Origin of the sequence: Pararhizobium sp. (genome assembly GCF_965279435.1) — a bacterium.
Lineage (GTDB): Bacteria > Pseudomonadota > Alphaproteobacteria > Rhizobiales > Rhizobiaceae > Pararhizobium.
This window is the reverse complement of the sequence record NZ_CBDIHY010000002.1, coordinates 423,684-537,409: the sequence shown is the minus strand read 5'-3', so window position 1 is coordinate 537,409 and position 113,726 is coordinate 423,684. Positions and strand designations below refer to the sequence as shown.

At 59.7% G+C, this 113,726-nt stretch carries 104 protein-coding genes and 1 pseudogene (2 of these 105 cut by a window edge); 50 read left to right on the top strand and 55 right to left on the bottom strand.

Annotated features, from left to right (window positions below):
• Together ACQY8Q_RS04030 and ACQY8Q_RS04025 are read right to left on the bottom strand one after the other, a co-directional pair.
• A protein-coding gene (locus tag ACQY8Q_RS04030; RefSeq protein ID WP_428424887.1) for an ABC transporter ATP-binding protein crosses the window boundary here: on the bottom strand, positions 1-878 show its 5' portion. Its footprint begins 256 nt before the window's first position; only the first 878 of its 1,134 coding nucleotides appear in the window; its start codon is at positions 876-878; its stop codon lies off the left edge, out of view.
• On the bottom strand, positions 878-2,731 hold the full coding sequence (locus ACQY8Q_RS04025) for an ABC transporter permease (protein ID WP_428424885.1): 1,854 nt from the start codon (positions 2,729-2,731) through the stop codon (positions 878-880). Before ACQY8Q_RS04025 ends, ACQY8Q_RS04030 begins: the two co-directional genes overlap by 1 nt.
• Before the next feature lie 531 nt (positions 2,732-3,262).
• On the opposite strand from ACQY8Q_RS04025, the gene ACQY8Q_RS04020 reads away from it, so the two are divergent.
• On the top strand, positions 3,263-4,249 hold the full coding sequence (locus ACQY8Q_RS04020) for a LacI family DNA-binding transcriptional regulator (protein ID WP_428424882.1): 987 nt from the start codon (positions 3,263-3,265) through the stop codon (positions 4,247-4,249).
• On the opposite strand, the gene ACQY8Q_RS04015 is transcribed toward ACQY8Q_RS04020, so the two are convergent.
• The 7 genes from ACQY8Q_RS04015 to ACQY8Q_RS03985 form a co-directional block, all read right to left on the bottom strand.
• Entirely contained in the window at positions 4,246-5,889 is a 1,644-nt protein-coding gene (locus tag ACQY8Q_RS04015; protein ID WP_428424880.1) for a Na/Pi cotransporter family protein, read from the bottom strand. The two genes, ACQY8Q_RS04020 and ACQY8Q_RS04015, sit on opposite strands and share 4 nt — an antisense overlap.
• Before the next feature lie 79 nt (positions 5,890-5,968).
• Entirely contained in the window at positions 5,969-7,651 is a 1,683-nt protein-coding gene (locus tag ACQY8Q_RS04010) for a metallophosphoesterase family protein (RefSeq protein ID WP_428424878.1), read from the bottom strand.
• A complete protein-coding gene (locus ACQY8Q_RS04005) occupies positions 7,645-8,253 on the bottom strand; it encodes a dual specificity protein phosphatase family protein (protein WP_428424876.1) in 609 nt (202 codons plus the stop codon). Before ACQY8Q_RS04005 ends, ACQY8Q_RS04010 begins: the two co-directional genes overlap by 7 nt.
• Before the next feature lie 52 nt (positions 8,254-8,305).
• Positions 8,306-9,145, bottom strand: a complete 840-nt coding sequence (locus ACQY8Q_RS04000; RefSeq protein WP_428424874.1) for an inositol monophosphatase family protein — start codon at positions 9,143-9,145, stop codon at positions 8,306-8,308.
• Between the two features lie 142 nt (positions 9,146-9,287).
• Positions 9,288-10,628 carry a sensor histidine kinase gene (locus tag ACQY8Q_RS03995; RefSeq protein WP_428424872.1) on the bottom strand — a complete coding sequence of 447 codons (1,341 nt, stop codon included), beginning with the start codon at positions 10,626-10,628 and terminating at the stop codon, positions 9,288-9,290.
• Complete coding sequence (locus ACQY8Q_RS03990; RefSeq protein WP_428424870.1) at positions 10,625-11,290, bottom strand: response regulator transcription factor; 666 nt, start codon at positions 11,288-11,290, stop codon at positions 10,625-10,627. The genes ACQY8Q_RS03995 and ACQY8Q_RS03990 overlap by 4 nt, the downstream gene beginning before the upstream one ends.
• Positions 11,290-11,640 (bottom strand): PepSY domain-containing protein, encoded by a 351-nt coding sequence (locus tag ACQY8Q_RS03985; protein ID WP_428424868.1) that lies wholly within the window; start codon positions 11,638-11,640, stop codon positions 11,290-11,292. Before ACQY8Q_RS03985 ends, ACQY8Q_RS03990 begins: the two co-directional genes overlap by 1 nt.
• A gap of 139 nt (positions 11,641-11,779) precedes the next feature.
• On the opposite strand from ACQY8Q_RS03985, the gene ACQY8Q_RS03980 reads away from it, so the two are divergent.
• Positions 11,780-12,736: a calcium-binding protein gene (locus ACQY8Q_RS03980; protein WP_428424866.1), complete on the top strand. Its 957-nt coding sequence runs from the start codon at positions 11,780-11,782 to the stop codon at positions 12,734-12,736.
• Positions 12,737-12,992: 256 nt separating this feature from the next.
• On the opposite strand, the gene ACQY8Q_RS03975 is transcribed toward ACQY8Q_RS03980, so the two are convergent.
• The 9 genes and pseudogenes from ACQY8Q_RS03975 to ACQY8Q_RS03935 form a co-directional block, all read right to left on the bottom strand.
• Positions 12,993-14,429, bottom strand: a complete 1,437-nt coding sequence (locus ACQY8Q_RS03975; protein WP_428424864.1) for an MFS transporter — start codon at positions 14,427-14,429, stop codon at positions 12,993-12,995.
• A complete protein-coding gene (locus tag ACQY8Q_RS03970; protein WP_428424862.1) occupies positions 14,426-15,691 on the bottom strand; it encodes an MFS transporter in 1,266 nt (421 codons plus the stop codon). The genes ACQY8Q_RS03975 and ACQY8Q_RS03970 overlap by 4 nt, the downstream gene beginning before the upstream one ends.
• A gap of 88 nt (positions 15,692-15,779) precedes the next feature.
• Entirely contained in the window at positions 15,780-16,805 is a 1,026-nt protein-coding gene (locus ACQY8Q_RS03965; protein ID WP_428424860.1) for an aliphatic sulfonate ABC transporter substrate-binding protein, read from the bottom strand.
• A gap of 35 nt (positions 16,806-16,840) precedes the next feature.
• Positions 16,841-17,710: an ABC transporter permease gene (locus tag ACQY8Q_RS03960; RefSeq protein WP_428424858.1), complete on the bottom strand. Its 870-nt coding sequence runs from the start codon at positions 17,708-17,710 to the stop codon at positions 16,841-16,843.
• A 35-nt stretch (positions 17,711-17,745) separates the two neighbouring features.
• The gene (locus ACQY8Q_RS03955; protein WP_428424856.1) at positions 17,746-18,582 is read right to left on the bottom strand and encodes an ABC transporter ATP-binding protein; all 837 of its coding nucleotides are present in this window, start codon (positions 18,580-18,582) and stop codon (positions 17,746-17,748) included.
• 20 nt (positions 18,583-18,602) lie between these two features.
• Positions 18,603-18,929, bottom strand: coding sequence for a 4Fe-4S binding protein (locus ACQY8Q_RS03950; protein WP_428424854.1), 327 nt, complete (start codon positions 18,927-18,929; stop codon positions 18,603-18,605).
• On the bottom strand, positions 18,926-20,566 hold the full coding sequence (locus ACQY8Q_RS03945) for an FAD-dependent oxidoreductase (RefSeq protein ID WP_428424852.1): 1,641 nt from the start codon (positions 20,564-20,566) through the stop codon (positions 18,926-18,928). The genes ACQY8Q_RS03950 and ACQY8Q_RS03945 overlap by 4 nt, the downstream gene beginning before the upstream one ends.
• A gap of 66 nt (positions 20,567-20,632) precedes the next feature.
• Positions 20,633-21,217 carry a thioredoxin family protein gene (locus tag ACQY8Q_RS03940; protein ID WP_428424850.1) on the bottom strand — a complete coding sequence of 195 codons (585 nt, stop codon included), beginning with the start codon at positions 21,215-21,217 and terminating at the stop codon, positions 20,633-20,635.
• 260 nt (positions 21,218-21,477) lie between these two features.
• Positions 21,478-21,739 (bottom strand): annotated as a pseudogene (locus ACQY8Q_RS03935) (aldehyde dehydrogenase family protein); the annotation flags it as partial.
• Positions 21,740-21,865: 126 nt separating this feature from the next.
• On the opposite strand from ACQY8Q_RS03935, the gene ACQY8Q_RS03930 reads away from it, so the two are divergent.
• Positions 21,866-22,753, top strand: coding sequence for a LysR family transcriptional regulator (locus ACQY8Q_RS03930; RefSeq protein ID WP_428424848.1), 888 nt, complete (start codon positions 21,866-21,868; stop codon positions 22,751-22,753).
• Positions 22,754-22,892: 139 nt separating this feature from the next.
• Complete coding sequence (locus ACQY8Q_RS03925) at positions 22,893-24,059, top strand: TDT family transporter (RefSeq protein ID WP_428425550.1); 1,167 nt, start codon at positions 22,893-22,895, stop codon at positions 24,057-24,059.
• Here the strand turns inward: ACQY8Q_RS03925 and ACQY8Q_RS03920 are convergent.
• The 5 genes from ACQY8Q_RS03920 to ACQY8Q_RS03900 all read right to left on the bottom strand — a co-directional run bounded on the left by ACQY8Q_RS03920 (position 24,054) and on the right by ACQY8Q_RS03900 (position 28,693).
• On the bottom strand, positions 24,054-24,500 hold the full coding sequence (locus tag ACQY8Q_RS03920; protein WP_428424846.1) for a hypothetical protein: 447 nt from the start codon (positions 24,498-24,500) through the stop codon (positions 24,054-24,056). The genes ACQY8Q_RS03925 and ACQY8Q_RS03920 overlap by 6 nt on opposite strands.
• Before the next feature lie 191 nt (positions 24,501-24,691).
• Positions 24,692-25,558: an ABC transporter permease gene (locus ACQY8Q_RS03915; RefSeq protein ID WP_428424844.1), complete on the bottom strand. Its 867-nt coding sequence runs from the start codon at positions 25,556-25,558 to the stop codon at positions 24,692-24,694.
• Positions 25,555-26,436, bottom strand: coding sequence for an ABC transporter permease (locus tag ACQY8Q_RS03910; protein WP_428424842.1), 882 nt, complete (start codon positions 26,434-26,436; stop codon positions 25,555-25,557). Before ACQY8Q_RS03910 ends, ACQY8Q_RS03915 begins: the two co-directional genes overlap by 4 nt.
• Positions 26,429-27,499: an ABC transporter ATP-binding protein gene (locus ACQY8Q_RS03905; RefSeq protein WP_428424840.1), complete on the bottom strand. Its 1,071-nt coding sequence runs from the start codon at positions 27,497-27,499 to the stop codon at positions 26,429-26,431. The genes ACQY8Q_RS03910 and ACQY8Q_RS03905 overlap by 8 nt, the downstream gene beginning before the upstream one ends.
• A gap of 66 nt (positions 27,500-27,565) precedes the next feature.
• Positions 27,566-28,693 (bottom strand): extracellular solute-binding protein, encoded by a 1,128-nt coding sequence (locus ACQY8Q_RS03900; RefSeq protein WP_428424838.1) that lies wholly within the window; start codon positions 28,691-28,693, stop codon positions 27,566-27,568.
• A gap of 251 nt (positions 28,694-28,944) precedes the next feature.
• On the opposite strand from ACQY8Q_RS03900, the gene ACQY8Q_RS03895 reads away from it, so the two are divergent.
• The 10 genes from ACQY8Q_RS03895 to ACQY8Q_RS03850 all read left to right on the top strand — a co-directional run bounded on the left by ACQY8Q_RS03895 (position 28,945) and on the right by ACQY8Q_RS03850 (position 39,674).
• Positions 28,945-29,874, top strand: coding sequence for a sugar phosphate isomerase/epimerase family protein (locus ACQY8Q_RS03895; protein ID WP_428424836.1), 930 nt, complete (start codon positions 28,945-28,947; stop codon positions 29,872-29,874).
• Between the two features lie 324 nt (positions 29,875-30,198).
• Positions 30,199-31,317 (top strand): ABC transporter substrate-binding protein, encoded by a 1,119-nt coding sequence (locus tag ACQY8Q_RS03890; protein WP_428424834.1) that lies wholly within the window; start codon positions 30,199-30,201, stop codon positions 31,315-31,317.
• Positions 31,318-31,573: 256 nt separating this feature from the next.
• A complete protein-coding gene (locus ACQY8Q_RS03885; protein WP_428424832.1) occupies positions 31,574-32,536 on the top strand; it encodes a DUF1403 family protein in 963 nt (320 codons plus the stop codon).
• Positions 32,537-32,586: 50 nt separating this feature from the next.
• Entirely contained in the window at positions 32,587-33,237 is a 651-nt protein-coding gene (gene scpB / locus ACQY8Q_RS03880; protein ID WP_428424831.1) for an SMC-Scp complex subunit ScpB, read from the top strand.
• 134 nt (positions 33,238-33,371) lie between these two features.
• Entirely contained in the window at positions 33,372-33,947 is a 576-nt protein-coding gene (locus ACQY8Q_RS03875) for a DUF922 domain-containing Zn-dependent protease (RefSeq protein WP_428425548.1), read from the top strand.
• Positions 33,948-34,270: 323 nt separating this feature from the next.
• Positions 34,271-35,428 carry a Gfo/Idh/MocA family protein gene (locus tag ACQY8Q_RS03870; RefSeq protein WP_428424829.1) on the top strand — a complete coding sequence of 386 codons (1,158 nt, stop codon included), beginning with the start codon at positions 34,271-34,273 and terminating at the stop codon, positions 35,426-35,428.
• 12 nt (positions 35,429-35,440) lie between these two features.
• A complete protein-coding gene (locus ACQY8Q_RS03865; protein WP_428424827.1) occupies positions 35,441-36,328 on the top strand; it encodes a carbohydrate ABC transporter permease in 888 nt (295 codons plus the stop codon).
• Positions 36,325-37,185 (top strand): carbohydrate ABC transporter permease, encoded by an 861-nt coding sequence (locus tag ACQY8Q_RS03860; RefSeq protein WP_428424825.1) that lies wholly within the window; start codon positions 36,325-36,327, stop codon positions 37,183-37,185. Before ACQY8Q_RS03865 ends, ACQY8Q_RS03860 begins: the two co-directional genes overlap by 4 nt.
• A gap of 36 nt (positions 37,186-37,221) precedes the next feature.
• Positions 37,222-38,451 (top strand): ABC transporter substrate-binding protein, encoded by a 1,230-nt coding sequence (locus tag ACQY8Q_RS03855; protein ID WP_428424823.1) that lies wholly within the window; start codon positions 37,222-37,224, stop codon positions 38,449-38,451.
• Positions 38,452-38,540: 89 nt separating this feature from the next.
• On the top strand, positions 38,541-39,674 hold the full coding sequence (locus ACQY8Q_RS03850; protein ID WP_428424821.1) for an ABC transporter ATP-binding protein: 1,134 nt from the start codon (positions 38,541-38,543) through the stop codon (positions 39,672-39,674).
• A gap of 108 nt (positions 39,675-39,782) precedes the next feature.
• On the opposite strand, the gene ACQY8Q_RS03845 is transcribed toward ACQY8Q_RS03850, so the two are convergent.
• Positions 39,783-41,258: a M81 family metallopeptidase gene (locus ACQY8Q_RS03845; protein ID WP_428424819.1), complete on the bottom strand. Its 1,476-nt coding sequence runs from the start codon at positions 41,256-41,258 to the stop codon at positions 39,783-39,785.
• A gap of 23 nt (positions 41,259-41,281) precedes the next feature.
• Entirely contained in the window at positions 41,282-41,773 is a 492-nt protein-coding gene (locus ACQY8Q_RS03840) for a hypothetical protein (protein WP_428424817.1), read from the bottom strand.
• A 114-nt stretch (positions 41,774-41,887) separates the two neighbouring features.
• Between ACQY8Q_RS03840 and ACQY8Q_RS03835 the strand changes: the two genes are divergently transcribed.
• From ACQY8Q_RS03835 to ACQY8Q_RS03810, 6 genes are all read left to right on the top strand, one after another.
• On the top strand, positions 41,888-42,277 hold the full coding sequence (locus ACQY8Q_RS03835) for a RidA family protein (protein ID WP_428424815.1): 390 nt from the start codon (positions 41,888-41,890) through the stop codon (positions 42,275-42,277).
• A gap of 122 nt (positions 42,278-42,399) precedes the next feature.
• Positions 42,400-43,263, top strand: a complete 864-nt coding sequence (locus ACQY8Q_RS03830; RefSeq protein WP_428424813.1) for a MurR/RpiR family transcriptional regulator — start codon at positions 42,400-42,402, stop codon at positions 43,261-43,263.
• A gap of 27 nt (positions 43,264-43,290) precedes the next feature.
• Positions 43,291-44,067 (top strand): SDR family oxidoreductase, encoded by a 777-nt coding sequence (locus tag ACQY8Q_RS03825; RefSeq protein ID WP_428424811.1) that lies wholly within the window; start codon positions 43,291-43,293, stop codon positions 44,065-44,067.
• A 17-nt stretch (positions 44,068-44,084) separates the two neighbouring features.
• Entirely contained in the window at positions 44,085-46,004 is a 1,920-nt protein-coding gene (locus ACQY8Q_RS03820; protein ID WP_428424809.1) for a beta-N-acetylhexosaminidase, read from the top strand.
• Positions 46,005-46,027: 23 nt separating this feature from the next.
• Positions 46,028-47,464, top strand: a complete 1,437-nt coding sequence (locus tag ACQY8Q_RS03815; RefSeq protein WP_428424807.1) for a M81 family metallopeptidase — start codon at positions 46,028-46,030, stop codon at positions 47,462-47,464.
• 80 nt (positions 47,465-47,544) lie between these two features.
• Entirely contained in the window at positions 47,545-48,762 is a 1,218-nt protein-coding gene (locus tag ACQY8Q_RS03810) for an MFS transporter (RefSeq protein WP_428424805.1), read from the top strand.
• Positions 48,763-48,798: 36 nt separating this feature from the next.
• Here the strand turns inward: ACQY8Q_RS03810 and ACQY8Q_RS03805 are convergent, their stop codons facing one another.
• Complete coding sequence (locus tag ACQY8Q_RS03805; RefSeq protein WP_428424803.1) at positions 48,799-50,067, bottom strand: Vps62-related protein; 1,269 nt, start codon at positions 50,065-50,067, stop codon at positions 48,799-48,801.
• Between the two features lie 282 nt (positions 50,068-50,349).
• Here ACQY8Q_RS03805 and ACQY8Q_RS03800 point away from each other — a divergent pair, with 282 nt between their 5' ends.
• From ACQY8Q_RS03800 to ACQY8Q_RS03770, 7 genes are all read left to right on the top strand, one after another.
• Positions 50,350-51,255 carry a LysR family transcriptional regulator gene (locus tag ACQY8Q_RS03800; RefSeq protein WP_428425546.1) on the top strand — a complete coding sequence of 302 codons (906 nt, stop codon included), beginning with the start codon at positions 50,350-50,352 and terminating at the stop codon, positions 51,253-51,255.
• A 178-nt stretch (positions 51,256-51,433) separates the two neighbouring features.
• On the top strand, positions 51,434-52,378 hold the full coding sequence (locus ACQY8Q_RS03795) for an ABC transporter permease (RefSeq protein ID WP_428424801.1): 945 nt from the start codon (positions 51,434-51,436) through the stop codon (positions 52,376-52,378).
• On the top strand, positions 52,375-53,193 hold the full coding sequence (locus ACQY8Q_RS03790; protein ID WP_428424799.1) for an ABC transporter permease: 819 nt from the start codon (positions 52,375-52,377) through the stop codon (positions 53,191-53,193). Before ACQY8Q_RS03795 ends, ACQY8Q_RS03790 begins: the two co-directional genes overlap by 4 nt.
• Complete coding sequence (locus ACQY8Q_RS03785) at positions 53,190-54,818, top strand: ABC transporter ATP-binding protein (RefSeq protein ID WP_428424797.1); 1,629 nt, start codon at positions 53,190-53,192, stop codon at positions 54,816-54,818. The genes ACQY8Q_RS03790 and ACQY8Q_RS03785 overlap by 4 nt, the downstream gene beginning before the upstream one ends.
• Position 54,819: 1 nt before the next feature.
• Positions 54,820-55,683, top strand: coding sequence for a serine hydrolase (locus ACQY8Q_RS03780; protein WP_428424795.1), 864 nt, complete (start codon positions 54,820-54,822; stop codon positions 55,681-55,683).
• Between the two features lie 24 nt (positions 55,684-55,707).
• Positions 55,708-57,252, top strand: a complete 1,545-nt coding sequence (locus ACQY8Q_RS03775) for an ABC transporter substrate-binding protein (protein WP_428424793.1) — start codon at positions 55,708-55,710, stop codon at positions 57,250-57,252.
• A gap of 124 nt (positions 57,253-57,376) precedes the next feature.
• Positions 57,377-58,819, top strand: coding sequence for a M20 family metallopeptidase (locus ACQY8Q_RS03770; RefSeq protein WP_428424791.1), 1,443 nt, complete (start codon positions 57,377-57,379; stop codon positions 58,817-58,819).
• Between the two features lie 21 nt (positions 58,820-58,840).
• On the opposite strand, the gene ACQY8Q_RS03765 is transcribed toward ACQY8Q_RS03770, so the two are convergent.
• Complete coding sequence (locus ACQY8Q_RS03765; protein WP_428424789.1) at positions 58,841-59,389, bottom strand: cupin domain-containing protein; 549 nt, start codon at positions 59,387-59,389, stop codon at positions 58,841-58,843.
• Positions 59,390-59,533: 144 nt separating this feature from the next.
• Between ACQY8Q_RS03765 and ACQY8Q_RS03760 the strand changes: the two genes are divergently transcribed.
• Complete coding sequence (locus ACQY8Q_RS03760; protein ID WP_428424787.1) at positions 59,534-60,871, top strand: aspartate aminotransferase family protein; 1,338 nt, start codon at positions 59,534-59,536, stop codon at positions 60,869-60,871.
• 193 nt (positions 60,872-61,064) lie between these two features.
• On the opposite strand, the gene ACQY8Q_RS03755 is transcribed toward ACQY8Q_RS03760, so the two are convergent.
• The 5 genes from ACQY8Q_RS03755 to cyoA all read right to left on the bottom strand — a co-directional run bounded on the left by ACQY8Q_RS03755 (position 61,065) and on the right by cyoA (position 66,053).
• Positions 61,065-61,742 carry an SURF1 family protein gene (locus ACQY8Q_RS03755; RefSeq protein ID WP_428425544.1) on the bottom strand — a complete coding sequence of 226 codons (678 nt, stop codon included), beginning with the start codon at positions 61,740-61,742 and terminating at the stop codon, positions 61,065-61,067.
• Between the two features lie 78 nt (positions 61,743-61,820).
• Positions 61,821-62,228 (bottom strand): cytochrome o ubiquinol oxidase subunit IV, encoded by a 408-nt coding sequence (cyoD, locus tag ACQY8Q_RS03750; RefSeq protein WP_428424785.1) that lies wholly within the window; start codon positions 62,226-62,228, stop codon positions 61,821-61,823.
• Complete coding sequence (cyoC, locus tag ACQY8Q_RS03745) at positions 62,225-62,860, bottom strand: cytochrome o ubiquinol oxidase subunit III (protein ID WP_428424783.1); 636 nt, start codon at positions 62,858-62,860, stop codon at positions 62,225-62,227. Before cyoC ends, cyoD begins: the two co-directional genes overlap by 4 nt.
• A 1-nt stretch (position 62,861) precedes the next feature.
• Positions 62,862-64,865, bottom strand: a complete 2,004-nt coding sequence (gene cyoB / locus ACQY8Q_RS03740; RefSeq protein WP_428424781.1) for a cytochrome o ubiquinol oxidase subunit I — start codon at positions 64,863-64,865, stop codon at positions 62,862-62,864.
• Positions 64,866-64,895: 30 nt separating this feature from the next.
• Entirely contained in the window at positions 64,896-66,053 is a 1,158-nt protein-coding gene (cyoA, locus tag ACQY8Q_RS03735; protein WP_428424779.1) for a ubiquinol oxidase subunit II, read from the bottom strand.
• Between the two features lie 305 nt (positions 66,054-66,358).
• Between cyoA and ACQY8Q_RS03730 the strand changes: the two genes are divergently transcribed.
• Positions 66,359-67,723 (top strand): MFS transporter, encoded by a 1,365-nt coding sequence (locus ACQY8Q_RS03730; RefSeq protein WP_428424777.1) that lies wholly within the window; start codon positions 66,359-66,361, stop codon positions 67,721-67,723.
• Positions 67,724-67,901: 178 nt separating this feature from the next.
• On the opposite strand, the gene ACQY8Q_RS03725 is transcribed toward ACQY8Q_RS03730, so the two are convergent.
• The 4 genes from ACQY8Q_RS03725 to ACQY8Q_RS03710 are packed head-to-tail and all read right to left on the bottom strand — an operon-like array spanning position 67,902 to position 72,037.
• Positions 67,902-69,407 (bottom strand): tripartite tricarboxylate transporter permease, encoded by a 1,506-nt coding sequence (locus ACQY8Q_RS03725; RefSeq protein WP_428424775.1) that lies wholly within the window; start codon positions 69,405-69,407, stop codon positions 67,902-67,904.
• 1 nt (position 69,408) lies between these two features.
• A complete protein-coding gene (locus tag ACQY8Q_RS03720; protein ID WP_428424773.1) occupies positions 69,409-69,930 on the bottom strand; it encodes a tripartite tricarboxylate transporter TctB family protein in 522 nt (173 codons plus the stop codon).
• Position 69,931: 1 nt separating this feature from the next.
• Entirely contained in the window at positions 69,932-70,912 is a 981-nt protein-coding gene (locus tag ACQY8Q_RS03715; protein WP_428424771.1) for a Bug family tripartite tricarboxylate transporter substrate binding protein, read from the bottom strand.
• Positions 70,913-70,966: 54 nt separating this feature from the next.
• Positions 70,967-72,037 carry a 4-oxalomesaconate tautomerase gene (locus tag ACQY8Q_RS03710; RefSeq protein ID WP_428424769.1) on the bottom strand — a complete coding sequence of 357 codons (1,071 nt, stop codon included), beginning with the start codon at positions 72,035-72,037 and terminating at the stop codon, positions 70,967-70,969.
• Between the two features lie 101 nt (positions 72,038-72,138).
• Here ACQY8Q_RS03710 and ACQY8Q_RS03705 point away from each other — a divergent pair, with 101 nt between their 5' ends.
• A complete protein-coding gene (locus ACQY8Q_RS03705; RefSeq protein WP_428424767.1) occupies positions 72,139-73,038 on the top strand; it encodes a LysR substrate-binding domain-containing protein in 900 nt (299 codons plus the stop codon).
• A gap of 111 nt (positions 73,039-73,149) precedes the next feature.
• Here ACQY8Q_RS03705 and hemN read toward each other — a convergent pair whose 3' ends face one another.
• Positions 73,150-74,496: an oxygen-independent coproporphyrinogen III oxidase gene (gene hemN, locus ACQY8Q_RS03700; RefSeq protein WP_428424765.1), complete on the bottom strand. Its 1,347-nt coding sequence runs from the start codon at positions 74,494-74,496 to the stop codon at positions 73,150-73,152.
• Between the two features lie 187 nt (positions 74,497-74,683).
• Here hemN and ccoN point away from each other — a divergent pair, with 187 nt between their 5' ends.
• From ccoN to ACQY8Q_RS03655, 9 genes are all read left to right on the top strand, one after another.
• The gene (gene ccoN, locus ACQY8Q_RS03695; RefSeq protein ID WP_428424763.1) at positions 74,684-76,294 is read left to right on the top strand and encodes a cytochrome-c oxidase, cbb3-type subunit I; all 1,611 of its coding nucleotides are present in this window, start codon (positions 74,684-74,686) and stop codon (positions 76,292-76,294) included.
• Between the two features lie 12 nt (positions 76,295-76,306).
• The gene (gene ccoO, locus ACQY8Q_RS03690) at positions 76,307-77,038 is read left to right on the top strand and encodes a cytochrome-c oxidase, cbb3-type subunit II (protein WP_428424761.1); all 732 of its coding nucleotides are present in this window, start codon (positions 76,307-76,309) and stop codon (positions 77,036-77,038) included.
• Between the two features lie 14 nt (positions 77,039-77,052).
• Entirely contained in the window at positions 77,053-77,202 is a 150-nt protein-coding gene (locus ACQY8Q_RS03685) for a cbb3-type cytochrome c oxidase subunit 3 (protein WP_113552405.1), read from the top strand.
• A 1-nt stretch (position 77,203) separates the two neighbouring features.
• On the top strand, positions 77,204-78,079 hold the full coding sequence (ccoP, locus tag ACQY8Q_RS03680; RefSeq protein ID WP_428424759.1) for a cytochrome-c oxidase, cbb3-type subunit III: 876 nt from the start codon (positions 77,204-77,206) through the stop codon (positions 78,077-78,079).
• Positions 78,080-78,191: 112 nt separating this feature from the next.
• On the top strand, positions 78,192-79,751 hold the full coding sequence (gene ccoG / locus ACQY8Q_RS03675; RefSeq protein ID WP_428424757.1) for a cytochrome c oxidase accessory protein CcoG: 1,560 nt from the start codon (positions 78,192-78,194) through the stop codon (positions 79,749-79,751).
• Positions 79,748-80,236 (top strand): FixH family protein, encoded by a 489-nt coding sequence (locus ACQY8Q_RS03670; protein ID WP_428424755.1) that lies wholly within the window; start codon positions 79,748-79,750, stop codon positions 80,234-80,236. The genes ccoG and ACQY8Q_RS03670 overlap by 4 nt, the downstream gene beginning before the upstream one ends.
• The gene (locus ACQY8Q_RS03665; RefSeq protein ID WP_428424753.1) at positions 80,233-82,500 is read left to right on the top strand and encodes a heavy metal translocating P-type ATPase; all 2,268 of its coding nucleotides are present in this window, start codon (positions 80,233-80,235) and stop codon (positions 82,498-82,500) included. The genes ACQY8Q_RS03670 and ACQY8Q_RS03665 overlap by 4 nt, the downstream gene beginning before the upstream one ends.
• Complete coding sequence (gene ccoS / locus ACQY8Q_RS03660) at positions 82,497-82,670, top strand: cbb3-type cytochrome oxidase assembly protein CcoS (RefSeq protein ID WP_428424751.1); 174 nt, start codon at positions 82,497-82,499, stop codon at positions 82,668-82,670. The genes ACQY8Q_RS03665 and ccoS overlap by 4 nt, the downstream gene beginning before the upstream one ends.
• 103 nt (positions 82,671-82,773) lie before the next feature.
• A complete protein-coding gene (locus ACQY8Q_RS03655; RefSeq protein ID WP_428424749.1) occupies positions 82,774-83,262 on the top strand; it encodes a hemerythrin domain-containing protein in 489 nt (162 codons plus the stop codon).
• On the opposite strand, the gene ACQY8Q_RS03650 is transcribed toward ACQY8Q_RS03655, so the two are convergent.
• Positions 83,259-83,927 (bottom strand): Crp/Fnr family transcriptional regulator, encoded by a 669-nt coding sequence (locus ACQY8Q_RS03650; RefSeq protein WP_428424747.1) that lies wholly within the window; start codon positions 83,925-83,927, stop codon positions 83,259-83,261. The two genes, ACQY8Q_RS03655 and ACQY8Q_RS03650, sit on opposite strands and share 4 nt — an antisense overlap.
• 438 nt (positions 83,928-84,365) lie before the next feature.
• Between ACQY8Q_RS03650 and ACQY8Q_RS03645 the strand changes: the two genes are divergently transcribed.
• Both ACQY8Q_RS03645 and ACQY8Q_RS03640 read left to right on the top strand, forming a co-directional pair.
• Positions 84,366-85,607, top strand: coding sequence for an efflux RND transporter periplasmic adaptor subunit (locus ACQY8Q_RS03645; RefSeq protein ID WP_428424745.1), 1,242 nt, complete (start codon positions 84,366-84,368; stop codon positions 85,605-85,607).
• Positions 85,604-88,690, top strand: coding sequence for an efflux RND transporter permease subunit (locus ACQY8Q_RS03640; protein WP_428424743.1), 3,087 nt, complete (start codon positions 85,604-85,606; stop codon positions 88,688-88,690). Before ACQY8Q_RS03645 ends, ACQY8Q_RS03640 begins: the two co-directional genes overlap by 4 nt.
• Positions 88,691-88,736: 46 nt before the next feature.
• Here the strand turns inward: ACQY8Q_RS03640 and ACQY8Q_RS03635 are convergent, their stop codons facing one another.
• The 11 genes from ACQY8Q_RS03635 to ACQY8Q_RS03585 all read right to left on the bottom strand — a co-directional run bounded on the left by ACQY8Q_RS03635 (position 88,737) and on the right by ACQY8Q_RS03585 (position 100,472).
• Complete coding sequence (locus ACQY8Q_RS03635; RefSeq protein WP_428424741.1) at positions 88,737-89,354, bottom strand: ParB-like protein; 618 nt, start codon at positions 89,352-89,354, stop codon at positions 88,737-88,739.
• Complete coding sequence (locus ACQY8Q_RS03630) at positions 89,351-90,967, bottom strand: SulP family inorganic anion transporter (RefSeq protein ID WP_428424739.1); 1,617 nt, start codon at positions 90,965-90,967, stop codon at positions 89,351-89,353. The genes ACQY8Q_RS03635 and ACQY8Q_RS03630 overlap by 4 nt, the downstream gene beginning before the upstream one ends.
• A 362-nt stretch (positions 90,968-91,329) precedes the next feature.
• Complete coding sequence (locus tag ACQY8Q_RS03625; protein ID WP_428424737.1) at positions 91,330-91,791, bottom strand: hypothetical protein; 462 nt, start codon at positions 91,789-91,791, stop codon at positions 91,330-91,332.
• 397 nt (positions 91,792-92,188) lie between these two features.
• On the bottom strand, positions 92,189-93,502 hold the full coding sequence (locus tag ACQY8Q_RS03620) for an ROK family transcriptional regulator (RefSeq protein ID WP_428424735.1): 1,314 nt from the start codon (positions 93,500-93,502) through the stop codon (positions 92,189-92,191).
• Positions 93,503-93,513: 11 nt separating this feature from the next.
• On the bottom strand, positions 93,514-94,647 hold the full coding sequence (locus ACQY8Q_RS03615) for an ABC transporter ATP-binding protein (RefSeq protein ID WP_428424733.1): 1,134 nt from the start codon (positions 94,645-94,647) through the stop codon (positions 93,514-93,516).
• Positions 94,648-94,677: 30 nt separating this feature from the next.
• Positions 94,678-95,499 (bottom strand): carbohydrate ABC transporter permease, encoded by an 822-nt coding sequence (locus ACQY8Q_RS03610; protein WP_428424731.1) that lies wholly within the window; start codon positions 95,497-95,499, stop codon positions 94,678-94,680.
• A gap of 8 nt (positions 95,500-95,507) precedes the next feature.
• Positions 95,508-96,407: a carbohydrate ABC transporter permease gene (locus tag ACQY8Q_RS03605; protein ID WP_428424729.1), complete on the bottom strand. Its 900-nt coding sequence runs from the start codon at positions 96,405-96,407 to the stop codon at positions 95,508-95,510.
• A complete protein-coding gene (locus tag ACQY8Q_RS03600) occupies positions 96,404-97,354 on the bottom strand; it encodes an ROK family protein (protein ID WP_428424727.1) in 951 nt (316 codons plus the stop codon). Before ACQY8Q_RS03600 ends, ACQY8Q_RS03605 begins: the two co-directional genes overlap by 4 nt.
• 35 nt (positions 97,355-97,389) lie before the next feature.
• A complete protein-coding gene (locus ACQY8Q_RS03595) occupies positions 97,390-98,184 on the bottom strand; it encodes a 6-phosphogluconolactonase (protein ID WP_428424725.1) in 795 nt (264 codons plus the stop codon).
• 62 nt (positions 98,185-98,246) lie between these two features.
• Positions 98,247-99,119, bottom strand: a complete 873-nt coding sequence (locus ACQY8Q_RS03590; protein ID WP_428424723.1) for a sugar phosphate isomerase/epimerase family protein — start codon at positions 99,117-99,119, stop codon at positions 98,247-98,249.
• Positions 99,120-99,194: 75 nt separating this feature from the next.
• Complete coding sequence (locus ACQY8Q_RS03585; protein WP_428424721.1) at positions 99,195-100,472, bottom strand: ABC transporter substrate-binding protein; 1,278 nt, start codon at positions 100,470-100,472, stop codon at positions 99,195-99,197.
• A 199-nt stretch (positions 100,473-100,671) separates the two neighbouring features.
• On the opposite strand from ACQY8Q_RS03585, the gene ACQY8Q_RS03580 reads away from it, so the two are divergent.
• The gene (locus tag ACQY8Q_RS03580; RefSeq protein WP_428424719.1) at positions 100,672-101,760 is read left to right on the top strand and encodes a Gfo/Idh/MocA family protein; all 1,089 of its coding nucleotides are present in this window, start codon (positions 100,672-100,674) and stop codon (positions 101,758-101,760) included.
• Between the two features lie 159 nt (positions 101,761-101,919).
• Here ACQY8Q_RS03580 and ACQY8Q_RS03575 read toward each other — a convergent pair whose 3' ends face one another.
• The 6 genes from ACQY8Q_RS03575 to ACQY8Q_RS03550 all read right to left on the bottom strand — a co-directional run bounded on the left by ACQY8Q_RS03575 (position 101,920) and on the right by ACQY8Q_RS03550 (position 106,267).
• Positions 101,920-102,204 carry a copper-binding protein gene (locus ACQY8Q_RS03575; protein ID WP_428424717.1) on the bottom strand — a complete coding sequence of 95 codons (285 nt, stop codon included), beginning with the start codon at positions 102,202-102,204 and terminating at the stop codon, positions 101,920-101,922.
• A 23-nt stretch (positions 102,205-102,227) separates the two neighbouring features.
• Positions 102,228-102,707, bottom strand: coding sequence for a cupredoxin domain-containing protein (locus ACQY8Q_RS03570; RefSeq protein WP_428424715.1), 480 nt, complete (start codon positions 102,705-102,707; stop codon positions 102,228-102,230).
• Positions 102,708-102,739: 32 nt separating this feature from the next.
• Positions 102,740-104,089, bottom strand: a complete 1,350-nt coding sequence (locus tag ACQY8Q_RS03565) for a multicopper oxidase family protein (RefSeq protein ID WP_428424713.1) — start codon at positions 104,087-104,089, stop codon at positions 102,740-102,742.
• A 15-nt stretch (positions 104,090-104,104) separates the two neighbouring features.
• Complete coding sequence (locus tag ACQY8Q_RS03560; protein WP_428424711.1) at positions 104,105-105,559, bottom strand: TolC family protein; 1,455 nt, start codon at positions 105,557-105,559, stop codon at positions 104,105-104,107.
• The gene (locus ACQY8Q_RS03555; protein ID WP_428424709.1) at positions 105,556-105,783 is read right to left on the bottom strand and encodes a hypothetical protein; all 228 of its coding nucleotides are present in this window, start codon (positions 105,781-105,783) and stop codon (positions 105,556-105,558) included. The genes ACQY8Q_RS03560 and ACQY8Q_RS03555 overlap by 4 nt, the downstream gene beginning before the upstream one ends.
• A 91-nt stretch (positions 105,784-105,874) precedes the next feature.
• Complete coding sequence (locus ACQY8Q_RS03550; protein WP_428424707.1) at positions 105,875-106,267, bottom strand: hypothetical protein; 393 nt, start codon at positions 106,265-106,267, stop codon at positions 105,875-105,877.
• A gap of 528 nt (positions 106,268-106,795) precedes the next feature.
• On the opposite strand from ACQY8Q_RS03550, the gene ACQY8Q_RS03545 reads away from it, so the two are divergent.
• The 8 genes from ACQY8Q_RS03545 to ACQY8Q_RS03510 all read left to right on the top strand — a co-directional run.
• Positions 106,796-107,905, top strand: coding sequence for an extracellular solute-binding protein (locus ACQY8Q_RS03545; RefSeq protein WP_428424705.1), 1,110 nt, complete (start codon positions 106,796-106,798; stop codon positions 107,903-107,905).
• A 154-nt stretch (positions 107,906-108,059) separates the two neighbouring features.
• Complete coding sequence (locus ACQY8Q_RS03540; RefSeq protein WP_428424703.1) at positions 108,060-109,046, top strand: ABC transporter permease; 987 nt, start codon at positions 108,060-108,062, stop codon at positions 109,044-109,046.
• Positions 109,046-109,840, top strand: a complete 795-nt coding sequence (locus ACQY8Q_RS03535) for an ABC transporter permease (RefSeq protein WP_428424701.1) — start codon at positions 109,046-109,048, stop codon at positions 109,838-109,840. The genes ACQY8Q_RS03540 and ACQY8Q_RS03535 overlap by 1 nt, the downstream gene beginning before the upstream one ends.
• Entirely contained in the window at positions 109,840-110,925 is a 1,086-nt protein-coding gene (locus tag ACQY8Q_RS03530) for an ABC transporter ATP-binding protein (RefSeq protein WP_428424699.1), read from the top strand. Before ACQY8Q_RS03535 ends, ACQY8Q_RS03530 begins: the two co-directional genes overlap by 1 nt.
• Before the next feature lie 93 nt (positions 110,926-111,018).
• Positions 111,019-112,518 carry an NAD(P)-binding domain-containing protein gene (locus ACQY8Q_RS03525; protein ID WP_428424697.1) on the top strand — a complete coding sequence of 500 codons (1,500 nt, stop codon included), beginning with the start codon at positions 111,019-111,021 and terminating at the stop codon, positions 112,516-112,518.
• A 12-nt stretch (positions 112,519-112,530) separates the two neighbouring features.
• Positions 112,531-113,031 (top strand): CMD domain-containing protein, encoded by a 501-nt coding sequence (locus tag ACQY8Q_RS03520; RefSeq protein WP_428424695.1) that lies wholly within the window; start codon positions 112,531-112,533, stop codon positions 113,029-113,031.
• Complete coding sequence (locus tag ACQY8Q_RS03515; protein ID WP_428424693.1) at positions 113,028-113,603, top strand: peroxidase-related enzyme; 576 nt, start codon at positions 113,028-113,030, stop codon at positions 113,601-113,603. Before ACQY8Q_RS03520 ends, ACQY8Q_RS03515 begins: the two co-directional genes overlap by 4 nt.
• A gap of 42 nt (positions 113,604-113,645) precedes the next feature.
• Positions 113,646-113,726: the 5' end (the start) of a helix-turn-helix domain-containing protein gene (locus ACQY8Q_RS03510; protein ID WP_428424691.1), read on the top strand. Its footprint extends 534 nt past the window's final position; 81 of the gene's 615 nt are visible here — the first part of the coding sequence; the start codon lies at positions 113,646-113,648; its stop codon lies beyond the right edge, outside the window.

The following is a 113,726-nucleotide window of genomic DNA, read 5'->3' as shown; positions in this document are numbered from 1 at the left end:
TTGGTTGCATAACCCATGGCTTCTGGCCGCATGCCGATGGAGCCGATGCCGCGCAGCTGCGGATAGCGGGCCGCGAAATAGGCTTCCGCCTTGTCGGCGACATCGGAGACCCCGGGCTTGCCAAACGTCAGGATGTTGATCGGCGGACTGCCGACGAATTCAGCGACGAAACGGTTGGCCGGGCGGTCGTAGATATCGTTGGGCGTGCCCATCTGCTGCAGCGTGCCCTCGTTCATGACGGCAATCGTCGTTGCCAGCGTCATGGCTTCCCACTGATCGTGAGTGACGAAGACGATCGTCGTCTTGAATTCCTTGTGCAGGCGTTTCAACTCGGCACGCATTTCGAGACGCAGGCGGGCGTCGAGATTGGACAGCGGCTCGTCGAGCAAAAGCACACCGGGATTGACGGCTAGCATGCGGGCAAGCGCGACGCGCTGCTGCTGCCCGCCCGAAAGCTGTGACGGATAGCGGTCACGGTACTTGGCTATATCGAGCGTCTGCATGACGCGCTCGACGCGCGCCTCGCGTTCGGCCTTCGGCAGCTTGCGCAGTCGCAGACCGAAATCGGTGTTGCGCTCGATCGTCAGGTGCGGCCACAGGGCATAGCTCTGGAAGACAAGGCCCATCTCGCGTTTTTCCGGCGGGACGAAGATGCCATCCGCGACGGAGTCGATGATCCTGTCTCCGACCCGGATTTCGCCGCCCGAAAGGTTCTCGAGGCCGGCAATCATCCGCAGCGTCGTGGTCTTGCCGCAGCCGGATGGACCCAGCAGGCACATGAACTCGCCATCGCGAATTTCGAGGTCGAGATCGGAAACCGCGTTGGCGGAATTTACACCGTAGTTCTTCTGCGCTCCGCGCAGGTTGATGGTAGGCATCAGCTTCCAAGTCCTTCTGCAAGATTTGTGCGGGTCAGCTTCTGGGCCAACAGCGTGCCGAAATAGGCGATGGCGGCGATGATCAGCACCACGGCATTGGCGGCCTGCGTGTAGTGGTAATCGACCAGTCGCAGGGAATAGGTGGTCAGCACGTCGGTGCTCGGCACAGCCAGGATCACAAAGAGGCTGAGCCCCTTGATGCCCGAGATGAACGGCAGCAGCACGCCCGTCACCAGCGATCCCTTCTGGATCGGGATGACGATCAGGATCATGCGGCGGAACCAGCCGGCTCCAGCGATCTGGGCTGCCTCTTCCGGATCCTTGCCGAGCTGGGTCATGGCCGAGATGCCGGCGCGCGAGGCGTAGGGCATCTGGTCGGCAATAAGCGCCAGAATAAGGATGGTCACGGTGCCATAGAGAGCTGGCATCGGGCCGCGCGGAACCGCAAACAGCGAAAGATAGGCGGCTGCAAAGGCAATCCCGGGAACCAGATAGGGCAGGAAGGTTACCTGGCGCAGATAGACCGACAAGGCGCGGACCGGCGTGCGGATGACGACATAGCCGACGAGCAGACCGAGAATGCCTGAGACCAGCGAGGCAAGGCCGACGATCATCATCGTGTTCTTGGCCGCAGCCCAGAGCTCGGGGCTGAGCAGGATACCCGTCTGCAATGCCACCGTATGAAGGTCGGTGCCGATCCAGTAGTCGAGCGTGAAATTGTCAAGCGTGAACTTGGCCGGCATTTTCATGACGGTCGAGAGAGCAAGCGTCAGCAGAGGCATGGCGACGCTGAGGATGAAGATCGTCGCCGCAAAACCGGTCGCCGGAAGGCGCATCTTGCCGAGGCGGCTCTGCCGGTTCATTGATCCCTTCGAGCCAATGGTCACGAAGCGGCGCGCTTCCCGGACCAAGCGTGCGTCGATCATCAGCGTGATGATACCGATCAGCATGATCGAGGCGGCGACGACCCCGGCAACGCCGGTCTGTCGGGACGCAATGCTGCGGAACAGCGAAGTCGAGAGAACCTCGAACTTGACTGGGAGACCGAGCACGTAGGGAACGCCGAATTCGCCCAGGCACTTTGCGAAAATCAGCACCATCGAAGACATCAGCGCCGGGCGCATCAGTGGCAAGATGATCTGGATGGCAACCTGGTAGCGGTGAGCGCCGAGGATTCGGGCGGAATCTTCCAGCTGTGAATCGAAGCGGCGAAGCGCCGAGCCGAACAGCAGGATGACGAAGGGCGTGTAGTGAAGCGCCAGAATGATCGTGATCGGAAAGCGGCCATAGGCGACCCAATCCGGTGGCGTCAGGCCAATGGCTTCGAACCAGCCGGGTTGGCCGCCAATCGTGCGGTTTTTGAACAGCGTCGTCCAGGCCAGCGCAAACGTCCAGGCGGGCAGCATGTAGGGCACGATCAGAGCTGTCGCAAACCAGCGGCGGCCGAACATGTCCGTCCGGCTGATCAGCCAGGCAAGCACGGTGCCGATCACCAGCGACAATGAGATGGCGCCGAGTGCGACGGTGAGGGTGTTAAACAGCGGGCGCCAGAAGAGGTCGGTGGCGACTGGCGAGAAAAATGCCCGATCGATGTAGTAGAGCGTAAGATCGCCGACGTCCTTGCTCAGACGCCGCTCGTGCCCAAACTGCACGCGCACGGCGTCGAGAACGATCGAGATGATCGGAACAACGATCAGGTAGGTAAAGATCAGGGCCGTCAGGACGCCAATCAGCGTCGTAGGTTCCCGCAGCGCAACCTTGAAGCGGTATCGCCAGGCCTGCCATGCCGAAGGCGCGGCTACCGGCTTTCGAACCAGAGCCTCCACCTTCGTCGTTTCAGTCAGAAGTGCCATTATATTTCCCCGTAACCACAGCATTGCCCCTGCACTCCGGCAGATGTCTTCGAACGCGTCGCGCTATCCCTTGGCGGGTCGGCACGATGCGCACGGGCGCGGGCAATGGCTTCAATCCTCCAGCATCAGGCCTCCCGGCCTGCTTAACGGCGATGATGCAGCTCCTCCCAGAGGCATCGCTAGCTTCAAAAAAATGGAATGAACATTCCGTTTTATGGATCACCGTGGAATGCATGATCTATCGACGAGGACGTTTTGTCAACGAAAAAATGCACACGCGGTCATTAACTTATCTAATTGATTTCATTATATATTTTTTGCGCGCAGCGCACAATATTCGACGCACTCTGCGAACGCGTGCCTTGTCTTCCAGATCCTGGCAAAATCGCCGGAGGGAACACACCTGTTTGAAGTAAGCGGAGTGGGGATTTCTCGTTGCTTCCGCTGGATAGCGGTACAAATTTTTAGGTTGGAAAAACCGGTGCAATGTGGCCTGTAATATCAGACACTTGATTTGTATCGGGGACGTGAATGGGAAGAGGCTTCGTAACGGCCGAAGAGGTGGCCAAGAAGGCGGGGGTTTCGCGTTCGGCCGTTTCGCGCACATTCACCCCCGGTGGTAGCGTGTCGAAAGCGGTCCGGCGCAAGGTGATCAAAGCCGCCCAGGACCTTGGCTACCGCGTCAATCGCCTGGCGCAGGGGCTCAACAATGATCGTTCGAACCTGATCGGCGTTGTCGGTGCAAATCTCGCGTCTCCGTTCATCTCCAAGCAGCTTGACCTCCTGAGCATCGGCCTGCTGCGGCGCGGGCTGCAATGCCTTTTGCTGAATGCAGCCGACGCCCGCAAGGATATCGCGCCGCTCATCGAGCTTTTGTTCGAGTTCCGCGCGCAGGCAATCGTCGTCCTTTCCGGCGAGCCACCGGCATCGATTATCGATGAGTGCATGGCCAATGGCGTCAGGCTCATCCTGATCAATCAGAAGCTTGATCGCACGGACACAAACATGGTGCTGAGCGACGATTCCCATGGTGCCGATCTCGCCGCTATGCGGCTGATCGAGGCAAAGTGCCGAAAAGTTGCGGTGGTATCCAGCGGCAGCAAAACCCCGGCACAGATGCGGCGCGCCAGCGCCTTCAGCCAGCGCATGGCCATCGAAGGTGTCGACGTCGTTTCCTGGTCCGATGGCCCGACAGCCTATGAAAGTGGGTATCAGGCAGGGTGCGAGCTGTTGGGCGACAAGACAATTGATGGCGCATTCTGCGTCACTGATTTGCTGGCGCTGGGGTTTATGGACGCTGCCCGGCTGGAGATGGGTCGCCGCGTGCCGGAAGATCTGTCGATCGTCGGCTTTGACGACATCCCCCAGGCCGGCTGGAAAAGCTATCAGCTGACAACTGTCGGACAGTCTTTCGATGCGTTGACCGAGAAAGTCCTGACGGCGCTGGCAAGCGACGATCCGGAAACCCGGCTTCAAATCGTACCCGTTACCTTGGTCGAACGCATCACTGCCCGTTAGATCGCCTGCTTGATCCGGCTTTCGCTGAGAAGGCCGCTCTGGTCGAGGATCGGATGGGCGACGGAAGCGATATGGGCGTTGATCCGCTTCAGGTCGCGCAGCATGTCGAGATGCACGGAACTCGTCTGAATGCTGTCGGCCCTGCCGTCGCGAAGACGCTGCAGGTGCCGCTCGGCGGATTGCTTTTCCAGCCGGCGCACGTCTTCCTTCACTTCGACAAGCCGGCGGGCAAGGTCGGCATTCTGGGTCGCGAAAACCGTTTGCGCCATGCGGATATTGTCGAGCGTGATGGTGAAAAGGTGCTCAAGCTCCGTTTTTCCGTCGTCGGAAAATTGCAGGCCGAGATTGATCTTCTTGGCAATTTCCGGGCGAATGCCCTTCTCGATGATATCGCCGATATGCTCAAGATTGATGGCGTATTCGACGATATCCATGGCGCGGCGATGATCCTTGCCGCTCAACCCATCCTGGCCAACCTTCGAGACATAGACCTTGATCCCATGCTGGATGCGGTCGACCCGTCCTTCCAGCGCGCTGATATCGGCGAGCTTGGACACGTCGTTATACTGCATGGCCTCATGCGCCTGAAGCAGCATTCGTTCGATCAGGTCGCCAACCAGCATGGCCTCGCGGCTTGCTCCGGCGAGCGCTGCGACCGGCCGGTTAAGGTCGTGGCTGTCGAGATAGCTGCGGTCAGCTTCGCTTTGCTTCAGTTCCGGAAGAAGGGCTGTGGTTGCGCGCAAGAGGAGCGGCGATAGCGGCCAGGCTATGATGGCAACGGCGAGATTGAAAAGCAGATGCGCATCAACAGCGAAATTGGTGTGCGAGAAAGGCGACATCTCGAGCAACTCTGCCCCGTAACCGGCAAGCGGAAGGGCCGCAGTGCAGCCGATGGCCCGCACGATGAGGTTGCCGAGGGTGACGCGACGGGCAGCGGCCGGCGCTTTCAATGTTGCCAGCACAGGCGGGATGGCGCCTCCAAGGTTGGCGCCGAGAACCAGCACGATGACCAGACTGGTATCGATGCTGCCATTTGCCGCCAACGACAGGATGAGAACGACGATGGCAAGGCTCGAGGATGCGAGGACAGCCAGAGCAGCCGAGAAGATCAGCGCGACTGGCCAGGCATTGCCGAGCATGGTGATGAACAGGCTGAGTGCCGGGGATTGGCGTATCGGATCAGTCGCGGCAGAAAGCAGGTGCAGCGAAAGCAGCATCAGGCCGACACCGACAAGGGCCGCACCCGCCCCCTGCCGCGGTGCCGACTGGGTGCGCGAGAGAATGACGCCAGCAAGGATCAGCATCGGCGAAAGCCAGCCGAGGCCAAGGGCAACAATCCATGCCGTCGTTGCGGTGCCGACATTGGCACCAAGCAGCACAATCTGCGCCATCGCCGGCACGATCAGATCCTTCTCGACGAACGAAGCCACCATCAGGGCTGTTGCCGTGGAACTCTGCAAGGCGACCGTTGCGACGAAGCCGGCGATGAACGAGCGGAACCCGCCACGGGTACCGGCTGCAAGACCGATACGCAGCTTAGCGCCAAAGGCGCGTGTCATGCCGTCTTTGATCTGACCCAACCCAAACAGCAGCAGCGCGACGGCGCCGAACAGATTGATGCTGATAATGAGCGATTCCATCAGATCACCTCGCTTGTCATCAGGCCGCCGCTGACCTGCGGCTCATGGGCAATTGCGCCTGCCGGGAGAAGGTCCGCGATCATACCGCCAGCAACTCGTGCCGCGGAGAAAGCTCGATCGTTACACTTCGCGCTCCGTTTTCGGCGCGGTCGAGAAAAGTGCCGAGCGCACCGAGGAAAATGCGAAGGAAGCTAACAAGGGAGCCGTCGTGGTTGTCCGGTTCGCGTCCGAAACGCTTCGCCAGTGCCCGGTAGAGGAGGAGCCTTTCAGCCTCGATATGCGGCAGTGCCAATGCTGCCCCCTGACGCAGACAGTACCAGTCGGCGATCAGCTCCGACAGTGGTAGAGCGGCCGATAGTGTGTCGCCGGATGGCTGCCAGTTTTTGCTGTCGAGCAAGCCGATAACATCCGCTACCCGTTGATCCTGGATCGCCGCAACGATGCCGGGCGGCCATTCCTTCACGAAATAGCGATGCCGCACCAGCGCGCGCTTATGGCTACGCAGGAAGGCGCCGTAGTTGTCTGCCGTGAACGCCGGGTCCGGATCTTCCCGGAGAAGTGTGGTTTCCTGCGCATAGCCCGCGCCAATACGGCCGTTGACTGGCAAGGCCGACATTTCCACGGTTTCGATGGCGATCGCCTCAAGCGACGGATGAACGACCTTGAACGCGGGGGGAAAGGCGACGAGCGACGGCACGGCGATATTGGTGAGCGAGCGGTCTCCGACGGCTCGCCGCGTAACACCTTCGACATGCAGATGCCCGCTGAAATGAACGGAAAGCCCTGCCTGCACCAGCGCATCCTCGACCGCCTTGCGCGGTGTGCGGCGCACGACATTGGTTTGCCCGAACAGTGTGCTTTCAGCGCCGGTCGCGCCGTCAAAAGGGTCGAGCGCCGGATAGTGGGAGAAGGCAAGCAGTGTCTTGCCAAGAGCCTGCGCCCTGCGGCTGACATCGGCAATCCAGTCCATGATGAAAGGCTTGCTGCGCAAAAGTGCATTCCAGCCGCCCGACGTGCTGTCGGTGAAGGCCGCTTCTTCTCCGGTCTCGAAGAGACCATCGAGTGGTTCGAAGATGTTGGCGTCGATCATCAAAAGCCAGAGGCCGGGCTCCGGTTCGACGAGATAGGACGCATCCATCAGTTGGTAGACATTGCTGCCGCCCGGCGAGCGGACATCGTAGAGACGATCTTGCGGTGCATCGGAACCGCCAAACGGCGTTTCCCAGTGCAGATAGTCCGGACGGCGGAAATAGCCGAACGCAGCCATGGGGCTAAGCCCGGCCGGATAACCTTCGCAATACATGCCGTCGTTAAAGACGGCATGCTCGCCTGCCAGGCGCGCATCGCTGGAGACGGAAAGGCCCCTGCCGTTTTCCGTCAGAAACTCCTTGGTGTGGTGCCGGCCGCGTGGACCGAAGATGTCGTGATTGCCAGGCAGCGCGTAGAAGGCGGTGCCATAGGTATCGCTGTGGAGTTGCAGAATACCTTTGAGCGTTTCGGTGGTGGTGCGCTGTCCATCGTCGGTATAGTCACCGAGCAGCACTACATGGCGGATGCTGCGGCGCTGCACTTCGTCGAGCGCCGCATGCAGCGCATCGGCACTTTCGTTAAAGACGCGGGTGGATTGGCGCGTATCCGACCAGCTGCGCATGGTGATCTGCTGGCCATCGATCTCGATGCGGGGAAAACCGAAATCCGCCGCCGTATCATGGAAATGAGCGTCGGCGATGACAGCGACCGACGGAAGACTGCGTGTCAGCATGATGGCGGCTGCTTCCTGCCTTCGATAAGGTCAATCCATTCGGAGGCGCGGCGGGCGGCGGCATAGAGCATCGGTTTTGGTGTTTCGAACCATTCATCCGGCCGCAATTCCCGTTTCTCTCGGATCACGGCAACTGCATCGTCCAAAGTGGGATAGAGGTGCGGTTGCTGCTTGTGCAGGAACAGTGCGACCAGCGAGACCGAGCGGCTACGACCGCTGCGGCAATTGACGAGCACGTTGCCACCGTCCGGAAAAGGGTAGGTTTCCCGCTTCGGCATCGTCTGCCGCAGGGCGCCGTCGAGAATGTAGTAGGCGCCGAGCATCATCGTGTCCGGGCTGCCCTCTCCGTCGATCAGGCCGAGCTTGTAGTAGCGCACATCGCCATAGCCTGCAGGACGCAGGTCGCCTTCGCCTGCTGCCGCCGGTACAAAGTTGATGTCGAGATTGACGGCGCAGTTGACCACCGTGGTGATGCCGTGCCGGCGCAGGAGGTCGAGATCGCGGGCGCCATCGCTGCCACCGATATAGAGAGCTGCGCCATGCGGGCCGAGGCCTTCGCCAATCAGGCTGATTGCGGGCCGGGTATAGACAGGTCCATCCATTTTCATTCCTTCGCACGCACGCGGCGCGTTCTTTTCTGGCTCGCCTTTAGAATTAAGCCAATGTTGCCTGCCGCTGATCCTGCACGTGCGCTACGGCCAGCGGGATATTCGATGCCTTGCTGACACCCTGCGCGACGCCTTTGGCGGCTGCAAGCACCGGCCCGCCGTCTTTCAGGCTGCCGAGATCCAGGAATGGGCAGACGTCACCGCCGGCTTCGCTGACGAGCAGCAGGCCCGCGAGGCAATCCCAGGAATTCATGTGCAATTCGATATAACCATCCGACCGGCTATCGGCGACATAGGCGAGTGCCAAAGCCCCGGACCCCGCGCGGCGGACATTGGTGCCCATATCGAGCAGATTTCTGACAACATCGAGATAAGTGGAATTCGGCACGCGGGTCGACCATCCCATTTCGATCGAGGCCGCGTCGAAGCGCTGCGTTTCTGCGACTTTGATTGGCAATCCGTTGCGCGTCGCCCCTTCGCCACGGCGGGCGAAATGGAGTTCGTCAACAGCCGGATTGTAGATCGCGGCAATTTCGGTGCGCCCATTTTCGACATAGGCGATGGAAATGCAAAAATGCGGAATACCGCGGGCGAAATTGGCTGTTCCATCGACGGGATCAACCACCCAGACTCGCTCGTCAATGTCGCCACCGCCTTCTTCCCCGAAAAAGCTGTCACCGGGAAAATGTGTCGAAATCAAACCTCGAATATGCGCTTCCGAGGCGGCATCCGTCACCGTCAGGAAATCCTGGGGGCCCTTCATCGAATAGCTGCGCGTCGTCTCGCCGTGAAAGCCTTTCAGAACAAGCGCTCCGGCGGAGCGAATTACGTCGCGGCATAGGTCGGCACGCGCTGCCAAGGTGTCTGGATAGGGCATTGATTCCATGAATTCCGGCCATATGGTATATTTTGAACACGTGTTCATATTGCACACGTGTTCATTCTTTTCAAGCCTGATTGATGGACACTGTAAGTGCACGCGGCAATGACTATTTTTGACGTCGAGAATAAGATGCCGGATTTGGCGCTCAAGCTATGCGGGGCAACCGGATGGAGACCATGAGCCCCGGCCGGGCGTTCTCAAGCGCGATTGTGCCTCCGGCCGCTTGCACGATGTTTTCGCTCATCGAAAGTCCCAAGCCAGCACCCCCGCTTGTGGTATCCAGACGGCCGCCCCGCCGCAGTACATGAGGCAGGTGTGTCTCCGGAATTCCCGGACCATCGTCGCGGATTTCAATTTCTACCATCGCCCCGTTCGGTTTCGCCCGAACAGAGACTTCTTCGTTGCCGTAACGGGCGGCGTTTTCGGAGATATTGCCGATGAGTTCAGCCAGATCGTCCGGGTCGATCCGCACCTTCACGCCTGCGGGAACCTCTATAATCCACTCGATGCTCTGCCCGGTGGGCGTACGCTGGACAACCGCGATGACACTGTCGATCACCTTGGCCAGATTGGAACTGGCGTAATGACTGCTGTCGGCAATCCGCGCCCGCGCCATTTCATGGTCCACAAGCCGCCGCATGGACGTGATTACAGCGTCGATGTCGCGCGCCATATCCGTTTGTCCCAAGGCCTTCAGCCGCTCCACATCACCCGCAAGGACCTGGAGAGGGGTTTTGAAGCCATGGGCAAGTTCTGCTGCCCGTTCCCGGGCACGCAGCAATTGCTCCTCGCGATAGTGCAGCAGCCCATCGACTTCTGCGGTCAACGGCTGCACCTCATCGGGAAACCCATTTCCCAGCCTGTCAGCATCTCCGCTCCTGATCAGCGCAATGCGCCGGCGCAATTCGTCGAGGGGCTTTGTCCCGACGATAATCTGGGCGAGGCTGGCGGCGAAAAGCAAAAGGGCCAGAAGGGCCAGATAGGGAAGCAGGTCTTTCCGGAATGCCTGTGTTGCCTGGTCGATGATCGAACGATCGATGGCAACTGTTGCCAAAACGGCAACACTGCCGAGCCGCGCATTCGTGACGACATTGCGCGACAGAGCGATCAGTTCGGCGTCGCCGGGACCCTTCACGCCAATCTCGTGCACGGCCGCATTATTCTGTCCCGGAATTGTCAGCGGCGTATCCCAAAGCGACCGGGAAAATCGCTGCTCGCCTTGCGCCTCGATCTGCCAGTAAAGGCCGGAAAACGGTTTTTCGAACCGGGGGTCGGCAGGCTGGCGGACGACATCAATTCGGCCGCCAACACCCCGCCACAAACCTGCAATCACCTGATCGAGATGGATGGCAAGCTCGTTGGAGATGCGTCTTTCGACATGACGTTCAAACAGGAACGACAGGCCGAAGAAGGCAAGCAGGAGCGCCAGACCGACCGAGGCGGCTCCTGCTAGCGCCAGCCGTAAACGCAGCGAGCGCCGGGTCATGCGCGTTCTTCACCAATCAGATAGCCGAAGCCTCTGCGTGTTGCGATGGCGGAGGCGCCCAGTTTTTTCCGAAGACGGGTGATCAACGCTTCAAGCGCATTTGCCTCACGAGAAAAGTCGTCGCCATAGACATGGTCCAGCAGTTCGCTCGCCGGCACCACGCGGTCGCGATGATGGGCGAGATAGCTGACCAGGCGGTACTCGAAGGCTGTCAGCGATAACGGCATGCCTCCAACGCTTACGCGCATGCTGCGCGTATCGATGCTTATGGTGCCAACATCGATGGTCGCAGCGCCGTGACCGACGGAACGACGGATGAGCGCTCTGACCCGCGCCAGCAGTTCTTCGAATTGAAAGGGCTTGGGAAGATAGTCGTCCGCCCCGGCGTCGATGCCTTCGACACGCTCCGCCCAACTTCCACGCGCCGTCAGCACAAGCACCGGCATATGGCGGCTGTTGCTGCGCCATTGCTTGAGAACGGTGATGCCATCCATGCGCGGCAGGCCGAGGTCGAGCACGACGAGGCTGTAATCTTCGGTGTCGCCCTTGAACCAGGCGCTTTCGCCGTCATGGGCGAGCTCCACGGCATAGCCAGACGAACAGAGGACGGAGCGAATGTCCTCCGCAATCCTGGCGTCATCCTCAACGACCAGCAGACGCACTAGTCTTCCTCATTCCCGATGATTTCCTTGGTCAAGGCATCCACTTCGATTTCGACAATCTGTCCCGAAGGCTGGATGATCTCAATCTCATAGATATACCGGCCGTCTTCAACTTCAAATTCGATTTCGATGATATCACCGGCGATCTTTTCCCGAACGGCCGAAACAATCTCTTCGAGTGGACGGATCTTACCCTGCTTGAGCGCTTCGCGCGCCTCATACTGCTCGCGCGCGTCGTCGGCGGCGTCCAGGTTCAACGCCGGATCCCCTGAAGCGCTGACGGGCAGGAGGACAAAAGCCGCAGCCAGAAAACAGATAATCAGGCTGTGAGAGCGGTTTTGCGTAAACATGACGTCTCATACATCCGCCAAACTGACAATTGGCTGACGATCGTTGTCAGATTGCTGAAAGGCCGGCTCGATCATGGTGCCCGTCATCGGCGGATACATGCAGTGTGCCCGCCTTCGCAGCAAGGAAGGAGTGACGCACATGGCACGATTGAAGGGCACCAAGGCCGCCGATCTTTTGAAGGGTTCAGGCCATTCCGACGGCATGTACGGCAACGCCGGCAATGACAGGCTCAATGGCTATGGCGGCAATGACGATATTGAAGGTGGCGATGGCAACGATCACATCGATGGCGGCAGCGGTCACGATGATCTCGAAGGCGGAAAAGGCAACGACACGCTGATCGGCGGCTCCGGAAACGATGAGATGGAAGGCGGCAGTGGCAAGGATGTCTTCGTTTATAGTTCCGGCCGTGACGAGATCAGTGATTTCAACGGTCGCGACGACATCATCAGCCTCGACAAGTCTCTCGGCATAGGTTCGTTTTCGGAGTTGCTCAGCAAGGCAAAAGTCGTCGATGACGGCGATGACGTTCTCTTCACGTTCGCCAACGGCAATACGCTCACTCTCGAAGACGTCGATGTGAAATCCCTGAAAGCCGAGCACTTCGGCCTCAAGCCCGACACTGAAACCGTGCCGACGCCCAAGGACGACACGCTGATCGGCACGGCTGGCAACGACACGCTCAAGGGTGGTGGCGGCAATGACACGATCTATGGCCATGGGGGAAACGACGAGCTCGAAGGCAATAGCGGCAATGACGCGCTTTACGGCGGCAGCGGTCATGACGACTTGGAAGGCGGCTCTGGAAATGACCGGCTCGATGGCGGTTCTGGCCGTAACGAACTGGAAGGCGGCAGCGGCTCCGATACCTTCGTTTTTTCGGCGGGCAGGACCGAAATCGAAGACTTCCGCGCCGGTACCGACAGAGTTGAACTATCCAAGCTCCTCGGCGTTTCGAACTTTTCCGACATGATGAAGCTCGCAACGACGATCAACGGCGGTGAAGACGTCCGCATCGATTTCGGCGGTTCGGTCCTGGTCTTCGAAGACACCACCATCCGGGAACTGAAATCGTCCGATTTCTTCTTCGTCTAAAAATCATCACGTTTTTTGAAAAGGCAGGCGGCGTCGCTAACGACACCTCGTGTTTGCACTGATGTGATTGATGAATTCACAGGAGAATACATCGCCAAGTCGAAGTCTGAAGGGCATCGACTTGGCGAAGTGCATATTCATTTCGGCAACAATCTGGTTTCAATGCCAGCAGCGATGGCCAGAGCGGGCATGCGACGCGGTTCGCCTGTGAGATCAGACAAGCCCAGTCAAGGAATGGCAGGGCAACGGTTTGCCCTCATTTCTGCAAATGCCCCGACACTTCTGCACCGGCATTCTGTTGCAGCGCCAAAAATCTGAACGACGCCAGCATTCCAATTGTGCCGATCAGGATGAACGGCCATTGGAAATCAGCGAGCGTCAGGACTGTGGCGCTGCGCAGATATTGTGACGTACTGAGAACCGCAGCGGCGACGGCAACACCCAGGACCATGGCGAATTGTTGCAGCATGCTTGACAGTGTCGAGGCCGAGCTGCGTTGAGCCGGTGTAATGTCGGCGAAACCCAGCGTGTTCAATGCTGTAAACTGCATGGATCGGGATAGTCCTGCAATGAACAGGATCGCGTAGATTGCCAAATCCGGTGTGGCTGGAGACAGAAGCGCACAGGCTGCGATGGAAGCCGAGGCAATCATGCCATTGAAGACGAGGATCGTCCGGAAGCCGAACCGGCGTAGAAGCGGTGTCGTGACGGACTTCATCGCCAGGTTTCCGGCAAAATAAACGAGGATATAAGTCCCGGTCGCGATCGCATCGAGGCCAAAGCCGACCTGGAAAAGCAGCGGGATCAGGAACGGCATGGCGTTGATCGCAAGCCGCGACGCGGTGCCGGCAGACAGGGTGGAAAGGGCAAAGGTCGGGATGGCGAAAGGTGAAAGATCCAGTAGCGGATTGGCGGTTCTGCGAAAGTGGCGGATAGCCCAGGCGGAAAGCGCAAATCCCACGGCAAGCAGGCCCATGACCTGATAGGCCGACACCGTTCCATGAACGAAACTTTCCAACCCGGCCAGCAACAGGGTGAGACCGAGTGCGGACAGCACGAAGCCGGTGATATCCAGCCTGCCTGTATCTTCCTCCCTTTGCTGCGGCACGAAATGCCAGACAAGGGCAAGACCGACAATACCGATCGGGATGTTGATGAAAAAGTTCCAGTGCCAGCTGGCATAGGTGGTGATGACGCTGCCAAGCGCCGGCCCGATGACGGGCGCGATCAGGGCCGGCCAGGTGATCAAGGCGACGGCGTTGACGAGGTCGCGTTTCGGCGCATTCCGCAGCACGATCATGCGTCCGATCGGGTTCATCAGCGCGCTGCCGAACCCCTGGACCGCGCGAGCGGCAATGAACTCAGCGAGCGTAGTGGACAGGCCGCAGAACAGCGACGCGATCACGAAGATCGCAATTGCCGCCATGAAGACATTGCGGGCGCCGTACCGGTTTCCCAGCCAGCCGGAAAGCGGAATGAAAGCCGCCATCGTCAGCATGTAGACCGTCAATCCGATGCTCATAGCCACCGGCTGCACGCCAAAGGACTGCGCCATCTGCGGCAGTGAGGTGACGACGATCGTGGCATCCAGCATCTGCATGAAGAAAGAAACCGCAACGACAAAAGCCACAAGCCGCGAACGGCTGGACGAGGCCTCAACCTCTACACTTTCAACTGCATTGAGCATTGTCATGAGTTAGCCTCGTGCGCGGTGGTGGGCAAGCGTCCGGAAAAATAGATTCGCCGAACTGCAGGAAGTGTGCCGATAATGCCAACCAGGAACGTCCCTGCGGCAAGTCCGATCAGAACCTGCAGATCGAACCAATGTGCGGCAAAACCGATCAGAAACGCCCCCATCGCGGGGCCGGCGCGGAAAACCAGCGTATAGAGCGCCAGCACGCGGCCGTGCATGGCCGGTTCGCTCATCGTCTGCGCCATGGTTTGCATGCCGATGTTGCACACAACATGAAAGAGCCCTGCAAGAGCGATCAGGGGCAGCGCGAAAACGAACGTGCCGGTGGTTGAAAAGAGCATGAGCGAAACGGCGATACCGGCAGCAGCGGCAAATGTGACGCGGACCAGCGTCAGGGGCGCGCGCTTCTTCAACATCCAGGCGGCACCAAACAAAGCCCCGACACCTTGCGCCGCCATCAGCAAACCAAGCGTATCGGGACCACCTGCAAACGTTCCACCCGCCAGGGCTGGAAACAGTTCGGTGAATGGCCGTGCCAGTACGGAAAACGACAGTGTCAGCGCAAACAGCATGGCGATCTGCGGCGCGCGTAAAATGTATTTGAAGCCTGAGACGATATCGGCCGTGAAGTGCACGGAGCGCACCGCAAGCCCCGGCCGGTCGATCCACGGGCGAACCTGGACAAGCACCGCCATGATGGCGATGAAGGAGACGGCGTTAACGAGAAACACATCGCTCACACCATAATGCACCATAATGAGGCCGCCGATCATCGGACCGATGCTGCGGGCAATGTTGGCTGCGATCGAGTTGGCGGCGATCGCCTGGGATACGCGGCCGGGAGGTGCAAGTGCGCCTGTTACCATCATCCGCGCCGGTTGATTGAAACCCTGCAGCGTCGAATCGATCACCGCCCAGGCAAGCAGCAGCCAGGGCGAAACGACATTCAGGACAACCAGCAGCCAGATCAGGCAGGAATTTGCCATGGCAAGAACCTGGGTGAGCCAGATGAGCTTATAGGGATTGCTGCGATCGGTGACGGTGCCGGCAAGCGGCGCGACCCAGAAGGCGGCGATCAGATCGGACAGCGCGACGGCTCCCACCCAGGCCGGTGAATGCGTCACCTCCCAGACCAGCCACCCGACCGCAGCCTTCTGCATCCAGTCGCCGGAAAAGCTGACACATTGGGCAATGGAAAACAGGATGAAGTTGCGGCTCTTTGGTGCAGGCATCAGCCGCTGGTCGGATGGAATTGCTGTCATTTCAGTCTTGAAGTGTTGTGAGCAATCAAACGACCGCCGGGCAGCGGTGCAACGCAGGCCCGGCGGTCAATAAAGAAGCATAAACGGATTACTGGTTGGAATCGACTTCCTTATAGGCTGCATCGAGATAGCTTGTGTCGATCCAGGTGTCGTAATTCACCGAACCCTTGAGCAGCTTGGCTTGCGCCATGAATGCCTCTTCGTCCTTCAATGCCTTGACGGCTTCCGGGGTGATGCGGGGGTCCTGATAGAATTTGCCATCGGCATAGGTATTGCGGACTGATTTTTCCGATGTCTTGGTTTCATCGACGAAAATCTTGATGGTGTCTTCCGGATGGGCATCGGCCCAGCGCGCCAGCTGGATATCGACCTTCAACAGGCGCTTGACGAGATCGGGATATTTCTTGGCGAATTCACCATTCACCGAAATGACGAAGGGTGCCGACCATTCCGGATATTTGTTGCTGTCGAGGATGACCCGGGCTTCGCCCTTTTCGACCAGCTTCGACGTCGAGTTGTCGGATTCTACGACGGCATCGACATCGCCCCGGATCAGCGACGGACCGGATGCGGCAAAATCGAGGTTAAGCGGTTCGACATCGTCCGTGGTCAGTCCTACCGTCTTCAGCGCTTTCGAGAATACCGAATGGCGAACCGTGCCGGCCAGAAAGGCAACTTTCTTGCCCTTGAGGTCGGCAACCGTCTTGATCGGCGAACCCGCCTTGACGATGATCGTGGTCGACGAATTCTTGGTAAAGCTCGACAGGCCGATCGCCTTGACGTTGGCGCCAAGGGCTGCGGCACGCAAAGCCGGGTTGTTGCCGGTGTAGGTCACTTCGATAGCGCCGGTGGCAAGTGCCGTCAGGGCCTCGGAGCCACCATTGGTGAAGGCAACCAGCTCGACCTTGATACCGTCCTTGGCAAATTCCTTTTCAAACGCGCCGTTATGGCGGCCGAGAATGAACTTCAGGTGGCCCGGCGCGGTGGTGCCGATACGGATGATATCCGGCTTGTCTTCGGCAAAGGCTGCGCCTGAAAGCAGGGAAGCGCCAAGGAAAGAGAGGGCTATACCCTTCAAGATATTCCGGCGCAGTCGGGTAAATGTGTGGGTCATGATCGTCCTTTGAATGTTGTGTGTCGGATAGGGGATTAGTGCGGAGAGGATTCCGATGGGCTCTTCCAGCCGGTCGCCCAGCGTTCGAACCACACGAGCAGGTAGTTCACGATCAGGCCAATGAAGGTCATCGTCAGGATGCCGGCATACATGTCGGCCGTTTCCATCATCAGCTGCGAGTTCTGGATGAGGTAGCCAAGGCCCGATTTGGCCGCGAGCATTTCGGCGCCGATGACAGCGAAGATCGAGGATTTCACCGCAAGACGCGCGCCCGCAACGATATGCGGAATGCTGGCCGGCAGGATGACCTTGCGGAACAGGTCGAGATCGGAGGTACCCATGGACCGGGCGGCCTTCAACAGAAGTGGATCAACCGACTTCACGCCGCTGATGGTGTTGATCAAGAGGAAGAAGATCGACGAGTAGAAGGTGATGGCGATCTTCGAGGCTTCACCGATGCCGAGCAGGAGAATGAAGACCGGCAACAGCGCAAATTGTGAGGTGTTGCGCAGGGTCTGGACGAGAAGGTCCGAAACCTTCTCGAACGTCGAATATCGCCCCATCAGGAAACCGAGCGGGATCGCCACCACAAGCGCCAGCGCAAAGCCGATGAAGGCGCGTTGAAGGCTGATGCCGATATTGGCAGACAACGTGCCGTCCAGCAGCATGGCGTACCAGGCGGTCAGCACCTCGCTCAGCGGCGGAAAGAAAATGGCGTTCAGCCAGCCAAGGCGCGGTGCGATCTCCCAGAACACGAAGAAGGTGATCAGCAAGGGCAAACCGTACCCGAACGTCCCGAGGCTGAACCGGCGGCTTTTGCGGCGCGCGGGTGCTGCTTTGGGAATGTCGCGAGACCGCGCTGTCACTGCAGGCACGAAGCCGGATTTATCGGTTACAAAAGCCATCTTGGCCTCCCATTGTCTTTAAGCAGCGTCTGTCTTCAGGCAGCGTAGGCGGGCGAAAGTGCCCAGTCTTTCTGCGCCTTGTTCACTTCGTCGCGCAGGGCTTCCCAGACGCGGCCGCGATGGCCGTTAAACGCCGTGCTGGAGCGGATATCGCCGTCGCGCGGGCGCGGCAGATCGATATCGATGATCTCTTTTATGCGGCCCGGGCGCGCCGTCATCACGACGATCCGGTCGGCGAGATAGATGGCCTCGTCGATCGAGTGGGTGACGAACACCACGGTGGTGTTGATCTTTTCCCAGATGCGCAGCAATTCGCTCTGCAGTATTTCGCGGGTTTGGGCATCGAGGGCTGCAAACGGCTCGTCCATCAACAGAACCTCCGGATCGGCCGCCAGCGCCCGGGCAATGGCGACACGTTGCTGCATGCCGCCGGAAAGCTGATTGGGGAACCGGTCCTCGAAGCCTGAAAGGCCGAAAAGCGACAGGAAGTAACGTGCCTTATCTGTTCGCTCTCGCTTACCGACGCCGCGTACTTCCAGCGCATATTCAATATTGGCGAGCGCCGTGCGCCACGGAAAAAGGGCATATTGCTGGAAAACGTAGCCGGTCTTCGGATCGGGCTTGGTGATGATCTTGCCGTCGATCTCGACCTTGCCGCTGGTGGCCTGCGTCAAACCGCCGATGATGTCGAGCAGGACAGACTTGCCGCTGCCGCTCGGGCCGACCAGCGTTATGAATTCGCCCTTGCGGATGGTCAGATCCACCCCGTCGAGCACGGTGACGCTGTCGGTGGATTGGCCGTCGATAGTAACGAACTGGCCCGGCTTCAGCTGGAATGTCTTGTGGACATCGGTAACGGTGATGCGGTCCATGTCTTTGGTCTCCTTCGGTCTCAGACTTGAGCGACGCGGATGCGATGGGTCGGGTCGAATTGCGTGCCGCCGGGTTTGCCGCGCTTCCAGCCGAGCGCGCGGGAATAGCTGCCGAACAGTTCGCGCTCTTCAACCTCCGCCTCGGTGATGGCGACGGGCCCATCGGCATACTCGGCCACGTAAAGCGCATCCGTCGGGCAATAGATTTCACAGAGAAAACAGGTCTGGCAGTCATCCTGCCGGGCGATCACCGGCACGCCGCCGGTCTTGTCGAAGACATTGGCCGGGCAGACCTTGACGCAGATGTCGCATTCGATGCAGCGGCTTTCGGAGATCACCTCGATCATGACGCAAGCTCCTTGCCATGCTGCACCGGCGGTGCGGCTTGAACGCGGATATCATCGACGCCGCTGACAAGAATGGGATGCGTGAAAGCGGGATCACTGGTTTTGAAATCGGCGCGCCGGTGCATGCCGCGGCTTTCCTGGCGTGCAAGGGCGGCGTTCAGCGACCAGCGGCCGGTTGCGGCAATCGCGGCGGCTTCACGGGCGCGGTAACGATCGACGCCGGCTCCGGCCAGATGATGACGGACATCACTCCACAGCGAGTCGAGCGTCTGGCGGCTTGTCTCCAGGCGGTTGCCATCGCGGAAATAGTTTTTCTCGAGCGGCAGGACTTCCGCCTGTACGGCGGCAATGACATCCTTTGCCGTGAGACCGGGTTTCGTCGTGCCGGCAGGCCGCAGACCCGCTTCGCCAAGGGGCTTGGAGGTCGAGCGAAACGCCGACCGTTGCTCGTGGCGCTTGGCAAATTGCGATGCGCCCTGACCGGACCACCAGCCGCTGGCAATGGCCCAGGAGGAATTGACCGCCCCGCCGCCGGACATCGCGCCGGTCATGTTCTCACGGCTTGCGGCATCGCCCGCCACGTAGAGGCCGGGGACATCGGTGCCGCAGTCGGACGTGGCAAGGCGAATTCCGCCGGTGCCACGCACCGTACCTTCTGCCTTGAAGGTGACGCGGAACAGATTCTTGAACGGATCGATCCCCATACGGGAATAGGGCACGAAACAGTTGGGCTGCCCTTGCCGCAGCCAGTCCTGCAATGCGGGTTCCGCCTGATCGAGACGCGCGTAGACCGGCGCCTCGATCATCGCCCGGGCGATTTCCTTTTCGCGTTCGCCAATGCCGTTGCGCAACGGCTCGCCGTCACTGTTGATGATCTCCGTGCCATCCTCGCGATAGAAGGTCGCCCAACGGAAGGGCAGGCCCTTGTTCAGGGACGAACCATGCGGTGCGAGCGTGTATTTTCCGGTGAACTCCATGCCGGAGAGCGTCGCACCGGCCTCTGCGGCCATCAGATAACCGTCGCCGGTCAGGCCAGTTGCGCCAAGAATGCGCTCATGGAAGGCGCAACCGCCGGTCGCCAGCACCACGGCTTTCGCATCGACGCGCCAGTCGCGATTGCGCTGCCGGTCGACGCCGGCCGCGCCGGTCACGGTTTCGCCGTTGGACAGAAGTTCAAGCGCCGGATGCTGATCGAGAACGGTGATGCCGGCGAGAAGAACACGGCGGCGCATGAAAGCCATGTAGTCCGGCCCACGCAGATTGGCGATATAGAGCTTGCCGTCGTCTTCGCTTGGAAAGGGATAACCCCATTCAACAAGCTTCAGCAGGTTTTCGTAGGCCCGATCGACGCAGCGCAACATCCAGCGCGGATCCGCCAGACCGGCCGTACGCTGCCACCGCCGTTCGACGATCTGGGCGCGGTCCTCGCCGGGGGCCACGCACCACGTTCCGGTATTGGACGGGGCCGTTGCTCCGCTGGTGCCGAGATAACCTTTATCGGCCAGAACCACCTTGGCGCCATTCTCCGCTGCGGCGAGCGCTGCCCACGCGCCCGACGGGCCGCCGCCGAGCACGAGAACGTCGGCCTCCAAATGGAGACTACCGGATCCGTTCAGATCTGTTTGTTTTGACGACATGCCGTCTCTCGTAAACGCGTGGGAAATGGGCGGCGAACAATGCACCGCCCTGCAGAAACGGATGCCTCAGGCAGCCGCCGACCAGGACGGTTCGTTGCCCGGTTCCCATTTGATGTTGCAGCCGATCGAAGGAACCTGATGGGTTGCCGGGTGGGCGCCGGAGATCACGGCATCCACCGCAGCACGCAGATCCGCGCCCGTAACAACCTTGCCGTTGCCCGGCCGCGCATCGTCAAACTGACCGTGGTAGGCGAGTTTGCGATCGGCATCGAACAGGAAAAAGTCAGGCGTGCATGCCGCGCCATAGGCCTTGGCTACGTCCTGCGAGGCGTCCTTCAGATAGGGAAAGGTGTAGCCGTGTGTTTCGGCTTCTTCGCCGAGGCGAGCCAGTGCTTCCTCCGGGTGAGCGGCCGGATCGTTGCTGTTGATGGCAATAATCTGCAGCCCCTTGGCCGCATAATCCTGTCCAAATTTCGCGAACTCCTCGCGCAGCAGGACCACGAAGGGACAGCGATTGGAGATAAAGGCAACGAGCAGCGCCGGTTTACCGGCAAAATCGGTCAGCTGGTGAACGCGACCATGTGCATCGGGCAAGGCAAAATCAGCGGCTTTGACGCCGATTTCGATGGGATTGGATTGGGTTTTGGGCACGGCATTCTCCTGATGCGACCGATGCGGCAGATATTACCCATTAAATCTACTAGTTTTATAGATTTTGTAGTGGGCCTTTTGTCTCGAAAGCGGCGTCAGCGCGAACGTTTTTTCTGCGCGGACCACAAGGCGCATTCCGATTTTGCCATGGATGAGGAATGCGGATGGAATCCCGTTCCATGGGGGATCGCTAATGATCCGCTTCGTAAGCTTTGTTCCTGCAGGTTTTTGGAACGATGCGTTTAAGACGCACCGCGCCTTTATCGCTCCTCGGTGTTGATCCAGCGCAGGTCAGTGAATTCGGCGATCGCCGTGTTGCCAGCGAAACTGGTCGTAGCCGCTGTCTCTAATACCGCTGAAGGGTATTTGCGCCTCGTTGTTCAACGTCAGTCCATCGATGTGGCAGATGCCGGATTCGATGCGGGCGGCAACAACCATGGCGCGCTGGATATTACGGCTGAACACCGCCGATGACAGACCATATTCGGTATCGTTGGCAACGCGGATCGCTTCTTCATGTGAATGATAATGAGGATTTTTTGTCAAATTGCCGGACGAAACCAATCGTTTCTATCACACAGTCACTGTGCTAGCGTTCGAGAAAATCGATTAGCGGGTTGAAGTCCGATCCGGAAGAGCGGTGCATTGATGACGTTGGACCAGTTGCGCATTTTCGTTGAGGTTGCCGCGCGCGAACATATCACCAAGGCCGCAGCCGCATTGAACATGACGCAATCGGCAGTCAGCGCCGCCGTCACCGCACTTGAAAGCCGTCACGGCGTCACTCTGTTCGATCGGGTTGGCCGTTCGATCATTCTCAATCAGACAGGCAGGGTGTTTCTAAAGGAAGCCCAATCGGTGTTGTCGCGTGCAAAGGCAGCGGAGGCGGCACTCAACGACTTGGCAGGCCTGACGCGCGGTGAACTGTCGATCATGGCAAGCCAGACCATCGCTGGTCACTGGCTGCCGGCACGTCTGGTCGAGTACAGAAGGCGGTATCCCGGCGTGACGCTTGATGTCCGCATCGGCAATACGGGCGAGGTTGCCGATGCTGTCGAAGGCGGCCATGTCGAAGTTGGCCTCGTCGAAGGAAAAGTCTCGCGGCCACTTTTGTCTTCACGGGCCGTTGCGACCGACGAAATGATCCTGGTCGCTGCCCCCGGCCATCCCTTTGCCAACGGGCGAAAGATCAGCGTCAACGATTTCAAGGAGACGACCTGGGTTTTGCGTGAGCCGGGTTCCGGGACCAGACTTGCCTTTGACAGTCTCCTGAGCAGGTCAAAGATTGGCCCTACTGATCTGGACATTGCACTCGTTCTTCCGGGGAATGAGGCTGTGCTGGGAGCGGTTGAAGCGGGCCTCGGCATCACGCTGATCTCGCGTAGCGCGGCCTCGGCGGAACTGCGGGGCGGTTTGTTGCTTCAACTTCTGTTTGCGCCGATACCACGGCCATTTTTTCTCCTTCATCACAAACAACGGTATCGCAGCAAGGCGGCCGACGCTTTTGGCGCGCTGATCGAAGATCGGGCGCCATGATCGTGAACGTCGTCAGTTGATGATGTACTCGTGGGGATTAATCGATATCATCGAATGAATTGATCAGAATTATGCGTTGGAAGCGAATGATTGGCTTGGGTATTTCTCCTTCACACCGATAGGAGAAATACGGATGGCCATGTCCGATCCCGCCAGACAAGTCTGGTTTACACCCCTGAACACCCTTTCGCATCCGCGGGAAATGGTTCGTCAGTTTACCCCAAACTGGTTTGCCACGACCATGGGAACGGGTATTTTGGCCATCGCACTGGCGCAGTTTCCAGGCATCCCGGTTCTGACAGCCATTGGTCACGGCCTCTGGATCTTCAATATTGCGCTTTTTTCCCTGTGTACCCTGCTCTACGTGGCGCGCTGGCTGCTCTACTTTCACGAGGCCCGGCGCATCTTCAGTCATTCGATCATGTCGATGTTTTTCGGCTGCATTCCGATGGGCCTTGCAACGATCATCAACGGCATTCTGATCTTCGGGGCGCCGGAGCACGGCGATTTTTCTGTGACCATTGCAGTCGGTCTCTGGTGGTTCGACGTCGCTCTGGCGCTGTCTTGCGGAATTGCCATCCCCTTCACGATGTTCACCCGGCAGTCGCACTCGATCGATCAGATGACGGGTCTCTGGCTTCTGCCGATCGTCGCAAGCGAGGTGGCAGCGGTCAGCGGAGCGCTGCTCCTGCCTTATCTCGTTGATCCCACCCAGCAGTTGACTATCCTGATAATCAACCTCGTGCTCTGGTCCTGTTCGGTGCCGCTTGCCATGGGCGTTCTCACGATCCTGTTCCTGCGCATGGCGGTACACAAACTGCCGCATATCAACATGGCGGCATCAAGCTGGCTGGCACTCGGGCCGATCGGAACCGGTGCGCTTGGTCTGCTGATCATCAGCCAGAATGCCCCGGCGGTGCTCGCTGCAAATGGGCTCGGCATCTTCGCCGCCGCTTTTTCCGGTGCAAGCCTTCTCGGTGCGGTGCTGCTGTGGGGATACGGCCTCTGGTGGATGGCGATGGCGATCGCGATTACCATCAGCTATATCCGTGAAGGCCTTCCCTTCAACATCGGCTGGTGGGGCTACACCTTTCCGCTCGGTGTCTATGCCGTCGCGACATTACGGCTGGCAACCCTTGTTCCCCTGCCGGCAATCGGAACATTCGGCACGGCTCTGGTCGCAGCCCTCGCCATTCTCTGGCTGATCATCGGCGCTCGCACGGTCAAGGGAGGCTGGAGCGGTGCTCTGTTCCATGCCCCGTGCCTCAACAAGGATTCACAAGACATATCGCCCAGGCAGTTATGATGCAGGGACAAACTTGCCCTCATACCGAACGCGAAAATTGCGCCGCTCAGCTTCCTCCCGGAAGCACACGAAAATCAACTCAAGATCGTTATTGTTGTCGGCGCGTCCAAACAGGCAGAGCGTAACCACGACGGTCTCGAGATAACCGCTGCTCAGCCGGATGGCTGCATTTCTGATCTCGTTTATTCCAAGATCGTTGCGGCTGTCACTGCGCAGGTAAACCAGCCAGAAACGCGTGGTCTGCCAGACGGGTAGCAGGGCGTCTGTCACCTGTTGCTTGAATTCAAACGCGCTCATCGCCGGTGTCCAGGAAACGGTGATCTCGTCCTGAGCCCCATATAGGTTGAAGTATCCGTCGAAATCCATTTCGCTCGACAGCCGCTCTTCAAGCATTTCAAAGGCTGCAGCGTCGGTTATCGCGGTTCTGAAAAATACAGCCATGGAATACCTGAATTGAAGAATAGATCGGCTTCACGATTGGCCCACGGATTCGGACTGATCGCCCGTTATACGGCGGGCCAACTTAGCGTTTCATCCGGAATTTACCAGCGGTAGCGATCACCATTTTTGCAATTCCAGGAATGCAGCGATGAGATCAAGATATTCTGCATGGTTGCGTCAATAACCAAAATTCATCCGCTATTTGACCGCACACTTTTCTGGCGGTTGTTCCGGCGGGAGAGTTCATAGGTCACTGCCGCAACAATGGTCAGCGCAATAAGGATCAGACCGAGTGCATTGACTGCCGGGGTGAGGCCAGTGCGCACCTTGGTGGCGATGTAAACGGTCAGAGGTGTCTGCGTACCCCGCACGAACAGTGTCGTGTTGTAGTTTTCAAACGACTGCAGGAACGCGATAAAGGTTGCTGCCAGCAAGGATGGGGTCAGATAGGGCAGGAGGATGCGGCGAAAGACCATGAAGCGCGATGCACCGAGGCCGATAGCGGCGTCTTCCAGGGTCCGGTCGAACCGCTGTAACCGGGCGGCGACCATCAGCATGACATAGGCAGTAATAAAGCTCGATTGCGCCAGCACGATCAGCAAAGTGCCGCCGCCGACGCCCACTTGCCGCCAGAGCACCAGCGTGGCAATGCCGATGGCGACACCGGGCGTGAGCAGTGGCGATACCATCAGTGCGTAGAAGAAACTGCGGGAGCGATCCTGCAGGCTGTTCAGGAAAAGGGCCGCAGCCGTACCGAGCGGCAGGGATATGGCGATGACACCAAGGCTGATGACGAGCGACAGACGAAGAGCGTTCCACATCGCCTGATCCGCCCAAAGGGCCGCAAACCAGTCGAACGTCGTGCCGAGCCAGGGGGTGACCGTTGGGAATTTGCTGGTGTTGAAAGTGGCCGCAACCATCACTGCCAGGGGCAAAAACAGATAGAGGAAGAAAAGCACCATGTAAGCGGCAAAGATCACGCGCGGCAGAACCTCTGCAAGCTTTGCCAGGTAGGTGCCGGTCCGCGTCTTTGCCTTGTTTTCAAAGGTCATTGTCATTTGGCTACATCCGCAAGGTTGACCTTGAAAATCTTCAGCGCTGCCATCACCACCGCCATGCACAGTGCAAGCAGGACCAGCGCATAGGCAGCGCCACGGTTCCAGTTTCCGCCTTCGAAGAACCAGTTGTAGATGATTTCGGTGAACCAGCGGCTGCCCGGCGCACCAAGCAGGGCTGGAGCAACATAGCTGCCTGCGGCCAGCATGAATGTGAAGACGCAGCCGGTCGCGATGCCGGCTTTGGCATGCGGTATGACAATCCGGCGATGGATCTGGAATGTCGAGGCGCCGAGATTGCGGGCGGCCTCGATCTGCGTTGAATCCAGTGTCGAAATCGAATTATAGACCGGAAAGAGCATGAACAGGACATAGGCGTAGACCATACCGGCCAGCACGCCGAAATCCCCGAACCACCGCATCGGCGCATCGATGATGCCGAGCCAGACCAGCACGACATTCAGCGGCCCATTGAAGGCGAGCAGGATGTACCAGGCGAGCGTCCGCAGAACCTCGTTGATCCAAAATGGGATGATCAGCGCCACCGTGACAAATCCGACCGCGCGGCGCGTCGCCACCTTGGCGAGCCAGAAAGCCATCGGATAGGTGACGGCAAAGGTTATCAGCATGACGAGCGCACTTGCCCAGATCGTCTTGAAAAAGATGGCGCGGTGAACCGGATCGATGAACAAGGCGCTGAAATTGACGAGCGTATATTGATCACTGGGTCCACCGATCTGCGCCGGTGTCAGGTTTGGCCGCAGCGAGAAATCAAGCATCATCAGGTTTGGCGCGAGAATCAGACCGAGCAGCCAGACGGCAACACCGACGATGAGCAGGCTGCCGAGACCCGGTCCGAACCGCTGGATTATGTTACGCATGCGCCATGACCAGTGCTTGGGCTGGCGAGAATGACAGCTGTACCCGGGCCCCGGCTATCGGGGCATCGGCGAGCAGATGATGCGGCAGGGCCGCCGTCAGCCGGCGGCCACCATCCGTTCTGGCAAGTAGCATGGCTGTTGCGCCTTCAAATTCCAGCTGTTCGGCGAGCGCATGCAGCCCATTTTCCTGGGTACCGGCGTTGAGCGAGATAGCTTCCGGGCGAACATAGATCACGGCGTTGTCGCCAGTTTTCAACCCCTTTCCGCTGCGGCCGACAAAGAGACCGTGTTCGGTCTCAACCGCCGCAAGCCCATCGGCGATGCGCTCGACCTTGCCGGAAAATTGATTGGTCTCGCCCACGAACGTTGCCACGAAAGGAGTGCCGGGGTTTGCATAGAGTTCGCGCGGTGTTGCCACCTGCTGCAAAATGCCCGCACTCATGACCGCGACGCGGTCCGACATGGCCAATGCTTCCGACTGGTCATGAGTGATATAGATGAAGGTCACTCCAGTGCGCTTTTGCAGCGATCGCAACTCGGAGCGCATGTGCTGGCGAAGCTTGAGATCGAGCGCCGAAAGCGGCTCGTCGAGAAGCAGGACCTGTGGCTCGACAGCAAGCGCCCGCGCGATTGCAACGCGCTGCTTTTGGCCCCCCGAAAGCTCCTGGATCATACGGTCGCCATAACCTGGAAGGGCGATCAATTCGAGCAGTTCCTCGGCCCGCCGCCGCCGCGCAGTCTTGGCGACCCCGCGCACTTCCAGTCCGAATGCGATATTCTCCCATACCGGCATCAACGGAAACAGCGCCAGCGACTGGAAGATCATCGATGTCGGCCGCTGGTTGGCGCCGATGCCGGCCATATCGCGGCCGCCGATCAGAATTTGACCAGCCGTTGGCTGCAGGAACCCGGCAATCAGCCGCAGGATCGTCGTCTTGCCGCAGCCGGATGGTCCGAGAATGGAGAAGAATTCTCCGCCCTCGACAGCCACGGAGAGTTTTTCCACCGCACGGGTAGCGCCGAAGGCCATTTCGATGTCGATCAGTTCGACGGAGTGGGACATGCCGCTGTTCCTTGAATAACAACGGCGGGGTTGTCGCCCCGCCGCTTTTGATAAAGAGAGACGCGATCAGGCCGACAGGAACTTGTCCTGGTATTCGTTGCGCAATGCGACGAACCAGTTGTCCTGAACCGGCCACCACCACAGCTTTTCCAGAGCATCGCCCGGATAGGCGGACTTGAAGAATGTCTGCGAAGCTTCCGAAAGGAACTTTTCCGCGCCGACGGCCGTCGTATTGATCGATGTATGGTTGGCGTAGAGCGCGCCTGCTTCTGGCGTCAGCACCCAGTTGAGGAATGCATAGGCCTGTTCGGTATTGGCGGCGCCGACTGGAAGGGAAACGCCTTCCATCCAGGCGAGAGCACCTTCCTTCGGTGCGACAAAGCCGATGGGCAGGCCTTCTTTAACAAGCCCGGCAGCCGAGGAATCCCAAGTCTGGCCGATCGTTACGCCGTTGGCGCGAAATGCGCCCTGGGCCTCGTTTTCATTCGACCAGAACTGGGCGATGTTGGCCTTGCGCGCGGTGGCTTCAATCATGATGGCATCGTAATTGATGCGCATGGTGGCTTCGTCCTTGAAGCTGTCGCGCATCGGCTTCGGCAGCTTGCCCGCTGCTTCCATCCAGAGACCCAGGCCAACAAGACCGGAATGGCCGCGAACGGTCGCCTTGCCGGCCATTTCCGGCTTCCAGATATCGCCATAGGAGGCCGTGCCGTATTCCAATGGCGTGGTATTCTTGTTGAAGGAGATGGCTTCGGTTCCCCAATCGGTCGGCACCTGGTAGCGTTTGCCGCCGACGACGGCGCCGAGGGTTTCCGAACCCTTCACGGCGCTTGGCAATGCGCGGTCCCACAGGACCTTCTTTTCATCGATTGGCTGAATGAGACCGAATTCGACATAGTTCGGAACGCGGTCAACTGCCGGCCAGATGACGTCGTAGCCGCTGCCATTACTGGCGCGCATCTGGTTGAGCAACTCGTCATTGGTTCCATAGGGCGTGTAGACCGGCTTGATGCCCGTGTCTTTTTCAAAAGCTGCCAGCATCTCGTCGGAGATGTAGCCGGCCCAGGCAAAGATATTGACGGTGCCCGACGAACCGGCGGCAAATCCCGTGCGGGACACGAACGGTGCGGCGAGCGCCAGACCTGCAGTCGCGGCTGCGCTCTTCATCAAAATACGTCGGCTGATATGCGTCATCGAAAAGACCTCCTGGGTGGCGGCGGGAATCGTCCGCCTTCAATCGCCCCGCTCATAGGCGGGGTGTATGACAGCCGTGCGAACGGGTGCTGCCAATTTTGCCAACAGCTTATCCCGTGCCTTCACAAACGACATTTCATTGAAATGTCATGGGTTTGTCGGCTGCCTGTCATGCTCTCCCGCTAGGGCGGCGCCTTGCATCCATGGCCACGCCGGCCGTCGGATGCCTGGCGATGAAAAGGATTGAAAGCATGGTATCGAACGGCGTCAGGGGCATCGGCATTTCCGCTCACAAGAGAGCGCATGACCTTTCGGATTTCGGTGCGGAACTCGACATGATCGAAACGCTGGGTGTGGATTCGATCGAGATACCGACATTCGATCTGGATCTCGTCGTTGGCGGAAAAATCCGGCGGCCACAACTTGAGGCGCTGCTGCGGGCCTGCCGTGGCCGCGACGTGCTCTATTCCGTGCATGGACCGCTGGCGATCAATTTCATGGACGAGGCTTGGCGCCACCAACGGCATTTCGAGGTGCTCAAAGCCTCGCTGGAGGTGGCGGCCGAAGTCGGTGCTCAGCATTACGTCATGCATTCCGGTCTCGCACCGCGCCAGCAGGCGGGTGGCATCGAAGCGGCTTATGACCGCCAGCGCGAAGCACTGTCGCGCGCCGGTGACATGGCACGCCAGCACGGGTTGATCCTGTGCGTCGAAACGTTGTTTGCCGATTTCAAGGGCGACGGATACGCGTCATCGCCGAAGCGCCTGGCACAGGAACTGGCAATGATCGGTCACGACAACGTCATGGCGACGCTGGATTTCAGTCATTCCTATCTGAAGCTCGATTTCGACGGTACCCGAGAGGCTTTTGTCGCTGAGATCGCAGCCATAGCGCCGCATGCCGTCCATCTGCATATGCATGACAGCTTCGGCCGACAAGACGATATCTGGATGTACACCGAAGGCGAGCGGCTGGCCTATGGTCACGGCGATCTGCATCTGCCAGTCGGCTGGGGTGATATTCCTTGGCAGGCGTTGATGTCGGAATGTACCTTCCCGTCGGGCGTCGTGTTCAATATCGAGCTTAACCAGAGATACTGGTACGCCGCCGAGGAATGCGTTGCCGCCACTAAGGCTCTCGCTGGTACGGCACGCACTGTGAGCCGCGAGATTGCCGCATAGAGGCTGCGGTAGACGTTGTCTCTGAAGGCAAGTCTGAAGGCGGCGGTCTTGGTCTCCCCCAGGAGTTCCGCCTCCTGCCTCCCCGCGTGCCGGCAAGATCCAGACCCATGTCCGCAATGCCGTTTTTTGGCTGTGATGTGCAGCGTGTATTTTCACGCGGACATGCAGACTTTGCGGATCCGTATCGATCAGGGCTTGCGGCCTGTCTCCGGGCGTGGTTCCAATGCCAGCTGCTTGTTCGCAGGGAGGCGGGCGAGAGTAATTGTATGCGGTTTTTAAAGGGAGCAGCCGCACTGTTGCGGCTACAGGGAGGAAGTTGAAACAATGAAACGTATCTTGATTATCAGCACGGCCATCGGCCTGCTCATCGGGAGCGCTGCCCGCGCGGAAGACTTGACCTTTGCCGTGGCAGGACCTTTGACCGGCCCGCTCGCCACCATTGGCGATCAGTTCAAGCAGGGCGCGCAGGCAGCAGCGGACGCCATCAATGCCAAGGGCGGCGTGCTTGGACGTCAGATCAAGCTTCAATTAGAAGACGACCAGTGCGACCCGAAGCAGGCCGTATCGGTTGCCAACCGCATCGTCGCGGCGGGCATCCAGTTTGTCGACGGCCATGCCTGCTCGGGTTCGAGCATCCCGGCTTCGGCAGTGTATGCTGAAAGCGGCACGTTGATGATGAGCCCTGCTTCGTCCAACCCGATCATGACGGACGATGCCGCCGCCAAGGGTTGGACCAATATCATGCGCCTCTACACCCGCGACGACGCCCAGGGCGCCTTCATCGGTCCGTGGATCGCCAAGGAATATGCCGGCAAGAAAATCGCGGTTCTGCATGACAAAACGGCCTATGGGCAGGGCGTCGCCGATGCGGTGCGCACGACCATGAACGAGAATGGCCTCAAGGAGGTCCTCGCCGAAGGCATTAATGCCGGTGACAAGGACTATAACGCGCTGGTGACCAAGCTGAAGGATGCCAAGGTCGATGTCGTTTATTTTGGCGGCTATCACCCGGAGGCGGGGCTCATCCTGCGCCAGGCGGCCGAGCAGGGCTTCAAGTTCCAACTGATCATGCCGGATTCGATCGCTTCGCCGGAATTCTGGCAGGTCGCTGGTCCAGCAGGCGAGGGCACGCTGTTCGTCTTCCCGTCGGATCCACTGGCCAAGCCCGAGGCGAAGGAAGCCGTCGCAAAGATCCAGGCAGGCGGTTTCAAGCCGGAAGGCTTTACACTGTTCTCCTACGCGGTGATCCAGGCTTTTGCGCAGGGCATCGAGCGCGCCGGTTCGGATGATCCGACCAAGGTTGCCGAAGCGCTGAAGAACGGACAGCCGATCAACACTGTCGTCGGTGAAGTCACTTTCGACGCGAAAGGCGACCTGAAAAACGTCAGCTACGACATCAACCGTTGGAGCAAGGGCAGCTACGCGCCGATCGCAATCAAATAGCCCCAGAAAACATGAAGATGAGAAGGGGCCTGGTTAAGCGCTGGGCCTTTTCCTTTAGAGCCGTGTTTATGGACGGCTTGTTGTTGCGAAGAAAACTGCCCGCGCCTCATCCTTTCAGTTCCCGCTCGCCAAGGCGTCTCTACGGTCGATGAACGGTGGAGGGGGGAACCCCGCACCGCTTTACTCCTTACAATGCCCTGTGCGGTTTCGACATTTCATCTGGTTAGAACTGCCCTTCTCCCATATGCTTTTCCAGATGGATTCGAGACCAGCCTCAACACGTCCGCTAGCGATACCCCCAGCCGTCATACCCGGATGGGTAACGCCTCGTGGTCAGATGAGCGAGATCGATGTGGCATTCATGGCGGGCGCTGCTCTTAGCTCACTCGATCAATTGGTGCGATCGGAGCCTGTCTGGTCCGGTTGCTGGCGCCAGCGCCTCGGGCTGAAATGTGCGGTTGCCGCGGTCCGGCTGACGGGGCGGACGGAAGACGAAGCGGCGCTGCGTGATGCCGTCTTGCTGCGTGCGCCCGGTGGCGATGCAGGACCGGCTGGCAATATCTTTCTGGCCTATAAAACGCTGTCAGTACACAACACGCAGCATACCGAACCGCTCGGCGAAAAAGCGCTGCGCGACATCGCAGATCTCTTTGCGATGAAATGGGACGATGTGCTGGCCGGTTTTTCTGGTCTTGCCAGCGACTTGGTTCAGGATGGCCGGGCCGCACCGTTTGCCGCCGCAGAACTGGTGACGACGGTGTGCCGTCTTCGTCCGGACGCGGAAATTCTGGCCTGGTGGCTGGCAGACTGGGTTCTGGCCAAAAAGCTCAACTGGCACAGGCCTGTTCCGCTGCTGATGGCTATGCGTTACGATCCAGCCTTCCGGATTGCCGGGGGCAGGGGACGGGTAACACCCCATGACGAGGCGTTTGCCCGCTCCGTTTGCCTCGCTCTCGTTCAGGGTGCGCGTGAAGCATTGCGCCAGGCAGTCGAGATCAGCCGTCGCGCCGAGCAGTTTCTTGCTGTGGCACCCAAGGTGCGGACCAAGGGCGCGGAAACAGTGATGCGGCAATTGCTGGATGAAGACGCGCTGTCAGCATCCGCAGCCAACAGCAACCTTTCCCGCTGGGCCAGCCGCCGGTTGTTCGAGCGCCTCGAAACGCTGGGTGGTGTACGGGAGCTTTCGGGCCGCTCCACTTTCCGAATTTACGGCTTGTGACCATGCCTGGATCGGATATTGCGAAAACCGAGCGGAGCAAAAAGAAAGCGATGGGACCGGACACGGCGCTGTTCGATCGTGAACTTGCTTCCCTGACGCCGGCGTTACGCTGGCGGGAATGGATGAACCGCGTCGAGGCTGTGATTTTCGCCTCCGCCACCCCGGTCGATCGTGCGACGCTCGCTCGCGTCGTTGGTGAGGAATGCAATATCGATCTGGTCATTGACGACATTCGCGAGGAATTGCGCGGGCGGCCGTTTGACCTTGTGGCTGTCGCGGGCGGTTGGCACCACAGGACAAAATCCGCCTATGCGCCAGCGATCCGGGCGTCGGGGACGACAACCCAGCCGATGGCGGGTTTTAACCAGCAAGAGGCGATCGTTCTGATCGCGATCGGCTATTATCAGCCGGTAACGCGCGGCGAGCTGTCGACCATGTTCGGCAAGGAGGTCAGCCGCGACACAATTGCCGGCCTGCGCCAGGCAAAGCTGATCACCTCCGGTCCACGCAGCCCGACACCGGGCGCGCCCTACACCTACGTCACGACCCCGGTGTTCCTGTCGACCTTCGGCTTCGACACGCTGCGCGATCTGCCGGATATCGAAATGCTCGAAGACAGCGGCCTGCTCAACCGGAAAAGAGTGGCTGATGATGCCGATATGATGGAAACGAGGTCCAGCGAAGACGATGAGGATGACTGACACCCATGGCGCCCTTTCCATCGTGACCAAAACCGGTTCACAATCGGCAAACAGCCTCATCAAGCGGTACATGCCGCTGAACAATCAAACGCACTTTTGAGATAAGCCCCGTGAAACCTATTCGTTTCCTGAGTATGCTGGTGGGCTGTATGGCCCTGTTGCCGAATGCTGCACGGGCAGACTGGCAGGCCGTCGAAAACGTGCAGGCCTATGCTGTCGCCGGCAAGACAGGCGCCGAATTGTACGCCTCGATCGGCGAACGCGGGCCCAAGGTTGGAAATTCCGGCCGCGCCATGGCCTTTACCAATTTCAAGCTGACCTGGACCCGGAAATACGAACCACGGGGCACTGCCTGCGTTCTGGCTGTGGCACGGCCAAAACTGATCATAACCTATACACTGCCAAAACCGGCCGAGCGCCTGCCGGCGCCGGTCGCAAGAAACTGGGACATTTTCATTGCCGGCGTGCGTCAGCACGAGTTGGTGCATGGCGACCTCATCAAGGATATGGTGAAAAAGATCGAGGCTGTTTCGATCGGCCTGTCGGTTGCCGACGATCCCAAATGCCAGAAAATCCGCACTGAATTGACCGCGCGCCTCGGTGAGCTGTCACGCACCCAACGGCAACTGAGCCGGGATTTTGACCGGGCCGAACTCAGCAACGGCGGCAATATCCACCAGCTCGTCCTCGCCCTGATCAACGCCAAATAAAGGCGGCCACAAACAGCCGCCTGCAGACAGTGCAACGGTCATGCTCCTGCGTGCTTGGAAAAGCGCGTGGCATTTTTCAGCCATGACAGAAGAATTACCCCCGCCGCCGGAGCTCCGTGGCGTGCTCTTTCGCATGTTTGCAACTTGAGGATACGCCGGCTGTGGTTATGGATTATTTCTCTTGTTTAGAAGCGCCGTACATTGGGTTTTATGAAAATGAATTTCACAAAACTGACAATTTTGCGGATTCCGGTTGACGGGTTTGAAAATCTGCCTCAGTCTGAGAAAATAAATTACGATAATAAACGGGGAATACCAGCATAATGAGAGTGGGCATCATCGGGCTCGGATTCCGTCTGGGCTACTTGGGTTATGTTTTCAAGGCCATGGACGAGAGCTTCGAGATCGCCGGTTACGTGGATCCGAATCCGGCTGGCTTGCCGGGTCTTGTTGAGAAAGGCATCTCTGCCGGAACCGCCTATGCGACCCCCGAAGACCTGATCGCCAACGAGAAAATCGATCTTCTGATGATCGGCTCTCCCAACCATATGCACCTTGATCATATTCGCATCGGCCTGGAATCCGGCCTCAAGGTTTTCAGCGAAAAGCCGATCGTCTCGACGGTCGAGGATAGCATTGAACTCGCTCGTCTGATGGCGAAATACGGCCATGAGCGGCTGATGGTCGGTCTCGTGCTGCGTTATGCGCCGATGTACCGCGACCTGCGGGCAGCCCAGGCTGCCGGCACACTCGGTCAGATCGTCTCGATCGAGGCGTCGGAACATATCGAGCCCTATCACGGCGCCTTCTTCATGCGGGATTGGCGCCGCTACGAGCGCTATTCCGGCAGCTTCATGCTGGAAAAATGCTGCCACGATCTCGATCTCTACAATGGCATTATCGGCGCGCGGCCGGAGCGCGTTGCAAGCTTCGGCGGCCGCAAGAGCTTCGTTCCCGAAAATGACCCGGCTCGCGAAGGCATCAACGACCTCGAGCTCTTCCATCGCAAGCCGAGCGGCTGGATGGGCTCCGACAAGGTGTTCGACAGCGACGGCGACATCATCGATTACCAAGTGGCGATCGTCGAATATGCCAACGGCGTCGGCATGAACTTCCACACCAATCTCAACGTGCCCGATCAGTTCCGCCGTTTCTGCATCATGGGGTCGCGCGGCATGGCCGAGGGCGATTTCATCCGTGGGTATTTCGACGTGCATGAGATGCTGACCGGCAAGAAAGTGGTTGAGAACAAGTATGCAGCGACAGCTTTGTCGCAGCATTATGGTGCCGACGAGCAGATGGCGACCGACATCATCGGCCATGTCCGCGATGGCCGCGCGCTGCCGGTCTCGACGATCGATGCGCTGGAGGCGGGCATTCTGGCGTTGTCGATGGATGAAGCGCGCCGCAAGCGCACCGTCGTCGATCTGCGGCCAGTCTGGGATCGCTTTGACGAGGCGCTCCACTCGCGTGCGGCATAAGGAGGGCACAAGATGAACGTTCAGCGCAGCACTCTCATCTTCGCCTGGATGCTTCTGCTGCCAGCCGTTCTCTACGTCGTCGTGATCGTTGCCTATCCGCTTCTGGACACGTTTATCCTGTCGTTCACCGATGCCTCGTTGAAGAAGACCTCCAACTGGGTTGGCTGGATCAACTACGAGAAGATTTTCAACACGACCTTTGCCGAAGTCATCATCCGCACGTTCGTGTGGACCTTCTTCTCGGTCGCCATCAAGATGATCATCGGGGTTTTTGGCGCCTGCATGCTGAATGCGGCCGTTCCCGGCCGGGCGCTGTTTCGCGTCCTGACCATGCCGCCATGGATCGTGCCGATGGCTATCGGCATCTTCATGTGGGGCTGGATGTACAACGGCCAGTTCGGCATGATTTCCGGCGTCTTGCAGAACTGGGGCATCATCAACGGCCCCATCGCCTTCCTCGCCCGTGGTTCGACTGCGTTCTGGGCGACGATCATTACCGACGTATGGATCGGGGTGCCGATGGTGACACTCTATATGCTGGCGGCGATGCAGGCCGTGCCGCAGGACCTTTATGAGGCTGCGTGGACCGATGGGGCAGGGCGCTTCTACCGCTTCCGCCGCATTACCCTGCCGCTGCTCATTCCATCAATGATCACCATGTCGATGCTGTCGCTGATCTCGACGTTCAATTCGTTCGATATCATCTGGATTCTGACCCAAGGCGGGCCGAACGGTGAAACGACGACGATGATCATCGACACCTACCGTACGGCAATCGGTTCGAAGAAATACGGCGAAGGTGCCGCACGGGCGGTTCTGATCTGCATCTTCCTGTCGATTTTCTGCCTGGCCTATTTCCGGGTGACCAGCCGGCTTTCCGCGGGAGAAACCAACCGATGAGCACGCAACCCGCGATGATCAACCGTTACCGCTGGTATGAGCTGATCAGCATCTATGCCGGTATCTTCGTCTTCCTGACCTTCATCCTGGCGCCGTTCGTCGAAGGGTTTCTCGTGTCGCTGAAGCCGCTCGGGCTTCTGTTTTCCTCGCCCTACAAGTTCTGGCCGGAAAATGGATCGTTCACCGCCTACCGGACGATGTGGGTGAGCGTGCCGGGCTTTGCCCGCTATATCTTCAATTCGTTCTTCATCTCGATTATCGTCACCGCGCTCGTCCTGATCCTGGTTATCCCGGCGTCCTACGCCTTTGCCCGGTTCAAATTTCGCGGCAGCGGACTTCTGCTTGGCGCATTTCTCGCGGTCACAATGTTTTCGGGCGCCGTCCTGCTCATTCCATTGTTTCGCCTGATGCGCACATTCGGTGTGCTGAACACCTATTTCGCCATGATCGTACCGGGGGTCGCCTTTCTCATTCCATCGGCAATCTGGCTGCTGCGCACTTATATGATGCGTATTCCACGCGAACTGGACGAAGCGGCCTTCGTCGATGGCGCCAGCCATTTCTATACGCTTCGCCGGGTCATCCTCCCCATCGCCATGCCCGGCATCACCGTCGTAGCGATCACGACCTTCATCGGGTCCTACGCTCAGCAATTCATCTTCGCGCTGACCTTCAACTCGAAGACCGAATACATGCCGTTGCCGGTTGGGCTGTTTGCCTATTTCGGCCGGCAGGAAGTGATCTGGAACGAGTTGATGGCGGCGAGTTTCGTCGGCATCACCCCGGCCATTATCGTGATCTTCTTCCTACAGCGCTATCTCGTCAGCGGGCTGACCGCTGGCGCGGTGAAACAATAAAAGCAATCAACCACCAGAGAAACGGGAGCTTCAAACGTGTCAATTCAACTCAAGACGGGGATTCTTGCCCTCGCCCTGCTCGGCTCCACCGCGCTCGGCGCCATGACCGCCCAGGCGGCCGACCAGGAGATCAGCTGGATCTATTGCGGCGACGTGATGGACCAGGTTCACGAGAAATATATCAAGCAGTGGGAAGAAAAGAACCCGGGCTGGAAGGTTACGCCTGAAGTTGTCGGCTGGGCGCAGTGCCAGGACAAGGCGACGACGCTTGCGGTTGCCGGCACACCGGTCGCCATGGCCTATGTCGGCTCGCGCACGCTCAAGGAATTCGCCCAGAACGACCTGATCGTTCCGGTGCCGATGACCGAAGATGAGAAGAAAAGCTACTATCCGCATATCGCCGATACCGTCACGTTCGATGACAATCAGTGGGGCGTTCCCATCGCATTTTCGACCAAGGCGCTTTACTGGAACAAAGACCTGTTCAAGCAGGCAGGCCTTGATCCTGAAACGCCGCCGAAGACCTGGGCCGAAGAAATCGCCTTCGCCAAGCAGATCAAGGAAAAGACCGGCATTGCCGGTTACGGTCTGCCTGCCAAAACTTTCGACAACACCATGCACCAGTTCATGCATTGGGTTTACACCAACAATGGCAAGGTCATCGACGGCGACAAGATCGTCATCGACAGCCCGGAAGTTCTCGCAGCCCTTCAGGCCTACAAGGACATCACGCCGTACTCGGTCGAAGGTGCCACAGCCTACGAGCAGAACGAGATGCGCGCCATCTTCCTTGATGGCAAGGTCGGCATGCTCCAGTCCGGTTCGGGTGCCGCAGTCCGCCTCAAGGAAACCAAGGTCAACTGGGGCGTTGCGCCGCTGCCGCTCGGTCCGTCTGCCAAGGGCGAAGGCACTCTGCTGATCACCGACAGTCTGGCGATCTTCAAGGGCTCCGGCGTCGAGGAAAAGGCAATCGAATTTGCAAAGTTCATCACGTCGCCTGGACCGCAGGGCGAGTATGAGTTGCAGGGCGCCGCTGGTTTGACACCGCTACGCCCATCGCCAATGGTCGATGAATTCGTCAAGAAGGACCCCTACTGGAAGCCGTTCATCGATGGCATCACCTATGGTGGTCCGGAGCCGCTCTTCACCGATTACAAGGGCTTCCAGAACGTCATCATCGAAATGGTCCAGGCCGTCGTCACGGATAAAGCCGAACCGGCAGATGCCCTGAAGAAGGCTGCTGCCGATCTCGAGCAGTACAAGTAAGACCATCGGACCGCGACCTCACCGGCTCGCGGTCCACTCCTTTTCTGCAACGAACGGGCCGCTTTTCGCCGGCGGCCGGAGACAGTTTCTTGGGACAGCTCAATCTCAACAAGGTTCAGAAATTCTACGGGACGTTCGAAGTGCTGAAAGGCATCGAACTGGAGGTCCGCAACGGCGAATTCGTCGTTTTCGTCGGCCCATCCGGGTGCGGCAAGTCGACATTGCTGCGCATGATCGCCGGTCTCGACGAGACCAGTACGGGCGACATCATGATCGACGGCAAACGCGTCAACGACCTGCCGCCCGTCAAGCGGGGTATCGCCATGGTCTTCCAGAGCTATGCGCTCTATCCGCATATGACCGTGTTCGAGAACATCGCCTTTCCGCTGCGCGTCGAAAAGATGCAGGAAGACAAGCTGAAGGCGAAAGTCGAGAATGCAGCGCGCATTCTTCATCTTGATCAGCGCCTCCAGCAGAAACCCGGAATGCTGTCCGGCGGCCAGCGCCAGCGCGTGGCCATTGGCCGGGCGATTGTGCGCGAACCGAAGATCTTTCTGTTCGACGAACCGCTGTCCAATCTCGACGCCGCATTGCGCGCCGATATGCGCATCGAGCTGGCGAAACTGCACAAGCAGTTGAAGGCGACGATGATCTACGTCACCCACGACCAGGTCGAGGCGATGACGATGGCGGACCGGATCGTCGTTCTCAATGCCGGTGAGATTTCCCAGACCGGAGCGCCGCTCGAACTCTATCATAAGCCGGCCAACATGTTCGTTGCAGGCTTTATCGGCAATCCGCGCATGAACATGCTGCCGGTCACCTACAAGGCTGTCAGCGATGCCGGCGTCGAGGTCGAATTCAAGGGGCAATCAGCGACGATCCCGGTGAACGGCCGGGCCGAACTGATCGGTCAACCGCTGACGCTCGGTATTCGTCCGGAGCATATCCAGTTCGGTAAGTCTGACCTGGTGATGAACCTGACGCCGTCGGTGATCGAGCGGCTTGGTGCCCAGACTGTCGCCTATGCTTCGCTTGACGGCGAAAGCGAGAATTTCTGCGCAATGCTGCCCGGCAGTGCGCCGATCCGGACCGACGAGACGGTTCCGATCGGTATCGGGGCCGCCGATTGCCATCTGTTCGATGCGTCGGGGATTGCGCTCGAGCGCCGGGTGGCGCTGACCGATATCGATGTCGGCCTCTTGAAAATCGCCGGCGGCTGACGTCGCGGCGATCCGCCGAGCGTCATTGAATGCAAAAGGGACGCAGATGATGCGTCCCTTTTGTTTATCCCAGTGGTCACGCTTGGTGGGAAGCTTTCATCGGCAAACTCAAGCCGCACCGATATCCAACCCATGTGGATTGTCCACCATCGGCCAGATATCGCGCGGTGCGCGGCGGTAGGGCGTAAGGGCCGGATTGTTCGGATAGGGTGTTCCTGCCGAGCAATAGAGGATTTCGGCCGCGATCAACGCGAAGGATGCGTAGAAGTGATTGGTCGACTTGATGACCAGGATCTTCTTCGACGTTGGGTCAATGCCCATCACCGAGAACAGGCTGGGGTCGAAGCTCTGCGCCCGGGTGGAGTTGAGGATGATGTCTATGCCATTGAAATGGATGTGTGCGGCATCGCCGAAGGGCGCATAGCTTTCGCCGAAGCGCATTTCCGCGTTGCGCACCAGCTTGACGATTTTGACGATGCCATCGATCGGATTGCCGGTACCCGGGGCTGATTTTGCACCGAAGCGGAGCCGGATCTCGGCACCTTCGCCAGCTGCCATGCAGATCTGCACCGCCATCGGATCCCAGATCGTCCCGACGGCTGTATCCTTGGCGCCCTGTGCCAGAAGCTCCGCCAAAAGCACCGTCGCATCGCCCGCCGTACCACCGCCGGGATTGTCCCAGACGTCGGCGATCACCACGGGTCCGCTGGTTGCGGCAAGAGCTTGGGAAACCGCCTGCTTTTCGTCGATCTGCGGCATCATGAACGTGCCACGTTTGGAAAACAGCTCGAGACCAAGCTCGCGGGCGAGGGCCTCGCCCTTTTCTGGCTTACCATCGGTGACGACAAGCATTTTCGTGCCCATTTCGGGCACGTCGCCAGCCATGAAACCATGGATGACGGAGATGGACAGAATGTCCGGGTCGTCCGCTTCGATCCGCATGGTCTTGTCGACGAACGAGCGCATCGGATCGCGCGAAGTCGGGTAGACGTCGATCATCCGGCAGTCGAAGACTGACATGACCGGTTTGATGCGGCCGGCCAGCGTATCGAGCGCAATGCGCCAGAGATCTTCGGCGCGATCGACGAAATCCGTATGCGGAAATTCCTTGAAGTAGACAAAGAAATCCGCCGCTGCCTGACGTTTCGCTGTCAGGTGGCTGTGCGGGTCGAGTTCGGCGCAGACGAGAATGTCTGGGCCGACAATGTTGCGGACGCGCGTGAGGAAATCGCCCTCGGTATCCTCATAGCCATCGGCAACCATCGCGCCATGCAGGCCAAGCACCACGGCATCTACCGGCAGCGCTGCGCGCAGCTGATGGAGGATTTCGTCGCGCAGGCCTTCATAAGTCAGGCGATTGACAAGACCGGCCGGATCCGCCCAGGTGGCTGTGCCCTCGATCAGATCGAAACCCATTTCTGCGGAAAGCCGGCGGCCGACCGTGATCGGCGCAGAACAGAGCGTCGGTGTTTCCGGATGTTCTCCGGGTGGGGCATAAAGCGACGCCTCGAAGGCGCGGCGATCGACGCAGATCGGTGAGAATGTATTGGTCTCGGTCGCCAGGACGGCGGTAAAAATGCGCAATGCCTTCGCCTCGTTCTTGGCTCTCAGGCCGTACCCATCGGATTGGGCAGATATCCCGTGAAGCCAGAGATTTTCCAATGGCCCTGATGCAGGCGGCAATAATAGAGCGTCTGCCACTTGAGACTATCGACGCTGCCGTCCGACTTTTTCAGGCTGCCATCAAACTTCTTGCGGACAAGAGCCATGTCGCCTTCGATCTCGATGTATTCGAGCGTCGTGGTGGTGAAAATGGCATTGCGGGTATCCTCGGCGAACGACTGCTGGGCAAAATCCTCTGCCTGGCGCAGCCATTCGTCGCGATAGGCCGTCAAAGATGGAAAGGCCAGGCGCCATTTGTCGGGGCTGGTCTCGCGTTTTGCATCGATGCCGATAAAGCCTTCCTCGACAAAATCGCCGGCAACCTTGGACCAGTCGGCGGCAAGAAAGGCATCGATGTCGCGCTCGACCAGCATCTGCCAGATCGCGTGACGAGCGGTATCGGAGGAAGGGAAAGGATTGCGGAAGGGATCGCGCACGATTGCTCCGTGTATTGAAATTCTTTTCATAAATGGCGTTTTTCTCTGGTCAAATTCCGCTTTCTATGGTCATTTGTCAACGGATCAAGAAAATAATTTGCAAGGACGGGACATATGTCCATTACACGTTACGGCACCGTACAAACGGGTGCAGGTGGCAAGGCGCTGCCATTCGCGCGCGCGGTAGAGGCGAATGGCTGGCTTTATGTGTCCGGTCAGGTTGCAATGGAAAACGGCGAAATCATCGAAGGCGGCATTGTTCCGCAGACGCACAGAACGATCGCCAATCTGCTTGCTATCCTGGAGGAGGCCAACTACGGACCCGAGCATATCGTCCGCGTCGGCGTCTGGCTGGACGATCCCCGCGACTTCTGGACCTTCAACAAAATCTATCAGGACTATTTTGGTGAGCATCCACCGGCTCGGGCCTGCGTTCAGGCATCGATGATGGTTGATTGCAAAGTCGAGATCGATTGCGTCGCCTACAAGGAAAAGACGTCCTAAGGTTCAGACAGTCGGGAAACGGGTGGACACCAGGTGAGAATCGTATGCCAGATCGCAGCATTGCCGCGGTTTCAGGAAGCCTCTTTTAGGCGGCCTGACGATTTCATTGAAAGTGCTCTCTGATGGATATTTTCTCGACACTTCAGGAAGAAAAAGGGCGGCTGTCCCCAGCCGAAAGCCGCATAGCAGAAATATTGCTGACTGATTTCGAATTTGCGGTGAATGCCTCGATCATCGAGCTGGCCGGCAAGGCCGATGTGTCCCCGCCAACCGTTACACGCTTCTGTCGCCGGCTCGGTTGTGACAGCTTTTCCGACTTCAAGGTGCAACTGGCGCGTACCGCCTATGTCGGTATGCGCTACCTCAAGCCTGAGCCGAAGAGCCGGGAGCCGGCCGATGTGGCGCAGGATATCGTCTCCAAGGCACAGAATGCGCTGTTCATGCTGCATCGCAGCCTCGATCTTGCAGCCATCGAGCAGGCCACCGAAAAATTGGCCAGCGCCAATATGATCTACGCGTTCGGCTCCGGCGGCAATTCCTCGATGATCGCCAGCGAATTGCAGAACCGCCTGTTTCGTCTCGGGTTGCGTATCACCGCAAGCTCCGATCACAGTATGCAGATGATGATGGCCGCCGCCGCCCGGCCCGGCGACGTCGTCATTGGGTCGTCTTTTTCCGGGCGCAACGCCGAACTGGTTCGATCCTTCATGCTCGCACGTGACCAGAAGGTGACGACCATCGCACTGACGCAGAGCGGCAGTCCCGTTGCCCGCGCCGCCGATATCACCGTTCCGGTCGATCTGCCGGAGGGGACCAATATCTATCGGCCGACATCGACCCGCATCGCCTATGTCGCAGTTCTCGATATCCTTGCCAGTCTCGTTGCCTATCACATCCAGCCACAGGCGACGGTGACGTTGCGGCGCATCAAACAGCAACTTGTCGCTCATCGTGACGGCGACGACCGCCAGCTTCTCGGAGATTGACTTCACCATGCTCACAAGGGACCCGTCATGATTTCATCCGTCGCAATCGTAACGGGAGCCGCAGGCGATATCGGCCGAGCCATCGCCCGCCGCCTTGGCGAAGATCATGATATCGTGCTGATGCCGGATCTGGATGATGAAGCTGTCGAACGAGCAGCCGCCAGCCTTGGCAATCCCGATAAGTTTATTGCTCTGGCCTGCGATATCACTGATGTGGCAAGTGTTGCTGCGATGGCGGCGCGGGCGGCGAAGCTCGGCACGGTTCGAACGCTTGTCAACAATGCTGGTGCAGCGCGTGCAGTCAGCCTGCACGATACGACGCCGGAAATCTGGCGCATGGACAGCGTCCTCAATCTGGAGGCGGCCTTCCTCTGCTTTCGCGCCGTCGAAGATGCGTTGAAGCAAAGCCAGGGTTCGGTGATCAACATCGCCTCCGTCAATGGCACCAACGTCTTTGGTCATCCGGCCTATAGCGCTGCCAAGGCCGGTCTCCTGCACCTGACAAAGCTGATCGCGGTCGAATATGGCAAGTACGGCATCCGTGCCAACTCGGTGTCTCCGGGAACCGTGCGCACCCAGGCGTGGGAAGTTCGCGCCGCCGCCAATCCGAACGTCTTCGAGGACGCGCGGCGCTGGTATCCGCTACAGCGGATCGCCAGTCCGGATGATGTGGCCAATGCTGTCGGCTTCCTCGCCAGTCCGCTCGCCTCGGCGATCACCGGCGTTTGCCTGCCGGTCGACTGCGGCCTGACGGCAGGGCAGGCGGAGCTCGCCCGCACTTTTTCGCAATCCGAAAACTATTAGACATCAGAGGAACGGACATGCAATCGGCGTCCTATCGTCTCGAAAGCGCGTGGCATACGCAGGGCGGCCCGCACGGCCGCTTCGTTTTCAGCCTGTTAAACCTGGCAGATACAGCCATTCACGGCTTTACCGTGGTCTACACCTCGCTGACCCGGGTAATAGACAAGACCGCCTGCGAGAATGCCGTCTTCGTCAAGCGCAACGCCAACTATCATGAGTTTGCACCCCCGGCAGGTTTCGTGCTTGCGCCCGGTGCATCCTGGACCTTCACGGTCAGCGGCCTGCACCGCAAGGCCGTGCACTGCACCGATGGAGCGAAATCCGCCTATCTGACACTCGCCGATGGCCGCCATGTGCCGGTTGCCGTTTCCGATCTCCTGCTCGAGGGCCGGACCAGCGAACCACCACCAGTGCTGTTGCCGGAAGGCAAGCTCGACCTGCCGTTTGCCCTGCAGCCATGGCCCCGCCAGATTGATGCGGTTCCCGGCGGTGGTTTTCCGGTTTGCCTCTATCCGGCGCCTGGCGCCTCGATGGATGACCTCAAGGCGATTGATACCGTGATCGGGCTGTTCCGCCGCCTGTTCGAAGCCGACCATGCGCCGCTCAGCCTGACGGCGAACAGTCAGGGAAGGGTGCTGCACCTGAAGCAGGATACTTCGCTGGCTGTGGAAGGTTACGTACTGGCCTTTTCGTCGGAAGCCATCACGCTCAGCTATGGCGGAGCCGCTGGCCGGCAATATGGATTGACGTCGCTGGCACAGCTTCTGAACGGCGCACGCCGCGAACCGGCGAAATTCCGGTTTCCGGTCTCCGGCATGATTTCGGACGAGCCACGCTATAGCTGGCGCGGCTGCCATCTCGATGTCTCCCGGCAGTTCTATCCGGTCGCCGACGTGGCGCGGCTGATCGATATCCTTGCCTGGTTCAAACTCAATATTTTCCACTGGCACCTGACCGATGACGAGGCGTGGCGGCTGGAGATCAAGGCCTATCCGGAGCTGACCACGGTCGGCGTTGTCCGCAGCCCGGATGGTCCATTGCTGCCCCAGCTTGGCAACGGGGCGACGCCCGTTGGTGGATTCTACAGCCAGGACGACGTGCGTACGCTGGTTGCGCACGCGCAGGCACTCAACGTCGAGATCGTCCCGGAGATCGATGTTCCCGGCCACAACTCGGCAACACTGGTCGCCCTGCGTGACTTGTCCGATGGCCAGGAAGCGCCGGAAAGCTATCATTCCGTCCAGGGCTATCCGAACAACACACTCAATCCGGCAGTGCCGTTCACTTACGAGTTTCTCGGAAAAGTCTTCGATGAAATGATCGCGCTTTTCCCGTCGGCCTATATTCATATCGGCGGCGATGAGGTGGCGAACGGAGCTTGGCTCGCGTCGCCGCTGGCCCGCAAGCTGATGGAAAAGGAAGGCATTGAAGGCACGTTTGCTCTGCAGTCCTATTTCCTGAGGCAGATCAAGGAGATGCTGACCCAGCGCGGCAAGAAGCTGGCAGGCTGGAACGAGGTCGCCCACGGGGGCGGTGTCGACACAGCGGAAACGCTGCTGATGGCCTGGGAAAAGCCCGAAGTCGGCATTGAACTTGCCCGCGAAGGCTATGATGTGGTGATGACGCCGGGGCAGGCCTATTATCTCGACATGGTGCAGGGTGAGGAATGGCAGGAGCCGGGCGCCAGCTGGGCCGGTACAGTTCCGCCTGCCCACACCTATGGCTACGAGGCGGAGGGCGACTTCCCCGAGGAGCTGAAAGACCGGATGAAGGGCGTGCAGGCCTGCATCTGGTGTGAGCATTACCTGTCGCGCGGTTATTTCAACCGTCTGGTCTTCCCGCGTCTTCCGGCGATCGCCGAAGCTGCATGGACGCCGAAAAATCAAAAGAACTGGCTCCGTTTCGCGGCCATCGTCCCGCTCAGTCCGAAGCTGTAACAACTGGTATCATGGGGAAAACAATGCGCGTCGCCGTTGGTGGTATTCATACCGAATGCAGCACCTATTCGCCGGTCCTGATGGCCACCGAGGATTTTCGCGTGCTGCGCGATGCCGACCTGCTTGGCGCCGAGTATTTCAATTTCCTCGACGCTGACGGGATCGAGCATGTACCGTTGCTGCACGCCCGTGCCGTGCCGGGTGGTCCGGTATCGCGTGCCGCCTATGAAGCGTTCAAAGCGGAGTTTCTTGAAAAGCTCAAAGCTGCCTTGCCGGTCGACGGTCTCTATCTCGCCATGCACGGTGCGATCAATGTCGAGGGTATGGACGACGCCGAGGGCGACTGGATCTCCGCCGCCCGCACAGTCGTCGGACCGGATTGCCCGATCGCGGCAAGCTACGATCTTCACGGTAATGTCAGCCAGAAGATCATCGATCAGCTCGATATCTTCGCCGCCTATCGCACCGCGCCGCATATCGATGTGCGCGAAACCATGGTGCGGGCCTGGTCGATGCTGGTCGAGACGCTGCGCACGGGCAATCGACCAGGTGTCGCCTGGGCCAAGGTGCCGCTGCTCTTGCCCGGTGAATGCACCTCCACAGAAGATGAGCCCGCAAAGTCGATCTATCTCAGCCTTCCGGCATTCGACGCCCAGCCGGGCATTCTCGATGCCAACCTGATGATCGGCTATGTCTGGGCCGATGAACCGCGCGCAACTGCCTGCGCTGTCGTGACAGGAACGGACAGGCAAGCCGCCTCGAAAGCGGCCAAGGAAATCGCACAACAATACTGGAACGCGCGTGAAAATTTCGATTTCGGGCCGGTCACCGGACCGTTGGAGGAGATGCTCGACATTGCTGCAGCGGCTGAGACATCCCCCGTCATTCTCGCTGATTCCGCCGATAATCCGACCGGTGGCGGGGTTGGTGATCGTGCCGACGTGCTGCGCGCGCTGATCGCCCGCGATTGGCAGGACGCGCTTCTTGCCGGGATCACCGACCGTCCGGCAGTCGAGGCGTGCTTCGCTGCGGGTGAGGGTGCCTCGCTTGCTCTGAAGATCGGCGGCAGTCTCGACCCGGCCAGCATTCCGGCCGAGGTGACCGCAACAGTCCTGAGTCTGGATGACAGTGGAGCGGTCGCGGACCGTCAGGCGGTCGTGGGTGTTGGTGGCATTACGATCGTGCTGGCCGCGCGCCGCCGCCCCTATCACAATATCGAGGATTTCCACCGGCTGGGGCTTGATCCGAAGGCTTTGCGGCTGCTCGTGGTCAAGTCCGGCTATCTGTCGCCGGACCTTGCGCCGATCGCCAATCCCAACCTGATGGCGCTGACGGACGGCGTCGTCAATCAGGATATTGCCAATCTGTCGAGCCTTCGCAGGGCAAGGCCGGTTTTTCCGTTCGACCGTAATTTCGACTATGCGCCCGCAGCAGCATTGTCGGCGCGCTGGCGGGAATGACGCCGGGTTAGGATGCTTGGACCTATATCTTCGTCCGGATTTTCCGGACGGCCTTTGACCTCCTTTCCGGTGCTCTCATCATGACATCCACGCTGTCGATCGCCTTCCGCCACCCCGTGGTCCGGCTGAGCATGATCGCGATCTTCATGTTCGGCTTCACCGGGGCGGCAACAGCGCCCTATCAGTCGGTGATCGGCATCACCGAGCTCGGCTTGAGCAATGGCTTCTATTCCATCCTGATTTTTGCGGCGGCAGCCGTCAACGTCATCGTCAGCCTGTGGGTGGGCGTGCTTGCCGATCGGATCGGCAATTACCGGATCCTGCTGATGACCGTCATGTCGTTCGGGGTCTTTGGTTATGGCCTCGTCTATGCGGTTCCGGTTCCGGCCAGCTTCGTGTTCTGCACGCTGGTCATGCTACCGGTCTACAATTCGATGACGTCACTGTTGTTCGCCAATGTCCGCTCCATTGCCAATGCGGAGGGTGGACGCGATGCGGCGGCGATCAACTCCGGGGTGCGGGCGGCAATCTCGGTCGCCTGGGTTCTGGTGCCGGGCCTGGTGGCTCTGGTTCTGGTCGGGCGTGGCAGCATGTTGCCAGCCTATCTGCTCGCCTGCCTTGGATGTATAGTCAATCTGGCGCTGGTCTTCTTCAAGTTGCCGGCGGCGAACGGACCGCCGCCGGCGAAAAGCCACCGGCATTCCTATCTTGCCTCTTTTGGCGAGGTTCTGGCGCCCACTGTCTTCGTCCGCCTGATGGCGATCTCGTTGATCACCTCGACCCTGCATGTCAACGCAGCGGTCCAGCCGCTGATCATCACCGGTGCCGCCGGGGGAACGGTCACCGATATCGGCATCGTCGTCGGCATCGTTGCGTTTCTCGAGGTCGTGTTCATTTTCGTCTGGGCCCGCATCCAGCTTCACATGCGTGCCGTAACAGCACTGGCCATCAGCGCCGGGCTTTATGCCGTTTACCTCACTCTGCTGGGTCTCGCCTTCGCCCCCTGGCATGTCTATGCGTTGACGCTTCTCAGCGCCTTTGCCGCCGCCGCCCTTATCAGCATTCCGATCACCTATATCCAGGATCTCATCGCTGACCGTCCGGGCCTTGGCAGCTCGCTGATCTCGGTGAACCTGTTCCTGAGCGGTGGGTTGAGCGCCATCCTGTTTGCGATCGGTACCCGTTTCAGCGATTATTCGGGCACGTCGATGCTCGGCGCGCTGGCCGGTACGGCCGGCCTTGGCCTGTTGATCTATCTCGATGGGCGAGGACGAGGCACAAGTCATGCTCCAAGGTGAGACGGGAGGCGACAATGCCGCCTCCCGTCTTATCAATTAACGGCCGCGGACGCGCAGCGGTTTCGAGATCGTTGGTGCCGGGAACTGGCGGACGTAGAAGTCCGGAACGTTATCTTCCATCATCAACGGGTTCGCTACCAAACTATCGTCGCTGCGGCGCAGTTTGAAGGCGTTGCGCTGCGCCCACATGGCCGCGCAATGTTCGGCAGGCGTTGTCAGGACCGTCTTGATGGACTGGTTGCGGAAACTACTCACCTGGGTCGCGCTTTGATAGCCAAACTTATAGGAGAGGGTGCCAGATACTTTGGTGCTGACAGGGCCGGCCTTAATGCCGCTTTCATAACTGACACTGATGCCGACCTCGTGGGTGAACGTATCGGTCTGCTGCTGGGATACGCCGGTATCCACGACAACATCCATCTCGTTGTCTTTCTCGGTGCCGTTGTCGTAGAAACCCACAAGCTCGAAGTTAATCCAGCGTTCCAGAACATAGAACTGCGAATGGGCGACCTTCCAGGCCAAATCATGCTGGTCGTCAACGATCGCGGTGAACGGAAGCGTTACCTTCCGGTCCCAGGCCTCGTTGGAGAAAGGTTCGGGTCTGGATCGGTTGGGGAGTGACGGGACGGGTGGAACACCTGCATACACCGTCGGCGGATTGAGTTTCAGTACGTAGACAGCTGTGGGTGGCCTGTCATGGCCTTGGCATCCAACAAAAGTGTTTGGCGCAATCAGCATCTGCGTTTCGCTCACAAACATGTTCATCGGCGAAATATTCCATGCGCTGAAATCATCGTCGGACCCGGTGCCTGCATCGTCCCAGACCCATTCGTCGACAATGCCGTCTCCAACTAGATCAGCACGCACACACCAGACGTCATCGACTGATGGCTCTCCGTGCGAGGTGACGAAGACATCGCCGAGAGCGACATAACCGTCCGGCGCGATTGGCCGCCAGCATGCCCCGTCGTCATCCGCCCCGGAACCGGAATCATCCCAGATCCACTCATAGCCGGTTGGCGCCCGAACCGCGCCGGGATCTTCGTCAATTGCCGCAATGCACAGAGCCCAATACCGGTTGTTGGGATCGTCATATCCGCTGGTGCCGAGGCTCCCAAGCGAACGGAAGCCGTCAGGCGCGCGCGGCTTGTAGAACGCGCCGTCGTAGTTGCCACCGCTGCCGCGGTCATTCCAGCGATAATCGAAGGTGTCGGTGAATATCAATTTCAGTGAACCGAAAGCGACGGGCTCAGCCGTCGGCATGGCATGCAGATTCCGTATTGCCTGCGAAATTACACTTGTCATTGCAACCTCCAATAGAATATCAATAATTAGCATAGGTTGCGTATAATATTTTTATACAACTTAAAAGGTCCGTTTTTGGGGTATTCGTAAAGTTTCTTTTCCTTCGCCAAACTCATGAAATCTGCTTGTCTGCCTGCCGTTACCGCTGCTGTAACCTGCGACCCTGCGTATCGTCCCGTTCTGCGTCATGGCGCAGCGCGGAAGCCTTTTGCTTTCGCCGCGCGTAGGCGCTACCCATCGGATGGACACCCCCGATTTTGTGATGAAGAGGCATGGACGATGATCAATTTTCGGCAGCTGGAAGTGCTCAAGACCCTGCTTGCGACGGGATCGACGATCGCGACGGCGAAAAGCATGGGACTGAGCCAATCCGGTGTCAGCCGTTTGCTCGCGCAGTTGGAATCCGACCTGTCTCTCAATCTTTTCGCCCGCGACAAGGGGCGGCTGATACCGACACCGGAGGCAACCATTCTTGCCCGTGACGCCGAGAATATCCTGCTGGGGCTGAACCGGTTTTCCGGTCTGGCCGAAGACCTGCGCAGTGGTGCAACCGGTCCCGAGGTTGTCCGCATCGGCTTGCCGAGCAGTATGTGGGAGGATTTCGCCCCGTCGATGCTGATGGATTACGCCCGGGAATTTCCCAGTGTTCGCATCGAAACCTTCTTCGAAACGACAACCGCGATCACCCGGCTGGTCGAACAACGAGTGATCGATTTCGGCTTTCTGCGCTACGAGGGAGAGGTGGGGCCAGCCATCGAGATGGAGCCCGTGGCAAGCGGCGTCAGTGTTTGCGTCATTCCGGAAAACCACGCACTGGCGGAGCTGAAACAAATCACGCCGAAGGACTTGCGCAACATTCCGCTGATCCTGATCGGCCGGCAGCGGCCGACACGCATGTTGCTTGACCAGACATTCAAGCGAGCGGGCGTGAAGCAGAACGTCAAGATCGAGACCCATACCAACAGCTCGGCCTGCGCCTATGCCGCGCACGGTCTCGGTATCGGCATCATCAGCAGCTTCTATGCCAATCTCTACAGGCATCTACGAATCGTCCAACGGCCTTTCATTCCCGTCTCCACGCAGGAATTTGGGCTCGCAAAGCCAGCAGGCGTTCCGCCATCCCTTGCAGCCCAAGCTTTGATGGACGCGCTCAAGCGCCAGATCGCGCTGTCACAGGAACCGCGCTAACTGGTTTTGCCGGTTACTGTTTTCGAATATCCAGCGCGGAGCGGATGGCACCGCATCTGCATAGGACTATGACAAAACCGCATAATATTGCGGATATTTGGCAAAAGCATCATAGTTCCGTCACAAACACGCCGGCCAACGGCAGCGATCCCGCATTCAATCGTGTTCAGGGGAACCGATGCTCCGATTTATTCTCAACCGCCTGTTTATGGCGTTGCCGACAGTCGTGATCGTTTCGATCACGGTGTTCGCGCTGATCCGCTTCATTCCCGGCGATCCAGCCGCGTTGATGCTCGGCGATATGGCGCAGCCTGAGCAGATCGCCGAAATGCGCTCCGAGCTCGGCCTCGACAAGTCGATGCCTGAGCAGTTCCTGATCTGGGGCGGCAACGTGCTGACCGGTGATTTCGGCCGGTCGATCGTCAGCGGTGAGCCGGTTCGGCAGCTCGTCGTTTCGCATTTTGCTGTCAGCGCCCAGATCGTGCTCGTCGCGGTCCTGCTGGCCAGCCTCATCGCCGTTCCGGCCGGCGTCATCGCCGCGTGGCGGCAGAACAGCCTGACCGACCTTGCGCTTGTCGGCACCGCGACCATCCTGCTGTCGATCCCGACATTCTGGCTTGGTCTGCTGCTGCTTCTGTTTTTCGGCCTGAAGCTCGGTTGGCTGCCGGTGCTCGGTTATGTCTCGATCGGCGACAATCTCGTCGGCGGGTTGCTGTATCTGGTCCTGCCGGTGATGACGCTGGTCATCCACGAGATGGGCGTGCTGATCCGCATGGCGCGCGCCTCGACACTGGAAGTGCTCCGGCTCGATTACATCACCCATGCACGGGCAAAGGGACTGTCCGAAAGTGCTGTTCTCTGGAAGCACGCCTTCAAGAATGCCTTCGGTCCGACCTGGACGATGATCGGCCTGATCCTCGGTAACCTGCTGGGTGGCATCGCCGTTATCGAAACCGTCTTCACCATTCCGGGTCTTGGCCGGTTGATGGTCGATGCCATCTTCCAGCGCGATTATCCGGTCATCCAGGGCTGTCTACTGTTGGTTGCGCTGTCCTATGTGCTCGTCAATCTGATCGTTGACCTGCTCTACCCCCTCTTCGATCCGCGCGTGGTAGCCGAATGAAAAACTATACATTCAACGGCCTCATCGGCGGTGTCCTGATTGCCCTCCTGCTTATCGTCGCACTGCTCGGCCTCTTCTGGACGCCGTACGACCCGATGAAGCTCAGCTTCACCGCCCGGCTTGCAGCGCCCAGCGCCGAACATTGGCTTGGAACAGACGAGTTCGGCCGCGATGTCTTGAGCCGCATCATCGTCGGCGCCCGCGCCAGCGTCTGGATCGGTGCGCTCACCGTCTCGCTCGCAGCCATCGCCGGCACGCTGATCGGTCTGGTCAGCGGTTATGCGCGCGGCTGGGTCGATGCGGTGATCATGGCGATCAACAATGCGCTGCTGGCGTTCCCGGGTATTCTCCTGGCACTCGGCCTGCTCGCCGTGTTCGGGGCAAACCAGTACGGCATCATCTTCGCGCTCGGCATTGCCTATACACCGTCGATGGCGCGCGTCGTTCGTGGCGCAGTCCTGTCGCTGCGCGAACGCGAATTCATCGAAGCCTCGAAGATCATGGGCAACAGCGAAGTCTTCACGATGCTGCGCCATATCCTGCCCAACTGCCTGGCGCCGATCACCGTCCTGTCGACGTCGATGTTCGGCTGGGCGATCCTGTCGGAGAGCGCCCTAAGCTTCCTTGGCCTTGGCGTACCGCCACCGGCACCCACGTGGGGCAACATGCTGGCCGCTGGCCGCCCGTTCATCGAGCAGGCTGTCTGGCTCGGTCTCTTCCCTGGTCTTTGCATCGCGCTGACGCTGCTCGGCATCAATCTTCTCGGCGACGCGCTCCGCGACAAGCTCGATCCCCGCATGCGAGGTCTGAAATGACACAGGAAAGACTTCTCAGCGTGCGGGACCTCTCACTTGTGGTCGCACAGCGTGGCGTCGAAGTGGTGAAGAAGGTCAGCTTTGACATCGAGCCCGGCGAAATCTTCGGCATTGTCGGTGAAAGCGGCTCCGGTAAATCGCTGGCCACGCGCGCGATCATCTCGCTGCTTCCCCCGGCCATCAAGGTGACGGGCGGGCAGGTAACCTTCAAGGGACGCGACGTCCTGTCGATGAGCGAAGCCGGGTTGCGCGAACTGCGCGGCGCGGAAATCGGACTGGTCTTCCAGGAACCGATGACCTCGCTCAACCCGTCGATGACCATCGGTCGGCAGTTGGAGGAGGGGCTGACGCTCCACACCAGCATGCCGGCTGCCACGCGGCGCGACCGCATCCTTGCCATGCTTCAGCGCGTCGGCATCCGCGATCCGGAAGGCGCTCTTTCCGCCTATCCGCACGAGTTTTCCGGCGGCATGCGCCAGCGCATCATGCTCGCTTCGGTCATGCTTCTGAAGCCGGCACTGTTGATCGCCGACGAGCCGACGACGGCGCTCGATGCGGTCATCCAGCGCGATGTCATGGAACTGATGGTCGAATTGACCAAGGCGGAAGGCACTGCCGTCCTCCTGATCAGCCACGATCTGCCGATGGTGGCACGTTATACCAGCCGCATCGTGGTGATGGAGAAGGGCTCGCTGGTCGAGCAGGGAACGACCGAGCAGATTCTGGAAAAACCGCAGCATCCCTATACGCGCAAACTGCTCTCATCGTTGCCGATCCGTGGTGAAGTGCGCACCATTGACACGGCCTCAGCACCGATGATTTCAGCGCGCAACATCGTCGTCGATTACCCCGGCCGCAAATCGCTGTTCAAGAAGGGCACGCCGAAACGGGCGCTGCATGGCGTCAGCGTCGACATCCATGCCGGCGAAGTCGTCGCACTGGTCGGCGGCTCCGGCTCGGGCAAGACGACGCTTGGGCGCGCCATCGCCGGGCTTGTAAACCAGAGCTCGGGCGACATCCTGTTTCAAGGCCGTGAGCTGTCGGCGGACTGGCGGGACTACCGGTTGAACTGCCAGATGGTTTTCCAGGATCCGTATTCGTCGCTCGATCCGCGCATGACCATCCTTTCGCTGGTCGAGGAAGCCTTGCGGCTGGTGCCGGGCATTGACCGGGCTGCCAAGACGAAGCGGGCCTATGAAACGTTGGAGGAAGTCGGGCTCAGTACCGAATATGCCCTGCGCTATCCGCACGAACTGTCCGGCGGCCAACGCCAGCGCGTTGCGATTGCCCGTGCCATTGCCCGGCGACCGAAATTCCTGATCGCCGACGAACCGGTCTCCGCGCTCGACGTCACCGTCCGCGCGCAGGTCTTGACGCTCTTTTCCGATCTGCAGAAGCGCTACGGCTTTTCCTGCCTTTTCATCAGCCACGATCTCGGTGTCGTCGAGCAGGTGGCCGACCGCGTCATCGTCATGCAGGACGGCCGCATCATCGAACAGGGCGACCGCAACACGATCTTCGACAAGCCGAAGGAGGCCTACACGCGGCGCCTTCTCTCGGCCATCCCCGCGCTTGATCTCAACGAGACCGGCGGGGTCAAACTGAAATGGCGTCTGGAGGCCTGAAATGAACACGATGACGACTTCGAGCAAGGTGGCTGAGCGGCTGAACACGATCTGCGACGCGCAATCCTTCGTCACCCGCTACTGCGTCCAAAACCTCTTGACCGGCGAGACGTTTGGGCGTGGCGCCGACGAGGAAACCCCATCCGCCAGCACACGCAAGACATCGATCATGATGGCCGCACTCAAGGCCATCGGTGAAGGCCGCCTCGATCTCAACGAACAGATCGTCTACGAAGCGCGCTTTGCGGAAGAAGTGGCAAGCGGTATCTTCCGTTACCTGACACCCGGCATCGTCATTTCGCTGCGCGATGCGATCACTGGTATGATGGTGCTGAGCGACAATGTTTGCACCAAGATGGTGTTCGAGCGGCTGACGCTGGAAGAGGTCGATCTCTACTGCAAGTCGATCCGCATGAGCGGCACCCATCACCGCTTCCTTATCCCACCCTTGGCACTGTCGCCGGATCATGCGCTCGGCGACGTCACGACGACAACGGCAAGCGATCAGGTCATGCTGTTGCAAACCATTCTCGATGCGCAGACCTCGAGTGCCGCCGCCGCCAAACTTGGTTGCCCGACTGAGCTTTGCCAATTCGCTCTGCAGACGCTGAAAAACCAGGTCCTGCGCTACGGCATTCATTCGCGCCTGCCGTTCGAAACCAAGGTGGCCAGCAAGGGTGGACGCGGCAAGCGCGGCCGCATGGACGCAGGCATCGTCTACCGCAACAGTGCGCCGTTCTACATCATCGCCGCCTATACCGACCAAGTGCCGCAGGCGATGCCGGATGGGACGCCCGGATATACGATGTCGCTCGAAACCATCGGCAGGCTGTCGCGCGCCTGCTGGGATGAATTCCAGTCATAACCAATCAAAAAAGAGGGTAGAACAATGAAGACAATTCTCCTTGCCGGCACCATGCTGGCGGCACTCGCCGGTACCGCCGCCGCCCGCGATATCGTCGTGGCGCAAAGCTCCGATCTGCGCAGTAACAACCCCGGCGTCAACCGCGACGGCAATACCGACAGCATCATCCTTCACATCGTCGAAGGCCTCGTCGGTTATGCCAACAATGGCGAGGTCAAGCCGCTCCTGGCAGAAAGCGTCGATATGGCGCCGGATGGCCTGAGCTACACATTCAAGCTGCGCAACGATGTGAAGTTTCACAATGGCAAGGTCCTGACGGCTGAAGACGTCGTGTGGAACTGGAATCGCTATACGGATCCGGCCACCAAATGGACCTGCCTCAAGGATTTTGACGGCAATGGCGCCACCCACGTCACCGGGATCAAGGCCGTTGACGCCTCGACCGTGACGATGACGCTCGAAAAACCCTCAGCCGTTTTCCTTGGTCTGATGTCGCGCCCCGAATGCGGTTACACCGGCATCATCTCGCCGGACTCCGTTGCAGCCGACGGCACGTTCGACAAGCCGATCGGAACCGGCCCATTCCAGTGGGATGTGTGGAAGAAGGGCGAATATCTGCACCTTGCGAAGTTCGACGGTTACGTCTCGCCGAAGAACGACGGCAAGCCAGATGGCGTCGTCGGATCGAAGCGGCCGCTGGTTGATGGCATCAAGTTCATGGTCATCCCCGATGCCTCGACGGTAAAGGCAGGCCTACAATCCGGCGTGCTGGATACGGCTGAAATCTCGCCGGATCTCATTCCGGAATTCAAGGACAGCGAAACCACCCAGTTGATCATTGCCCGCAACAACGGCAAGAACCTGTTCTACATCCAGACCCGTGATCCGGTGCTCAGCAAACCTGCTATCCGCCGGGCCATGGCACAAGCGCTCGATCTCGACCAGTTGGTTGCTGCCGCATCGAACGGCACGGGTGAGGCGAACGGCTCGATGATCTCGTCTGATTCCGTCTATTACAGCGACGTCCAGAAGAAGCGTCTGCCCTATGATCTGGAAGCCGCGAAGAAGGAACTCGACGCGTCCGGCTACAAGGGTGAACCGATCAGCATCATCGCCAACAAGCGCGGCAATGTGCCCAGTTTCCCGGCTGCCGTGATGGCGCAAGCGATGCTGCAGCAGATCGGACTGAACGTACAGATCGAGGTGCTCGATTATGCCACGCAGGTCGATCGCCGCCGCTCGGGCAACTACCAGATCATCTCGCAGTCCGTCACGCCCCGTCTCGACCCGGCGCTGATGTACAGCTTCTATGTCGGCGACAAGGATAAGAACGCCTCGCTGATGTGGGACGATCCGAAAGCGCGCGACCTGATGAAGGCCGCCTATGCCGAGATCGATCCGAAAAAACGCCAGGCGATCTTCGATGAGTTCCATGAACTGATGCTGCAGGAAATGCCGGGCATCTTCCTCTACGACATGGTCGATGTCTGGGGCGCCACCAAGGCACTGAAGGGCCAGCCGGTCTGGCAGTCCAACGCCCGCCTCTGGGAAGTGTCACTCGACAAGTAAGCCTTAAGCGAACCACGCCGCTCTGGCGGCGTGTCTTTCCCTTTTTTATATGAACCCGGCCGGCGGAGACTCATCCGCCGGACTGGATTTCTGACGCCGAAATTGCGTCGATGCGAGGATACCCATGCCCGACAAATCTTCCCTGCTTTCCCTGGCTTCTGCCATCGAGGGAATGGCACCCCAGTTCACAGCACTCAGCGATCAGATCTGGGACTTCGCGGAACTGAAATTCGATGAGCACCGGTCGTCGGCACTGTTGATCGCGATGTTGGAGCAGAATGGATTCACCGTCCGCAAAAACGTCGCCGATATGGAAACGGCGTTCATCGGCGAATTTGGCAGTGGCAACCCGGTCATCGCCTTTCTCGGCGAATTCGATGCGCTGGCTGGGATGAGCCAGGTGGCGGGTGTGGATGCTCCTGAGCCTGCGTCAGTGGATGGCACAGGCCATGGCTGCGGCCATAATCTGCTCGGCGCCGGTTCGCTTTTGGCAGCAATCTCCCTTGCCAAGCACTTAGAAGCCGAAGGCCTGCCGGGCACGGTTCGTTACTATGGCTGCCCGGGAGAAGAGGGCGGTTCTGGCAAGACATTCATGGTGCGCGCTGGCGCCTTCGACGATGTCGATGCAGCACTGACCTGGCACCCGGCCCCGTTCAACGGCGTTCGCTCGACCAACAATCTGGCGGTGCTCGAAACCTATTACCGGTTCAAGGGCGTGGCGGCGCATGCCGCCAACAGTGCCCATCTTGGCCGCTCCGCGCTTGATGCCGTCGAGCTGATGAATGTCGGCATCAATTTTCTGCGCGAACACATGCCGCCGGATTGCCGCGTCCACTATGCAATCACCGATGCCGGTGGCCGGGCTGCCAATGTGGTGCAGGCCAAGGCCGAAGTGCTTTACCTGATCCGCGCACCGGACATGACGCAGGCGCTGGCGCTGGCCGAGCGGGTGGGCAAGGTGGCGCAGGGTGCTGCCACGATGACGGAGACCGAGGTCGAGACCATATTCGATACCGCCTCTACCAACCTGCTGCCTAATCTGACGCTTGAAAATGCCATCCATGACAACATGGTCGCGCTCGGCCCTGTGCCCTTCGATGCGGATGACATTGCGTTCGCAAGGAAGATCCAGGCCACCTTTACCGATGAGGCGATCAAAAGCAGCATCCGCCTGTATCAGATCAAGAGCGACGTTTTCTCCAACGACAAGATCGACGGCTCAACGGCGCTGCATCTGGGCCTGCGCGCCTTCGAAGGCCAGTCGCATTTTCGCGCTGGATCGACCGATGTCGGTGATGTCAGCCGGGTGACGCCGACGGCGCAATGCTGGGCGCCCGCCTGGGCGATCGGCACCAATCCACACACATGGCAGGTTGTCGCGCAGGGCCGCAGCCCGGCGGCGCACAAGGCAATGGTGCATGCGGCAAAGGTGCTGGCGGCCACCGGCCTTGATCTGGCGACATCGGAAACGTTGCGCGACAAGGCAAGGGCCGAGTGGAACGAAAACATGGACGGCCAGCCCTACGTCTGCCCGATCCCGGCCGAGGTCAAACCGGGACAGCACTGAGCCAACGGCGACGCCCGCCGATCAGAAGGTCGGCGGCGTGCAGGCGCTGATGATTTCGCAGGCCACCGGACCGACACAACGGAACCGGTGGGGTCGGCGGCTTTCGAAGTAGTAGGCATCGCCCGGTCCAAGGATCCGGCGCTCATCATCGACGGTGACCTCCAGCCGTCCGGACAGGATGATGCCGCCTTCCTCGCCGTCATGCACCAGCGGCACTTTGCCGGTATCTGCGCCGGGCTGATAACATTCCTTGAGAATCTGCAGGCTGCGGCCGAACAGATTGTCACCGATCTGCCGGTAGGAGATTGGTCCCTTGCCGATTTCGACGAGTTCGTCGCCCCGGTAAAAAGCCTTCTTCGGGCGGTCTGGCTCGAAGGCGAAAAACTCCGCCAAACCGATCGGGATACCGTCAAGGATACGCTTCAATGCACCGACGGAGGGATTGGAGGAATTGGACTCGATCAACGAAATTGTCGAGTTTGTCACGCCCGCTCGCTTGGCCAGTTCCCGCTGCGATAGATTGTTGAGCAGGCGCACATGGCGCAACCGGTTTCCAATATCAACCGACATGGCGCATCCTCTGTTTCGCATGTTCGAAATACCGCAACTATTACAATTCATGATCAGTAATTTCAATGGTTTATAGATTGTTAGAAAAGGACTTGTTTCGACATTTGAAATCGTGGCGTCATCGATCTCTCACAGGAGGTCGCCATGAACCAGCACAGCAAACCAAACACCCCGATACTCGACAGCTACTGGATGCCGTTTACCGCCAACCGGCAATTCAAGGCGGCGCCGCGCCTGCTCGCATCGGCCGAAGGCATGCACTATACCAGCGTCGATGGGCGCAAGATTCTCGACGGCACGGCCGGTCTCTGGTGCGTCAATGCCGGTCACGGCCGCCGACAGATTGCGTCCGCCGTTGAACGCCAGTTGCTGACGCTGGATTTCGCGCCCTCCTTCCAGATGGGCCATCCGATTGCCTTCGATTTTGCCGAGCGGCTGGCGGAAATCGCGCCGGGCGGTCCGGACGAAAAACTCGACCGCGTCTTCTTTACAGGCTCCGGATCGGAATCGGTCGATACTGCGCTGAAGATTGCCGTCGCTTACCAGCGGTCGATCGGGCAGGGTACGCGCACACGGTTGATCGGCCGCGAGCGCGGCTATCACGGTGTCGGTTTCGGCGGCATCTCGGTCGGCGGTCTCGTCAACAATCGCCGGGTCTTTCCGCTTATTCCCGGAACGGACCATTTGCGCCACACGCATGATCTTTCAAAGAACGCCTTCGTCAAGGGACAGCCGGAGCACGGCGCCGAACTGGCCGACGATCTCGAAAGACTAGTCGCCTTGCATGGCGCAGAAACCATTGCCGCGTGCATTGTCGAACCCGTCGCCGGCTCGACCGGTGTGCTGATCCCGCCGAAAGGTTATCTCGAGCGGCTGCGCAAGATCTGCTCCACTCACGGCATCCTTTTGATTTTCGACGAGGTGATCACCGGCTTCGGTCGTCTCGGTGCGCCGTTTGCCACCGACTATTTCGGCGTGACACCTGATCTCGTCACCACGGCCAAGGGCCTGACCAACGGCGCGATCCCGATGGGTGCCGTCTTTGCCAGCCGCAAGGTGCACGATGCGCTGATGCATGGACCGGAGGGCCAGATCGAGCTGTTCCACGGCTACACCTATTCCGGCCACCCCGCAGCCTGCGCCGCCGGTATCGCGACACTGGACATCTACCGCGACGAAGGATTGCTAACACGCGCTGCCGACCTGCAGGACGATTGGCACGAGGCGATGCATTCGCTGAAGGGCCTGCCGCATGTCACCGATATTCGCACGATCGGCCTGATCGCCGGCATCGAACTCACCTCCCGCGACGGCGCGCCCGGTGCACGCGCCTACGATGTCTTCGTCGATTGCTTCGAACGGGGCCTGCTGATCCGCGTCACCGGCGACATCATCGCCTTTTCGCCACCGCTGATCGCCGAGAAATCCCATATCGAGGATATCGTCTCGATACTCGGCGATGCCTTGAAGCGGGTGCAGTAGTCTGCATGCTTGAGGCGCTCGGAAAATATCCGGGCGCCTGTGGGTGGTGGAAAGGTCGCGGCGCTACGAAGGAATAGCCCTATCTGTAACGCCCGCCTCTCACCTTCGCTAAAGCCTGCGTGATGAATGTGTCGGCGGGCACGCTGCCCCGATAGACAGCCGGGAACTCCCTCCGGCTGGCGCAGCACCGCGATCAGATCAGCCGGCGGCGGCGAAGGATGATGGTTACGGCTATCGTCATGATCGCAAGCGCATACCATGTCAGTGCATAGATGAGATGGCTGTTGCGGAAGTTGGTCACCGTCAGGCCGCCGATCGGGACGCCACCGGGATTGGGTGTGGCATCGGCATCGATGAAATAGGGCGCGACCGGGGAGCCAAGGCCTTTGGCGCGGACAATGGCCGCAACATCTCGGGAATACCAACGGTCATTGGCCGGATCGTTCGAGCGCAGGAAAGCCCCGCCCGGTTCGCTGAGGCGCAGGAGGCCTGTGACCGTGACCGGCCCGGCGGCAATTTCGCTCGCCGTGCGTGCCGTAGAATCGCGCTGACCGGCGGGCAGGAAGCCGCGATTGATCAGGATCGTTGACGAATCCGCAAGGTGCATGGGCGTCACCAGCCAAAAACCGGCGCCGCGCTCGGTGACGGCCTGCACGAGCACCGACTTGCCATGCTCCAGGGTGCCGGTCGCGGTGACGTGGCGATATTCGTCTTTTTCCGGGCTGACGGCAGCCCAGTCTGCAGCAGTGGGCGCGGGGACGGGCTCGGCGTGGACACGGGCTTCCACACGGGCGATGAGATCAAGCTTCCAGAACAGCCGCTGGACCTGCCAGGTTCCGAGCCCGATGAATACAGCCGTCAGGACCAGCATGGCGCTGACGAAAATCAATCGGGCGCGGCGCGGATGGCCGGTGGTCACGGGATGTTTTGCGGTCACCGAGATCCCCCGTCAGGGCATGTTTTTCATCATCTCCGGCGACATGGGCATCATGTTCGCGTTGAGATGGTGCATGACCCAGAGCGAGCCGGCGAGCGTGATGCCGACGATGACCAGAGTGAAGAGCAGCGCCATCATCGTCCAGCCGCCTTCCGAGCGCGGGCTCATGTGCAGGAAATAAACCATGTGGACGATGATCTGGACGACGGCAAGCGCCATGACCAGGAAGGCCGTCAAGAGCTTGCTGTCGAAGACGCCGGCCATGACGAGAATAAACGGGATGGCCGTTAGGATCACGGAAAGCCCGAAGCCGATCATGTAGCCCTTCAGCGAACCATGGCCGGCCTCGTGACCATGGCTATGGGCGTGATGGGTGCTGGCGGCATCTTCATGTGCGGGGGCGTGCGGGTGCGAGCTCATCCGAGGACTCCCATCAGGTAGACAAAGGAGAAGACGCCGATCCAGATGACGTCAAGGAAGTGCCAGAACATCGATAGGCACATCAGCCGCCGGCGGTTTTCCGGGATCAGGCCGTGTTTGGAAACCTGAACCATCAGCGTGATCAGCCAGATGATGCCGAAGGTGACGTGCAGGCCGTGGGTGCCGACCAGCGTGAAGAAGGACGACAGGAAGGCGCTGCGCGTCGGCCCGGCGCCCTCATTGATCAGGTGCGCAAACTCGTAGAGTTCAAGGCCAAGGAAGGCTGCGCCGAACAGGCCGGTGACAGCCAGCCAGAACAGTGTCTCAGCCTTTGCGTTTCTCTCCATTTGCAGCATGGCAAAGCCATAGGTGATGGACGAGAACAAAAGCATGGCCGTGTTGATCGCCACCAGCGGCAGGTCGAACAGGTCCGCCGGCGAGGGGCCAGCGGCATAATTGCGGCCAAGCACGCCGTGGGTTGCAAACAGCACGGCGAAGATCAGGCAGTCGCTCATCAGGTAGAGCCAGAACCCGAGATTGGTGCTGCCTTCCGGATGGTGGTCTTCCTTTAGATAGAAGACCGGTTTTTCGCCGTCCTGCGTTTGGATGTTGTGTGCCATGTCTGTTGCCATGTCAGGTCCGCTCCGCGAGCAGCTTGGTGTACGCATCTTCCGTCGCGGAAACGGTTTCCGCCGGAATGTAGAAGTCGCGGTTGTAGTTGAACGTATGGCCGATCGCGATGGCGAGAAGACCGATGAAGGAGACGATCGCCAGCCACCAGATGTACCAGATCATCGCAAAGGCAAACACGATGCTGATGGCAGCCAGAATGACGCCGGTGCCGGTGTTCTTCGGCATGTGGATCTGTCTGAAGCCGGTGAGCGGACGCTCATAGCCGCGGTTCTTCATGTCGTACCAGCTGTCATGATCATGCACGACCGGCGTGAAGGCAAAATTGTAATCCGGCGGTGGCGACGACGTCGACCATTCGAGCGTGCGTGCGTCCCACGGATCGCCGCTATCGCAGCGCAACTGGTCGCGCCTGAGGTAGCTGACGACGAGCTGGATGATGAAGGACGCGATACCGACCGCAATCAGGACAGCGCCGAAGGCCGCGATGATGAACCAGATCTGCAAGGACGGGTCCTCGAACTGGGAGACGCGGCGGGTGACGCCCATCAGGCCGAGCACATAGAGCGGCATGAAGGCGAAGAAGAAGCCGAGCTGCCAGAACCAGAAGCTCATCTTGCCCCAGAAGTGATCGAGCTTGTAGCCGAAGGCCTTGGGCCACCAGTAGACGATGCCGGCCATCAGCCCGAACAGCACGCCGCCAATGATGACGTTGTGGAAATGGGCGATGAGGAACAGCGAGTTGTGCAGCACGAAGTCTGCCGGCGGAACGGCGAGCAGAACACCGGTCATGCCGCCGATGACGAACGTGATCATGAAGCCGATCGTCCAGTACATCGGCAGTTCATAGCGAATGCGGCCGCGATACATGGTGAAGAGCCAGTTGAACATCTTGGCGCCCGTCGGGATCGAGATGATCATGGTGGTGATACCGAAGAAGGCGTTGACCGACGCGCCCGAACCCATCGTGAAGAAGTGGTGCAGCCACACGAGATAGGAGAGGATCATGATGACGCAGGTCGCATAGACCATCGAGGCGTAGCCGAACAGGCGCTTGCCGCAGAAGGTCGCAACGACTTCGGAAAAGATGCCGAAGGCCGGCAGGACGAGGATGTAGACTTCCGGGTGGCCCCAGATCCAGATGAGGTTGATATACATCATCGGATTGCCGCCAAGGTCATTGGTGAAGAAGTTGGTGCCGGCGTAACGATCAAGTGTCAGAAGCGCCAGCGTCGCGGTCAGGACCGGGAAGGTGGCAACGATCAGGATGTTGGTGCAGAGCGAGGTCCAGGTGAAGATCGGCATCTTCATGAAGGTCATGCCTGGCGCCCGCATCTTGACGATGGTGGCGATCAGGTTGATGCCCGAGAGCGTCGTTCCTATACCGGCGACCTGAAGGCCCCAGATATAATAATCGACCCCGACGCCGGGGCTGTAATCCGAGCCGGAAAGCGGCGGGTAGGCGAGCCAGCCGGTGCGGGCGAATTCACCGACGAACAGCGACATCATGATGATGATTGCGCCAGCCGTCGTCATCCAGAAGGAGAAATTGTTCAGGAACGGGAAGGACACGTCTCGCGCGCCGATCTGCAATGGCACGACATAGTTCATGAAGCCGGTGACGAACGGCATCGCCACGAAGAAGATCATGATCACGCCATGGGCGGTGAAAATCTGGTCGTAGTGATGCGGATTGAGGTAACCTTCATTGCCGTTGAAGGCTATCGCCTGCTGGATGCGCATCATGATCGCATCGGCAAAGCCGCGCAGCAGCATGATGATCGCCAGGATAATATACATGATGCCGATCTTCTTGTGATCGACGCTGGTGAACCATTCCGTCCAGAGATATCCCCAGAGCTTGAAATAGGTGACGAGCCCGAGAACGGCGATGCCGCCAAGCGCCACGCCGAGGAACGTCACGACCAGGATGGGCTCGTGATAGGGAATGGCTTCCCAAGTGAGCCGCCCGAAGATGAATTCCGTCAAAGTGCTATAGCCGAACATGGTTTTGTCCAAAATGTCGCGGGCGCGGCCTTACGGCTGCGTCGTGCTGTTGGTGTTCAGTTGCGCCGGAGCGGGCCCGTTCTGATCGTTTTCGGGCATGGAATCGCCCCCGTGCATGGAATGGTCCATCGGCATCTGGTCATCGACGCCTTTGGCAGGCTCTTCGCTGCGCGCCGGATTGCCGGTTGCCGGGAAGGTCGCTGCCGGTGCCTCTTCGGTGCTGTGGCGATTGTCATAATTCAGCCGCGCCCGGTTTTCAGCGCTCTCGGCGCCGCCGCCGCCCATCATGTCGATATGCATCATCTCGCTCATGCACATCTTGCCGGGATGAGCGCACATGTTGAGGATGGAGGTGTAGAGGCCGTCATCGACGGTGGCATAGTAGCGGACCGGTTCCTTGGTGCTCGGCTTTTCCAGCTTCAGATAGGCGTCGCGGTTCAGCGCCGTGCCCTGTGCCTTGACCCGTGCAACCCACTGGTCGAAGCCAGCCTGCTGCAGGCCGTGAAATTTGAAGCGCATGTGGGAAAAGCCGTCGCCGGAGTAATTGGCGGACAGGCCGTCATATTCGCCTTCCTTGTTGATCACGGCATGAAGGCGCGTCTGCATGCCCGGCATGGCGTAGATCATGCCGGCAAGAGCTGGCACATAGAAAGAGTTCATCACCGAGGATGCGGTGATCTTGAAGTTGATCGGCACGTCCACCGGGGCCGCCATCTCGTTGACGGTGGCGATGCCGTAGTCCGGGTAGAAGAACAGCCATTTCCAGTCCAGCGCCACCACTTCTACGGTGATCGGTTTCACATCGGCAGGAACGGCGCGTTCCGCGTCGATTCTATCCAGCGGACGGTAGGGATCCAGCTTGTGCGTGCTGATCCAGGTGATTGCCCCGAGCGCGATGATGATGATCAGCGGAGCCGACCAGATGACCACTTCGAGTGCGGTCGAATGATGCCATTCGGGTTCATACTTGGCGCTGGTATTGGAGCCACGATACCGCCAGGCGAAAAACACAGTCAGAAACAGCACCGGCACAATGATCAGAAGCATCAGCACCGTCGAGATGATGATGAGGTCCTTCTGCTGCATGGCGATGTCGCCGGACGGGGCCATGACAACCATATTGCATCCGGCCAGGGCGAGGAGCGGCAATACGGCGAGAAAACGGCTGGCGGATTTCCATAGGGACATAGCGGGCTCGAATTTTGCGTTCCGTGGGTACCGCACTAACGAAGCGACTGTGATCAAGGAATGAGGTGCTTCGTCGCAGTGCAGCAATTTGTCGCGTTGCAAAAAATATGGCTGCGATCGAAATCGAGCGTCTGGCTGAACTAAGGTATAAACTGTCTTGGGCGGAGATCAAACGATCTCTGCACTTGTATGCGGCGGTGGTGTTTTCTGGGATGGACCGCAACGTTTTTGCACCATATTCTAGATAACGGTCCGGCCTGGGTTCACACTGTGATAAAATCGAAATCCCGCGAGGAGAAAAGATTATGGGCGTAGTGGCAAATCCTTCGTCATCGGGGCTTGAGCAGGACGCCCGGCGCATGCACGGCGACAAGCCGTTGTCGGCCGGCAGCATCGCCCTTGGCGTGATCATCGGCCGCATGTCGGAGTTTTTCGACTTCTTCGTATATGGTCTTGCCTCCGTCCTAGTCTTTCCGCGGTTGGTCTTCTCGTTTGCGGCCAATCCGGTGTCGGCAACGATGATGTCGTTTGCCGTCTTCTCGCTTGCCTTCCTGGCGCGCCCGGTCGGTTCCTTCGTCTTCATGTGGATCGACCGCAATTATGGGCGAGGCACGAAGCTGACCATCGCTCTGTTCATTCTCGGTGGTTCCACCGCCTCCATCGCCTTCCTGCCGGGCTATGAAACCGTCGGATACTGGTCGGTGGCACTTCTGGCGCTGTTCCGGCTCGGCCAGGGATTTGCGCTCGGTGGCGCGTGGGACGGCCTTGCATCGCTTCTCAATCTCAATGCACCGCCAAACCGCCGTGGCTGGTACGCGATGATCCCGCAGCTTGGTGCGCCCATCGGGTTTGCACTGGCCAGCACGCTGTTCGGTTATTTCGTGGCCAATCTGTCTGACGCGGACTTCCTGTCCTGGGGATGGCGCTATCCGTTCTTCGTGGCCTTTGCAATTAACGTCGTGGCGCTGTTTGCGCGTCTGCGCATCGTTGCCAGCCAGGAATTCGGTTCCGCGCTGGAAAACAACGAGCTGCAGGCGCGGCCGGTTTTCGAGATGCTGAGCAAGCACTCATCCGACGTGCTGCTCGGAGCCTTCGCGCCGCTGGCAAGCTTTGCCATGTTCCACCTCGTCACGATCTTTCCGCTGAGCTGGGTAACGCTGTTCGGCGGCCAGTCGGCAGCACAGTTCCTCTGGGTGCAGGTAGCGGGTGCTGCCGTCGGCTTTGTCGCCATCATCCTGTCCGGCGTCATTGCCGACCGTATCGGCCGCCGCAACCAGCTGATGATCGGTGCGATCATCATCGCCATCTTTTCGTTTTCGGCGCCCTTCCTGCTTGATGCTGGCCGATCGGGCCAGGATGCCTTCATCATCATCGGCTTCGGTATTCTCGGCCTTTCCTTCGGCCAGGCGTCCGGCGCCGTATCGTCGCGGTTCGGTCAATATTACCGCTATACCGGGGCGGCACTGACCTCCGACCTTGCATGGTTGATCGGTGCTGGTTTTGCGCCGCTGGTGGCGCTCGGCCTTGCCAGCAATTTCGGCATCATCTTCATCGGCGGCTACCTAATATCCGGCGCCATCTGCACGATCGTCGCTCTGAGCGTCACCCGGGCGCTGGATATGAGCGGAGAGCCGGATGCGAAACCGGAGACGGCTCCGAGCGGTAAATGATAAATCCCGGCTCACGCCGGGGCCGGGAAAGATAATGCCGCTAACAGCACACGGACCAAGTCCGGCGCATATTTTCGCTTTTAATCGGGGCTTATCGTGCCCCGGTGGCCGCGCCATCAACCAAAGTCATCTGCGACTTGTCGATCTTGGGCGGCCACGGGATTAGACCCGTCCGGTCTCAAGCTTCCTTGAAAACATCTTCCCGGCTCTTGCGCATCGTCGGCAGTACCGCGACCACAAGGGCGAAGGCGCCGACAACCAGGAGTGTCGCGGAGAGGGGGGACTGCAGGAAGGTCAAGGGATTGCCATCCGAAATGATCAGTGCCTGACGCAGCTTCTCTTCCAGCAGGCGGCCCAGCACGAACCCAAGTGCCAGCGGCGCTGGCTCGAAATCAAGCTTGTAGAGCGCATAGCCGACAAGCCCGAAGAAGGCCGCCATCATCACCTGGGCGGAATCATTGCTGATCGAATACAGCCCGATGCAACAGAAGCAGACAATCGCCGGAAACAGCAGGCGATAGGGCACGCGCAACAGCTTCACCCAGAGGCCGATCAGTGGCAGGTTGATGATAACCAGCATCAGGTTGCCAATCCACATCGACGCGACCAGCCCCCAGAACAATTCCGGATTGCGCTCGATAACCTGCGGGCCCGGGACGATGCCCTGGATCATCATGGCACCGACCATCAAGGCCATCACCGCATTTGGCGGCAGGCCAAGCGTCAGAAGCGGGATGAAGGACGTCTGTGCACCGGCATTGTTGGCGCTCTCAGGGCCGGCAACTCCAGCCGGTGCGCCGTGGCCGAAATCCTGGGGCCGTTTGGAAAGCCGCTTTTCCACGGCGTAACTTGCGAAGGGCCCGAGGATTGCACCGTTGCCCGGCAGGACGCCAAGGATTGATCCAAGAAAGGTGCCTCTTAGGATAGGCGCGGTATTTTCGCGGAGTTCCCGCAGGGTCGGCCAGAGGCGGCCGATACGGTTGCGCACGACATCGCGCGATTCAGGATCCGCCAGGTTCTTGAAGATTTCGCCAAAGCCGAAAATGCCCATGGCCAACACCACGAATTCGATGCCGTCATGCAGCATTCCGAAATCAAAGGTCATGCGTTCGCGGCCGGTTTCCATGTCTGCGCCGACGCAGGATAGAAGGACACCCAGCAGGATCATAGCGATGGCCTTGAGCAGCGAACCGTGCGCGAGCACGACCGCGAAGACGAGACCCATGATCATCAGGGAAAAATACTCAGCCGGGCCAAACATCAGGCCCATGCGCGTCATCGGAACACCGAGCGCGGCGATAACGATGGTTGCAACGGTACCGGCAACGAACGAGCCAATGGCCGCGAGGCCAAGCGCGAGTCCTGCCTGGCCATTCTGAGCCATCTTGTGACCGTCAATCGCGGTGACGACAGCCGTTGCTTCGCCGGGAATGTTGACCAATATGGCAGCGGTCGAGCCGCCATATTGTGCGCCGTAATAGATGCCCGCGAGCATGATCAGCGAACCGGTCGGATCGAGCGACAGGGTGACGGGCAACAGAATGGCAATGGTGGCAACCGGCCCGACACCCGGAAGGACGCCGACCAGCGTGCCGATCAGACAGCCGATGAAACACAGGGCGATATTCTTGAAGGTCAGCGCCACGGCGAAACCGAGGCCGAGATTGATAAAGACGTCCAACATCTCAGTATCCTAGCAACCAGGGAGCGACGGGGACGGAAAGTCCCAGGGCATAACGAAACAGTCCGATACAGAAGGCTGTCAGCACCACGGCAAAAATCAGCAGCTCGCCAAGACGGGCGTCACGCGCGGCAAGGCCCGACGCGACGATGGCCAGAGGACAGGCAACGGACAGCCCAAGGCTCGGAATGGAGATCGGCCCGAGATGATGGCCACGCACGGTAATAGCGAACAACAGGACACCGAGGATGACGGGAATGGTTTCGCGGATTGCCCAGCGCCCCGTCGATGGTCCCGGGTCCTTCCGGCATAGCACCAGCTGCAGAATTCCAAGGCCCAGGATGATGAAGGAGAGAAGCCGGGGCAGAAGCCCCGACCCGACGCCGTCACTTGTCATGAAGGGCAGTTCGTAGCCAGCCCACAGACCGAGGCCACCGAAGCCAACCAGGACAATCCCGGCCAGCCTCTCCCGGCCAAGCCCTCCATTGGAGGGCCCGGCTACCGTATTTGTTTGGCTCCCTGTCATATCACTCGACCTTGATATCGGCTGTCTTCACAACGTCGCCCCAGCGGGCGCGTTCCTTGGCCATGAAATCGGAGAATGCCTGGGCGCCAAGGGAGGAGGGAACTGCCCCGTCCTTCTTCAGCTTTTCGACGAATTCAGCATCGCCCAGCGTCTCTGCAGTCGCTGCTTCCAGCTTCGACTTGACGTCGGCCGGCATGCCCTTTGGTCCGACGAGGCCATACCAGGCGGAGGCTGTATAGCCCGCAACACCGGCTTCGATTGCAGTCGGCACGTCCGGCAGGCTGTCGAAACGCTTGTCGCCGGTCACTGCCAAGGCCTTCAGCGTGCCGCTTTCGATCAGGCCGATTGCCGAAGGGATCGTGGTGACCATGAAGTCGATGTGTCCGCCGACAAGATCGTTCACGGCTGGACCGGCACCCTTATAGGGCACATGCTTAACCTTGATGCCGGCTGTCTGGCCGAGCAGCAGCGCGCCGAGATGGCTGGCCGAGGCATTGCCTGCCGAACCATAGACCAGCTCCTTAGACTTGGCGGCTTCGACCAGTTCGCCCAGCGTGCTGACCTCCAGTCGCGGCCCGACCACGACGACCAGCGACGCATCGGCAATCATGGAGATCGGATCGAGCGCTGCTCCCGGATCGGCCTTCAGCTTGAAGATATGCGGGTTGACGGTCATCGGTCCCTGATTGCCGATGAGCAGCGTGTATCCATCGGGATCGGCGTTGGCGACCACTTCGGTGCCGATATTGGCAGCGGCTCCCGGCCGGTTTTCGACGATGACACGGCCGCCCAGTGCCTTTTCAAGCCGTGCGGCAAAGACGCGGGCGATCGCATCCGTGCCGCCGCCTGCGGCATAGGACACTACCAGCGTGACTGGCTTGGACGGGTAAGCGTCCTGCGCAAAAACGGGCGTTGCAATCGATATGGCCAGTGCTGCGCCACACATTGCGAGCGCAAATCGACGCGTAGTTTGTAGGGTCATTTCAGTCTCCTCCCTTTTGTTAATGCAATTGTCCTGCGATCTCTCGCAAGTCCCCTAAGCGTACTTGCGAACAAGTGCCGCGCCTTCAAAGAGCCGGCGGGTGGTGCGCATCACCAGCACCGTCGGGCTGTTATCTCCTGCCGCCTTCTCGACGCGTATGCGCAGTTGCCCTGTTGGGTGTTCCCAGGCAAGTGCCGCCGGCAAAGACAGATCAGGAAATTGTTGTCCGACCAAGCCGGTCGGGATCGTCGCCGCCAGCCCGAGGCTCACGGCGCCGGTGGTTGCCAGTGCCGTATGACAGTTCCCGGGTGTGAAATACCGGACCGCGAGGTCGCCGCCATTGGCGGGCTTGCCAATCAGCACCGGCTTCGGCAACACCGACTGCCGGACATCGCCCAATCCCATCAGTGCGCCTGCCTCCTGGCGGATCTGTTCCAGCCGCGCCATGAAGCGCGTATCGGCATCGAAGGCCTCTGCCGGTTCCGATCCGGTAAAGCCCATGTCGCCGGCACGCAGGATGACCAGAGGCGTGGCGCCGTCCACAAGGGTCGTTTCCAAGCCCTGAATGATGTCGATGGCCTTGCCGCTGGGCAGCAGGCGTCCGGTCTTGGCGCCGATCGCGTCGCGAAATGCCAGATAAACGGGAGCTGCAGTGCCCGGTACGCCGTCGATTGCTGCCTCGCCCTGATAGGCAATGCATCCACCCGGCGTCAGGACACGGGCATCGATGATCTTGCCCGTATTGACGTTGTGAACCTTGATCATCGTTTCGTCGCCAGTGGGCACGACCAGGCCGGATTCGATAGCAAACGGCCCGACAGCTGACAGCATGTTGCCGCAGTTCGGCGCCGTATCCACGACGCGCTCAAGTACCTTGACCTGGGCGAAGAGATAGTCGACGTCGGCCTCCGGGTGGCTCGACGGGCCGACGATCGCGACCTTGCTGGTCAGCGAATTGCCGCCACCGATCCCATCGATCTGAAGTGGATGGCCCGAGCCCATGATTTCGATCAGGAGCCGGTCGCGCTCAACGGGGTCGGTAGGGAGGTCGCGAGAGAGAAAAAACGGCCCTTTCGACGTTCCGCCGCGCATCATGACGCAAGGTATTCTGATCAGGTCATTCATTCCGCACGTTCCTCCACCCCCGGTGGCCGTCTGTTGTCAGGGGTGCAGTCCCACGTCTCAAAACTGTTGTAAAATGCAAAAAATCTCGCCATTATTCCGATATGCGCAATAATTTCGAATTCCTGGACCTCAAGGCTTTTCTCGCCGTGCTCGATCTCGGCTCCTTCAATGAGGCCGCCCGGCAGCTGAATTTGTCACAACCTGCGCTTTCAAGGCGAATCAAGGGTCTGGAAGCGTCCATCGGCGCGCAGCTGATCGAGCGGACGACACGCCACGTGGCGCCGACCCAAGTTGGGCGCGAGCTTTTGCCGTTGGTGCGGCGTTTGGTTGATGAATTCGAGGAGTCTATCCTGTCGATCAGCGATCTTGGCGGCCGCCATCGCGCGCAGGTCACCATCGCATCCGTCCCGACCGCAGCCTTCTATTTTCTTCCCAGGGTTGTAAGGTCGTTCAACGATAAATTTCCGGGCATTCGCTTCCGCATTCTCGATCTGTCGGCCAATGAAGGGCTTGATGCGGTGGCAAACGGCGAAGTCGAATTCGGCATCAATATTACCGGAGCGGCGCGCGCCGATCTCAATTTTACACCGCTCGCTGACGATCCTTTCGTGCTTGCCTGCCGCCGCGACCACCCACTGGCCAATTCGAAGCAACTCACCTGGGCGGATCTGGCCGGCCACCCACTTATCGGCGTCAGCAAAACCAGCGGCAATCGCGCCGTACTCGACCAGGCGCTGGCCAAGGCGAAGGTCCAACTCAACTGGTTTTACGAGGTCAATCACCTGTCCACGTCGCTCGGCCTCGTCGAGGCTGGGCTGGGCATTTCCGTGATGCCACGGCTGGCGACGCCGCAGGTCGAACACCCGCTGATTGCGACCATCCCGCTTTCTGCTCCGACCGTCAGCCGCACGATCGGACTGGTGGAACGCCGCGGCGGACGGCTTTCACCGGCAGCCATTCGCTTTCGTGAGATGCTGGTTCAGGAGTGGACCGCCTACTGACGTGACGACGCTCAGGCGCTGAGCCGGTAAGCGGCCATATTTATCCAGCAAGCTGGGTTCTTGTCTCGAAAAGGCCGCAGGAATCGCTCACTTAATCTCTTCATCGCCAGTTCAGACTGCCGCCGAGTGCCGTGCCGTGGCCGCCGTAAAATAGGTATCGAAACGAGCGGCGATGAGACGGACGAAGGGACGGCCCTTGGCTGTGATTTCAAACCCGTCATCGCGCCATTCGCACAGCGCATCGTTTTCCATTGCCGCGAGGCGTTTCGCCTGCATCATGACCTCGTCAGCAGGAGTGCCGAAACGGCGTAGGGCGTCGTCACTCGAAAATCGAAAATCGCACATCAGTTTCTCGATCACCCACCGGCGGACGCGGTCGTCGTCCGATAGTGCAATGCCGCGCACCGTGGCAGAGCCCTCACCTTCAATGCGGCGCGTGTAGTCGCCGGTCGCTGGTGTGTTCTGCAGATAGCCTTGCTCGAACTGGCTGATGGCCGAGGGGCCGAGCCCTATGATGGTATCGCACTGGTCGGCGGAATAGCCCTGGAAATTGCGCCGGAGCCGGCCCTGTTGTGATGCCAATGTCAAAGCATCGCCGGGCATCGCAAAGTGGTCGATGCCGATCGCCTGATATCCGGCGTCAAGCGCCAGCCTCCGCACGACTTCCGACTGCGCGTAACGTTCCGGTCCGTCCGGCAGCCATTCATCCTTGATCTGGGACTGGTGTTTCTTCATCCACGGCACATGGGCGTAACCGAACAGCGCCATGCGGTCGGGTGCCAGTTGCAGCGCCTGGCGCAATGTCGCGGTGGCGCTTTCGACGGTTTGGTGGGGTAGGCCGTAAAGCAGGTCGAGATTGACGGAATCGATCCCGCGGGCACGCGTGCCGTCAACGACATAGGCCGTCTGCTCGAAGCTCTGCAACCGGTTGATGGCCTTTTGGACGCGGGGATCGAAATCCTGGATGCCGAGGCTCGCGCGGGTCATGCCGAATTCCGCAAGTGCATCGAGCCTTTCCTCATCCATGTCGTTCGGGTCGATCTCGATACTGATCTCCGCATCGGGCAGGACGTGAAAAGCGTTACGGAGACGCTTGCCAAGCGTGATCAGATCGTCCGGGCGCAGCATCGTCGGCGAGCCGCCGCCCAGATGGATGGCGCCGGCCGGTACGCGTCCGTCGAGAAGCCGCCCGACGGTTGCGATTTCCGCGTGGAGAACCTGGAGATAGGCGCTGACCGGCTCGTAGCGCAGCGTCTGCTTGGTATGGCAGGCACAGAACCAGCATAGCCGGTCGCAGAACGGGATGTGCAGGTAGAGCGATACGGGCTTGCCCGCCGATAGCGTCGATATCCATTGCCTTGCGGTCTCAGGCCCGAGGCCGGAATGAAAATGCGGCGCGGTCGGATAGCTGGTGTAGCGGGGTACCTTCGCGTCGAGCATCGTTGCTGTTGGCAGCATTGGCGGCTCCGATCTGAGCATCGTTCGGCGGCCATGACCCAAAAGGACCGGCCTTCGCGGGCAACCTGTCCATGTTCTCCGCTCGCCGCTTTGATCTGGATCAAGGCGCGTCTCTTCGCTTGCCCCGAGAAGGAGGCAAGGGACCGCCGCGCGCGGTCCGACATCTGATTGATGCGGGGACGACGAGATGAAATACGGATCGGCGATCATCGGCACCGGCATAGCGGCGTTCTTCGCGCTGCTTGCTGCCGGACTTGCCAAGGACGAGCTGTTCGCAAGCCACATGGGAATTCTGGTGATCGTGCTGATCGGGACGGTTATCGTCCTGATGCGCCGGGCGTCATTTGCCCCGCAGCCGGCGGTCGATATGTCCGCCTACATGGACGGACCGATCCGCTACGGCGTGATCGCAACCGTGTTCTGGTGCGTCGTCGGTCTCCTGGTCGGCGTCGTCATTGCGCTGCAACTCGCCTATCCGGATCTCAATGTCGAGCCGTTCCTGTCCTTTGGGCGCGTGCGGCCGCTGCACACATCGGCCGTAGTCTTTGCCTTCGGCGGCAATGCGCTGATCGCGACCTCGTTCTATGTCGTCCAGCGCACCAGCCGTGCCCGGCTGTTCGGCGGCGATCTCGCCTGGTTCGTCTTCTGGGGCTATCAGCTGTTCATCGTCATGGCCGCGACCGGCTATCTGCTCGGCATTACCCAGGGCCGTGAATACGCGGAACCCGAATGGTATGTCGATCTCTGGCTGACAATCGTCTGGGTCTGTTACCTCATCGTCTTCCTCGGCACGATCCTGCGCCGCAAGGAACCGCATATCTACGTCGCCAACTGGTTCTACCTGTCCTTCATCGTTACGGTGGCGATGCTGCACATCGTCAATAACCTGGCCGTTCCGGTGTCGATCACCGGCTCGAAAAGCTACTCGGCCTTCGCTGGCGTGCAGGATGCGCTGACCCAGTGGTGGTATGGCCACAACGCGGTCGGCTTCTTCCTGACGGCAGGCTTCCTCGGCATGATGTACTATTTCGTGCCCAAGCAAGCCAATCGGCCGGTCTATTCCTACCGCCTGTCGATCATCCATTTCTGGGCGCTGATCTTCCTCTATATCTGGGCCGGCCCGCACCACCTTCATTATACCGCGCTGCCGGACTGGGCTCAGACACTTGGCATGGTCTTTTCCATCATGCTGTGGATGCCGTCCTGGGGCGGCATGATCAACGGTCTCATGACGCTGTCGGGCGCCTGGGACAAGATCCGCACCGATCCGATCATCCGCATGATGGTCGCGGCCATCGCCTTCTACGGCATGTCGACCTTCGAAGGTCCGATGATGTCGATCAAGGCGGTCAACTCGCTCAGCCACTATACCGACTGGACCATCGGTCACGTGCATTCCGGTGCGCTCGGCTGGGTCGGCATGATCACCTTCGGCGCCATCTATTTCCTCGTGCCGAAGCTGTGGAACCGTGAACGGCTCTATTCGGTGCGCATGGTCACCTGGCACTTCTGGTTCGCCACGCTCGGCCTCGTCGTCTACGCCGCCGTCATGTGGGTCTCGGGCATCCAGCAGGGCCTGATGTGGCGCGAATACGACCAGCAGGGCTTCCTCGTCTACTCCTTTGCCGAAACCGTCGAGGCAATGCACCTCTACTATGTCGTGCGGGCGCTGGGCGGAGCTCTCTATCTCATCGGCGGGCTGATCATGGCCTGGAACGTCACCATGACCATCCTCGGGTACCAGCGCGACGAACAGGAAATCGGTGGCGCCGTGCTCGCTCCGCAAGCGGCCGAATAAGGAAAGAAGACCATGGGTATCCTGGACAAACACGCGATCCTTGAGCGCAATGCAACACTTCTGCTGATCGGCTCGTTTCTGGTGGTCAGCATCGGTGGCATCGTCGAGATCGCACCGCTGTTCTATCTCGAAAACACCATCGAGAAGGTGGAGGGAATGCGGCCCTACTCGCCGCTGGAACTCACCGGCCGCAACATCTACATCCGCGAAGGCTGTTACGCCTGCCACAGCCAGATGATCCGGCCGTTCCGCGACGAGGTTGAGCGTTACGGCCATTACAGCCTGGCGGCGGAATCGATGTACGACCACCCGTTCCAGTGGGGGTCTAAGCGCACCGGGCCGGACCTTGCCCGGGTCGGCAACCGCTACTCGAATGAATGGCACGTCCAGCACCTGATCGAGCCGCGTGACGTCGTGCCGGAATCGATGATGCCGAGCTACGCCTTTCTGAAAAGCAAGCCGCTGCCGGTCAAGGACTTCGCCACCCATCTCAAGGCCAATGCCGCCGTCGGCGTGCCCTACAGCCAGGAGATGATCGACAATGCCGACGCCGACCTGCGTGCCCAGGCGGACCCGACAGTGGACACGTCCGGCATCGAGAGCCGTTACCCGAAAGCCCGTATCGGCGATTTCGACGGCAATCCGCAGGCGATCACCGAAATGGATGCGCTCGTCGCCTACCTGCAGATGCTCGGCACTCTGGTGGATTTCAAGACCTACGACGAAGCCGGCAGCGACCGCTGAGAAGGAGAACCCCGATGGAATATCAACAATTGCGGACCTTCGCCGACAGCTGGGGCCTTCTGGCGATGGCGCTGTTCTTTGTCGGCACGCTGATTTTTGCGTTTCGCCCCGGCAGCCGCAAATCCGCCGACGAGGCCGCACAAATCCCGCTCAAGGACGACTGATATGCACGATCCTCATAAAGATCCTCACCTGGACGAGTTGTCGGGCGTATCGACAACCGGCCACGAGTGGGACGGCATCAAGGAACTCAACAATCCGTTGCCGCGCTGGTGGGTCGTGTCCTTCTACGCCTGCATCATCTGGGCTCTCATCTATACGGTCTTCTATCCGGCGTGGCCGTTGTTCACTTCGGCAACCACGGGCGTGCTTGGTTATTCAAGCCGTGCGGATGTGCGCTCCGAACTTGCGGCGGCCGAAGCGGCCCGCTCAGGCTATGTCGCGGCAATCAAGGCCGCCGATATGCAGCAGATCCTTGCCGATGAAACGTTGCGCACCGTCGCCACGGCCGCCGGCAACGCAGCCTTCAAGGTCAATTGCATCCAGTGCCACGGATCGGGCGCGCAGGGCTCGAAGGGCTTCCCGAACCTCAATGATGACGATTGGCTCTGGGGCGGAACACCGGAGCAGATCCTGACGACGATCGCCCATGGTGTTCGCGCTCCGGAAGACGCCGACACCCATGTCAGCGAGATGCCCGCATTCGGCGATATTCTTAAACCCGCCGAGATCGCGTCTGTCGCCACCTTCGTTGCCGATCTGTCGAAAGGCAGCGGCTTTCCAGCGGAAACGGCACCAGGCGCGCAGATCTTCGCCCAAAACTGCGCCAGCTGTCACGGCGAGCGCGGCGAGGGCAACCAGGAGATGGGCGCGCCCAATCTTGCCGATACCCTATCCCTGCTGGTGGACGGCGAGGACGCGATCGCCGCGCAAATCCGCGCTCCAAAACACGGCGTCATGCCAGCTTGGGGCGGACGCCTTGGTGATGTCACGGTCAAGGAACTGGCGGCATACGTCTATTCGCTCGGCGGCGGCAAATAGACGTCGCGATACGGTCGCTTGACCTCGATCAAGGAGATTGGCGCCGCTGCGTGCCAGTCTCCGTTCAAAGACGAGTGGCCGGCTCTGCCGGCATCATGCCCGGGCGGCTGGAATGCTGGAAAAAATGGATATCGAGAGACTGGACGCCGAGGCGGTCAATTCGCAGAAACAGCGGCAGGTGCTGTATGCGCCGCGCAAGAAAATCTTCCCGAAGCGGGCCTCGGGAGGATTTCGCCGTTTCAAATGGCTGATCATGGCGATCACGCTCGGCATCTACTATCTGGTGCCATGGCTGCGCTGGGATCGCGGCGGTTATGCACCCGATCAGGCGGTACTGATCGACATTGCCAACCGGCGCTTCTATTTCTTTTTCATCGAAATCTGGCCACAGGAATTCTTCTATGTCGCCGGTCTGCTGGTCATGGCCGGGCTCGGCCTGTTCCTGCTGACCTCGACGGTAGGGCGCGCATGGTGCGGCTATACCTGCCCGCAAACAGTCTGGGTCGATCTGTTCCTGGTCGTCGAACGGGCGATCGAAGGCGATCGCAACGCCCGCATCAAGCTCGACAAGGAACCCTATTCGCTGCGCAAGCTAGCGCTGCGGACTGCCAAGCACGCGATCTGGCTGCTGATCGCCGTGGCGACGGGTGGCGCGTGGATCTTCTATTTCGCTGATGCGCCAACATTGCTCGTCGATGTCTTTACCGGTCAGGCGGCTTTCGTCGCCTACAGCACCATCGCTTTCCTGACGGCGACGACCTACGTCTTCGGTGGGCTGATGCGGGAGCAGGTCTGCACTTATATGTGCCCTTGGCCGCGCATTCAGGCGGCCATGCTCGACGAAGCGTCGCTGACGGTGACCTACAACGACTGGCGCGGCGAGCCACGTTCGCGTCATGCCAAGAAGTCGGCAGCGCAGGGCGCGGTGGTCGGCGATTGTGTCGACTGCAATGCCTGTGTCGCCGTCTGTCCGATGGGGATCGATATCCGCGACGGCCAGCAACTGGAATGCATTACCTGCGCGCTGTGCATCGACGCCTGCGACGGGGTGATGGACAAGCTCGGCCGGGAACGCGGCCTGATCTCCTACACGACGCTCAACGACTACAATGCCAATATGGCGCTGGCGACCGCCGGAGGCACGCAGCCGATCGACCCGGCGCGGGTGCGCACGGCTGACGGCAAGCTTGCCGCGACGCTGCGCCATATCAGCTTCGCCTCGTTCCTGCGGCTAAGAACGCTGCTCTATGCGGCACTCTGGTCGATGGTTGGTGTCGGCCTCGTCTATGCGCTGGTGACGCGTGAGCGGCTCGACGTCAATGTCCTGCATGACCGCAACCCGCAATTCGTCATGCTGTCAGACGGCTCGGTGCGCAATGGCTACACGCTGAAGATCCTCAACATGATCGCCAAGCCGCGCGTGATGGCCGTGCGGATCGAGGGCCTGCCGCAGAGCTCGGTCGCGATCGCCGGTATCCAGCCTCAGAGCGACGGATCCTTCCTCGTTCCGGTCGAACCGGATCGCCTGCGCAGCTTGAAAGTCTTCGTCACACAGCCGCGTCACGTTGCCGATAGCCAGTCGCAGACATTTCAGTTCGTCATCGAGGATACGCAAGGCCCCGAGACCAAGACTTACACGGCAACATTTCAGATACCGGGAGGCTCGAAATGAAATTGCAATCCCGCGAATTTACCGGCCGTCATATGCTGATGATCATGCTCGCCTTCTTCGGGGTGATCATCACCGTCAATGTCGTCATGGCACGGTTTGCCATGACCAGTTGGACGGGGCTGGTGGTCGAGAATTCCTACGTCGCCAGCCAGCAGTTCAACGAGAAGATGATGGCGGTGCGAACCCAGAACGATCTCGGCTGGGTTCCGAAGCTCGACATCGCTGCCGGAAAGATCACCTTCACGCTGATCGATCGCATCGGCAATCCGGTGAGGATGACCGGCGGCAAGGCGACCTTCCAGCACCCGACATTCGAGGCGGCGGATTGGTCGGTTGCGCTGCAGCCGTCCGGTAACGGCCAGCTCAGCGCGTCCTCGGTTGTTTCTCCCGGCATCTGGGTCGTCAATCTGGAGATCGACGGCGGACTTGCCGTGCCCTACCGCCACAGCGAACGTGTCCTCGTCAGGGATGGGGCACGCCAATGAGCTGCTGTGCCGTCGGCAATGCTGCCATGCTCGAGCTGGAAGCGGAACGCCAGGCCATGCCGCCGGCCGACGAAATCCGCCTGCTTAGCCACGTGCTTGGCGATGGCTTGCGGCAGACAAACCTGTCCGTGCCCGACGTGCATTGCGCTGCCTGCATCGGCAAGATCGAGCGGGCGCTGAGCAAGCTCGATGGCGTCGAGAATGCCCGTGTCAACCTTTCCACCCGGCGGGTCTCGATCCGCTGGCGCGATGGCGCAGTCCCGGATTTTTGCGGCGTGTTGTACCGGCTCGGCTATCCGGCACATCTGTTTTCCGATGAGGATGGCAAGAGTGATCGCACGCGGTCCGAGCTGATCCGGGCGGTTGCTGTCTGCGGTTTTGCGACGGCCAATATCATGCTCCTGTCCGTTTCCGTCTGGTCAGGGGCCGAGGGTGCAACGCGCGACATGTTTCATTGGGTTTCGGCCCTGATCGCGCTGCCAGCGCTCTTGTTGGGCGGCGGCATCTTCTTCCGCTCGGCGGCATCGGCGCTCCGGCATGGCCACACCAACATGGACGTCCCCATCGCCGTCGGCATTTCACTCGCTTTCGGCATGAGCCTCTACGAGACCATCAACCACGGCCAGCACGCCTATTTTGATGCGGTCGCTTCGCTGCTATTTTTCCTGCTGATTGGCCGCGTGCTCGATCACGTCATGAGGGAGAAGGCGCGTTCAGCCGTCAGTAGCCTTGTGCGGATGACACCGGCCGGGGCTGTCGTGGTGGCTCCGAATGGAGCCCGCGAATATATGCCGCTTGCGCGGATCGAGTCCGGAATGCAGGTATTCATCGCGGCTGGCGATCGCATTCCGGTGGATGCCATTGTCCGGCAGGGTATCTCCGAACTCGATTGCTCGCTGGTGACGGGCGAAAGCGATCCGCGGCCGGTGAAAGTCGGCGATGCAATCAGCGCCGGTACGCTCAACCTGACAGGACCGCTGACGATCGAAGTCACCGCCGCCGCGGAAGCCTCATTCCTTGCCGAAGTCATCCGGCTAATGGAAGCGGCCGAAGCCGGCCGTGGGCTCTACCGGCGCATCGCTGATCGCGCAGCGAGTTATTATGCACCGGCGGTGCATCTGACTGCGTTTCTGACAGGGATCGGCTGGCTGCTGGTTTCGGGCGATTGGCACAAGGCCATTACCATCGCGATCGCCGTCTTGATCATCACCTGCCCGTGCGCACTGGGCTTGGCCGTTCCAATCGTTCAGGTCGTTGCCGCGCGCCGGTTGTTCGAACGCGGCATCATGGTCAAGGATGGCTCGGCCATGGAGCGGCTTGCAGAGGCCGATATTGCCGTATTCGACAAGACCGGAACCTTAACGCTGGGCAATTTGAGCCTCGCTGGTAGCGACGTGCGAGATGAGACAGCCCTCGCCATCGCCGTCACCCTTGCCGGATATTCAAACCATCCCGCTTCCCGCGCCATCTGGATGGCGCATCCCGGCAATCATTATCCGGATGTCACCGTTGACCGGGTCACCGAACATCCCGGTCTCGGGATCGAGGCGACGATTGCGGGAAAGACCTATCGCCTCGGGCGCAGTCCCTGGGCGGGAACTGGCGAACCGGGCTCGCCGGGTAAGACGACTGTGCTTTCGGAAGACGGGATCGTGATTGCCTGCTTCACCTTCAGCGACACGCTTCGCCCGGATGCGGCTTCGACAATCAAGCGCCTGCATCACAGCGGCATGGCCGTCGAACTCCTCTCGGGGGACGCGCAGGCAGCCGTGCAATCCGTTGCGAAAACCTTGAAGATCGACCGCTATAGCGCCGGACTTCTGCCTGCCGGCAAGCTGGAACGGCTTCAGGCACTGGCGCGGGAGGACCGGCTGCCGTTGATGGTCGGGGATGGACTCAACGATGCTCCGGCACTCACCGCAGCGCATGTTTCCATGGCGCCGGCGACGGCTGCCGACGTTGGCCGCAATGCCGCAGATTTCGTCTTTCTGCGCCAATCCCTCAGTGCCGTTACCGTGGCGCTGGACGTCTCGCGCGGGGCCGACCGGCTGATCCGGCAGAATCTGGCTCTGGCCATCGGCTATAACGCCTTTGCCGTTCCGATTGCCGTCTTCGGCTATGTGACACCGCTGGTTGCCGCCATCGCCATGTCTGCATCCTCACTGCTGGTGATCGGCAATGCCCTGCGTCTCAATGCCGGGGCGGACGATTGCGACGCTCCTTCATTATCGTCAGCCGCCACCCGGGAGGGCCAGTTGCGATGAAATCGCTGATTTATCTCATGCCGGTTGCCATCCTGCTCGGATCGGCCGGGCTCGGCGCCTTCATCTGGTCGCTGAGAAGCGGCCAGTATGAGGATATGGACGGCGCGGCACAGCGGATACTGCTCGATGACGATTGTTCGCAGGATGCAGCAGACAATGGCTCCGGTTGATCGAGGTCAAGGCTGCAGCAGGTGTACGAGTGTTTCATCACGCGGAGGAACTGGCGGCACGTTTGCTGCGGTACGGTCAGATATCTGGCCGGGGAGGCCACCTATGGACGCGAATTTTCCGGACTGGGACAGAGTTGTGAGCGGAGTTCATCCGGCGGTCGACCTGTTGGAGTGCGCGTTGCGGGATCAGGCGGTGCTGTGCGACGCGCTGGAGAGTGTCGCAGACCGGCTACCGGACAAGGTCGCGCATGGTGAATGCCTGCACCTGCGCCGCGCGATCCCGCCGATTCTGGCGGCCGTCCACCGGCAGGAAGAGGAAGCCATCCTTCCATGGATGGCGCAGCGCTGGCAAACGCCCTCCGGCTTGGCGGAAATCCTCGACCACATCCGCTACGAGCAGCTCGAGGAGGAGTGCTATGCCGAAGAGCTCTGCGATGCCCTGCGCGCTTACGGCACAGGGCTTGTCAAACCGTCGCCGGAAACGCTCGGCTACATCCTGCGTGGCTATTTCGATTGCGCCAGGCGGCGCATCCGGTTTGACTGCACCGTTCTGCTTCCGATGCTTTCCGCCGCTCCCGCGTTGACGGTTTAACCGCAGCGCGCCTTCAGGCGGTTGAGGCTCGGGATCGTGATCTGGCGATTGGCAACCACGGAAATCACGCCGTCGGTCCGCAGCTTGGTAATTTGGCGTGATACCGTCTCGATCGTCAGGCCGAGAAACTCGGCGATGTCGATGCGCGATAGAGGCAGATCGAACGCGGTGCTGTCGCGTGTTTCAGGGCCGGTGGATGGGTCGATGTGTCCGGCAATGAGGTAAAGCAGGCTCGCGACCTTTTCGGCTGCGGTCTTCTGCCCAAGCGTGACCATCCAGTCCCTGGCCTCATCAAGCTCGCGCAGAACCTGAGCGAAAAGCCGATGCTCCATCTGCGGATACTCAGTTACCAGCCGTTCGAACGCGGCACGCGGCACTTCGCAAAGCTCGACATCAGATGCAGCTTCCGCCGTTACCGCGTTCTCGCGGCCAAACAAACGGCCGAGAAAATCCGGTGCGAACTGGAGACCGACAACCTGCTGGCGGCCGTTTTCGAGCACCTTGGTCAGTTTGACGACGCCGCGCATGACGTTGGCATAGGATTGGATCGGCGTTTCCTCACCGGACAGCAGTTTGCCTGCTTCGTACCGCGTCATGCGGGTGTGCTTTGCCATGGCAAGCAATTGCCCGGCATCAAGCGCACCGCACAATCCCTTGTGACGCACTTCACAACTCCGACAAAGGAAGGGTGTGTCGGAGTTGTGTATATCGATACGGGCGGCTTCTGACAGTTCGGTTCCCCAATGCGTAGTGAAATCTGCAACTAGAACACGTACTAGCAGATTGCGCCGGCCCCTGCCGCTGTGAAGTGGATGAGTGCGAAGGACCTTTCGTCGCGGGTCGCCCTTTCCGATGCCAATTGCCCGGCAGTGATTGCTTCGTGAAAGGGCCTGGAAGCCGCGTATCTTGAGCGGGTGCGACAATCGACTGATGCCAAAACCGGCAGCTCCGACCGGAATCATCACCGCAATTCTAAACAGAATTTAATTCTGGCAGGGCCATTCGTGACACCGTGTTGCCCGGTTCAAGGTCATTGATAACTGTCAATATTCGGATAATTCTAGCGTTCGAGAAAAACGTTGTCCCCACTGAAGGAAAACGACATGCGGTATCGGAATTCTCTCCTTGTCGTCGTTGCCGTTGCTGCGGGTGTTTTTCTTGGCCGTGCCGAACTCGGCCCGTATCTGCCGGACACGGTCGCACGCTTTCTGTCGGTGGATTCGGCAGAAAGCAAACCGAGCAGTGACGGCGGTCAGCCGAAGGGCGCAGCCGGGCACCGCAATGCAGTCACTGTAAACACGACGACGGCAAAAGCCGGTTCATTGCCGGTGACGCGCAGTTCGCTCGGAACCATCGTTCCATTCGCGTCTACCGCACTGTCCAGTCCGGTGTCGGGCACGGTTGCGCAGATCCTGGTCAAGGACGGTGCCGACGTCACGGCAAGCACCTTGCTGGTGCAATTGGATGATCGCACGATCAACGCAAATATCGCGCGGGACACTGCAGCGCTTGCCAAGGACCAGGCGGCGCTCGACGAGGCCAATACAAACCTGAAGCGGGTGGAATCGCTAAGCAGTGATGGTGCCGAGACCCTTCAGCAGTATGATGATGCAGTTGCCGCTGCAAAACAGGCGCAGGCCGCAATCGGCGTCGATAATGCCACGCTTGCGGCCGACAAAGTCGCGCTGACGCAGACACAAATTCGCGCGCCCTTCGACGGCAAGCTTGGAGTGATCCTGTTATCACCCGGGGCCTATGTCGCACCGGGTCAAGATATCGTCACGCTGACGCAGATGAAGCCGGTCTATGCGGAGTTCACGCTCCCCGAAACGGATCTGGATCTCGCCCGGCAGGCGCTTGCGGGCGGGCAGCTCAATGTCAGCATTTCCCCCACATTGTCGCAGGACAAGACGGCGGGAGAGAGCGGGCCGATCGTGTTCATCGACAACGCGGTCGATGGCCCCTCCGGCACGTTCAAGATGCGGGCGCGTCTTGAAAATTCGGGCGGAACATTCTGGCCGGGACAGTCGCTGAGTGTCACGGTCACCGCCGGCGAACAAAAGGATCTGGTCCTGGTGCCGTCCGTCTCCGTGCAGCCGCAGAGCGATGGCGCCGTCTGTTACGTCGTCAAGCAGGACAAGACGGTTGAAGTGCGCAAGGTGAAGGTGGCTTTCGCCGTTGGGGACACGACCGGTATCTCCGCTGGTCTCAAGGAGGGTGAGATCGTCGTTACCGAAGGGCAGGCGGGGCTGGTGGACGGAACGCATGTTGAGATCGTCGCGGCTCCGGCGGTGGCGGCCGAGACGGTGGCTGAAAGCGGGGCCAAAGCCGGAGCTGTCCAATGAACATCTCCGAAATTTTCATCCGGCGTCCGGTTGCAACGATCCTCTTGATCGTCGGGGTTCTGCTCGCAGGCGCTTCCGCCTACACAAACCTGCCTGTCGCCGCGCTGCCGCAGGCCGATTTCCCAACCATCAACGTGACAGCGCAGCTCGCCGGTGCCTCGCCGGACACGATGGCCAGTTCCGTTGCCACGCCTTTGATCAAGCAGTTCGAGACGATTGCCGGGATCGATACGATCAGCTCCAGTTCGTCACTCGGCAACACCCAGATCACCATCCAGTTCGATCTTTCGCGTGATATCGATGCGGCCGCCGCCGACGTCCAGGCAGCGATTGCCAGAGCTCAACGGCAATTGCCGGACAATCTCACCGCGCCACCCAGCTATCGCAAGGCAAACCCGGCCGATGCGGCGGTGCTGATCCTGGCTCTGACCGGCGACGGCGCCTCGCTGACGAAAATGGACGACGTTGCGGAAAACATCATTTCGCCGGCGCTCTCGACGATCTCCGGCGTGGCACAGGCGCAGGTCTATGGCGCCAAGGCCTATGCCGTGCGGATCGAGGTCGATCCACACAAGCTGGAGGCTCGCGGTCTTTCCCTTGACGGACTGGCGGCGACCGTTGCTGCTGCCAATGATCAGTCCCCCGTCGGTACCTTGCAAAACAAGTCGCAGGCTCTGACGGTCGATGTGGCGACGCAGCGCAGCGATGCCGAAGCCTTCCGAACCCTGATCATCGCCCAGCCGGGCGGCCGCATCGTGCGGCTCGACGATGTCGCCGATGTCGTGGACAGCGCTTCCATCGTCAATCAGGGGAGCTGGCTTGATGGAAAGCCGGCCATTGCGCTTGCCGTGCAACGCCAGCCTGGTGCCAATACCGTGGCGGTGGTCGATGCCATTCTGGCCAAGGTGCCGGAACTTCAGGCCAATCTTCCGGCAAACATGCACATCAACATCGTCAACGACGCCTCCGTCTCGATCCGCGCCGCAGTGTCCGATGTCGAGACGACGCTGATGATTACCATTGGCCTCGTTGTCCTTGTCATCTATCTCTTCCTCCGGCGGGTTTCGGCAACGCTTATTCCCGCACTCGCCGTACCGCTGTCGCTGGTGGCGACATTGGGCGCCATGTATGCGCTCGGCTTCTCGATCGACAATATCTCGCTGCTGGGCCTGACCCTTTCGGTCGGGCTTGTCGTCGACGATGCCATCGTCATGCTGGAAAATATCGTCCGCAAGGTTGAAGAAGGCATGGCGCCGCTTGAGGCGGCCATCGAGGGCAGCCGCGAAGTCACCGGCACCATCATTTCGATGTCGATTTCGCTGGTCGCCGTCTTCCTGCCCATCCTGTTGATGGGCGGCATCGTCGGGCGCGTGCTGAACGAGTTCGGTGTTGTCGTCACACTGGCAATCTTGGCTTCGGCGACCGTATCGCTGACAGTGACCCCAATGCTTGCGGCCCGGCTTCCACATCGGGACACGCAGGAGCCGCAGCGCCAGGGAGTGTTCGACAGGGTAACAGCTGCCTACGGCCGGGCCGTCGGCTGGTGCCTGAACCACCGCGCAATTGTCATGCTGGTGTTCGCCGCCACGTTTGTTGCGTCCGGATGGATGTTTGCCAGCCTGCCGCGCAGCTTTTTCCCTTCCGAGGATATCGGCATTCTGACGATCTCGACGCAGGCCCGCCAGGATATATCCTATCAGGCGATGAGCACGTTGCAGGCCCGCGCTGCGGCCATCGTCTCCAGCGATCCGAACGTCGCGCATGTGACCTCGACACTCGGTGCCGGACCTGGCGGATCGGCGCTCAATTCGGGGTCGCTTCTCGTTCAGCTGAAACCGCGCGATACGCGTCCGCCGCTTGATACGACGCTGCAGGCCCTGCGGCATTCGCTATCGCAGATCGCCGGATTGAAAACATTCATCACGCCCCAGCAGAGCCTACGTTTTGGTGGACGCAGCACCCAGAGCCTCTACCAGGTCGTCCTGCAATCGATCGATGCGGCGGCAGCACGGCAATGGTCGCAGACGCTTGGGGATGCCATGCGGGCTGATACCACCCACTTTGTTGATGTTGCCACCGACCTGCAGAACAATGCGCTTCAGGCCCATGTCACCGTCGATAACGACCGGGCAAACAGCCTTGGAATTTCGTCCCAGGCATTGCGTACGACGCTGGAGGCGGCATTCGGCAGCTATGTCGTCACCCAGATCCAGACGACCGGCAACAGCTATGACGTCATCATCGAATATGACCAGTCGCTGGATTGGAACGAGCAGTCCTTGTCGGCAATCCGGATTGCATCGGCATCCGGGACGCTGGTGCCGTTATCGAGCTTTGCCCGCGTCACACGTGAGGCAGGACCGGTCACGGTCAACCAGACAGGCCAGCTCACCGCAGTCACCCTGTCGTTCAATCTGCCGAAAGGCGTGTCACTCGGTACAGCGACCGCGCGTGTCGACGCGCTCAAGCAGCAGATCAATCTTCCCCCCACCGTGACGACGAACTATGCCGGGGCCGCCCAGATTTTCGAACAGGCAAGCGGCAATACCGGGCTGTTGATCGGCGCAGCCGTGCTGATCATCTATGTGGTGCTCGGTGTCTTCTACGAGAGCTTCCTGCACCCGCTGACCATTCTCTCCGGTCTGCCGTCCGCAGCCTTCGGAGCGCTATTGACCTTGAAGATTTTCGGCTTCGATCTGTCGATCATTGCCTTGGTCGGTTTGCTAATGCTGATCGGTATCGTCAAGAAGAACGCGATCATGATGATCGATGTGGCGCTGACGCTGCAGCGCGACGAACATCATGAAACGCACGAAGCCATCCATCTGGCAGCCGTGCGGCGTTTCCGGCCGATCATGATGACGACCTTCTGCGCACTTCTCGGCGCGCTGCCGGTGGCAATCGGAACCGGCGCCAGTTCGGAGCTGCGCCAGCCGCTCGGGGTTGCGGTTGTCGGTGGGCTTCTGGTCAGCCAGGTGCTGACGTTGTTCATCACGCCGGTCATCTTCGTCGAGATTGAGCGGTTGTCCGCCTTTGTCCGGTCGCTCTGGTCACGCAAGGGTGTGGTTGCACCTGCGGAGTAACAGGTCGGAGGGAGGCGGTAGCGGCTCGGCGTGAACACGCGACAGTTCAATCGCTTGGGCCGCACCACCCCGGCAGATGCTTTGCTGACTTGGTTCTGGCAAGTTTGAGGGCGGCGATTTCGGCATCCTTGAAATCTCTGTGCAGCAACTTCGCATCGATGCGGTTTCTCAAGAAATCTGCCCACATGAACTCGCTGAATGGCGTGTTGTCCTTGGCATATCCGCCCGCGCGGCGAAGTGCGCCGGCCAGCGACCGGTAGGGATCGTCGATAAGCCCGGCCACGGATTTCGGCAGGCTGTTGTGCGGCTGCCGCTCGCCTGCGGCATCGAACGGATATGTCCAGCGATAGTGATCCATCACAGACCAGAACTCCGGTTTGGCGAGATCGCTGAGATCGGCAACGACGCTGGTCAGGACATGAGCGACACCTTCCTCCAGCAAGGCCCTGACAAGATGATGGTGATCGATCAGATAGGCATTTTTCTTCCAGCCGATGACGACTGGAACCATATGGCGGCCGAGAAAATCGGCGCCGTCGTGTCCGGAAATCTCCCGCCATTCTAGCCGCTTGCAGGCGACTTCGCGAAAGCCGACTGTCATTTGGGTCGGCCGGAGGCTTGCTATCGCCACCGGTTGCAGATGGGGTTCGTAAGTTCGCGTCATGGGGCACCTCCGGTGCTTGATGCTTGGGTTAGAACGGCTGAAACGGCATCATCGACGCTGACGCTGCAACGTCCGGCAAGCTGAGGCGCTGCGGCGATGATCAGATCGCGGGCCCGGTCATGCACGCGGGCATATTGCACCCGCTTGCCGGAGGCCCTTACTGTCGTGTCGAACTCCAGCAGGGCATCGAGTGCAGTGCTATCCAGATCGAAGCTCTCCTCAAGACTGACGACGACGCACTTGCTGCGGCTGTCCGCCCGAACGCGGCTGACGATCGTGTTCAAAATGGCATCCGCATTGGCGAAGAACAGGGGCTGTGCCGGTCGCCAGACGGTGACCCCGGAAACCGGGAACGCGTCGGCGTGGCGGGCGACATCGACAAAATCGTGCCCTCCTGCGAGCCGCCCGAGACGCGCGACATAGGGCGATGCCATGCGCCTGAGCAGTGCCGCCAACGAAAAGGCGATTGCGACCAGCATGCCATCGAGAACACCGAATACCAGCACGCCAAGCGCTGCACCGAGCGCGATATAGCCGTCGCGTTTCAACCGCCACAGGCGCAACAACGGCATGGGGTCGAGCGCATGGGTCAATGCGGCGATGACCACCGCTGCCAGAACGGGCTGCGGGAGAAGAGCCACAGGTCCGGAGGCAAAAATGATCAGGAGTGCCAGGCCGAGCGCTGCGACAACCGCGGTCGCGCGGCTTTGCGCGCCTGCCGCCTCACTTGCTGCCCCTGCCGAAAACCCGGCCCCGACCGGCATGCCCTGAACGACGGCGCTGGCGAGATTTGCCAGGCCGAGGGCACCCAGTTCCCGGTTCGCATCCACAGTCTCGTTGTTGCGTAGCGAGAACGAGCGGATGGTTCCCCAGGATTCGGCAAACAGAATGAGCACCAGCGGTAGCACGTAAGGCAGAAGTGCTATGATTTCTGGCCATTGGCGCGACGAGAAATCCGGCCATGCGGGCAGAAGCGGGATAGCGCCGACAAGGGCAACGTCATGGCTGGAAAGATCGAAGATGGCCGAGACGGCAATACCGCCGCACAGCACCAGAAACGCACCCGGGAGGAATGGAACGCGGCGCAGTCCGATCAGGGCAACTAGGGCTGTTGCGCCAACGATAACGCTGGGCAGATGCCATTGTGGTACGGAGGCAACCAGCCTGGTCACCAGTTGCAGAATGCCGGATGCGTTGACCGGCACTCCGGCCAGAACCGGTATCTGGCGCAAGATGATGGTAATCGCCAGCCCGAATGCGAAACCGCGCAGCACGGGCCTCGATATGAACCCTGCCAGATTTCCGAGCCGGACCATCGATGCAATCAGGAACAGACCGCCGACCAGGGCAACGAGGATGATGGCGAGCACGGCTTTGTCGTCGGCTGAACCCGGTAGCGTCAGCAATGTTGCGGCCAGAATGGCGGCGGAGGAGGAGGTCGGGGTGACAATGGCAAAGCGGCTTCGTCCAAGCAGCCCATAGGCAAGGCAGCCGGCAATGGCAGCACAGATCGCCCGCTGTGGCGGCAAGCCGGCAATCCCGGCATAGGCGACAGCTTCGGGCAGCATCAATCCCGCGACCGACAGCCCCGCGATCCAGTCTCCCTTGCGCATTGGCCGCCGACCTTCCTCTGCTTTTAGGATAGGATCATTACCACAGGTTGCCTTGCATCAGGCTTAGCACTGCAGCGGCTCCCCAGGCGGTGATCAGAACTTGGCCATTGTGAGTGATTATGGCTAAGCGCTGCCATCTCTGGAAAGGGCCGATACCGTAAAACGTGATCAATTTCATGCGTCTTCGTCAACATGCCTAAAGCCCGAACAGACTGTGGTTCGAGCCAGATTACGAAATAGTTTTAACGCTTTTAGTTTTTTGCAATTGAACCGGATCATGGAGATGGTCCGCCGGTCGATGCGGAATACGAGCGAGCCCCGAGCATGCAGCCTGTGCTGTATGTTCGGGGCTGGCAGGCCGTTTATGCCATACGGCGGATATTGGCTTGAAGCTGCTGAGCCTGATTTTGCAGGACATTGTAGCGAGCGGCCGGGATCGCACCATTGTTATGATCAGCCACGGATATGGCTTCGTGGCGGATCTGGGCGTCGTCGGCTCTCAGGCGCTGATATTCACCGCTGGTGAGAAGGCCGTGTGTCCTGTCCGCATTCATGTTGCGGTTGTCGGCCCGAAGCTCAGCCAGGATCGTATCAAGCCGCGACCGGTGGACGTAGGCAGGGGCATAGGCCGGAACAACATAGGTCGGACCGACTGTGTCGTCGTTGGTGATGTCCTCGTCGTTGAGCATGAATGCGCGGTCACGGTGGCCGTCGTGGTGATCATGATCATGGCCCGTATCGCCGTGAGATCCGGCGAAAGCAACACCCATGGAGGCCGAGATGAAAATTGCAGAGATTGCTGCGGTTTTTGCAAAAGAGAACATTTGCGTCACCTTTAGTATTAGACGCGTCTAAAGCGTCTCTTGACAGGAAGCCATCTTATAGTGTCGCGTCACGGCGCGGTTGCCGCCGGCAATACATGGCTTCAATCCGGGAATATACTGCGCATGCCCCGTAAGATCATGTTAAATTAAAGTAATATTGTGACGCCTCTACTGGCCACAATTTCGATCAATTGTGAGAGGGAGGCGTGACTTGGTGCGAGGCGTTGGACCAACTGGCATCGAGGACACTTCCCGCGCATAATGACTGGCCACAGATCAGTTTGATGAGGCGATTTCACGCTTGCCTTCTGAGGCGTGAAGCCTCTGGTCCCCGACAGGGAGACATGACCCCTTCGCCGATCTTCCAACCGGATAGAAGGCTGCCATTGTTCCCTGACTAACCTCTCTTCGGCTGCTCGAAGGGGCGCTGGTCGTCGCCGATCTGGCGGATATAGAGGTGGCGGAAGTTCGGGTTGGTGTTGACGAAGATCGGCAGGCTGGCAGCGCCGATGACCGGTGCGTCGTCCGTCAATTCCCCGACCACGAGGCGGGGCGAGCGGCGGTCCTTGCGTTCGCTCAAGGAGCGGTGCAGCGGGTAAGCGCGTTCCACCAACGCAGTGATGATTGAAGGCGGTAATGATCCACCGACGGTGATGAATTCCGGATCGATCGTGCTTTCGAGAATGGCGGTGAGGAAACGCAGGCAAAGTCCTGCCTCTTCCATCCAGGCCGACAGCTGGGTGTCGCGCCGGGCATGGATATCGGCAAGGATCGACAAGTCGGCAACTGCCGCATCGGCCTCCTCGATGCTCCATTCGAGTGCCGTCGCGATTCCATTCAGCGAAAGCACGGCATCGATGATCGGCGGCTCGCCGTTGTCGCGCATGCGCTTCGGCTGAAACGGCAGCAACCCCAGTTCGCCGGCGTTGCCCCATGCACCTTTCAACGGCATGCCATCAACGATCATGCCGGCACCGACGCCGTAGCCGATGTAGAGATGCGCGAAATTGCGCTTGTCCGTGTCGCTGCGGGCAAAATGCTCGCCGATCGCCGCTGCCGTCGCGTCATTCTCGACCAGCACCGTCAGCCCGCACAGCTCTTTCAGGCGCTGGGCAACAGGGACATTGGCCCAGGCATCCCATCCGGGTTGCTTAGTGGCAAAATCGTAGATGTCATCGTCAAGCGTTGGCAGCACCAGCCCGATGCTCCAGATTTTTTCACGCGGCACCGCTGCCTCGTCGATCAGGCTGTCGGTCAGGCTGGCAATGTGTTTCAGTGTCGGTTCCGGCTCGCGCGTGTCGCCCGTCCAGGTTTTCCTGCCGATGACCTCCAGCAGCAAATTGCACACGACCAAAACGACACGGTTACGATCGAGATGGATGCCGATGGAGAAACCGGCGATAGGGTTGGCGCCGAGATAGATTTGCGGCTGGCCGCGCTGACCCTGGGATCGTCCGGTCTCGATGATGAACTGCTGGTCCAGCAATTCCCGCGTGATGCCGGAAACGGTCTGCGGCGTCAGCCCGACCCGCTTGGCAATGTCGATGCGGCTGAGCGGACCGGACTGGTGCAGCGCTTCGAAGATGAGCCGCCGGTTGAAAATGCGGGAATGCTCGAGATTGGTGCCGGTGACATCGGGCAGCCTTTGCCGCCCTTCGGCGAGCCTGGTCAGCTTGGGCGCTCCTGCCCGTGTCTTTGGCGTATCGGTCATTCCGTTTCCATTCAGCGTGCCCGGAATTCCTGGCCGAGGATGCCATAGGCCGGGCCTGAGCGGCGCCCGAGCATGGCCTGTCCGGCAGCGTCGAAGAGATGGACCGCGGCGACCGGGGCGTCGGCCACGAAGCGATCGCCAGCCGTGCAGAAAATATCGCCGGGATAGCGGACGGTGATCATCTGCCCGTCGGCGAGTCGCAGATAGACGATGCTGGTTTCGCCGAGATGTTCAACGAGGTCAACAGTACCCTCGATCTTCACCGAGGGACCATCCCCGGGGATCCAGTGTTCGGGGCGGATGCCGATGGTGACCGTTGCGCCGGCCGCGACAGTGGCTCCGGAATAGGGGAGGCTGACGAGCTGTTCGCCGACCGAGAGGTGCAGATTGCCGTCTACGATAGCATTGACCCGCGCTTCCATCAGGTTCATCGCCGGAGATCCGATGAAGCCGGCGACAAACAGGTTGGCCGGGGCATGATAGAGATCGAGCGGCGTTCCCACCTGCTCGATGCGGCCTGCATTGAGCACGACGATCTTATCGGCCAGCGTCATCGCCTCGACCTGATCGTGCGTCACATAGACCATTGTCGCGCCGAGTTCGCGGTGCAGTTTGGCGATCTCGATACGGGTATTGACGCGCAGCGCCGCGTCGAGGTTCGACAGCGGTTCGTCGAACAGGAAGACTTTCGGCTGGCGCACGATGGCGCGGCCGATGGCGACACGCTGGCGCTGGCCGCCTGACAGCGCACCGGGCTTGCGGTCGAGCACGGCATCGAGTTTCAGGATTGACGCCGCCTTGCGGACACGCTTGTCGATCTCGTCCTTGGGAATCTTTGCGAATTTCAGGCCGAAGGCCATGTTCTTGTAGACGTCCATATGCGGATAGAGCGCATAGGACTGGAACACCATGGCAATCTGTCGTTCCGCAGGCGCAATGTGATTGACCACCTGGCCGCCGATGCGGATGTCGCCGCCGCTGATCTCTTCAAGCCCGGCGATCGCCCGCAGAAGAGTGGACTTGCCGCAGCCGGACGGGCCGACGAAGACGACAAACTCGCCATCTTCGATCGTGAGGTCGATCCCGTGCAGCACCGTGAAAGCGCCGAACGCCTTGCGCACATTGGTCAGGGACAGGTCAGCCATGGATGTTTCTCTCTTTGGTGGCAGGGTGCATCATTTGACCGCTCCCGCGGTCAGGCCCGAAACGATGCGGCGCTGGAAGATCAGGACGAGCAGGATCAACGGCACGGTGACGATGACGGAGGCCGCCATGATCGTACCGAACGGCAGCTCGAAACGGCTGGATCCGGAAATCAGCGCCAGACCAACGGGAACGGTGCGGACCGTGTCGCTAAGTGTGAAGGTGAGGGCGAAGAGGAACTCGTTCCATGACGCGATGAAGGCGAGCAGGCCGGTGCTGGCAAGTGCCGGCGCCAAGAGCGGAAAGTAGATCTGCCAGATCATCGCCCAGGTCGAGCAGCCATCCATGCGGGCGGCGTCCTCCAGCTCCGACGGAATCTGCCGGATGAAGCTGGTCATCACCCAGACCGTAAACGGCAGGCTGAAGATCATGTAGGACAGAACGAGGCTGCCAAGGCTGTTGTAGAGCCCGAGCCAGCGGATGGTGCCGAACAGGCCGGACAGCACGACGATCTGCGGGAACATCGAGGCGCCGAGGATACCTGCCAACACGATGCCCCGGCCCCGAAATTTCATTTTCCCAAGCGCATAGGCCGAGGTGATGGCGAAGATCAGTGACAGCGTCACGACGCTGACTGCGACGATGGCCGAATTCAGGATGTTGCGCAGGAAATTGCCGTTGCTGAGCAGGTCACGATAGTTGGTGAGGTCGATTGCCGGAAAGAAATCGACCGAGAACAGGGCAGCTCCGGATTTGAACGACGAGACGATTGCCCAGTAGAAGGGGAAGATCGTGTAGAACACCACGACGATCTTCAACAATGTCAGCGCAATAGTTTTGGCAAGGCGTTTCATCGGCATCCTCACTCGCTGATCAATCGGATCTTGGTGATCTGGACATAAACGGCCGCCACCAGCGAAATCATTAGAAAGACCAGCATCGCCACGGCCGAGCCGTAGCCGACATCCTGGAAATCGACCAGTTGCTGGCGGGCGTAGATCGAGATGGTCGCGGTTTCGCGGCTCTTGGAACTCAACACATAGGCAAGGTCGAACATCCGCACTGCATCCAAAAGGCGGAAAAGGATGGCGACAGCAAGGGTTGGCCAAAGCAGCGGCAGGGTGATGTAGAAGAATTGCGCCCAGCTTGGCGCGCCGTCGACCTTTGCGGCCTCGTAGAGATCACGCGGAATGATCTGCAGGCCGGCAAGGATCAACAGCACCATGAACGGTGTTGTCTGCCAGACATCGACGGCGATGATCGCCGCCATTGCGGTGCCGGCTCCGGCCGTCCAGGCAATGCCGTGGCTGATGAAGCCAAGCTTGATCAAAAGCGCATTAACAACGCCGTACTGGTCATGCAGCATCCATTGCCACATCTGCGCTGAGACAACCGTCGGGATCGCCCAGGGGATGAGCATGATGGCGCGCAGTGCACCACGGCCCTTGATCTGGCTGTCGATCAGAAGAGCGATGGCAACACCGGCCAGCGTTTCCAGCGTTACCGAAATCACCGCGAAGAAGGCGGTGTTGCGTACTGCATGCCACCAATCACCATCCTTCATCAGCGCCAGATAATTGCCAAAACCGATGAAGCGCGGCAGGTCGCCAGCCTCCAACGAGGCGTGCATGAAAGAGAGATAGGCCGTACGGGCCAGCGGCCAGGCGGTGACCGTGGCCAGCACGATCAGCATCGGGGCCAGCAGCAGCCAGGGTTCGATACGTTTGATCCAGCTTGATTGAGGTGCCGTCTGCGCCATCATGCCCCGACCTTGATTGTTTGCCGGCGATTGCCCGGTGGTTTTGCAAGAGCGGCGCCGACGACGCCGGCACCTTCACCAAGTGCTGCAAGCTTGAGCGGTATAGTCTTGCAGCGGTCCGCCCAGATATTTTCGCGCATGTGCTGTTCCAGCTTTTCGCGATAGCGCCCGGTCGAACAACCGAGCCCACCACCGAGAACCACCGCTTCGGGGTCGATCATGTTGATCATCTGCGCCAGCAACCGGCCGGTCACCTCTGCAGCCTCGTCAAGAATGCGTGTGCTGAGAAAATCGCCCTCGGTGCTCATGGTTTCCAGCGTGCGAACGCCATCCTCCAGAGGTTCCCCGGCGCGGCGGGAGAAGGAGCGTTGCATGCCTTTGCCAGAGGCAAAGTCCTCGGCATTGGCAATCGTCAACCCGGTATCGTCTTCCTTTGGAAGCGCAAGCTCCGAGCTGGCGAAGTGAATGGCGAAACCGTTGGCGCCAGACCATGGCCGGCCGTTGATCACGAGCGAATAGCTCATGCCGGTGCCGAGCGACAGGTAGACGAAACTTTGATGGGGAACGCCGGCACCGAAACGGGCTTCCGCGTGGGCGGCGGCGCGCACATCGCTGTCGGCCATTGTAGGAATGCCGAGCAGACCCTCGATTTCGGCGCCGATGGCTTCGATCGAAAAATTCCAGTCGCTGCAGACACGTCCCTCGATATCGACCAGTTCCGGCACGGCAATGCCGATCGACAGCGGAAACCGGCCCTCGGCCTTTGCCAGCGCGATAATGTCTGCAGCGATCTCTGCGACATCGCGGAGGATCGCGGCCGGGCCTTCGGCGACCGGCGTCGGCCGGCGCCGGAAATGGGTCATCGCACCCGATTGGATGTCAACGAGGCCAGCCGCGATCTTGGTGCCGCCAAGATCGATGCCGACGCGATAATCACCGCTCTCCATCATTGCAGCTGCAGTTGGTCGTGTTGCTCCGGCGCCTGTCATGCCTGGGCCGCCGCGGCGGTATCAAGCAGGATACGCACCTGCTTGCAGCGGTGAATAATGGTGGCCGGCCATTGCGGGTCGAAACCTTCGCTCTGTGTCAGCCGCTTGGCTGCCCCCTGCTTGTGGGCGCCGTGGATAACCATGGCGACAGCTTTGGATAGGTTGGCGATGGTGCCAAGGCCGACGGTCAGGCCATGATGCGGCACGGCATCGAGCGATGGAAAATCAGGGAACGTGCCGAGATTATCGCGGCGCGTCTCTTCCGCGAGCTTGACGATGCAGCTTGGCCCATCGGCTGGGCTGCCCGGCGGGTTGAAGGCGACGTGACCGTCGGTAGCGCCGGACGCGAGAATGAACAGGTCGACACCGCCTGCTGCCTTGATGCGATCATCATAAGCGCCGGGGTTCGTTGCATCCGGAAACCAGACATGCTCCTTCGGAACCTGATGGGCAGGTTCGATCCCGGCATTCAGCCGCTGGCGGATATCGTGTTCGGCGAAACGGCGGCAGCTGTTGTGTGCGTCGGGCGGGCAAAGACCCAGACCATCTTCGCCACCGCCAAGATATTCGTCCATCATCACCAGAACGAGATTGGAGAGATCGAGATTGCCAGCCGCAGTCTTGTCGGCCATCGCGTCGTAGATCGGTTTCGGCGAACGTCCACTCGGGCAGCCGAGGAGATATTGATTGCCATCGGCGCGCGCGGCGGCAATGGCAGCCAGGATATCGGTGGCAAGCACATCGCCGATTTCGGCCGGTGAGTTCAGGATTTCAGCGGAATGCGCGGGCAAGTCAATTCTCCAGTCGGATCGAGTAAGGCCGGCGGCCGAGCGCCGGCCATGCGGCCTTGGGCTTAAAGGCCGAGCGTCTTCAGATAGTCGCGATTGTGCTTGGCGATCGGGTAGGGCTTTTCCGGTGGGCAGGGGTACATGTCCTGCTCGACGACTGCGAAACCATCGTAGTTGCGGGCTTCAAGGAACTTCACCACGTCGGCGAAATCGATCGCGCCTTTGTCCAGTTCGCACATGACGCCCATCTGGAACGCGTCCATGAACGGAATGTTCTCGTCGGTGATGCGCTGACGCAGCGCGCCATCCATGTTCTTGAAATGATAGTAGGGAATACGGTCCGCATGCCGGGCCATGAAGGCGAGGGGATCGGCGCCCGTATAAATGTGGTGGCCAAGATCGAAGCAGAGGCCGACGTGCTCCGGCTTGGTATCGGCCAAAAGCCGCTCTATTTCTGCTTCGGTTTCGATGCAGGTGCCGACATGCGGATGGAAGACAAACTTCATGCCGTATTCTTCGACGACACGCTTGGCGGTTGCGCTGACGATGGCAATCATCTGCGCCCAGGCCTTGTCGTCAAGCAGGCGGTCGCCAGGTGCGGCGTAGGATTCAGACTCGTCCATCAGCACGAACCATTCCGCGCCTGCGGCTTTCAACAGCGCGCAGATCGGCCCGACGCGGGCAGCCAAGGTTTCAGCGGAATCGGCAAGAGATAGCGGATGCACGACGCCTGTGCCGCAAAGCTTGATGTCGCGGCGGCCGAGTTCGGACAGCAGCGTTGCCGGATCGGTCGGCAGGTAGCCCCAGGGGCCAAGTTCGGTGTAGCCGTAACCGGCCTTTTGCACTTCATCGAGATAGCGTTCCCACCCGACCTGCTTTTCATCCTTCGGATACCAGACACCCCAGGAGTCCGGCGCTGTCGCCACTTTGATCGTCATTGTCTTGTTACCTTGCATTTGGAATAGGCGGTTCGCACCGCTCTCTGGCGGCGCGAACCTTGTTTTCGAGAGGGCTTACCAGCCGCCGCGTGACTTCAGGGCATCGAGCTTGGAGGCCAGATCGTCGATCGCTGTATCGCTTGCCGATGGGTTGGCGAGGCCGGAATGGAGATTGTTGGAAATTTCCGTCGAAACGCGCGGATAGTCGCTGCCGGTGATGCTGGTCGGCCGGGTAACGACGTTCTCGAAGGCGGCCTTGGCGCTCGTCAGGAACGGGATGGCCTTCAGGATATCGGCATCGGAAAACAGCGACGAGATGCTCGGGATGTAGGACCCCGCCAAAGCCCGACGCTTTTCTTCCTTTTCTCCAGCGAGATAGGCGACGAGTGCAGCCGCTTCCTTCGGGTGAGCCGAATATTTCGAGACGCCGAGATAGGCGGCACCATCGATGCCGACATGCTGGCCGTTTGCACCCTTGGGCAGTGGCGCCACGCCGACCTTGTCCTTGATCGAGCTGTCATCGCCATTGGCCAGAGACCAGGCGTATGCCCAGTTGCGCATGAAAACCGCATCGCCGTTCTGGAAGACGCCACGCGAGCCTTCCTCGTCATAGTTCAGAACGCCTTCCGGAGAGATCGTCCCGACCCAGCCGGCCGCCGTCTTCAGCATTTCCTTGGCTTCGGACGAAGCAATGGTGATCTTGCCTTCGGCATCGATGAAAGTGCCGGCACCGCTGCTTGCAAACCATTCGGTAGCATTGCAGACCAGACCTTCGTAAGCCCGGCCCTGCCAGACGTAACCCCACATCTTTTCATTGCCGGCCTTACGCTCGCCATCCTGGACAAGCTGAGCCGTCGTCGTCAGGTCAGCCCAGGTTTCCGGGACCTTGGCACCGTACTTGTCGAGCAGGTCCTTGCGGTAGAACAGAAGGCCGGTATCCATGTACCAGGGCATGGCGACGAACTTGCCGCCGACCGTGCCCGCGGCAACCGCAGACGGGAAATATTTGTCGACCGTGCCGGCTGGCATGGCTTCCGCAAGGTCCAAGAGGTGGCTCTTCAGCGGGCCGACCCAGACGCCATCAAGGATCATCACGTCGACATCGGTCGATTGTGCCGACAGCAGCTGCTGATACAGCGACAACACGTCATCCCAGTTTGCCGGCATCGTGGTGATCTTCACCTCGTTGCCGCTTTCCTTGCCCCAGGCCTCAGAACCTTCCTTGCACAATTGCAACTCGATGCCGGACGACGAGCAGAAGATATTGATGGTTTCGGCCTGCGAGACGGCGGGATAGGCGGCCGACAGCCCGAGGGCGGCAATGCTGAATGCGAAGACTTTGCTGATGGACATGTTTTACTCCCCTTTTATTAAATCCAGATTATGGATCATAATATCGAGAAGTTTCCGTCTGTAAATGGAAAATTTCGGTATCGGGCGTTAAAAATCGAATGTTCATTCCATTTTCACGCTTGAGCAAGGGGTTGGCTTCCGGTATTTAAATTCACGATCCGAATTTAATTCGCGCAAAAAGCGCAACAAGGAGTGGGATATGCGATTAAGAGTTGGCCTGGTTGGGCTTGGGGAAGTGGCACAGCTGATGCACATTCCGACGCTGCACAAACTGCAGCAGCAATTCGAGCTGGCAGCCGTCCATGACGTTTCGCCGTCCGTGCTGGCTGAGGTTGCCGATCACTGGAAGATCGCCAAGCGCTACGATACGGCCGACGCGCTGTTTGCCGATCCCGATATCGATGCCGTCCTGATCCTCAGCCCCGACCAGCATCACGGTGAACAGGCAAGGGCAGCGATTGCTGCCGGCAAGCATGTCTTCATCGAAAAACCGGCCTGCCTGACCCCGGCCGATCTGGAAACGCTGGTGGCTGCCGAAGCTGCATCCGACCGCGTCGTCATGGTCGGCTACATGCGCCGCTTTGCGCCGGCGTTCATGGCCGCAAAGCAGGAGCTCGCAAATTTCGGACCGATCTCCTATGTCCGCGTCCGCGACGTGATTTGCGAAGGCCCATGGTTCTTCAACCAGACGGACAAGGTCGTGACGCCGAAGGGCGACATTCCGGCAAAGCTGATCGACGAGAGCCGGGCGCTGCGCAAGGAAATGATGGACGCGATGTGCGGGGCCGATGCACCGGCGATCGTCAAGCGCGGCTATGAAGTGATGACCGGTCTCTGCTCGCACTCGCTGTCGGCCATGCGCGATCTTCTCGGCGGCTCGCCCAAGCGCGTAATCGGCGCGCAGCTGTCGCAGAATGGCGAACAGCTGACCGCCATGTTCGACTATGGCAGCTTCACCGCCATCTACGAATGCCTGATTGACGATATCGCCCGCTTCGATGCCGGTATCGAGGTTCTGTCGAAAAACAAGCGCCTGCAGTTCCGCTACAACACGCCGTATCTGCGCAATCTGCCGATGACGCTGGAAGTGCAGGAAAGCACGGCCGACAGCAATCTGGTGCGCACGCTCGGGCCGTTCCACACCGACGCGTTCCAGATCGAGCTCGAAGCCTTCCACGACACGATCGTCAACGGCACGCCCAATCGCACGCCGCCATCCGACTCGCGCGAGGACGTCGATCTGTTCTCGAAAATCCTGGCGGTCGCCACGGCGACACTGGCTTCCTGAACCAGCGGCCCTTGATCAACATTTGCAGCACGTACTCCCCGCCTGAAGGGCGGGGAGTTTCCAAGCCTTTGCCGTCCGTCTCAGTCGATGCGTTCACGGCAAAACGGGGTTCGCACGCGGCCGCACAAACGGCCACGCGCTCTATCCAACGATCGCGGTTTACTTGACGTCCGTGACTGTCAGTTTGCCTTCGACGCGCTCGACGACGAATTCGACATTCGCGCCTTCCTTGAGCTTTGCGAGGATGGCGTCGTCCTTTACGCGGAACACCATGGTCATCGCCGGCATTTCAAGCGTCTTCAGCTCCTCGTGAATGAGGGTGACCTTCTTTGCCTTGAGGTCAATTTTCTTGACGGTGCCCTTGGTGAATTCAGTGGCAAATGCGCCGGATGCAACGGTGACCGCAAGAACGGTGGCTGCGGCGAATTTGATGAAGGATTTCATGATCATATCTCCTTGAGGGTGGGTTATTTCTTGGTGACAGTCACATCGCCATGCATGCCGGCGTCGTAATGACCGGGAACAAGGCAGGCGATCTTGAACGTGCCGTCATTGGTGAACTTCCAGATGATTTCACCCGACTTTCCGGCCGCCAGCCGGATTGCGTTCGGGTCGTCATGTTCCATGTCCGGGAATTTCTCCATCACGGCCTTGTGCTCCATGACCTTGTCTTCCTGGTCGAGGACGAACTCGTGGTCGAGCTCGCCGGCGTTTTTGATGGAGAAGATGATGGTCTGGCCTTTGCGAACCTTGAAGGTGTTCGGCGTAAAGATCATCTTGCCGTCTTCCGTTTCCGTCATGGTGACCCGGATAGTCTGGGTAGCCTGTGCCTTCACGCCGGGCTCGCCGACAGTCATGGCCCCACCGTGGCCACCGGCGTGTGAACCGACGGCCAGGGCAGGAGAGGCGAGGCCTGCGAGAAACAGGGCGATCATTGCAGTCTTCATGATGCAGTCCTTTGAACTGTTGGGAGATAGATTCAGCCGTGTTTCATCGGCTTGGGTGTGACCTTGGTTTTGGCATCCGTGGCCTTGGTCGTGTCAGGCAACGCGCCGGTCCACTCCCAGGCTTGTGTCCCCGGCGGGTTTTCGTACCAGCCGGGATCGCTGTAATCGCCGTCGGCTATGCCTTCGCGGACCTTCACCACCGAGAACATGCCGCCCATCTCGATTGGACCGTGTTTGCCCCATCCGGTCATCATCGGGACGGTATTTTCTGGGATTTCCATTTCCATCTGGCCCATATCCGCCATGCCTGCAGTTCCCATCGGCATGTAGTCCGGGCGGATTTTCCTGATTTTCTCGGCAACTCCCTTCTTGTCGACACCGATGAAGGTCGGGATGTCATGGCCCATGGCGTTCATCGTGTGGTGCGACTTGTGGCAATGAATTGCCCAGTCGCCCGGATATTTGGCATCGAACTCGTAGGCACGCATGGCGCCGACGGGGATGTCGATGCTCACCTCCGGCCAGCGGGCTTCGGGTCTGACCCAGCCGCCATCGGTGCAGGTGACTTCGAAGTCGTAGCCGTGCATGTGGATGGGATGGTTGGTCATGGTCAGATTGCCGACGCGCACCCGAACCCGGTCATCCTTGGACACGACGAGCGGGTCGATCCCCGGAAAAATCCGGCTGTTCCAGGCCCACAGGTTGAAGTCCGTCATTTCCATGATGCGCGGAACATAGGTGCCGGGGCCGATGTCATAGGCGCTGAGCAGGAATACGAAATCCCGGTCGACGCGCATGAACTTCTCGTCCTTCGGATGAATGACGAACATCCCCATCATGCCCATGGCCATCTGGACCATTTCGTCCGAATGCGGGTGGTACATGAAGGTGCCCGACTTCACGAGATCGAACTCGTAGACGAAGGTCTTGCCGACCGGGATGTGCGGTTGCGACAAACCGCCGACCCCGTCCATGCCTGATGGCAGGATCATGCCATGCCAGTGCACCGTCGTGTGTTCGGGCAGCTTGTTGGTCACGAAGATGCGGACGCGGTCTCCTTCGACCGCCTCGATCGTCGGACCCGGGGATTGGCCGTTATAGCCCCAGAGGCGGGCCGTCATGCCCTCCGCCATCTCACGCTCGACGGGCTCGGCGACAAGGTGGAATTCCTTGACGCCGTTGTTCATGCGATGCGGCAGCGTCCAGCCGTTCAGCGTTACGACCGGGGTGTAGTCCGGCCCAGAGGAAGGGCGGGCAGATACCTGCGTTTCGGCTGTTTCCATGACGGCAGCATCGGGCAGCCCCATATTGGAGGTCTTTGCCCATGCAGCGCTTGATACCAACGCGGCACCGGCGCCCAGCATTTGTCTTCTGTTGAACATATCTTGCGTCCTTTCTCAGTGACCGCCGCCGCTATCGGCAGCCGCCGCCACGTCCGGTTCGCCGCCCGCTGCCCCCGCACCGCCGCCATAGATGGCGGGGGCGAGGTTGGCTTCGGCCAACCAGAAATCGCGTTTCGCGTTGACAGCCAGAAGGATCGAATTGACCTTCTCGCGACTGTCGGTGAGCAGTTCGAATGTGTTGGTGATCATGCCGTTATAGCTGAGGAGGGATTCTTCCTCGATCTTGGCGCGAAGCGGCACGACACTGTTGCGATAGTGCCGGGCGATATCGTAATTGGCGCGATAGGCTTGGTAGGCAGACCGGGCTTCGGAGCGGACGTTGACGGCCTTTTCCGCAAGCAGGTTGGCGGCCCGCATATAGGCCAGCTCCGACTTGCGCATGCGGGCCTTACCACTGTCGAAGATCGGGATCACGAACTCCAGTTCGATATTCCCGGTCGTATCGGCTTTTTTCTCGCCGTCTTCCAGTTCGCGCTCGGTCTCGAAACCGGACAGGATTTCCAGATCGGTCACATACCGCGTTGCCTCGGTCAGCCTGTACGACTTGGCCGTCACGTCGAGGTCGAGCTTGGCCATCTGCAGATCGACGCGGCGTTGCAGGGCTTCCGCCTCGATCTGGTCCCGTTTGATCAGGCCTTTTGGAAGCTGCGCCAGGCGATTGGGAATCTGGTAGTCGATGTCTGATCGCCAAAGCCCCATAAGCCGCGTTAGCTCTTCCTTCGCCAGGCGAGCCTCAAGCCGTGCCTTGGCGGTCTGCCCCGCCAGTTCGGCGTAGAACACATGCTCACGCGCCTGGCCGCTCTTTGCCAAAGATCCCGTTTCGCCGAGTTTCCTGGCAAGCTCAGACGCTGCATCGGCTGCAGCTTGCGCCTGGCTCAGTTGGGCAACTGTTTCCCAGGATGCAACGGCGTTGATCCAAGCCCGCCGTGTATCTGCAGCAAGCTGCAGGGTTTGCAGGGCCGCATTGAGCTGGGCTTTCCGGAACTCGGTGTCGGCAATATCCACGTTCCGTTTATGGGTGGCGAGAGCCAGGATATTGGTAGCAATCACGCCTTCCACAGACTTGAACACCGCCAAACCCGGTGTGCCGATCCCGGTCAGCCCGACACCGACGGTCGGGTTGACGAGCATGGTTGACTGCCACGCATCCGCAGCCGAGCCGCCAAGGCCGGCATAGGCCGCCTGAAGGCCCTTATTGTTGAGGAGGGCGACCTGCACGGCCGTTTCGACATCGATGTTTTTTGCTGTCAGCAGCATCTTCACCTGACCAGCGACCGCCTGGGCATCTTGGCGGTTCTGAATCCAGACGGTATCTTTCCCGGTCGCCTCAGCCGCCGTCCTGGAGACGGACGAGAATCCGGCACTTTTCTGCGAATATTCTGTCGCCTGAACACATCCGCCGAGAATGAGTGGCAGGAGAAGCGGTGCCGCGAGTTTGAGTTTGATCATGATGCGCCTCCTTGCGGAGCTTGAGCGCTATTCTGGTCCCGCCATGGCTTGGGATCGACGGGAATGCGGTGTGTGTAGCCGGAAAGGGGGCTGTCGTAATTCACTGGACGAACATGCGCCGGTGAACCGGCAGGCTCCCTCGAAGCAATGACATCAGGAGGCAACGTGGCAGCGCAACCGCTCGCAAGGAGCGGTAGGGCGGCCACCAGAAGTTTGAGATTCATGGTGTAATCCGAATAGGAGATATCAGCGGCGCTGCGGGCCGGTTACGCCTGCATACGCTCGTTCAGACCCGTGAGGACGGGCAGGTCCTGTTCAGAGACTTGGAGGGCGGTGGAGGGACTGGATTTCGCCAAACGCAGACCGGTCATCGATGAATTCGCGGATCGACGCTACGACCGGGCCGGCCATGGTCTTCGTGGATACGATGATGGCAAAACCGATGCAGAAGTCCTTGCAGCATTCCTGCTTTGCCAAATTCGAACCATCGTCATCTGCTGACGCTGTCTGATGGCGATCATGTGTGCTGATCTGAGCGCCATCACCGTGCTGCATGACAGCGGACATCTGTGCCGCCGCACCGGCGGACGATGGGCCGTGCATCGCCGCCGTCGCTGTCGACAGCGAATACCCGGCAAGCGACAGAACGATCGCCAGTCTAATCAGAATCAGCAATTTCCTGCATATGATCCGATACATCGCGCCCATGCTTCATGGCTGCTTTCCGGCAACCCGATCTCGACTGGAATAAATCCCTCGGAGAAATTTGCCGCACATATGCGCTGGCAGGAGCTCTCCGATTCGGGTCATTGGTAAAGGTTCCAACACTGGTAAGGTCAAGGGCTGCGGCAGGCGCAAATTGCAAAAGCGGCGGCGGAACCCCAAAATTGCACGCCCGCGCGTAACCCTCGGATGCAGGGCGGATGCGCCCGCAATTGGAGGATACATGAGCCGATGTATTTATAGCCAAGGCTTCATGCAGCGAAGCTAAAACTGAATGAATATGGCAGTAACTTTCCCAAAAAGGCGCTTGACATCTATCCGGTATAAAGGTCAATTCCTGTTTACCGGATACGTTATGCGATATACCGGACAGGGGCGGGGAGGCCTTATCTTAACAGATTTATCATGTCTGGGCACGAACGCGGCCTATGCGGAGCCGTGCCGCCAAAAACACGTAAACACTTCCGGATTATAGGCTCGATACAAGTTCAAATCAAAAAAAGGGGAACTCAAATGAGTGACAAGTTGACGACCACCCGCAGAAACGCGCTGAAACTGTTCGGCACGGGTGCGGCTGTTCTTGCAGTGCCTTACATTATTCGTCCGCGCCCAGCCTGGGCGGAAAACGGTGTCCTTAACGTAACGACCTACGACAAGTTCCTGCCACAGGAATTCATCGAAAAGTTCCAGAAAGACACCGGCATCGAGGTCAGAATCCGTCTGACTGACGACCAGGGAAAGCAGTACAACCTGCTGACTGCCGAGGGTGCCAATCCTTCGACCGACATGGTGACGGTTGCTGGCCACCGCTATTCGCAGTTCATCAGCTCGAAGCTGCTTCAGCCGCTCGACACCGGCAAGATCTCCAATTGGAAAAACCTCAATACCGCTTATCAGGACGCTCCGTGGGCGCGTATCGACGGCAACCTTTGGGGTCTGCCGATCCTGGCCGGTTATGAAGGCCTTGCCCGCAATGTTGACTATGTAAAGGAAGCGCCGAGCTGGGAGATCATGTTCGATCCGCAGTACAAGGGCCAGACATCCTACATCGTCAGCGATTTCATGACGATCGCCATGCAGTATCTCGGTCATGACGGCGACTTCGTCACCTATGCCGGCAAGCCGGAGGTCGCGCAGAAGGCGACCAACGAAGCGCGTGATTTTCTGATCAAGAACAAGGATATGGTCCGCAAGTACTACGATGCGGGCTCTGAAGTGCAGCAGATGTTCATCAACGAAGACATCTATCTCGCCCATTCGTGGTCGGGTCCGGCTGCAAAGCTCATCATCGACGGCCATCCGATTCAGCTGTCGGTGCCGAAGGAAGGTACGTTCGGCTTCTGCTACACGCTCAACGTCGTCAACAACGCGCCGAACGCCGAGAACGCCTACAAGCTGCTCGACGCCATCCTGGCCAACCCGGAAGTCGGCGCAGCGATGACCCGTCAGTCGGGCTACAGTTCGACGATGAACGGCGTTGCCGATCTGCTCAATGAACGCGAAAAGCTCGCTTCGACGCTGCCCCAGGAACAGATCGACCGCATCATCTTTTTCTCGTCGGTCAATCGCGACATGAAGAACGAGATGATCGACCGCGCGACTGCAGAGGTCAAGGCAGCCTGACGAGGCAAAGCCTGCATAAGCCGTAACCTGTTCCGGAGAACTTCGGTGATCTCCGGGCAGGCGGCGGCCATGGGGCCTCCACGCCTAACAACGCGCAATCACTGACCGCCCGCTGCGGCGTTACCAGTTGGGCTGCGCCAACCGAGATTGTTTGATGGTGAATAGCAACACGATAGCCGGGGATGCGGCAGGGCGCGGTGCGTCCATACCCAAATATTCGACCGGCATAGCGAAGATAGTCAATTCCGCACTGTACCGGCATACGCTCGGAGCTGCGGTCGAGTCGCGCATTGGCCGCGTCATTCTTCTGGCTGCGGTGCCGCTGATCTGGCTGGTCATGCTGCATATTGGCCCGATCTATCAAATGCTGAAGATCAGTCTTCTGTCGCAATATCCGGTCCAGCCGGGTGTTGAATCGCATTTCACCTTCGCCAACTATGCGATCTTCTTCAGCGAGTCCCTCTACTTTACGCCTCTGATCAAGAGTTTCGTCTTCGCAACGGGAGCAACGGCCGCGACCCTGATCGTGGTCTATCCGGTCGCCTATTACGTCGCCAAAATCGTCAAGCCTGAGGGCCGTTCAAAGGCGCTGCTGCTGCTGCTGGTGCCATTTTGGGCCGGCGAGCTGATCCGTACTTTTTCGGTCATCATGCTGCTGGCCAATCGCGGTGCGCTCAACGTGCTGCTGCGTGAGATCGGGCTGATCGACCGGCCAATACCGATGCTCTACACATCATTTTCGGTCGGCTTCGGGCTAGTCTACCTGATCTGCCTCTACATGCTGTTGCCGCTCTATTCGGCCATTGAAAAGATCCCGTCACCGCTGCTCGACGCTGCTGCCGATCTCGGCGCCGGCCCGTTCACCCGCTTCCGGCGCATCATATTGCCGTTGTCCAAGGACGGCATCGTGTCGGGCTGCTGCCTGGTGTTCCTGACCTGCATCGGCGTCTTTGCGACACCTATGCTGCTCGGCGGCCCCAACACTGTGATGTTTCCGGAAACGATCAGCGGCTTCTTCCACGGTGCCAGCAACAAGTGGCCGGTCGGCGCGGCATTCGCCCTGATCATGTTAGTCACAGCTCTTATCGCCGCCGCCATCTTCATGCGGCTGGTTGGCGGACGCAAGAGGAGTGCAATCTGATGGGCAAGACGTTTTCAGACGCCCCGCGCGCAGCCCTTACCGGCTTTTACTGGGCTTTCATTCTCTATCTGCTGTTGCCCCTCACATTGATGATGGCAATGAGCTTCAAGGATGCCAACTTCGTCGCGTTTCCAATCAGTGATTGGACATTCGACTGGTATGTCAAGGTGATGCAGGACAAGCAGTTCCTGGAAGCCTGTCTCTATTCGATCATGATCGCGGCAGCGACCACGCTTGCGGCGACCGTACTTGGCACCTGGATCGCCATGCTGATCGTTGCGGATGGCATCCGCGGCCGGACGATCATCTTTGCACTTGCCTGCCTGCCTGCCGTCGTGCCGGGGATGATTTCAGCAATTTCGCTGCGCATCTTCATCTCGACGATCGATATGCCGACCGGAACTGCGGCGATCATCCTTGGTCATACCGTCCATGCGGTGCCGTTCGTGGTGGTGATGGCGCTCACACGTCTTCGGTCCATGCCTGGCAATCTCGTCGATGCTGCCCGCGATCTCGGTGCCGACAGTATTGTAGCCTTCTTCCGCGTCACGCTTCCCTATCTGGGACCGGCGCTGTTTGGCGGCATGATCTTCTGCGTCCTGCTGTCGATCGACGATTTCGTCCGCACGTTCTTCCTGGGCGGTTATCGCCCAACACTGCCCATGCTGATCTTTGCCAAGGTGCAGGGCGGCATGTCTCCTGAAATCAACGCAATGGCGACGATTGTCCTGGTGGTTACGGCCGCTGTCGGATTGTACGCCGAATTTATCACCCGCCGTGCGAGGACCCGCTGATGGAACCCGTCGTTCAATTCGACAATGTCAACAAGAGCTACGGCAAGCATGTCGCCGTCGATAACCTGAACCTGAGCATCGAGGCGGGCAAGTTCGTCACGTTGCTGGGACCGTCCGGCTGTGGAAAATCCACCTCGCTTCGCATGCTTGGCGGCTTCGAGACGCCGACATCCGGCCGCATCATGCTGAGCGGCAAGGATGTAACCCGGGTTCCGCCCAACAAGCGCAACGTCAATATCGTGTTCCAGGACTATGCGCTGTTTCCGCACATGAGCGTCGCCAAGAACATTGCCTTCGGTCTTGAGTTAAAAGGCTTTGACAACCAGCACATCCACCGCCGGGTGTCGGAACTGCTGGAGCTCGTCCAGCTCCAGGATTACGCCAGCCGTCTGCCGTCAGAACTGTCCGGCGGTCAGCGCCAGCGTGTTGCGCTCATGCGTGCACTGGCGCCAGATCCGGATGTGCTTTTGCTCGACGAGCCGCTTTCCGCGCTCGATGCCAAGCTGCGCCAGCAGATGCAGATCGAGCTCAAGGCGATCCAGGAAAAAACCGGCAAGACCTTCATGTTCGTGACGCACGATCAGGAAGAGGCGCTGACGATGTCGGACACGATCGTTGTCATGAACAAGGGCCGCATCGAACAGATGGGTGACCCCAATACGCTCTACGGGCGGCCGGGCTCTGTCTTCGTTGCCAACTTCATCGGCGAGACCAACCTGTTGCGCAGCACAGTGATCAGCTCGGAGGGCGATGTTGCAGCTCTGAACTGGAACGGCATCACCATCACCGCCAATCCTGGCGGGTTGTCACCCCGGCACGGCGAGCATCTTTACGTCGTTCTGCGCCCAGAGGCGATCCATTGCTCGGCTGCGGAGCCGACGAGCGGCAATCGCATCAAGGGCAAGATCCGTCAGCGCGTGTTCAAGGGTAACCACACCTCGCTGATGGTTGAAGTCGCAGGCGGTGCCATGCTCAACACTCTGGTTCACCCCAGCAATGTTTCACAGCTTGGCAGTGAAGACATCTGGCTCGGCTGGAAGCCCGAAACCACGACGGTCATTCCTGACCGGCATGCGCATAATTGAGAAAACAGCGGCCCGCATCGCATACGGTGCGGGTCTAGGCAGGTAAGGCAGTCAATGTGAACCACGAGTTCCATCGGGCGGCGGAGGTGACCAATGGTATATAATGCACAGACACCGCTCCAATCTGCGGCGAAAAGCCTGCCGGAGCTGGAACAGCGTGTCCGCGATGATCTTGCCTGCCTGTGCTATCCGCCAGCAAACTGGGTGGTGCCGACGGCCGCCGACGGTGAGGAAAAAGTCCATGATGTCGTCGTCATCGGCGGCGGCATGTGCGGCCTGGTCGCCAGTTTCGCGCTGATCGGCGCCGGAATCCAGAATATCCGCATTTTCGACCGCAATCCGCCGGGCCTTGAGGGGCCATGGCTGACCTATGCCCGGATGGAGACGTTGCGTTCGCCCAAGCAGCTGACCGGGCCTGCCTATGGCATCGCCTCGCTCACCTTCCGCGCCTGGTATATTGCCCAGTTCGGCAATGACACATGGGCCACGCTCGACAAGATTCCGCGCCCGATGTGGATGGAGTATCTTTGCTGGTACCGCAAGGTCCTCGGCCTGCCGGTTGAAAACGGCGTCGAGGTCAAGACGATCCAGCCCGAGGGTGCGCTGATGCGGTTGACGCTAACCGGCGACGGCGCGCCTGAAAAATCGGTGCTTGCCCGCAAGGTGGTGATGGCGACCGGCCGGGACGGTATGGGCCAACCCAGCATTCCCGATTTCGTCAAAAGCTTGCCGCAGAAATATTGGGCGCACTCCTCGCATGAGATCGATTTTGCGGCCCTTCGCGGCAAGCGCGTTGTGGTTGTCGGCGTCGGTGCCTCAGCAGTCGACAATGCCGCCGAGGCGCTGGAAGCGGGCGCTGCCGAAGTCCGCCACCTCATCCGGCGCAAGGAAATGCCCTGCATCAACAAGCTCATGGGCATCGGCTCGTTCGGTTTTACTGCGGCCTTCCCGCAATTGGGCGATGCCAGGCGCTGGCAGATCATGAACTATTCGCTACGCACCCAGACGCCGGCACCCCGTGGTTCGACGATGCGCGTCAGCCGCCATCCGAACGCCTATTTCCATTTTGATGCGGCGGTCGAAAAGACGGAACTGGACGGCGGCGAGATCGTCATCGAGACATCGCAGGGCAAACCGGTTCGGGCCGACTTCCTGATCCTCGGTACCGGTTTCGGCGTCGATCCGCTGGCCCGCAAGGAACTCGACGGCTACGCAGACAAGATTCTCTTGTGGCAGGACCGCTTCACGCCGCCGGCTGGCGAGGAAAATGCCCATCTCGGCAAGTTCCCCTACCTCGCCGGCGATTTCACCTTACTGGAGCGCGAGCCGGGGCAGGTGCCGTGGCTCGCCAACATCCACAGCTTCAATTCGGGCGCCGCTGCCAGCTTAGGCAAGGTCAGTGGCGACATTCCCGGCATCAGCGAAGGGGCGGCGTGGCTGGCGCGAGAAATAGCTGCCAAGCTCTATACCGAGAATTTTGACCAATATTGGCAGCGCCTGCTTGATTACGATACGCCCGAATTGCGCGGCGATGAGTGGACAGCGTCGCCCTTGCCGGACATTGCAGAGATCACCGCCCGCAAGCAGGCATAGGAGGACGATGGTATGGCTGAAAACGAAGATGTGATTGCCGCGATCGTCGGCATTGAACCAGGCGGTACGTTGGCTGGAGTGGTGGCGGGGAGGGCCGACATCATGGCGCTGACCCAGCAAACGCATGATGGTGCTCTGTCACCGGAAACGCCCGGCGGGCTATCGCATGCCGAGCGTGCAGCACTTGCCTGGCGCATCGCAAAGATTAACGATAACAAGGCCTTTGAGGACCATTTCGAAGCGATGCTGGAAAAAGCCGGTGCGCCGGACAGCGCTGCCCGGTTGGCTGACATCTGGTTTGACGGTGGCAGCGACCTTCGAACGAAAGCCCTCATCCGGCATGTCGATCTGGTTGCGCACGCGCCCAAGGATGCAACACGCCGTGATATCGAATTGCTGCAGGAGGCCGGCATTGCCGACGAAGACATCGTCCGGCTGTCCGAACTTGTGGCTTTCGTCAGTTATCAGATCCGGGTTGCCGCCGGCCTGCAGTTGATGCGGGGGCTGGCATGAGCAATATCGTCCACGACTTTACCACCGACATCCCGGTCTGGAAGCCCTATGTGACCCCGCTTGACCTCGCCGAGGCAAGTGCCGAACAGCTAGAGGCACTGAAGATCACGCCATCCAACACCAAGGTGTCGGACTACGTTCTTGTGCTGGCGCATGACGTCGAAACCTTGAAACACAGAACGCCGCTGTTCAACGCGGTGATGTACAATCGCGATGGGCTGTCGCGCGCAGAGCGTGAAATCGGCGCGGTTGGCGCGTCGATCGTCAACCGCTGCATCTATTGTGCGGCCGTTCATGCCAGCCGCTACAACCAGTTGACCAAGGACGAGGATGTCATTGCGGCCATTTTTTCCGATGGTGTCGATGCACAGATCGATCCGCGGCTGAAAGCGATCCTGACATTCGCGGTCAAGCTTTCCAAATGCCCGCCGGATGCAAATGCTGCCGATATGGCAGCACTCGTGGAGGCCGGTTTGGGACAGGACGAAATCCTCGATCTCATCCTGTCCACGTCTCTATTCGGATGGGCCAACCGGCTCATGCACACACTTGGCGAGCCAGTCAGAGACTGATTGGCAGCGGCATTCACGGGTTCGGCAAAAGGGGGACAAAACATGCTTTCGATCAATCCGCCCGAAATCGGGCCACGCCTGCAAGCCTATCGAAAAGAACTCAACCTGACTCTCGCCGAACTG

Bases quoted from the DNA above. Each gene is read 5' to 3' on its own strand.
- ACQY8Q_RS04025 (WP_428424885.1), bottom strand. From the start codon at position 2,731: ATGGCACTTCTGACTGAAACGACGAAGGTGGAGGCTCTGGTTCGAAAG.
- ACQY8Q_RS04020 (WP_428424882.1), top strand. From the start codon at position 3,263: ATGGGAAGAGGCTTCGTAACGGCCGAAGAGGTGGCCAAGAAGGCGGGG.
- ACQY8Q_RS04015 (WP_428424880.1), bottom strand. From the start codon at position 5,889: ATGGAATCGCTCATTATCAGCATCAATCTGTTCGGCGCCGTCGCGCTG.
- ACQY8Q_RS04010 (WP_428424878.1), bottom strand. From the start codon at position 7,651: ATGCTGACACGCAGTCTTCCGTCGGTCGCTGTCATCGCCGACGCTCAT.
- ACQY8Q_RS04005 (WP_428424876.1), bottom strand. From the start codon at position 8,253: ATGGATGGACCTGTCTATACCCGGCCCGCAATCAGCCTGATTGGCGAA.
- ACQY8Q_RS04000 (WP_428424874.1), bottom strand. From the start codon at position 9,145: ATGGAATCAATGCCCTATCCAGACACCTTGGCAGCGCGTGCCGACCTA.
- ACQY8Q_RS03995 (WP_428424872.1), bottom strand. From the start codon at position 10,628: ATGACCCGGCGCTCGCTGCGTTTACGGCTGGCGCTAGCAGGAGCCGCC.
- ACQY8Q_RS03985 (WP_428424868.1), bottom strand. From the start codon at position 11,640: ATGTTTACGCAAAACCGCTCTCACAGCCTGATTATCTGTTTTCTGGCT.
- ACQY8Q_RS03980 (WP_428424866.1), top strand. From the start codon at position 11,780: ATGGCACGATTGAAGGGCACCAAGGCCGCCGATCTTTTGAAGGGTTCA.
- ACQY8Q_RS03975 (WP_428424864.1), bottom strand. From the start codon at position 14,429: ATGACAATGCTCAATGCAGTTGAAAGTGTAGAGGTTGAGGCCTCGTCC.
- ACQY8Q_RS03970 (WP_428424862.1), bottom strand. From the start codon at position 15,691: ATGACAGCAATTCCATCCGACCAGCGGCTGATGCCTGCACCAAAGAGC.
- ACQY8Q_RS03965 (WP_428424860.1), bottom strand. From the start codon at position 16,805: ATGACCCACACATTTACCCGACTGCGCCGGAATATCTTGAAGGGTATA.
- ACQY8Q_RS03960 (WP_428424858.1), bottom strand. From the start codon at position 17,710: ATGGCTTTTGTAACCGATAAATCCGGCTTCGTGCCTGCAGTGACAGCG.
- ACQY8Q_RS03955 (WP_428424856.1), bottom strand. From the start codon at position 18,582: ATGGACCGCATCACCGTTACCGATGTCCACAAGACATTCCAGCTGAAG.
- ACQY8Q_RS03950 (WP_428424854.1), bottom strand. From the start codon at position 18,929: ATGATCGAGGTGATCTCCGAAAGCCGCTGCATCGAATGCGACATCTGC.
- ACQY8Q_RS03945 (WP_428424852.1), bottom strand. From the start codon at position 20,566: ATGTCGTCAAAACAAACAGATCTGAACGGATCCGGTAGTCTCCATTTG.
- ACQY8Q_RS03930 (WP_428424848.1), top strand. From the start codon at position 21,866: ATGACGTTGGACCAGTTGCGCATTTTCGTTGAGGTTGCCGCGCGCGAA.
- ACQY8Q_RS03925 (WP_428425550.1), top strand. From the start codon at position 22,893: ATGTCCGATCCCGCCAGACAAGTCTGGTTTACACCCCTGAACACCCTT.
- ACQY8Q_RS03920 (WP_428424846.1), bottom strand. From the start codon at position 24,500: ATGGCTGTATTTTTCAGAACCGCGATAACCGACGCTGCAGCCTTTGAA.
- ACQY8Q_RS03915 (WP_428424844.1), bottom strand. From the start codon at position 25,558: ATGACAATGACCTTTGAAAACAAGGCAAAGACGCGGACCGGCACCTAC.
- ACQY8Q_RS03910 (WP_428424842.1), bottom strand. From the start codon at position 26,436: ATGCGTAACATAATCCAGCGGTTCGGACCGGGTCTCGGCAGCCTGCTC.
- ACQY8Q_RS03905 (WP_428424840.1), bottom strand. From the start codon at position 27,499: ATGTCCCACTCCGTCGAACTGATCGACATCGAAATGGCCTTCGGCGCT.
- ACQY8Q_RS03900 (WP_428424838.1), bottom strand. From the start codon at position 28,693: ATGACGCATATCAGCCGACGTATTTTGATGAAGAGCGCAGCCGCGACT.
- ACQY8Q_RS03895 (WP_428424836.1), top strand. From the start codon at position 28,945: ATGGTATCGAACGGCGTCAGGGGCATCGGCATTTCCGCTCACAAGAGA.
- ACQY8Q_RS03890 (WP_428424834.1), top strand. From the start codon at position 30,199: ATGAAACGTATCTTGATTATCAGCACGGCCATCGGCCTGCTCATCGGG.
- ACQY8Q_RS03885 (WP_428424832.1), top strand. From the start codon at position 31,574: ATGGATTCGAGACCAGCCTCAACACGTCCGCTAGCGATACCCCCAGCC.
- scpB (WP_428424831.1), top strand. From the start codon at position 32,587: ATGGGACCGGACACGGCGCTGTTCGATCGTGAACTTGCTTCCCTGACG.
- ACQY8Q_RS03875 (WP_428425548.1), top strand. From the start codon at position 33,372: ATGCTGGTGGGCTGTATGGCCCTGTTGCCGAATGCTGCACGGGCAGAC.
- ACQY8Q_RS03870 (WP_428424829.1), top strand. From the start codon at position 34,271: ATGAGAGTGGGCATCATCGGGCTCGGATTCCGTCTGGGCTACTTGGGT.
- ACQY8Q_RS03865 (WP_428424827.1), top strand. From the start codon at position 35,441: ATGAACGTTCAGCGCAGCACTCTCATCTTCGCCTGGATGCTTCTGCTG.
- ACQY8Q_RS03860 (WP_428424825.1), top strand. From the start codon at position 36,325: ATGAGCACGCAACCCGCGATGATCAACCGTTACCGCTGGTATGAGCTG.
- ACQY8Q_RS03835 (WP_428424815.1), top strand. From the start codon at position 41,888: ATGTCCATTACACGTTACGGCACCGTACAAACGGGTGCAGGTGGCAAG.
- ACQY8Q_RS03830 (WP_428424813.1), top strand. From the start codon at position 42,400: ATGGATATTTTCTCGACACTTCAGGAAGAAAAAGGGCGGCTGTCCCCA.
- ACQY8Q_RS03825 (WP_428424811.1), top strand. From the start codon at position 43,291: ATGATTTCATCCGTCGCAATCGTAACGGGAGCCGCAGGCGATATCGGC.
- ACQY8Q_RS03820 (WP_428424809.1), top strand. From the start codon at position 44,085: ATGCAATCGGCGTCCTATCGTCTCGAAAGCGCGTGGCATACGCAGGGC.
- ACQY8Q_RS03815 (WP_428424807.1), top strand. From the start codon at position 46,028: ATGCGCGTCGCCGTTGGTGGTATTCATACCGAATGCAGCACCTATTCG.
- ACQY8Q_RS03810 (WP_428424805.1), top strand. From the start codon at position 47,545: ATGACATCCACGCTGTCGATCGCCTTCCGCCACCCCGTGGTCCGGCTG.
- ACQY8Q_RS03805 (WP_428424803.1), bottom strand. From the start codon at position 50,067: ATGACAAGTGTAATTTCGCAGGCAATACGGAATCTGCATGCCATGCCG.
- ACQY8Q_RS03795 (WP_428424801.1), top strand. From the start codon at position 51,434: ATGCTCCGATTTATTCTCAACCGCCTGTTTATGGCGTTGCCGACAGTC.
- ACQY8Q_RS03790 (WP_428424799.1), top strand. From the start codon at position 52,375: ATGAAAAACTATACATTCAACGGCCTCATCGGCGGTGTCCTGATTGCC.
- ACQY8Q_RS03785 (WP_428424797.1), top strand. From the start codon at position 53,190: ATGACACAGGAAAGACTTCTCAGCGTGCGGGACCTCTCACTTGTGGTC.
- ACQY8Q_RS03780 (WP_428424795.1), top strand. From the start codon at position 54,820: ATGAACACGATGACGACTTCGAGCAAGGTGGCTGAGCGGCTGAACACG.
- ACQY8Q_RS03775 (WP_428424793.1), top strand. From the start codon at position 55,708: ATGAAGACAATTCTCCTTGCCGGCACCATGCTGGCGGCACTCGCCGGT.
- ACQY8Q_RS03770 (WP_428424791.1), top strand. From the start codon at position 57,377: ATGCCCGACAAATCTTCCCTGCTTTCCCTGGCTTCTGCCATCGAGGGA.
- ACQY8Q_RS03765 (WP_428424789.1), bottom strand. From the start codon at position 59,389: ATGTCGGTTGATATTGGAAACCGGTTGCGCCATGTGCGCCTGCTCAAC.
- ACQY8Q_RS03760 (WP_428424787.1), top strand. From the start codon at position 59,534: ATGAACCAGCACAGCAAACCAAACACCCCGATACTCGACAGCTACTGG.
- ACQY8Q_RS03755 (WP_428425544.1), bottom strand. From the start codon at position 61,742: ATGCTGGTCCTGACGGCTGTATTCATCGGGCTCGGAACCTGGCAGGTC.
- cyoD (WP_428424785.1), bottom strand. From the start codon at position 62,228: ATGAGCTCGCACCCGCACGCCCCCGCACATGAAGATGCCGCCAGCACC.
- cyoC (WP_428424783.1), bottom strand. From the start codon at position 62,860: ATGGCAACAGACATGGCACACAACATCCAAACGCAGGACGGCGAAAAA.
- cyoB (WP_428424781.1), bottom strand. From the start codon at position 64,865: ATGTTCGGCTATAGCACTTTGACGGAATTCATCTTCGGGCGGCTCACT.
- cyoA (WP_428424779.1), bottom strand. From the start codon at position 66,053: ATGTCCCTATGGAAATCCGCCAGCCGTTTTCTCGCCGTATTGCCGCTC.
- ACQY8Q_RS03730 (WP_428424777.1), top strand. From the start codon at position 66,359: ATGGGCGTAGTGGCAAATCCTTCGTCATCGGGGCTTGAGCAGGACGCC.
- ACQY8Q_RS03725 (WP_428424775.1), bottom strand. From the start codon at position 69,407: ATGTTGGACGTCTTTATCAATCTCGGCCTCGGTTTCGCCGTGGCGCTG.
- ACQY8Q_RS03720 (WP_428424773.1), bottom strand. From the start codon at position 69,930: ATGACAGGGAGCCAAACAAATACGGTAGCCGGGCCCTCCAATGGAGGG.
- ACQY8Q_RS03715 (WP_428424771.1), bottom strand. From the start codon at position 70,912: ATGACCCTACAAACTACGCGTCGATTTGCGCTCGCAATGTGTGGCGCA.
- ACQY8Q_RS03710 (WP_428424769.1), bottom strand. From the start codon at position 72,037: ATGAATGACCTGATCAGAATACCTTGCGTCATGATGCGCGGCGGAACG.
- ACQY8Q_RS03705 (WP_428424767.1), top strand. From the start codon at position 72,139: ATGCGCAATAATTTCGAATTCCTGGACCTCAAGGCTTTTCTCGCCGTG.
- hemN (WP_428424765.1), bottom strand. From the start codon at position 74,496: ATGCTGCCAACAGCAACGATGCTCGACGCGAAGGTACCCCGCTACACC.
- ccoN (WP_428424763.1), top strand. From the start codon at position 74,684: ATGAAATACGGATCGGCGATCATCGGCACCGGCATAGCGGCGTTCTTC.
- ccoO (WP_428424761.1), top strand. From the start codon at position 76,307: ATGGGTATCCTGGACAAACACGCGATCCTTGAGCGCAATGCAACACTT.
- ACQY8Q_RS03685 (WP_113552405.1), top strand. From the start codon at position 77,053: ATGGAATATCAACAATTGCGGACCTTCGCCGACAGCTGGGGCCTTCTG.
- ccoP (WP_428424759.1), top strand. From the start codon at position 77,204: ATGCACGATCCTCATAAAGATCCTCACCTGGACGAGTTGTCGGGCGTA.
- ccoG (WP_428424757.1), top strand. From the start codon at position 78,192: ATGCTGGAAAAAATGGATATCGAGAGACTGGACGCCGAGGCGGTCAAT.
- ACQY8Q_RS03670 (WP_428424755.1), top strand. From the start codon at position 79,748: ATGAAATTGCAATCCCGCGAATTTACCGGCCGTCATATGCTGATGATC.
- ACQY8Q_RS03665 (WP_428424753.1), top strand. From the start codon at position 80,233: ATGAGCTGCTGTGCCGTCGGCAATGCTGCCATGCTCGAGCTGGAAGCG.
- ccoS (WP_428424751.1), top strand. From the start codon at position 82,497: ATGAAATCGCTGATTTATCTCATGCCGGTTGCCATCCTGCTCGGATCG.
- ACQY8Q_RS03655 (WP_428424749.1), top strand. From the start codon at position 82,774: ATGGACGCGAATTTTCCGGACTGGGACAGAGTTGTGAGCGGAGTTCAT.
- ACQY8Q_RS03645 (WP_428424745.1), top strand. From the start codon at position 84,366: ATGCGGTATCGGAATTCTCTCCTTGTCGTCGTTGCCGTTGCTGCGGGT.
- ACQY8Q_RS03640 (WP_428424743.1), top strand. From the start codon at position 85,604: ATGAACATCTCCGAAATTTTCATCCGGCGTCCGGTTGCAACGATCCTC.
- ACQY8Q_RS03635 (WP_428424741.1), bottom strand. From the start codon at position 89,354: ATGACGCGAACTTACGAACCCCATCTGCAACCGGTGGCGATAGCAAGC.
- ACQY8Q_RS03630 (WP_428424739.1), bottom strand. From the start codon at position 90,967: ATGCGCAAGGGAGACTGGATCGCGGGGCTGTCGGTCGCGGGATTGATG.
- ACQY8Q_RS03625 (WP_428424737.1), bottom strand. From the start codon at position 91,791: ATGTTCTCTTTTGCAAAAACCGCAGCAATCTCTGCAATTTTCATCTCG.
- ACQY8Q_RS03620 (WP_428424735.1), bottom strand. From the start codon at position 93,502: ATGACCGATACGCCAAAGACACGGGCAGGAGCGCCCAAGCTGACCAGG.
- ACQY8Q_RS03615 (WP_428424733.1), bottom strand. From the start codon at position 94,647: ATGGCTGACCTGTCCCTGACCAATGTGCGCAAGGCGTTCGGCGCTTTC.
- ACQY8Q_RS03610 (WP_428424731.1), bottom strand. From the start codon at position 95,499: ATGAAACGCCTTGCCAAAACTATTGCGCTGACATTGTTGAAGATCGTC.
- ACQY8Q_RS03605 (WP_428424729.1), bottom strand. From the start codon at position 96,407: ATGATGGCGCAGACGGCACCTCAATCAAGCTGGATCAAACGTATCGAA.
- ACQY8Q_RS03600 (WP_428424727.1), bottom strand. From the start codon at position 97,354: ATGATGGAGAGCGGTGATTATCGCGTCGGCATCGATCTTGGCGGCACC.
- ACQY8Q_RS03590 (WP_428424723.1), bottom strand. From the start codon at position 99,119: ATGACGATCAAAGTGGCGACAGCGCCGGACTCCTGGGGTGTCTGGTAT.
- ACQY8Q_RS03585 (WP_428424721.1), bottom strand. From the start codon at position 100,472: ATGTCCATCAGCAAAGTCTTCGCATTCAGCATTGCCGCCCTCGGGCTG.
- ACQY8Q_RS03580 (WP_428424719.1), top strand. From the start codon at position 100,672: ATGCGATTAAGAGTTGGCCTGGTTGGGCTTGGGGAAGTGGCACAGCTG.
- ACQY8Q_RS03575 (WP_428424717.1), bottom strand. From the start codon at position 102,204: ATGAAATCCTTCATCAAATTCGCCGCAGCCACCGTTCTTGCGGTCACC.
- ACQY8Q_RS03570 (WP_428424715.1), bottom strand. From the start codon at position 102,707: ATGAAGACTGCAATGATCGCCCTGTTTCTCGCAGGCCTCGCCTCTCCT.
- ACQY8Q_RS03565 (WP_428424713.1), bottom strand. From the start codon at position 104,089: ATGTTCAACAGAAGACAAATGCTGGGCGCCGGTGCCGCGTTGGTATCA.
- ACQY8Q_RS03560 (WP_428424711.1), bottom strand. From the start codon at position 105,559: ATGATCAAACTCAAACTCGCGGCACCGCTTCTCCTGCCACTCATTCTC.
- ACQY8Q_RS03555 (WP_428424709.1), bottom strand. From the start codon at position 105,783: ATGAATCTCAAACTTCTGGTGGCCGCCCTACCGCTCCTTGCGAGCGGT.
- ACQY8Q_RS03550 (WP_428424707.1), bottom strand. From the start codon at position 106,267: ATGGGCGCGATGTATCGGATCATATGCAGGAAATTGCTGATTCTGATT.
- ACQY8Q_RS03545 (WP_428424705.1), top strand. From the start codon at position 106,796: ATGAGTGACAAGTTGACGACCACCCGCAGAAACGCGCTGAAACTGTTC.
- ACQY8Q_RS03540 (WP_428424703.1), top strand. From the start codon at position 108,060: ATGGTGAATAGCAACACGATAGCCGGGGATGCGGCAGGGCGCGGTGCG.
- ACQY8Q_RS03535 (WP_428424701.1), top strand. From the start codon at position 109,046: ATGGGCAAGACGTTTTCAGACGCCCCGCGCGCAGCCCTTACCGGCTTT.
- ACQY8Q_RS03530 (WP_428424699.1), top strand. From the start codon at position 109,840: ATGGAACCCGTCGTTCAATTCGACAATGTCAACAAGAGCTACGGCAAG.
- ACQY8Q_RS03525 (WP_428424697.1), top strand. From the start codon at position 111,019: ATGGTATATAATGCACAGACACCGCTCCAATCTGCGGCGAAAAGCCTG.
- ACQY8Q_RS03520 (WP_428424695.1), top strand. From the start codon at position 112,531: ATGGCTGAAAACGAAGATGTGATTGCCGCGATCGTCGGCATTGAACCA.
- ACQY8Q_RS03515 (WP_428424693.1), top strand. From the start codon at position 113,028: ATGAGCAATATCGTCCACGACTTTACCACCGACATCCCGGTCTGGAAG.